Genomic DNA, 112,921 nt, shown 5'->3' on the forward strand with positions numbered 1-112,921 from the left:
GCGTGGCCCGCGGGCTGTCGAACGCGGAGATCGCCCGGGAGCTCGACATGACCGAGGCCACGGCCAAGACCCACGTCAGCCGGATGCTGGGCAAGCTCGGGCTACGCAGCCGGGTCCAGGCGGCGATCCTGTATCCCGCGACGTGAGCGACCCAAGGTGGCCCCGAGTCACGTTGCCAGGCGCACTGCGCTGCGGGCGGGCCGGTCGGCTAGTTCGCGATGTAGAGCGAGAGGCTTTCTGCGACGCAGGCGGGTTTGCCCTGGCCCTCGACCTCGACGGTGATCCGCAGGTTGGACAGCGTGCCCGCCGGGGTGTCCTTCACGTCGATGATCTCGGCCCCCGCGCGGATCTTCGCCCCCACGGGCACCGGCGCCGGGAACCGGACCTTGTTGAGCCCGTAGTTGATGCCCATCTTCAGGCCGTCCACCCGGAACAGCTGTGTCATGAACGAGGGCAGCAAGGCGAGGCTGAGGTATCCATGGGCGATCGTCGCACCGAACGGACCGTCCTTGGCCCGTTCGACATCGACGTGGATCCACTGGTGGTCGTCGGTGGCGTCGGCGAAGAGGTCGACCTGCTCCTGGGTGACCTGGCGCCACTCGGTGTGTCCCAGGTGCTCGCCCGTGGCCGCCTTCAGCTCGTTCAGGTTCGCGAAGATCCGCATATGCAGAATCTTATTCTGTCACCGGCGCTCCGGCCAGGCCGTACTTCACATCTCACTGGAGCCCTCCGGAGTACGACCAGCTCGCGTACCGGGTGACCTGGATGACGATGACCGGCCCTTCAGGGACGCGATCCGTATATTGGGCATATTTGGCGACCAGCGGCGCGAGGGCGGCGGCCCTTTCCTCCTCGCGCTCCACGACGGACGCAAGGCCGTCCGCACGGACCCACCACAGGTGCGTCCAGTCGTCGTCGTAATGGTCCACCAGGACGCACACCTTCGGGTTGGCCTGGATGTTCCGGATACGCCGCAGCCTGGTGGTCGTCTTCGGCTTGTGATCGATGGCGGTCACGATGAGATCGCCGTCGAGGGCGAAGGTCACCGGCACGAGGTGCGGCATCCCGTTCTCGGCGGCGGTGGCCAGCCTGGCGACACGCGCGTCTCTCATCCTCGCGCGGGCCTGATCGTCGGCGCCGGTCGCACCCGTTCCGGCGCGACCACCCTCCGCTGGGCCGTTCCCGACCTGATCCACCTGTGTATCCAAGCACGACGCGCACGCGCCGGCCGAGAACGACGCGATGGCCGCGCTCAGGTGTCGGGGTAGCGAGGATAAACGTGCTCACCTGGATGTCCCGGCGGCAGAACGCAACGGCGGCCGGCGTCGGCCTCGGCGCAGCGAACGGCTTCATCTCGCCTGGGGAGCGGCGATGGTTCGGATGAGTGCGTTTCCATGGGCTTGCTGCCTGTTCTCCAGGGTCGGAGGTCATGGACCCTGATACGAGATGATCCCATGTGATTGATGGCATTCCTACGCCCATAAGCTGATTTATCATTATTTGTCGGTTGTGAGGCGCGGTGCAGTGAGTATTGACTGATAGTCACATATCTGGTGGCCACCAGCGCGTTTGTTGTCCACGACACCCCGCCCTCGGACTAAAGCCCGGCCATCACGGGGAGCAAAGATAGCGAACGCACCGTCACGGCATCACGTGAGGCAGGACCACGATGGCACTCAGAGTCCAAGCGCTGCTGTTCGACCTCGACGGCACCTTGGTGGACCACGACACGGCCGCGGCGGCCGCACTCGACGAAGCGCTCCAGACGATCGCCGGCCTTCCAGACCTCGACCGCGAGCACCTCCACCGGCGATGGGCCGAACTGGAGCAGCACACCATGGACCGCTACCTCGCGGGCGAGCTCACCTTCACCGGCCAGCGCCGCCTGCGCGTCATCTCCCTCGCCGCCGAACTGGGCCTCGGGGCTTGGGACGACACGCAAGCGGACACCTGGTTCGCGGGGTATCTGCGCCATTACGAGGCGGCGTGGCGCGCTTATCAGGACGTACGGCCGGCCCTCGACGTGTTGGCACGCCACCATCCACACGTCCGGCTCGGGGTCCTGACCAACGGCGACGCGGAGCAGCAGCGCCGTAAGCTCACCGACGTCGGGCTGGCCGCAGACCTGCCCGACGTGATCGTCTCCAGCGAGGCCGCTGCCGCCAAACCCAGCCCAGCGATCTTCGAACACGCCTGTGATCGGCTCCAGCTCCACGCGGACCAGGTCGCCTACGTCGGGGACAGACTCCAGACCGACGCCATCCCCGCCGTGAAAGCCGGCATGCACGGCATCTGGCTCAACCGCAGGGGCGACCCGACGCCCACGGACCTGCTCACCATCCAGACCCTCCACGACATTCCCGCCCTGCTCACCGATCTCGACGGAACGCCACCTCCTGCCACATCGCGGCCCGGCTCCTCGTCTCGACCGGCTCCGATCGGCGACTCTTAGTCATCACCCGAGCGCAATACGTACTCTGGGGACCGGGTTCACCGGCACGACAGCGTGGGTTCCCGCAGGTTGGGCGGCGCGCGGCGTACCCTCTCGGCATGGCCCAACGCGAGAAGATCCACGTCAGCCGGGACATGCTCGACGACTGGGTGCGGACCACCCGTGCGGCCCTGGCGCCGTTCCTGAAACGGGAACAGGAAGCCGAACGAGGCGGCCGCGGTACCACCGTCCGCCCCAAGCCGGACAGGGCCCCAGACCCGACCGCCGATCAGTCGACGCCGGCGTCGTGCACGAGCAGCGCGATCTGAACCCGGTTGTTCAGAGCGAGCTTGGTCAGTAGTTGTGAGACGTGTGCCTTGACCGTGGGCACGGTCATGTGCAGCTCGGCGCCGATCTCGGCGTTCGAGTGCCCCCGGCCGAGGGCCATCGCCACCTCCCGCTGCCGGTCGGTGAGCCGGTCCAGCTGGGCCCTGGCACGATCGCGCCGGGAGGCGGCCGCGGGATCGGCGACGTGCTCGATCAGCTGCCGGGTCACCGACGGCGAGAGCATCGCCTCTCCGGCCGCCACGGTGCGTACCGCCTGCACGATGTCGCGCGGCGGGGTGTCCTTCAGCAGGAAGCCGCTGGCCCCGGCCCGCAGGGCGCGCAGCACATAGTCGTCGGCGTTGAACGTCGTCAGGACGATCACCTGCGGCGCCCTCGGACGGGACCGTAACCGCTCGGTCGCGACCAGCCCGTCCACTCTGGGCATCCGGATGTCCATGAGGACGACATCCGGCCAGTGGGCGTCGACCAGCGCGTCCGCCTCGGCGCCGTCCGCGGCCTCGGCCACCACCTCGATGTCGGGCGAGCCCGCCAGCAGCATCGCCAGGCCTACGCGGACCAGCGGGTCGTCGTCCACGATGGCCAGCCGGATGCGCCTCGGGTCGCCGCCCCCCTCCGTCAGCACCGCGGCTCCGTTTCCCGCCGTCGGGCCGGCATGATCGGCGAAGGCCGGGAGCGGGCGCGGCTCATGCCGGCCACGGCAACCACGCCTCGAGCCGGAAACCGAGGCCGTCTGGTTCGGGGCCGTGGTCGAGCCGGCCGCCCGCGAGCGTGACACGCTCGCTGAGACCGATGAGCCCCATGCCCGCGCCGGGCAGCTCGGTCCGCGGGGACATCAGCGGGAGCGGGTTGGTGACGCGCACGCGCAGACCCTCGCCGGGGGCGCCGTCGACGAGCACCTCGACGGCCGCGCCGGGCGCGTGCTTGCGGGCGTTGGTGAGCCCTTCCTGGACGAGCCGGTACACCGTGCGGCCGATGGCGGGCGGCAGCCCGGCGGCCGCGCCGGCCGGGCACGCGTACCGGACCTGCGTACCGGCCGCGCGGGCGATCTCGACGAGCTCCGGGACATCGGGCAGGCCGGGTTGCGGGCGCTCGGGACGCTCAGGCGCGCGGGAGGCACCCTCGCGCAGGACCCCGATGACCGCGCGCAGCTCCTGCAGGGCCTCGTGCGCGTTGGCCCGGATGACCCCGGCCGCGGTCGCCACCTCCTCCTGCCGCGCGTCGGTGCGCACCTCCAGCGCCCCCGCGTGCAGGCTGACGAGGGACAGGCGGTGGGCGAGGACATCGTGCATCTCCCGCGCGATGCGTGTGCGTTCCGTCAGGCGTGCCTGGTCGACGCGCAGATGCTGCTCGGCCTCCAGACGGGCGGCACGCTCGCGCAGAGAGGCGACCAGCTCGCGTTGCGCTCGCGCGAACATTCCCCATCCCACCGCGGCCGTGAGGATCCCGCCACGAATCACCAGGTCGACCCAGATCGGGAACTTGGGATCGTGCTGCATGAGGTAGAAGATCGAGACCGTGGCGACGTTCGCCACGGCCATGATCACGGCGATCAGGGCGCGGCGGTGGACGGCGACGGTGAACACCGCGACGGTCATGGCCGCCGTCGTCATGGCCGAGACCGCGCCGACGGGCGTGAGGACCAGGGCCAGCCCGAGGGGCCATCGGCGGCGCCACAACAGGCTGAGGCAGGACAGTGTGCCCAAGGCGGCGTCGACGGGCCACGGCACGGCCGAGGTGCCCTCGGACGCGTCCCCGAACCGCAGCAGCAGTCCCCCGAAAGCCAGGGACAGCACGATGCAGGTCGCGTCGCTCAGCCACTCACGCGCCGTGCGCGGGCGATGCCCGGCGTCATCCCGGTCGAGCGATCCGGCGCCGTATCCGGAAGGGGACACGGCCGGCTCAGGGTGGGGCACCGCGAGCGGCTCGGTCCGGGCGTCCGGTAGGGCGGAACTGGCCTGACGGGACATGATCTCAGCGTACGTGCCGCGCCTGACGAAGGGCAGCGCCCGAAGTCCCGCCGGGGACCGACCAAAGTCTAGGGTGGCCGGGCGCCGGGCCGCGCCTTTCGGCCCCGGGGCGGCGACCCGGGACCGATGACCGGCGACCGGCCCTAGGCGCAGCCTGGTAGGCATGATCGAAGTCAACCACCTGTCCAAACGGTACGGCGGCCAGGTCGCCGTGGACACCGTGTCGTTCCGGTGCGAGCCGGGTACGATCACCGGGTTCCTCGGGCCCAACGGCGCCGGCAAGTCCACCACGCTGCGGATGATCTGCGGATTGACCCCGCCCACGTCCGGCGAGGCCCTCGTCTGCGGCGTGCCCTACCGGTCCATGGGCAATCCCGGCCGTCAGGTCGGGGTCCTGCTCGACGCCTCCGCCCAGCACACCGGGCGCACCGGCCGCGAGGTGCTCGCGCTCTCCGCCCAGGTGCTGGGCATCGGCGCCGCCCGGGTGGAGGAACTGCTCGACCTCGTGGGGCTGGCCGGCCCGGCCGCCCGTAAGCGGGTCCGCGGGTACTCCCTTGGGATGCGCCAGCGTCTCGGCATCGCGCACGCGCTGCTCGGCGAGCCGGAGGTGCTGCTCCTCGACGAGCCTGCCAACGGCCTCGACCCGGAGGGCATCCGGTGGATGCGCCGCCTGCTGCGCGAGCACGCCGCCCGAGGCGGGACCGTCCTGCTGTCCTCGCACCTGCTGTCCGAGGTCGAGCGGACCGCGGACCGGCTCGTCGTGATAGCCCGCGGCCGCGTCGTGGGGCAGGGCGGCCGGGACGAGCTCGTGGCCGCCGGCGACGATCTGGAAGAGGAGTTCCTGCGCCTGACAGGGCAGCGGTACACCCTCGAGGAGGTCGACCAGTGAGCGCCACCATCTCCGTCAGCCCGCCTCGTGGCAGGGCCGACATCCGGCCGTCGATGGGGCGGCTGACCCTGGTCGAGCTGCGCAAGGCGGCCGACACGCGGGCCGGGTTCTGGCTGATCCTGACGATCGCCGTGCTCACGCTCGCCGTGGTGGGGGCGCAGCTCGCGTTCGGCGATGCCGATACCCGCACGCTCGGCTCGCTCATCGGCAACGCGCAGCTGCCGGTCTCGGTGCTCTTGCCCGTGCTCGGCCTGCTGTCGGTCACGAGTGAGTGGTCGCAGCGAACGGCGCTGAGCACGTTCAGCCTCGTTCCCGCCCGGAGCCGGGTCGTCGCGGCGAAGGTCGTCGCCGCCGGCCTGCTGGCCGTCGGCGCGACGGCGGCCGGCCTGGCGGCGGGGATCGTGGGGTTCGCGTCCGGCGGGGCACTGGACCGGACGATCGGTGGATGGGAATGGGACGCGCCGGGCATCGTGATCGCCCAGCTGTGCCTGGTCAACTGGGTGACCATGATGTGCGGCACCGCATTCGGCCTGCTGCTCCTGAACTCGGCGCCGGCGATCGCGACGTACTACGCCCTCCCCCTGGCGTGGACCATGGCCGGCAGGCTTCTGCCCGGTTTGGACCCGGTCTCCGAGTGGCTCGACATCGGACGCGCACGCGCCCCTCTGGTGGACCCGGGGGTCACCGGCCAGGAGTGGGCGCGGTTCCTCACCTCGTGTCTGCTCTGGGTCGCCCTGCCCGCGGCCCTGGGGATGCTACGTATCCACCGCACGGAAATCAGCTGACCCGGCCTTGCCCCCCGTACTCCGGGGTCGGCGTGGATGACCCCGGTCTCGCCGGCATGCGGGCGCATGAAATTTCCATAAATCGGCGCGTGTGATGAAGAGATGAATATGCGTTATCCGGCCTGATCAAGGGCACCACGGATAACTGCCGTCTTACATTCTGGGATGCGCGGGCCGGCGTGATCTTCCGGGACAAGGGTTCACATTAGACAGCCCCCTGCGGCCGACAATAACCTCCCGGTGTGGACCGCTCCCGGTTCGGCGGTTATGGCGATGCCCGACGCGCGGCATTTCGTCGCCGTCACGTCAAGGAGGTTGCGAATTGCTCTCAAGTACTCGGCGGTTTCGCGCGACGAGGTCTCTGGTCATCGCTCTCCTGATGGCCATCGCGGCTCTTCTGCCGCTCACGCCGGCACACGCGGCCTACGGTTCCCCCATCCCCGTGTCGATGGCCGTGTACGGCGGTTCGACGGGTACCCAGCTCCTGGCCAGGGTGGACGGGACTATGCAGTTCGACGACGCGAACATGAAATACCAGTACAACCTGGAGCTGTGCCGCGTATCCAGCTTCGTCGCGCCACACGTCAAGGTCTCCGTCAATGGCGTGTACAAGTACTCGCTGTTCTGGAACGGCGGCTCGTCGACGGCTTTGTGCCCGAGCTTCTACACCGCGACCGCACTGGCCGCCGAGGTCGACAACGGCAGCACGGTCGTGAATGTGACCCTCACCTTGGTGGGCTCCGATTTCAACAACAACGTCTACCGGGAGCGCACCAGAACCGCGACTTACGACAACCCCTTCAACTGACCGAAAATCGTCTTCCTGAACCGTTCTGATCGACGAACCGCACCACGTGAAGACCTCGCCGGATTCCTTCCTGCGAGGTCTTCCTGACTCACGGGGCGACGGTCACGGCGTGAACGGGCCTGCGGGGTGCGTAGATCGTTGGGGCCTGGCTACGCTGACCGAATGACCGACGTCGAGGACAAGATCACACGGATCAGGCCGCAGCGGTTTCATGAGATCGGCGGCCTGGAGGACTGGCGTGTGCTGGGTGAGGGGGCGTGCGCCTACTTCCGGACCGGATCGTTCGCGGCCGGGGCGAAGTTCGTGCAGGCGATCAGCGAGCTGCCCGGCGTAGGGAGCGGTCATCCTGACGTCGACCTGCGTGACGGAGGCGTGACCGTACGACTGATCACGATCGCGGACTTCTACGGGCTGAGCGAGCGAGATGCCGAGCTGGCCCAGCGGATCTCGGCACTGGCCCGCCGGCTGCACATCCCCGCTGATCCGTCGGCCGTGCAGACCGTCCAGGTCACCATTGACGCCCTCGCCGGTTCCGACGTGGTGCCGTTCTGGCGTGCCTTGCTCGGCTATGAGGACCGCGCGAACAGCCCCGAGGACCTGATCGACCCCCAACGCCGCGGGGCGCCGTTCTACTTCCAGCAGATGGACGCTCCGCGCCCGCAGCGCAACCGGGTCCACATCGACGTCTGGGTGCCGTACGACCAGGCCGAGGCGCGCATAGCGGCGGCGATCGCCGCCGGTGGCCGCCTGGTCTCCGACGCCTACGCACCGTCGCACTGGGTGCTGGCCGACCCTGAGGGCAACGAGGCTTGTGTGGGCGCGGCCGGCTGGATCGAGAAGACCACCCTCAGCGGTCAGTGAGGATTGTTCACACCCGCTACAGAGACCAGAAAGGCCCTCGCCCGGAATTCGGGTGAGGGCCTCTGAGGTGCGGAGGCTCGGGGATTTGAACCCCGGATGGGCTGTAGACCCAAACCGCATTCGGACGCCAACGGCTAGAGACGGGCTTGTCTCGGAGTAGTCGGTCTGCTGGGCTCGCCTGGGTCGCGGCAGACGAGATGATCAGTGCCCACCTCAGCCATCTACTGCCCTGCGCTTGCGCACCGCGATCATCCCGGAGCCGAGCGCCCCCCGCCGGAGGCGTTTAGTGCCACGACTTCCTGCTTGCAGAGACGCATGCCGATCTTGCCCTACCTGCGAAAATACAGCTCAGTAGCCCGATCGCTTTCCTTGTGACTCTCCGCTGCTCCCCTTGTTTCCCGTCTCATCGGACACGTAACGGGCACGGCACCGACAACCCTTATCCGGCATCCCGCCCTTGATCTAGCATGCTCTACCCAGTACCTTGCATTGCATGGAACTCGGCAACACCGAGAAAGCGATGAGCCAACTGCGGCGCGGTGTCCTGGAGTACTGCGTGCTGGCTTTACTTCGAGGCGGCAGTCGCTACGGCGTCGAGCTGCTCCGCGAGCTTGGAGAGGTGGACACCATGGTCACCAGCGAGGGGACCATCTATCCACTGCTATCCAGGTTGCGCCGAGAAGGTCTCGTCGAGACCACGTGGCAGGAGTCGACCAGCGGCCCGCCGCGCAAGTACTACGAACTCACGCCGTCCGGTGCGCGGGCGCTCGAGGAGTTCACAGCGGAATGGTCCAGGTTCCACGCCGCTGTCCTGCATTTCCTCTCCAAGAACGAGTCCGGGAACGAGGCACCCTGAGCCATGACTGAAGATCTGCGGCTTGACGCGATGGCCGAGGAATACCTATCCGAGATCGAAAGGGCTGCCGCCGCCCTCCCCGTGAACCGCCGAGCCGAGTTGCTCGCCGACGTCCGTTCACACATCGTGGTCGCTCAGGCCGAGGCCGCCTCCAGCTCGCCTGCCGGTATCGAGGATCCCGCCGTCATGAGCCAGATCCTCAGCAAGCTAGGTGACCCTGAGGCCATCGTCGCGGCGGCTCTCGCCGACCTTCCCTCGGAGATCCCGCCCAACTCCACCGCTCGAACCGCTTCCAGGGTGCTAGTGAAGACCGCCGTCATCCTGCTACTCATCGGCGGCCTCCTACTCATCGGATGGTTCGTCCTATATGTCCTGTTCCGGTCCGGTCATGCAGGGTGAGGAACGAGGCCTGGATCTTCGATCGCCCCTGACCACGACGTACCTTGGCCAGCCGTGGCGATCGTCGCGTTCTCTGCACTCTGCGAAGCGCTCTTGGCCGATGGCAGGCCGGTGGCTGTGGCCCTTCGTGCGAGGGCTACGCCAACCAGCACGATGACCATGCCTGCGATGACGGGCGCGGTGAAAGGTTCTGAGAGAACGGTTGCGCCTAGGGCGACGGCTACCACCGGTAGGAGATAGGTGACTACTGAGGCGGTCGTGCCCTCGTCGACGATCAGGCGGTGGTTGAGCACGTAGGCGGCTCCGGTGCCCAGTACGCCGAGGATCGCTGCGGCCAGGAATCCGTCCCATCGCGGATGCATGTGGTCGAAGCCAGCCAACCGCTCGTACTCTCGACCAGCGAACTCATCGCCGCCACTGCGATGCTCGCGATCGTGGCACCCTTCATAGGAACGCTTCTTGTCGAGCAGGGCGTGAACATCCGTGTCGTACAGGAAATCCTCGGCCATGCACGGGTGACCACAACTGAGCGGTACACGCACGTTGCGAGTGATCTGATGCGGGACGCGAGCAAGCGCATGGGGTCCGCGCTCTGGGGCGATGGGTGAGCCGCAGCGAGCAACTGCAACTAGAACTGCAACTATGACCCTCTACAGAGACCAGAAAGGCCCTCACCCGGAATTCGGGTGAGGGCCTCTGAGGTGCGGAGGCTCGGGGATTTGAACCCCGGATGGGCTGTAGACCCAAACCGCATTAGCAGCTCGGATCTCACGCGTCCCGATCAGTCCCACATGGACCAACGACTCGCGCCGGTCGACCCTGAACGGCGCTGTACGGGCTCGGACTGCAACTAGAAACTGCAACTAGGGGAGACATCCCGGCGTCCTGGGCTCGCCTGGGTGGAGGCAGACGGGATGATCAGACCCACCTCAGCCACCTACGGCCGTATGGTTACGCACCGCTCCTCATCCCGGAGCTGAGCGCCCCCGCCGGAGGCATTCTCTAGGTTCCTGAGCTGGAATCCCCGACCAACGGATTAAAGCTCGGACGATCATGGTTCCAAACAGTTCAACGCAGGTCAGTGGGCCTGTGCGGTCCATTTTGAACTGCCCTGGACCACCCTGAACTGCAACTACGCCGATCGGCTGGAAGTGGCGATGTGAGCAATGTGCTGGATTCCCGACTTTTGAAGCAGCATCCTGGCTGCCCGCGCGTCTCTGTGATGTGGAAGTCGAAATGCTCTCCACAGGGGAGCCCTTCATCGGAGAACAAGTGAACATCGCGGCGATCTTCGCCGTGCATCACCTGGGTCTCGTCCGACTAGCACTGATTACAGTGGGTGACCGGGCGACGGCCGAAGACGTGGTGCAGGAGGCGTTCACCCGTACTCACGCGAGCCGCAAACGGATCCGTGATCCTGATAAGGCGTTGGCGTACGTGCGTTCAGCGGTACTCAACGAGTGCCGTTCAGTGCTTCGGCGCCGGGCGACCTTCTTCCGGCGTCGCGTGGCCTACGAGCCACCGGTCTGGTCGGCCGAGAACGCGGCGCTGGCGGGCGAGGAGCGCCGTGAGGTGCTCATTGCGTTGCACAACCTGCCACCAAGGCAACGTGAGGCGCTCACGCTGCGTTACTACTTCGACCTCAATGACGTACAGATCGCGCAGACCATGGGGATCGGCACGAGCAGCGCACGGTCCACTATCGCGCGCGGGTTGGCCGCGCTCGGCCGAGTACTCAAGGAGGAGACATGAACGAGCGGTTGGAAGAACGGCTGCGGGATGCCCTCACCAGGACGGGTGCCGTAGTTGAGCCGGGTACCCTGCGGCCACTGGCCGTGACGGAGCGGCGGCGCTTGTCTTGGCGTCCATGGCTCGCGATCACAGGTGTAGCAGTGGTCCTGGCCGGGCTGGCCACGGCCACCAGGCCGCATGACCAGCCGGCGGACCCCGCGATGATGATGACCATGTCACTGGCGTTCACCGGTTCACAGGGCTATCGGCAAGGTGAGCCGGAGATCAATGTCTTCCTGTGCACGGCGGACTCCCCGTACCCTGCGTGCGGCGGGCGGTGGGACACTCCCGCAGCAGGTGGCGGCAGAGCCGCCACGCCGGAACAGATTCAGGCCGTCCAACGTGCTCTTGCCTCGATGCCGCAGGTCGAATCGGTGACCTTCCGCGACAAGGCCGCGGCCTACGCCGAATTCCGCGAGGACTACGCCGACAACCAGGTGTTCCTCAACGCCGTCACAGTAGACGACATGCCGCAGACGCTCCGACTGAAGATGAAGCCGAACACCGACTGGCGAGCGGTCATGCGAACCGCACAGGCCATGCCGGGTGTCTCCAAAACCATCGATCTGAAGTGCATGCAGGAACGCCGGAAGGCCGACGAATCGTGCGACACAGGCGACCGGCCCCCTTCATGAGCTCAGAGACGACATCGCCGGCCTGCCGCTCAGGAATCACGGGCGCTTCGCCGAGTGGCGCAACGCCTGGCGACTGGCAGCTCTCGCGGGAGGTTGCCGGCACCATATCGAGCCGCTGACCCGTGAGGAGGCGCGGAGGATTCTGGAGGTCGCGAAGACGCGGCGTAACGGGGCGCGGTGGTCGGTCGCTCTCTCGCTAGGCATCCGCCAGGGTGAGGCGCTCGGGCTGCGGTGGTCCTTCGTCGATCTCGACTCCGGCGTGATCAAGGCCTGTTACCAGGTTCAGCGCCGTCCCTGGGAGCACGGCTGTGATGATGCCCACGCCTGCGGCAAGGAGTGGCACCGTTGGCCGTGCAAGAAGCGGTGCGGCGAGCACAAGCACCGGCGGGACTGCTCAGCGGGGTGCAAGGATCGTGGTGCCATCTGCCCGACAAGGACGTGCCCTAAGGACTGCACCGGCCACGCGGACCATTGCCCCAAACGGCGTGGGGGTGGCCTGGTATTTCGGCAGCGGAAGGGAAAGAGCCGCCTGACCCTCCAATGTCCTCCCGAACCTGCCTGTCCTGCGGGCTCATCGTGAGAATCAGGCGGCCGAACGCGAGAAGGCCGGTGATCTCTGGGAAGACCATGACATCGTCTTCGCGACTCAGCGGGGCAGGCCGATGGAGCGGAGCGAGGACTACAAGGTGTGGAAGTCGATCCTCAAGCGGGCCGACGTCCGGGATGCTCGGCTTCACGACGCCAGACACACCGCCGGAACGCTTCTTGTCGAGCAGGGGGTGAACGTCCGTGTTGTACAGGAAATCCTCGGCCACGCGCGGGTCACCACAACTGAGCGGTACACGCACGTTGCGAGTGACCTGATGCGGGACGCGAGCAAGCGCATGGGGTCCGCGCTCTGCGGCGATGGTGAGCCGCAGCGAGCAACTGCAATTATGACCCTCTACAGAGACCAGAAAGGCCCTCACCCGGAATTCGGGTGAGGGCCTCTGAGGTGCGGAGGCTCGGGGATTTGAACCCCGGATGGGCTGTAGACCCAAACCGCATTAGCAGTGCGGCGCCATAGACCTGACTAGGCGAAGCCTCCTGGCAGCCGGATCGGCTCACTGAAAGCCCGACTGGCTCAGCACAGAGTACCGGCCTTGATGCTGAGCGGCAAAGTGGAATCGTCGTGGCGGCCGAACATCCCGTGGAAGGCTACTTCTCCGCCGGCCGTGGGTCAGGCCAGGGAGTTTCCACACTCTGTATCCACAGGCTGTGGATACAGAGTGTGGGCACTGTGAATCAGGCGCGCCGCGTGGCTTCGCCCTCGATCTCGATCTTGATCTTCTTGCCGACCAGGACGCCGCCGGTCTCCAGGGCGACGTTCCACGTCAGGCCGAACTCCTCGCGCTCGATCTCGGTCTCGATGTCGAAGCCGAAGAGCTCCTGGCCCCAGGGGTTGGTGCCGGCGCCGCCGTACTCGACCTTGAGCGTGACCTCCTTGGTGACGTCACGGATGGTGAGGTCACCGGCGACGATGAGCTCGTCGCCCGAGTGGCTGACGACGCGGGTGCTGCGGAAGGTGAGCTCGGGGAACTTCTCCACCGCGAGGAAGTCCTCGCTGCGCAGGTGGGTGTCGCGGTCGCCGCTGCCGGTGTCGATGCTGGCGGCCTTGATGGTGAGCTCGGCCGACGACTCGAGCGGGTTCTCGGCGATCGTGACGCTGCCGGAGAAGTCTCCGAAGCGGCCGCGGACCTTGGAGACCATCATGTGCTTCGCGACGAAGCCGATGCGCGTGTGCGCGACATCCAGGTCGAAGGTGCCGGGCTCGGGGATCGTGATGCCATCCCAGGCGCGAGTGCTCATGTGTTCCATCTCCGTGAAGGTTCTTGTTGCGGTGCGGATGTCTGCTGCAACAAATGTCTACACGAGGAATATTCCCCTCGTCAACTAACGTCGTCTAGACTAGGAGCGTGAACCCAACTGACGACCCCCGGCTCACCGCGATGGGCCTGCTTGCCGAGGTCCACTCCGGATTGACGGCCAAGATGAACCAGGTCTTCGCTGAGGCGGGCCTATCCGAGGTCGATGTCGAAACGCTCATCCGCCTGTCACGCTCCCCCGAGCGCAGGCTGCGCATGAGCGACCTGGCCGCCCAGACCTCGCTCTCCACCAGCGGGGTGACACGGGTGGTCGACAGGCTGGAACGCGATGGCCTGGTCGAGCGCGTGGCCTGTCCGAGCGACCGGCGCGCCTCCTACGCGACGCTGACGGAAGGCGGGCTCACGCGGCTCGACTCCGTCATCCCCAAGCACCTGGAGGACATCGAAACGTGGTTCACCGGCCTGCTGAGTCCCGGGCAGCTCAAGGAGTTCCTGAACACCTTGCGCCTCATCCGCGACGTCGTACGGCCATGCGCCACCGCGGGCGCGAGCGAACCCGGGACGGTCGCAGCGGACGTGACCGCAACGGGCAGGGTCAGGCCCGTACGATCGTGAGCTCGCCTCGGGCGTGCATCTCCCGCAGGGTCCGTTTCGCGAACTTGCCGACGCTCGTCTTCGGCACGGCCTCGATGAACGCCCAGCGGTCCGGCAACTGCCAGCGCGCCACCTTGCCTGACAGGAACTCCCGGAGCTCCGCCACTCCGGCCGTTCCGTCGAGCACCACACACGCCAGCGGACGCTCGCCCCAGCGTTCGTCCGGCACCCCGATGACCGCCGCCTCGACCACGGCGGGATGGCCCATCAGGGCGTTCTCCAGCTCCACCGAGGAGATCCACTCCCCGCCGGACTTGATGACGTCCTTGGCCCGGTCCGTCAGCGTCACGTAGCCGCCGGCGTCGAGCTTTCCCACGTCCCCCGTGCGCAGCCAGCCGTCGTGGAACCGTGAGGCGTCCTCGTCGAGGTGGTACGACGCGGTGACCCAGGGCCCGCGCACCTCCAGCTCGCCGACCCCCACCCCGTCAGGGTCCAGCACCGTGTCGCCGCCGCCCACGAGCCTGCCCTCGACACCGGCCAGGATCCTTCCCTGGGTGACGCGCAGATCCCACGAGTCGCCGTGCGCGACGGTCGCCAGCGGCGAGGTCTCGGTCATCCCCCACGCCTGGACGACGCGGACGCCGAACTCCTCGTCCAGCGCTCGGATCAGCGACTCGGGCACGGCGGAGCCGCCGCACGGCACCAGCCGCAGCGAGGACAGGTCGGAGCCGTGCTGCCGGGCATGGCGCAGCAGGTCGCCCCAGATGGTGGGGACCGCGCCGGACACCGTCGGCCGCTCCTCGGCGATGATCCGGGCGAGGTGCTCGGCCTGGAGGAACCTGTCCGGCATGACCAGCGAGGCGCCCGCCATCAGCGCGGCGTACGGCAGCCCCCAGGCGTTGGCGTGGAACATCGGCACGATGGGCAGCACCCGGTCCGCCCATGACAGGCCCATGGCGTTGGCGGTGCAGACGCTCATCGAGTGGAGGTAGGCCGAGCGGTGGCTGTACACGACGCCCTTGGGGTTGCCGGTCGTGCCGCTGGTGTAACACATGGCCGCGGCGGCGCGCTCGTCCACCTCCGGCCAGTCGAAGGTGTCGGACGCCTGGTCGAGCAGCGTGCGGTAGTCGTGCAGGTCCTTGCCCGCCGAGGCTAGCGCCGCGGTGTCCGCCTCACCGACGACGATCACGTGCCGCACGGTCTTCATCTCGGGCAGGATCGGCGCGAGCAGGGGGACCAGCGAGGCGTCGACGATGACCACGTCGTCCTCGGCGTGGTTGGCGATGTAGACGACCTGCTCGGGGAAGAGCCGGATGTTCAGCGTGTGCAGCACTGCGCCCATGCTCGGGACGGCCAGGTACGCGGTGAGATGTTCGGCGTTGTTCCAGCCGAAGGTGGCCACTCGCTGGTCGCCGTCCACGCCGAGGCCGCGCAGTGCGCCGGCCAGGCGTGCCGCCTCCCGTGCGAGGTCCTTGTACGGCAGCCGGTGGTAGCCGTCGCCGGTATAGGTGACCACCTCGTGGTCGCCGAACAGGCTGGTTCCGTGCCGCATGATCGAGGTGATGGTGAGCGGGTAATCGGGCATGGTGCTGCGCATCGGTCCACCTCCGCTTCCCGAGTCTGGCCCGGAGCCCGCGCTGAGACAAGCGCTCGCTCAAATCCGTCGGCGGCGTCGCGTACGGCGCCCGGCCGGAGTCACGCCTGAGGCTAGACCTCCGGCTGCCGCGGCTCGACGACCACGAGGTCACCCCGGAGCTTCGCCATGGCCCGCGACACCGTGCTCTTCACCGTGCCGATGCTGATCCCGAGAGCCTTGGCGATCTCCGGCTCGCTCATGTCCTCGTAGTAGCGCAGCACGATCGCCGTACGCTGCCTGACCGGCAACCGGTTGATGGCCTCCTCCAGTAGCTCGTGGATCTCTCCAGGGCTGGGGCCGTCCCTGATGGGTGACTCCGGAAGCTCCTCGGAGGGGTACTCCTCCAGCTTCCTGCGCCGCCACCACGAGATGTTGATGTTGACCATGGCCCGGCGCACGTAACCGTCGAGCGAGGCCCGGTCGTTGATGCGGTCCCAGGCGAGATAGGTCTTCGCCAGGGCCGCCTGAAGCAGGTCCTCGGCGTCCGCGGGCTGGCCGGTCAGCTGGTATGCCACTCGCAACAGGGCTGGACCACGAGCGACCACGTACTCGCGGAACTCCTCGTCTTTACCGCTCATGCGATCACCGGTGCCGTGACGAAGGGCCATGATTTGTTCGGATCTCGTGGTCAGAATCGCAGCCGGACGCCATGATCCCGCTGAACCTTGATCCAGGTTTCGCCCCGCCAACGGCAAAGATCGTTACAGACGAGTGACACGCAAGGGCGGCGAGTAGTTCATCCTGGAGTGGGTAATTTGCTACGCACACTGACACAGGGGGAAATATTCGCCCCGCTGCGGAGGTCCCCCGCGGCAAACCATGTGACGCTAGCGGATGACAGAAACTCACTACGGCGACCGGGGAGGGGCCGATGGGAGTTGAGCGCCGCTATGCGCTGGCGTCGGCCGCTCTGGGCCGGAACGCCGTTCCCCCACAGGCGGACGCGGAGGAGCGTCCGGCGCTTCGCGCGGTCGCCGGTGAGGTTCGCGACATCAGCCCGCACCTGATCACTGTGGAGAACCCCGAGGGCGTGGAGGAGCGTCTGGTGATCGCCCCCTGGGCCACCGCCTGGCACGGACGTCCGGTCGTGCCTTCCGACCTGCCCATCGGTACCCGCGTCGTCATCCGTGCCCTCGAGTCGGGTCGCGTGGCCGACCGCATCTGGGGTGACATCACCCGCATCACCGGCGTGATCCTCTCCAACGGCAAGGAGGGGAGGAACCGGACGATCGAGTTGCACTGCGGACCACACCGGGGCAGGCGCACGGTGGTGATCCCCTACGCTGCTTCGGGCCGCATCAGTGTGCGTCACCCCAAGCTCGAACCGGGGTACCTCTTCGACGCCATCGGCACGCGGGTGGAGGGCGTGACCGTCGCCCACCTCCCCGCCACCTCCCAGCCCGCCTACCGGGCGACGGCCGTTCCGCCGCCGCCACACGGGTACGGCGGCGTGCAGTCGAGGATCTCGGGAGCCGCCTCCTGGTCGGACGCGTTCGACGAGGGAGAGTCCGGGGCCGCCTACCCGATGTTGGAACGTGCCGACTCCGAGTGCGAGGACGCCGGGATCTCCTGCACCGGTCTTCCCTACCTCGCGCTCGGCTCGATGCTCTACGTCGGCAACGTGTGCGAGGGCCGGGCCTCGGTGCTGCCGATCGTCGCCTGCGGGTGCATGGCCGGTCGATTCTGCGACCGGTGCCTGCAGTGCGGCACCTCGCCGCGGGGACGCATCGTCGAACTGTCACCGGCCTCCTTCGTCACGCTGGGCGGAGACCTCGTCAAGGGCTGCTTCAACGCCCGCGTCGGATTGGGGTGACCGTGGAGGTCGCAACTCTCGCCACCGCCGCACTCGTGCTTCTTGTCGCGCTCCTGCTTCTCGGCGGTACGGCCAAGCTCGCGACCGCGGGGACCGACACCGCGCCCGGCGGGCTCTCGCGTCTCGGCCCGGGAGTCCTGGTGCCCGAACGCTGGCGCAAACACGTGCTGATCTTCTGCTCGGTGGGAGAGGCGGTGCTCGCGGCCGGACTGGTGTTCACCCGCCACCCGCTGCCCCGCTGGGGGACCATCGCGTTCTTCTCCGTGGCGACCTACGTGCTGTGGGAACTGCGCCGGCGACGGCCCGATGTGGGCTGTGGCTGCTTCGGCGAGGCGAGCAGCTCGCCGGTGGGGCTCCGGTCGATCGGCCGGGCGCTCGTGCTGACCGGGTTCGCGGTGGTCGTGGCACTCGTCCCGGTGTCGGGCGTCGATGTGATGGCCGGGCTCACGTGGAACCTGGCGGCCGTGCTCGGCGCCGGAGTGGTGCTCCTGACGCTCCTGTCGCCCGAGGTGGAGGAGGGGATCGCGCGTGTGAGGTATCGCACGCCGTGCGAGCAGCGGCCCATGTCGGCCAACAGAGCGCTGTCCCTTCTGCGGGGAAGCGCCGAGTGGCGGTCCCACAAGGCTCTGCTGGCCTCCGCCGAGCCCGCGGACACGTGGCGCGAGCTGTGCTGGCGGTTCTTCGTCTACCCCGGGTACACCGCCTTGGGAGCTCAGGCCGAGGTGGTCTTCGCGGTGTACCTGAGCGGGCGGCGCCCGCCGGTGCGCGTGGCCGTCGTGGACGGGACCAGCACGACTCTGCGGGAATCTATGGATGTATCGGCCACACGCTAGACAGCCGTAGATTCCGCAATCAAGACACGCCAAGTACGAACGGCGGCCTGCCGACAGCAGACCGCGAGACCCCGACCGTCGGCAGGCGGGGCGGCCGCATCGGCGACACCCGACACCCGGCACCGAACCGGCCGGCGGGACGGACGGCACCGGTGCCAAGGATCACCAGAGGCGGCCTCCGCTGGGACGGCCACCCCTGGAACAGCGGAATTCAACTCTCTACGGCTCTCTAGCTTCCCCTCTAGAAAGCCGTAGAGAGATCAATGGAGCGCGGCGTCGCCACGCTCAGCTCTTGGGGCTCCGGCACATGCCTACAGCGGCTGCGCTCGGAGGAACTTGCCGAAGTGCGGCACCGTGAACGCGATCAGACCGCGCTCGGCGCTGAAGATGAGTCCTTTCTTGATGAGGCTGTCGCGAGCGGGAGAGAGGCTGGAGGGCTTGCGCCCGAGGAGGTCGGCGACGTCGGCGGTCGGCACGGGCTCGTCGCCGACGGAGGCCATCGCGTGCATGTAGTCGCGCTCGGCGGGGGTGGCACGCTCGTAACGGCTTCCGAAGAACCCCACCGCGAGCTCTTCCTCGGCCTCGGGAGAGGCGACCCTGATGTCCTCGGCCGTGATGGGACTCCCGGGCGCGAGATCCCAGGCGACCTTGCCATAGGCCTGGACGAAATAGGGATAACCGTCGGCCGCTTCGTAGAGCGCGTCGAGCGCCTCGGGAGTGAACTCGACCTGCTCGCGCTCGGCGGGGGCGATGAGGGCGAGGTCGGCGGCCTCACGGTCGAGCCGGTCGATGCGCGCGTAACGGAACAGTCGCTCGGAATAGCTCTTGCTCGCGCTCAGCACGCTGGGGAGATGAGGCAGGCCGGCACCCACCACGATCAGCGGCCCGCCGCTCTGGGACAGCTCGTGACAGGCGGCGCACAGCGCGGAGATGTCGGGCGCCTGCACGTCTTGCATCTCGTCGATGAACAGGGCCACGCCGACGCCCAGGTCGGTCGCGACCGAGGCGGCGTCGACGAAGAGCTCGGTCAGGTCGATCTCGAGGTCACCCGAGTCGGCCCGCCCTCTGCCCGCGGGGACGTCGATGGCGGGCGACCAATGGGAGGTGCCCTTCGCCGCGGAGGGGTCGCGCATGGCGAAGGCCTTGAGCACGCCGAGGAACTCCTCGATGCGCTCGGGCGCGCGGTGGCGAGGGGCGAGCTCGCGGATCGCCATGTGCAGCGCGGCGGCGACCGGACGGCGGATCGACTGCTCTGGACGAGCCTCGATCTTGCCGGTGCCCCACAGCCGCTGCATGGCCATGGACTTGAAGGTGTTGAGCAGCACGGTCTTGCCGACACCGCGCAGCCCGGTGAGGACCATGCTGCGCTCGGGACGCCCACGGGCGACCCGCTCCAGCACGACCTCGAACTGCTGCAACTCACGGTCACGCCCGGCCAGCTCCGGAGGGCGCTGCCCCGCACCGGGGGCATAGGGATTGCGCACGGGGTCCACGCTCTCGGACTTTATGACCGGATATAGCGGCCGTCCTAGATTTCCGTAGAAAGGGCTACGGCGTGTCGCCGGTCGAGAGGGGGCACACGCCCGGCCGGACGCCTGCGGAGCGGGTGGCGAGAGCAACGCCATGGCACACCACCCCTCACCTGGGCCGGTCGGTCCGAACCCGTGTTCGATCCGATGCCCAAGACTGTAGCGCGCCCTCGAACATGTGCGCGAGGTCTTTCGAGTAAAAGCTCTGATACAGATCTCGTATCGCCCGGTCCCGCCGCCACAGAGGTATTGACATCACAATTGCGTCACGAGCGCGGCCGCGATGGCCTTACCCTGGCGTATGTCCGAGATACGAAAGCTTCGCCACCTGGGCGTTCTCGCCCTGGCCTGCGCGTCGGCCGCCGTCACCGCATGCGGCGGCGCAGGCTCCGGCGTCGTGGCGGAACCCGCGCCGACCTCGGGTCCGCCCTCGGTGTCGCCGCCATCCGGCGAAGGCTCCTCCTCACCATCCGGCGAGGCTTCCTCGTCGCCGTCGCGGCAGACGCCGAGCGCCGCTCCGTCGAGGCCGCCCGCCTTCTCCGCCAAGATCTCCGAGGTCACGGCCGGGCAGCTCAAGCATTCATGGCGGCCCGGCTGCCCGGTCTCCCCGGAGAGCCTGCGCAAGGTCACGATGACGTACTGGGGCTTCGACAAGAAGCCGCACACCGGGGAGCTGATCGTCAACCGCGCGGTCACCGGCGACGTGACCGCGGTGTTCCGGCAGTTGTACGACTGGCGGTTCCCGATCGCCCGCATGGAGCCGATCGACGTCTACAAGGGCAGCGACTTCGATTCGATCGAGGCCGACAACACCTCGGCGTTCAACTGCCGCAGGACCACCGGCGGCAGTAGCTGGTCCAAGCACTCGTACGGCAGGGCCATCGACATCGATCCCCGGGAGAACCCGTGGGTCGAGCCCGATGGTTCGGTCGCGCATGAGAACGCGAAGCGGTTCGCCGAACGGCCGCTGCGCAAGCCCGGCGTCATCAACCCGGACGACCGCGTGGTCCGGCTGTTCGAGAAGTACGGCTGGGAATGGGGCGGCTACTTCAACGGCGCCAAGGACTACCAGCACTTCGCCAAGGGCGGAGGGTGACACCGGCCCGCTTCTGACGGACTTCGATGGCTCGTCCGTCAAGGGCGTATGCCCAGCCGGTGGCGGCCATGCTTCACGCTCGCACCATGATCCCTTGGCACGAAAACGCCTTGGTCGTTCAGAACAGCGATTAGACCGCTTTCGAGGGCTCCTGCCCGATATGATCCCTGGCCGTGACCACTCCGGACCCACCCCCCGGACGGACGGAGTCACTTCGGGGACCGATACGGCCGTGGATTCTCCTCACGGCCATTCTCTTCGCGCTGGCCACGGTTCTGGCGCTCGCGTGGCCGGCCGGTGGCCTGCGAGAGTTCACGCCGGAGACCCCGCACCGCCGGCTGGGCGAGCCGATCACGGGCCACCGGCTGGCGATGAAGCCGTACAAGGTGTCTTTCCTGGCCAAGGACCCCGCGCCCTCGCTCGGTGACGCCAAGCCCGGCCGCTTCCTGGCGATCGAGCTCGAGGTGACGAACGTCAGCCACCAGACCGCCACCGTCTCGGACCTGGCACTGAACCTGCGCCTAACGGTCTCACCGAGCGGCGCGACGATCGACAGGTTCCGGGACAAGGTCGCCGGTTTCGTCATCCGCGACGGCCGGTTCGACCGTGACCAGCTCCAGCCGGGCCTGACGGAACGGGTGATGATCGTCTATACCGTGCCCGTCCCCCTTCCCGATCCGACCCATCTCACGATGACCGTCATAGACAAGGAGTACGTCGGCGGATTCCAGTCGGACCTGTCCGAGTGGTACGACGTGGACGATCCGCTGGCGATCTACGACCTGGACGTGGGCCGGTGAAACGCGCCATCGTCAGCGTGCTCACCGGCGTGGTGCTGCTGGCGGGGATCCTCGGGGTGCGGCGTGCCGATCCCGACGGCGACCGGAAGTACGAGCCGATCGCGACCTCCGGCGTGATGGGCCAGCAGGTCAACACGACCACCTTCCAGCTCCGCGTGGACCGCGTCGAGCTCGCGGGGTCGGTGCGGATCCTCGACAGTTACGGGCTGCTCGGCACGACGAAGACCACGGCGGGGATCTGGGTGGTCGTCTGGGCCACCGTCGCGGCGACCACCGAGGAGTTCCAGATGCAGGGCGCGAGGTTGCGCACCACCGACGGCGTGGAGTACCTCACAAGCACCGTGCAAGGCACCTTGGACAAGACCGCCCTCCAACCCGGCATCCCGGCGTACGGCCCGATCTTGTTCGAGATCCCCCGTGACAAGCTCGCGGGCGCCGTCCTCAGGGTCACGAGGCACGGGACCAAGGGGGGTCTCGACCATCTTGGCCCCGCGGTGGACGTCGACCTCGGCCTTTCCGGTTCGTACGCGAAGAGCCTCGTGCAGAGGACGCCGGCACTGCTGACCGTCGATCAGGTGCGTGAGCTGTGAACTGGCGCAGGAACCTTGGATACGGCCTCGGGCTGCTGGCCCTGATCCCCGCCGTGGTCGCCGCCGAGGTGCTGCCGTGGCGGGAGAAGTACGAGTTCCTCACCGGCAAAGGCGGGCAGGAGGCCGTCGCGGCCCACGGGCAGGGCGCCCGGGTCAACGGCATGGAGTGGCGCCTGAAAAGCATCACCGAAGGCGAACTCCAGGAGGAGTTCTCCCGCCCGCTTCCCCCTCGTACGAAGATCGCTGTTGTCGTGATCTCTGTGAAGCCGCTGACCGACCAGGGCGGCAAGTGGTTCGTCACCGACGGCACCTGCAAGATCGCCGCGACGGACAAGGCGGGACGGATCTGGCAGCCGTCGTTCAGGAACGACCTGGCCCCCAAGAGCCCACATTCCCCCACGTGCCGGGCGTTCGACGCCAACTACAACATGGTGCCTTTGCCTGTCGGCAAGGAGCTGACGATCCAGACCGAGTACGTGGTCCCCGCGGACGCCTTCCCGACCCTGGGGGTCCAGATCCGCCTCACCCCGAACCCGGCGACGGTACGGCTCAACCCGTAGACCGGGCCCCGCACGCTCAGGTCTGCGCCACCGGCGCCGCCGCGGTCCTGGCGGCAGTCCGCGCGGAGGCGCGCCGCAGGGCCAGGTCGAAGGTGACGGCCAGCAGGCAGACGCGGAGCACCTCGTGCAGGAGGCTCAGGGGGTAGACCACGGCGCCCTCCCACATCTGCCACCACAGGACCTCGTGCGGCCCGATCAGCCTGGTGAGGGCGATGAACCCGACGGACGACAGCGCCTCCAGCGTGACGTACACCAGGCAGAAGGTCAGATAGAGCAGAGGGCCACCGCTCAGGACTAGGCGGAAGCCGTTGGCCAGCGGGACGTACTTGTCGCGGAATCCCCGGGAGAAGAACTCCGCCGCGGCCTGGACGGGACCGGGCAGCCGCCGCCAGACGCCCGAGACCCGCTTCTCGACCCGGGTGCCCTCGATGATCTTCTTTTCCTCGGTCATGGAGGAGCTGTAGACGACGGCCGCTATGGCGAGCCACACCAGCGGCTGCAGGAGGCCGTCCTTCAGATCGGGGAGGTAGGGGGCAAGGACCTCCAGGCCGTGCTTCAGATCCTGCGCCAGGGGCATCCGGTCGAAGAGGCCCATGGTCTCCTCCCACACCACGCGGCTGGTGAGCCAATCGACGCCCACGCCGATCCAGTTGCCCAGCGAGATGATGCCGAAGAACATCCACATGCATTCGAAGAGGCTGTTGGCCACGCCCATGATCCGGTTGCCCCGGGCCCTGTACAGCCGCTCGCACACCACTTTGATCCCGAAGAGCACCGCAGTGATGATCACGACGAGGACGTTGACGTCGAACAGGTCGGTCAGCAGGTTGATCCATTCGAGCGAGATCTCGGGGTGCAGCTCGTTCGACAGCCGCTGGAACGCTTTCAGATCAGCGACGAACAGCCCCCACGCGCTGTAGAAGACCAGGAAGGGCAGCAAGGTGTGGGCGATGGCGTCGACCATCTTGCGCTCGCGCTCATCGATCGTGTGGGCCTCGGCCACCTGGGTGCCAAGTGACCTGCCCGCCATGTTGAGCATCGCGATGTACGCGGTGAGCGTGACCAGCACGCCGAGGCTGAGCACGCCGAACCCCAGGTAGGCGTGCCAGCCCTTGGGCTCGGCGAGGCGCACGGCGAGCAGGATGACCCCTCTGTGTACCAGCACGCCGAGGGAGTAGTAGAACGCAAGAGGCAGGAACAGGCGCCCTGCGAGACGGAACGTGTCGAAGGGCAACCGGACCGGAGAGAGGGAACCGTCCATCGCGGATGGATCGTAGCGAACCCGGAGACTGCGGTTGCGGTCATTAGGGCAGGATGGATTCATGGCGGCGAGGGACGGTGACGGCTGGGCGCTGTGCGGGCGGGGCCACACCCACTGGGGTGTGCACGGCGCGTCCGGGCTCCTGGCCGTCCACTACGACCCCGGCGGTACGCCGCACATCCTCATGCAGAAGCGGGCCTTGTGGAGCCATCACGGGGGCACGTGGGGCCTTCCCGGCGGCGCCCTCGACAGCCACGAGGACGCCGTGACCGGCGCGATGCGGGAGGCACTGGAAGAGGCCGCCCTGCGGGGTGAGGGCCTGCGCGTCCTCGGCGTCTACACCGACGATCACGGCGGATGGTCGTTCCAGACCGTCATCGCGGAGGCGGACGCCCTCTTCCCCGCAGCCCCGGCGAACGGCGAGAGCACCGACATGCGATGGCTGCCGGTCGACCAGATCTCCGGTGAGATGTGGCGGGCCGCCGACGAGGTCGCCGAGGAGGCCCTGCATCCGGGCTTCGCCGAGACCTGGCCGGACATCAAGTCGGCGCTTCCCCCCTCCGTGGTCGTCATCGACGCGGCCAACGTCGTCGGCGCGCGTGCCGAGCACGGCTGGTGGCGCGACCGGGCCGGGGCGACACGACGTCTGCTCGAAGACGTCGAGGACGCGGTCCAGCACGGCCTTCGCCCTCCGGAAGGGTTTCCCGCTCCGGATATGTGGTTCCCCCGGGTGCTCATGATCGTCGAGGGGGCCGCGAAGGGGGTCCGCTCGGACGGCCGCGTGACCGTGATCGAGGCACCCGGAAGCGGCGACGACGCGATCGTAGAGACGGTCCGTGAGATCCGGGAGACCAGGCCGTGGGAGCGGGTGCTGGTGGTCACCGCCGATCGCGAGCTCCGCCGGCGGGTGAGGGAACTCGGCGCGGAGGTAACCGGTCCAGGTTGGCTACTTGGGCAACTCCGACCAAGGGGACGGGTGTAGCGTCAAGACGTCGAACGGCCCTGCGCCCACCCTTCCACGCAGATCCGTCAATATCGTGAAATACCCCAAGATGTCGAACATCCTCAACACCCACGCTTCAGCGCAGACCCGTCAATACCGTGAGATACCCCCTTAAATCACCTATGAGCGACCGAATCACACTCGACTGGACCGCTGAGCCTGACAGTCCCGTTCCACCGCCGACGTGGGGACGGCGAGCTCCCGAGGCACAGGTCCTCCCCTGGGTGTTCGCAGCCCTGGTGGGTTTCCTGGCGCTCGGCAACTTCGTGCTCTCACCGCATCTCACCGCACCGGCGCTGCGTACGTGGTCCACGATCTTCGTGGCGATCTGCGTGCAGGCCATTCCGTTCCTCGTGTTCGGCGTGGCGCTGTCCGCGGCGATCAGGACGTTCGTACCGCCGTCGTTCTGGAACCGCGTGCTGCCGCGGCAGCCGTACGCCGCCGTGCCCGTCGCGGGCGTGGCCGGTCTCGTGCTGCCCGGATGCGAGTGCGCGTCGGTGCCGGTGGCGTCGGGCCTGATGTCCCGAGGGGTGACTCCGGCCGCGGCGCTGGCCTTCCTGCTCGCGTCTCCCGCCATCAACCCCGTCGTGCTCGTGGCGACCGCCGTGGCCTTCCCCGGCCAGCCGCTCATGGTCGTCGCCCGCTTCGCCGCCTCCCTCGCCGTCGCCGTGCTGGCCGGGTGGATATGGCAGTTGCTGGGCCGCCCCGGATGGCTGCGCATCCCTTCGAGCGCCGCCTACGACGGCCCGTCTCGGTGGGCGTCGTTCCTGGCGGCGATGCGGCACGACTTCCTGCACGCCGGCGGGTTCCTGGTCATCGGCGGGCTCACCGCGGCGACGCTGAACGTGGTGGTCCCCCGGGCTTGGCTCTCATCCGTCGCCGACATTCCCTGGCTGTCGATTCTGGTCCTCGCGGTGCTGGCGGTCATCCTGTCGATCTGCTCCGAGGCCGACGCCTTCGTGGCCGCGTCGCTCACGGCCTTCTCTCCGACGGCCAAGCTGGCCTTCCTGGTCGTGGGGCCCATGGTCGACCTGAAACTGATCGCGTTGCAGGCGGGAACGTTCGGCCGGGGTTTCGCGGCGCGGTTCGTCCCGCTGACGTTCGCGCTCGCCATCGCGGTCAGCGTGCTGGTGGGATGGGTGATCCTGTGAACCGTATGGCCCAGGGCCTGGTGATGACCCTGCTGGGCGGGGCGATCCTCCGCGTGTCGGCGCTGTCGACCATTTACGTCAACTACGTCAAGCCGGGCTTCCGGCCGCTGCTCATCGCGGCGGGCCTGGTCATCTTCGCGCTTGGGGTGCTCGGCCTGATCCAGGAGTGGCGCAGGCCGTACGCGCCGGCGAGACAGGCCGGTGGCCCGCCGGGTCCCGAGCGGCCGCATGGGTCGTCGGCGGGCCACGACCACTCCCACGGGCCTCGGGTGGCCTGGCTGCTCTGCCTGCCGGTGATCGCCATCTTCCTGATCGCCCCGCCCGCTCTCGGGTCGTTCGCCGCCGAGCGGGACGAGTCGCCCCAGCCGCGCCCGACGGCGCTCGACGCGTACGGCGCCCTCGCGAAGGACGGGCCCACGGCCATGCCGCTCGGCGAGTTCATCGGCCGCGCGTGGGGCGACGCGAACCGCTCGCTCGAAGGCCGGCAGGTCAGGCTGACCGGCTTCGCGGTCCCGTCCAAGAAGAAGGGCCAGTGGTACCTCACCCGCATGCAACTGCGGTGCTGTGCCGCCGACGCCTTCCCCCTGAAGGTGACCGTGCTGGGGGTGCCCGCGCCTCGCGACGACACCTGGGTCGAGGTCACGGGCGCGTGGGTGCCCACTCCGTACGACAAGCTGCCCAAAGGCACGGTGGCCCCCGAAATGAGGGCCACCGGCCTCACCAAGGTCGCCCAGCCCGACAAGCCGTACGAATGACCGGCCGCGGGCAGGCCCTGGCACCACGGTCCTCGCCGACGCCGAGGAGCGGGGGGCACGCCCTGGCGGGCAAAGGCCTTTTCTCGATCTCGTGGACCGCTACTCGCGCGCGAGCGCCCGCCGGGCGGCGCTATCGTTGGTGTCGCACTGGAGGGTTCGCATAGTGGACGAGTGCAGCCGCCTTGAAAGCGGCCAGGTCGGCGACGGCCTCGTGGGTTCGAATCCCACACCCTCCGCCACCGACCTCCTTCTGGTCAGACCTGCATGCCGCCGAAACCGTCGCCCACGGAGGCCGCCAGCAGCAGGTACGACTCGCGCGTGGCGGGCTGCAGGCGGTCGAGGTCGATCTCGGCCCCCTCCTCCAGGTGAGGGTCGTAGGGCACGCGGATGACGGCGCGGCAGCGGGCGGCGAAGTGGGCTTCCAGCCGGTCGAGGTCGACGGTCGACTTCGAGCGGGGCCGCACACTGCACAACACCACCGTCGCGTCCTTGACCAGGTCGGCGTAGTGATGCGCCTCCAGCCAGTCGAGCGTGGCCGACGCCGCCCTCGCGCCGTCGACCGAAGGTGAGCTGACCAGCACCAGCTGGTCGGCCAGGCCGAGGACGCCGGACATCGCGGAGTGCAGCAGGCCGGTGCCGCAGTCGGTGAGGCAGATGGAGTAGAAGTTCTCCAGCACCTGGGCGACCGACTGGTAGTCGGCGGCGCTGAACGCCTCCGACACCGAGGGGTCACGGTCGGAGGCCAGGATCTCCAGCCGCGAGGGCGCCTGCGAGGTGAACGCCCTTATGTCCACATATCGCTTGATCTGCTGCCGCTCGTTGAGCAGGTCGCGTACGGTCGCCGACGTCTCCAGCTCCACCTTGTCCGACAGGGTTCCCCGGTCGGGGTTGGCGTCCACGGCGATCACCCGGTCTCCGCGCACGGACGCCAGCGTCGCGCCGAGGCCCACCGTCGTGGTGGTCTTGCCGACGCCGCCCTTGAGGCTGAGCACGGCCACCCGGTGGTGCCCGGTCGCGACGGGCGTGCGCGCCCGCGAAAGAAGCTCGCGGCGGCGGCGCACCTCGGGCGAGTCGCCTGGTTTGATCAACCCGGCGGACGCCTTGAAGATCAGCTTGCGCCAGCCGCCCGCGGGAGCGTTCCTGCGCCCACGGAGCAGGGACACCGGGTCGAGGCTGTCGGCGGTCGGCCTGACCCCGGCCGCCCCCTTGGCGCCCGCCTGGCGGGTGGGCGCCCCGAAGGCCGGCTGGAGGGACTGGGCGGCCGGAGGCGACTGCCTGCGGCGCGGCCGGTACGGCTCGCGCTCCTCTGGCGCCTTCTCCTGGGTCACCGGGTTGGCGGCCGGCGTGGGGGCGGCCTGGGAGGCGCGAACGCCCTGTGCGGGGGCGGCCAAGGGAGCACGAGCGGCGGGGGACGGGGAACCATCCGGAGCCTTGGACTCACCGGCGGCGGGCACGGGTGGCCGCTTCGCGGGCGGGGCCGCCTTCTCGGTCACCGGCTCGTACAGCGGGTGCTCCACGCGAGGCACGACGACGTCCTCGGTCTCGGTGCCCGTGACGAAGGCGTTGAAGCGTTCCTGCTCGGGGTCGGCCTCGCCGGGCTCCGCCGCCGGAAGCGCGGCCTCCAGCCAGCCGCGCACGGGCTGGTCCCCGGTCGCGTCGGGCTCCGGCTCGTCGTAGGACTTGGCGCCTTCGAACGACTTGGCTCCTTCGTAGGACTTGGCGCCTTCGAACGACTTGGCGCCTTCGTACGACTTCGTGGCCTCGTACGACGCGGCGGGCTCGCCCTTGCTCGTGCCGAGCGGCTCTCGGGTGCCCCAGCCGGAGGTCGCCTTGCTCGGAGGCTCCTCGGCCAGCGAGCCGAAGGTGAAGCTGTCGGTGTCCTCGCTGACGGGCTGCTTCCCGGAGGGACCTGATGGTGAGGGGCCCGTCGAGGGACCCGCTTCGCCCAAGACGCCGCCGGAGGGGGAAGAGCCTGGACGCTCCCCGAAAGCGCCCGTGCCGGAGGAGGGGCGACGCTCCCCGAAGGCTCCGAACCCGCCGCCTGACGGTGCCGGCGGCTCACCGAACGCGCCGGTGCCGGACCCCTCCGAACGCTCACCGAACGCGCCCGACCCGGAACCGGCGGGGCGCTCACCGAACGCACCCGACCCGGAACCGGCGGGGCGCTCACCGAACGCGCCCGACCCGGAAGCGGCCGGGCGCTCGCCGGACGCACCGGCGCCGGAAGCCGCTGGACGCTCGCCGAACGCACCCGGCGCGGATCCTGCCGGGCGTTCGCCGAACGCACTGCCTCCGGATGGAGAGGTGTCGGAGCGGGAGAGCGGCTCGGACGGCGCGGTGATGGGCGCGGAGAAGGCGCCCGTGTGACCACCGGCCGTCGGGACCTCGCCCTGCTTGCCCCACCGGTCGAGGGTCTCGGGCGCGAGCGGATGGGCCTCCGCCGGCTCACCCGTGGCCCGCTCGACCGTGTCATCAGGCTGCGTGGTGCTGTGCAGGGGGTCGCCCGCGGCCCGGAACAGCGGCGACGCCGCTGCCGGGGTCTCCGTCGGCACCATGGCCCATGGGTCCTTGGGATATGGCGAGACGACGGTGTCGTCCGCGGTGACGGTCACCGGGACGGGCGCCTCCTCGTTCTCCTTGATCGCGTCGAGCCAGGCCAGCTGCTCTTCAAGGGAATGAGGATCCTCACGATCGTGTCTTGCCACCGTGTTCCCCCTCGGGACTGGGCTAAAGGGGCAGCAAATAGAATGAAGATTACCGCCCGCAATCACGACCAACGTGGTCAACCGCCGACTTGGCTACCCGGATACTTTGGTCACATGCGCGCGATCGTTGTTTCCGGGCCGGGTGGACCTGAGGTGCTGGAGTGGCGTGAGGTGCCAGAACCTCGCCCCACACGGGGAGAAGTGCTGATCGAGGTGACCGCTGCAGGGGTCAACCGCGCCGATCTGATGCAACGGCAGGGTCTCTATCCTCCTCCCCCCGGCGCCTCGGAAATCCTCGGCCTCGAATGCTCAGGAGTGGTCGCCGAGGTCGGCGAGGACGTCGTGGGGTTCGCACCCGGGGACGAGGTGTGCGCGCTGCTGGCCGGCGGCGGCTACGCCGAGAGGGTCGCCGTGCCCTGGGAGCAGGTGCTGCCCGCGCCCTCCGGGACCACGCTCACCGAGGCGGGCGGGCTGCCCGAGGTCACGTGCACCGTATGGTCCAACGTCTTCATGACGGCTCGGCTGCGGCGCGGGGAGACGGTTCTCGTCCACGGTGGCGCGAGCGGGATCGGCACCTGCGCCATCCAGCTGGCCAAGGCGCTCGGCTCTCACGTGATCGTCACGGTGGGGACGGCCGAGAAGGCCGCGCGCTGCCTGGAGCTCGGAGCGGACGAGGCGATCAACTACCGCGAGGAGGACTTCGCCGAGAAGGTCAGGGCCGACGTGGTGCTCGACATCATGGGCGCGAAGTACCTGCGGCAGAACGTCTCCGTGCTCAAGACCGGCGGGCGGCTGGTGGTCATCGGGCTGCAGGGGGGCGCCAGGGGAGAGCTGGATCTGGGGCAGTTGCTGGCGAAACGGGCCTCGGTCCACGCGACCGGCCTCCGCAACCGGCCGGTCCCGGAGAAGGGCGTCATCGTGCGGGGAGTCGGCGAGAACGTGTGGCCCTTGGTGAACGCGGGAGCCGTCCGGCCGATCGTCCACGCGGTGGTCCCGATGGCCGAAGCGGCGGAGGCGCACCGGATCCTCGAATCCGGTGAGCACATCGGGAAAGTCCTGTTGGCCAGGTGAGCTAGGTTGAATGTCATGAATGCTGAGGAGAGCACCCCACATATCGTGGTCGTGGGCCCCGATGGCCTGACCGTCGAGGGGGACAACGGCGAGCCCGAGGAGCGCTCGGTCGCCGAGTTGGTCGAGCAACCTGCGAAGGTGATGCGGATCGGCAGCATGATCCGCCAGCTTCTGGAGGAGGTGCGCGCTGCGCCTCTGGACGAGGCGAGCCGCAAGCGCCTGAAGGACATCCACCAGAGCTCCATAAAGGAGCTTGAGGACGGCCTCGCGCCCGAGCTGGTCGATGAGCTGGAACGGCTGTCCCTGCCTTTCACAGGTGGTGACGACAGCGCCCCACCGAGCGACGCCGAGCTCCGCGTGGCGCACGCGCAGTTGGTGGGATGGCTGGAAGGCCTCTTCCACGGCATCCAGACCACGCTGTTCGCCCAGCAGATGGCCGCCCGTGCCCAGTTGGAGCAGATGCGGCGCGCCCTGCCGGGTGGCCTGTCGCAGGAGGAGCACCCGCCGCAACGCGCTTCCGGGCCCTACCTGTAGCGACTGGTCAGCCGTACAGCTTCTCCAGGACGATCGCGACCCCGTCTTCGTCGTTGGGCCAACACGTCTGGATGGGCGTTGGCCACGGCGTACGACGTGCCGGCCCAGCCGAGCATGGGCAGGTCGTTGGGCATGTCCCCGAATGCCACCACCTCATGCGCGCTGATCAGATGACGCCGGGCGAGCGTGGCCAGCGCCGACGCCTTCGTCACGCCTTGGGCGCTCATCTCGATCAGAGCCCTGCCACTGGAGTGGGTGGTGGTCAGCAGGTCTCCGACCACCTCCTCGACGAGCAGGTGGAGCAGATCGGGATCCATGCTGTGGTGAAAGGCCAGCAGCTTGGCGCAGGGCTGCGAGGTGAGCGTCGAGGAGCCCACCCGAAGCCCTGAGACCTCCCTGCTGTCCCAGCCGCCGAGCCTGAACCCGCTCTCGTGGGCGAACCCGCCTTCGTACTCCACGGAGAAGCTCAACTCGGGGAGCCGGTCGCGCAGGCGGCTCACCGCCTCGGACAGCACCTCAGGGCCGATGAGATGCGACTCGACGATCTGCTTGTTGTGCAGGTCGTACACGAGCGCCCCGTTGGCGCAGATGGCGAGCCCGCGGTGCCGCACGGCTCCGGCCACGTTGCCCATCCATCGGGGCGGCCTGCCGGTGACGAACACCAGGACCGCGCCCGCCTGCTCGACGAGCGCGAACGCGGCCGCCATACGTGGCGAAACGGTGCCGTCCGACCGCAGGGCGGTGCCGTCCAGGTCTGTGGCGACGAGTCTGGGGCTGACCATAACAAGCTCTAGTTTGCCCTGTGTTGGGACCGGGACCCGCGTCAGCCCAGAGAGTAAAAGAATCTCGCCGGGAGAGGGTAACAAAGGCGCCCCGATGGTGTTAGATGTGGTGGCGTTGTATTAGCTGAACCCGATGTGCAGAACCAGCTTGACTGTCTGAGCGGCCCCGGGAAGCTGTGCGACACAACCCGGGGTTCGCGAGGTGTGAGCCCCAAGATCAATTGCAGGGAGAGCTTTAATGGCTCAGGGAACCGTCAAGTGGTTCAACGCCGAGAAGGGCTACGGATTCATCGCGCCGGACGGTGACGCTCCGGATGTCTTCGTGCACTTCTCCGAGATCGTCGGCAACGGCTACCGCAGCCTCGAAGACGGCCAGCGCGTCGAGTTCGAGGTCACGCAGGGACAGAAGGGCCCGCAGGCCTCACAGGTCCGCGCCGTCTGACCACTGACACACAGAAGGCGGGGCTCACATCAGGGTGAGCCCCGCCTTCATGTCTTGTACCTGCCGGCCGTCCTGACAAAGTCGGACATACGTAACGGATAGGGTCGGAGTAAGACGCTTATCCCCATTGAGGGATAAGCAGCTATCTAAGCCGATAAACGCCTACTTGACAGGCTCTAGGACGTCCAGTCCGACAAAGGGGCGCAGCGCCTTGGGCACGACCACCGAACCGTCGGCCTGCTGGTGGTTCTCCAGGATGGCCACGATCCAGCGTGTGGTGGCCAAGGTGCCGTTGAGCGTGGCGACGTGGCGGGGCTTCTCGTCGGTGTCCCTGTAGCGCACGGCGAGCCGCCTGGCCTGGAACTCCGTGCAGTTGGACGTCGACGTCAGCTCCAGATAACGGTTCTGCGTCGGAAGCCACGCCTCGCAGTCGAACTTCCTGGCGGCGCTCGACCCGAGGTCGCCCGCCGCCGTGTCGATCACGCGGTACGGGAGCTCCACCTTGGCCAGCATCTCCTTCTCCCACTCGAGAAGGCGGGCGTGCTCCTCACGCGCGTCCTCGGGGCGGCAGTAGGAGAACATCTCGACCTTGTCGAACTGGTGCACCCGGATGATGCCGCGCGTGTCCTTGCCGTACGACCCCGCCTCGCGCCGGAAGCACGACGACCACCCGGCATAGCGGATCGGAAGCGACTTGCCGTCGAGGATCTCGTCGGCGTGGTAGGCGGCCATGGGCGCCTCGGAGGTGCCGACGAGGTAGAGGTCGTCGGCCTCCAGCCGGTAGACCTCTGAAGCGTGGGCTCCCAGGAAGCCGGTGCCGGCCATCGCCTCGGGCTTGAGCAGCACCGGGGTGATCATCGGGGAGAAGCCGGCCTCGATCGCCTGCTGCATGGCCATGTTGAGCAGGCCGAGCTGCAGCCGGGCCCCCGCACCGGTCAGGAAGAAGAACCGGGCTCCCGAGACCTTGGCCCCGCGCTCGGTGTCGATCGCCCCGAGCATCTCGCCGAGCTCCAGATGGTCTCGGGGAGTGAAGTCGAACCGAGGCTTCTCGCCGACCTCCTCAAGGACGACGTAATCGTCCTCCCCGCCGACCGGGGCGCCCTCGTCGATGACGTTGGGGACGCCCATCAGCAGCCCGTCGAGCTCCTTGGCCAGCTTCTCGGCCTCGGCCTCGGCGCCCTTCACGCCGGCGGCGAGCTCCTTGGCCCGCGCGAGGTGCGCGGCCCGCTCGTCGCCGGACGACGTGGACACCGACTTGCCGATGCTCTTCTGCTCGGCGCGCAGCGACTCGTAGCCGGTCAGCGCGCTTCTGCGCCGCTCATCCAGGTCGAGCAGCGTGTCGACGACGGAGTCGTCCTCACCGCGGGCGCGCTGCGACGCCCGCAGCCGGTCGGGGTCCTCACGAAGGGTACGCAGGTCAATCACGTAACAAGGCTACCGATGTCCGACCGGCACTCGCGCGCCTATTGGCCCCCTATGTGATCCGTTACACCTGACCGGTGCGAATCCTGGTCAGCCAGGAGGCGGCCTCGGCGAAGTCGGGGTCGGCGGTGCCCCTCTTGAGCTGCGGCGACAACCGGTCGGCTCGGGGGTAGCTGCCGAGGAAGCGCACATCGTCGGACAGCCTGCGCAGGCCCGAAAGAGCCTCGCCGACACGGGCCTCACCGACATGGCCCTCGGCGTCGAAGTGGAAGAAATAGCGCCCGATGCCCTCACCGGTCGGACGCGACTCGATGCGGGTCAGGTTGACGCCGCGCCCCGCGAACTCGCTCAGCATCTCCAGCAGCGCGCCCGGGTGGTCGTCGCGGAGGAAGGCCACCAAGGAGGTGCGGTCGGCCCCGGTGGGCTCGGGCAGCGGCCCGGGACGGGAGACCCGTACGAACCTCGTTACGGTGTCGTCGCGGTCGCCCATACGCGACGCCAGCTCGACGAGGCCGTAGTGCTCTCCCGCTATGGCCGGCCCGATGGCCGCGTCGTACGGCGAGCCGGGGACGGACACCTCCTGCGCGGCGGCGGCCGTCGACGGCGCGGCGACCACCACGGCGTCGGGAAGCTCACGGGCGAGGAAGTTGCGGCACTGGGTGATCGCGGCGGGGTGGGTGAACACCCGCTTGATGTGCGGCATCTCGGTGCCGGGCCGTACGAGCAGGGAGAACTCGACGGGGAGCAGCAGCTCGGCGGTGATCAGCAGGGGGTCGCCCCAGGCGAGCTCGTCGAGGGTCACGGTGATCGCGCCCTCCACCGAGTTCTCCAGGGGGACGACGGCGGCGTCGGCCTCGCCACTTCGCGCGGCGTCCAGCGCGGCCGTGACATTGGCACAGGGCAGGCGCTCGGAATCCGGTGCGAGGATCCGCAGGGCCGCTTCGCAGAAGGTGCCCTCGGGTCCGAGGTAGGCGAGTTTCGGCATACCAGCAGGCTACCGGCCCTCGGCCCCCAGCTACCCGGCATATTTACGGCTTGCGCTGAAATATCGGCAAACCCCTAAAGCAATCCGCCTCATCCCCCTACCCATTCTGCTCACCCGCCTCGTCGTTGCGTGGGGACGTCGGCTAGTGCCAGTGGGCTTGCGGGACGACGTCGGGGCCGATGCCGAGCCGGGCGGCGCGGACCGCCTGCTCCTCCTCGGGAGACAGAGGCTGGATTCCCCGGCCGCCGCGCACCGGCCGGACGTACGTGCGCGTTTCGGTGCGGCCGTTGATCGAGGTCAGGACGATGCCGTCACCGAGCCCGTTGATGAGCGCCACCGAGAACGACAGCCTGCCGGTCATCTCCGCCAAGGCGTCGTAGCGGAACACCGCCACGTCGCGGATGGCCTTCACGTCCACCATTCCGCCTCCCGCACACCGCCGGCCGAGCATGTCGAGGCAGTCCTCGACCGCGCTCCGGGCGCTGCGCAGGGCCAGCAGGCCGATCGCCACGCCGGTCATACCGGCGATCCCGCCGACCAACGCGATCACAGTCCCCACCACACGACCGAGGGTAATCAATCGATCACAATGGCGCGGGGTAATGCCTGTGCTCCACCTGTTCTTCGTCAATCCCCCGCGATCAGACCACCAGGACGGCCGGTGGTGGTCGCCGGCCCTGGGGTGGGCCGGGGATCGGGGGTCGTTGTACGGCCGGCGGCGGATGGGGCCGCCGGGGTGGCGGGCGTACGACCCGTCGCGGCGCGCGAGTCGCTCGTACGGCGGGCGAGCAGCCATACGAGACCGATGGCGCCCAGCCCGAAGGCGTCCTGGACGATCCTTCCCGCGACAGGGCTGAGCACGGGGATCTCCGCGGCGCGTAGCGAGACTCCCCACCAGGGGATCGGCAGCACGTAGTAGAGCCAGACACCCGCGGGAACCCAGAGCCACGCCGACTCACGCAATCGCTGCCGTACCGATGCCGAATCAGCCGATCCGCCAGATCTGGCTGATCTGTCTGATCCGCCTGATCCAGTGACTTCAGCGGCTTCACCGGCTTTGGCGTTGAGGCGGGAGCCGGTGAGGGCGGCGAGGACGACGACGATCCAGGCGAGATGGTGGATCCATGCGACCGGGGAGATCAACACGGCCATGAGACCGGTCAGCGCCACCGCCGTCATGCGATCGCCCCGGAGCAGAGCCCGGCGGGCGTGGCGGAAGCCGTACCAGCCGACGACGGCGATCAGCACGAGCCAGAGCGCCGAGGTGAGCAGGTCGGGCAGATAGAGGCGGAGCAGCATTCCACGGATCGACTGATTGGTCGTGGAGGTGTTGGAGCCTACGCGCTCGGAGTCCAGCAGGGCGGAGAACCAGAAGCCGGCCGCGTCGCGCGGGATCACCACAAAGGGAAGCAGCGTTAGAAGCGTTGTGGTGAAGGCCGCCATGGCGAAGGTCTTCCGCTGTTCTGGAAGCCCATCCTTTCCGAACCCGGTGATCAGCAGATATATCAGGAAGACACCGGGGGTGAGCTTGACCGCCGTGGCCAGCCCGATCAGCATGCCGCGCGGCCACCAGGGCCTTCGGGCGACGCAGTCGACCAGGCAGAGCATCACCAGGAGGATGTCCACCTGGCCGAACCGGACCTGGTCCCTGATCGGCATGAGATACATGCACGCGGTCGTGAGCACGCCGAACAACACGGGCACCACCCACGCGTTCGGCCGTGGCCGGGTGCCGCGGCGGAAATCGACGGACGTGGCCTGTCCGGCACGCGCGAGAAGCTCCCGGAAGCCGTACCAGACGGTCATGGCGAGGCAGATCAGGACGCCCACCGTCCACACCCACTGAGCCACCGGCCAGGACATCGCCGCCAGGGGCGTGGCCAGGAGCGCGGCGATCGGCGGATAGGTGAACGGGAGCAGTTGCGGCGCCGGCGTGATCGCGTCGTAGACCGGGAACCCTCGTAGGATGCTCTCGCCACCGGTGCGGTAGACGTCCAGGTCGACCAGGCGCTGATCCGCGGGGTTGGTCAGCCAGTGGCTCACCAACGGGACGGCCGCCACGCCGATGATCACCAAGGCGAGCGGCCAGGTCCACCACCGCCGCCCGGTCACGGGCTCCTCACCAGTCCTCACGACCTGGCAGGCTACCGCCTACCCTCCCCGACCTCCTCTCCACCCGATCCCCCCGCCACCGCCGCGGACAGCGAGGGCCGGGAGTTCCGGCCATGGCCCTCAGAGCAAACCCGCCACCACCAGCGTGAAAGCCAAGGCCCCCACAATCGTCGCTGCGGACGCCGCGTCGGCTGCCATGACTCTCAGTCGGCTGCCATGACTCTCAAGGCGTGCGCCGCCACCAGGCGGAAGCGAGACCCCGTTCGCTCTTGTGTGCACTATCCACAGCCCGTCGGCGTGGGGAGCCGGGGGTCTGGGTTCTGGCTATGGTTTCCAGGGCGAAGTCGTCGGCAGAGGGTGGAAGTGAGGTTCCCGGTGCACGAGCGGGGGTTCCAGCGGCGGGCCGGGGCGTGGTTCCGGTCCTGGGTGGCGCCCGCGTGTGCCCTCGGAGCGGCTCTTCTCTGCTTGCACGAGCGGGGGTTCCAGCGGCGGGCCCGGGCGTGGTTCCGGTCCTGGGCGGCGCCGGCGTGTGCCCTCGGAGCGGCTCTTCTCTGCTTGCACGAGCGGGGGTTCCAGCGGCGGGCCGGCGCATGGTTCCGGTCCTGGGTGGCGCCCGCGTGTGCCCTCGGAGCGGCTCTTCTCTGCATCGGGGCGGTTGGAGGTTCCGCTGCGGTGGCCGGCGTCGGGGTGGGGATGGCCGGGGGTGTGCATAGTGCTCCGGCCAAGATGGTGGTGCTGGTCGGGGTTCCGGGGTTGCAGTGGGGAGACCTCAGCGCGACCGGTACGCCCAACCTGTGGGCGCTCGTCGGGAAAAGCGGCTCCGCCTCGATGTCGACCCGTGCCTATCCCCGCCCGAACCGCCCGAGCACCTGTCCGGTCGCGGGCTGGCTGACGGTCTCGGCGGGGCAGCGAGCGGGATCGGCCCAGAGCGAGTGCGCGCTCCCCCCTGCTCCCCGGGCGGCCGCCGACGGCTCGGCCGGCGTGCCCGGCTGGGCCGAACTGGCGTCCTACAACGCCACGACCTCCTACCGTGCCACCATCGGCCGGCTCGGCCAGGCCGTACGGGATGCGGGCGGCACCGTGGCCGCGATCGGCCCGGGTGCCGCCCTCGGCGCAGCCGACAAATCCGGAAAAGTTCAGAAGTACGCAGATAACACCGCCGCCCTTGGGGACCTGAGCCGGTACACCTTCGTGGTCGCCGAACTCGACGACCTGGCCCGTGCATGGATCACCCAGCCGGGGGCCGCCGCGCCGCCCCCCGACCTGTCGAAGCAGGCCCGGGCACAGGCCGTGGCCCGCGCCGACCTGCGGGCGGGCGAGATCACGCGGTCGGTGCCCGCGGGAGCCACCCTCCTGGTCGCCGGCCTGTCCGACGCGTCCACGACCGCCCACCTCCACGTGGCGATGGCCCAGGGGCCGTCCCCCACCGGGGAGCCGTACCACCGTGGCCATCTCACCTCCGCCTCCACCCGTCAGGGCGCCCTGGTCGCCATCACCGACGTGACGGCCACGGTGCTGGGCGTGCTCGGCGCCCCCGTTCCCGAAGGCACCGTGGGGCGCCCATGGAGCTCCGGAGGCCCGGCGCCCGCGTCGATCGCCGAGACGGTCACGGAACTGGCCGACGCCGACCTGGCCAGCCGGGTCCTCGTCGAGGTGCGCGCGCCCTTCTACGCGGTCTTCGTCTCCGTCCAACTGCTGTTCTACGGGCTGGCCGCCCTCGCCGTCCGCCGCCGCTGGGGTGGGCCGCGTGTCCTGGCCGCCACCGGGGTCCTGGCCGTGGCCGGCGGAGCCGTCGCGGTCTCCACCTTCCTGGCCCAGCTCGTCCCCTGGTGGAATCTCGGCCACCCGATGGCCACGCTGATCGTGACCATCATGGGCTTCGCCGCTCTGTCGGCCGCGCTCGCCTTCGCCGGTCCGTGGCGCTCGCACGTGCTCGGCCCGCTCACCGTCGTGGCGGCCATCACCTCGCTGGCGCTGATGATCGACGTGATGACGGGGTCGCGGTTGCAGGTCAACGCCGTCACCGGGTACGAGCCGGTCACCGGCGGCCGGTTCTACGGCTTCAGCAACATCGCCTTCGCCGTGTACGCGACCGGCACCATCCTGGCCCTGACCGGAGTGGCGCAAATGCTGATGGAGCGCGGTCGGCGCACGACCGCCCTGGCCGTCTGCCTCGCGTACGGCCTGCTGGCGATCTTCGCCGACGGGTGGCCGGGGTGGGGTGCCGACTTCGGCGGAGTTCCGGCCTTCGTGCTCGGGTTCGCCGTGTTCCTCATGATGCTCTCCGGACGGCGGGTCACCGCCGGGCGGCTGGCGATCGTCGCCGCCGCCGGTGCCGCGCTGATCAGCGTCATCGCACTGGCCGACTGGCTGCGGCCGAGCGACCAGCGCACCCATCTGGGCGCGTTCGTACAGCAGGCGATCTCAGGCGACGCGCTACCGGTGATCGGCCGCAAGCTCGGCGCGATGCTGGGCACGCTGGGGAACTGGCAGCTCACCGCGCTGTCGCTCGCCGCACTCGCGTTCCTCTACCTCGTGCTCGCCCGCCCGTCCCGGTGGGGCGCCTCGGCGCTGAGCCTCGCCTACGTCCGCGCCCCGGCGTTGCGTGCCGGGTTGTTCGGGGTGCTCACCACCGCGCTGGCCGGCTTCCTGATCAACGATTCCGGCATCGCCATCCCGGCCATGGCGCTCACGGTCGCGGTGCCGCTGACCCTGGCCGCGTCGATCCGCGCGCTGCAACGCGGAGGGCCCACACCACCAGGGCGACCGTCAGCGCCAGCAGGATCCACGGCACCACCTGACCCCGCCACACCGTGACCAGCCAGCCGAGGTCGGGCGGCTGGTCCTTCTGGCGGGCCGGCAGGTAGGCCAGCGACAGCACGGCGAGCCGCGCGACCACGAAGCCGTCCAGCGCCGTGGCCGGCACCATCGCCAGCAAGGCGAAGGCCAGGCCGTCGTACCACGGGAGGGCGTACGGGGTGGCGAACAACCAGGCGACGACCACCACCACGGCCACCCCCGCCCCCTCCCCCGAACGACCACCCACGCCCCCAACCACGCCCGTACCCGGCCACAGACCGCCGGTCAGACCCTCCGTCCAAGCACCCACCCGCCCGGCCAAGCGCCCGCCGGTCGAACCTTCCGAGGTGGCATCCATCTGGACGCCCGGCCGCGCGATGTGACCGTCCGGCCGGGCGTCCCGGCCGCTCGGCCGCACGCCGGTCGGCGGGAGGACGGGGGGGCTGTACGGGTCGCGTAGGGCGCGGAGGAGGGACGTGGCGAGGAGCATCAGCAGCAGGAGGGACGCGATCTGGATCCACGAGCGGTAGGCGCCCGAGCCGAAGGCCGCCTGGAGCCCGCGCTGGACGAGGCGCCAGGGACTGGCCCAGGAGATCGACTTGCTGGCGTGCAGCACCTGGTCCAGTGAGTGCGGCCCGGCCAGCAGGTAGGCGGCCACGACCGTGAGCGTCGCCGTGCCGGCCACGACCGCCAGCTTCTTGGGCTGTCTCCGTAGTTCCCATGCCGGGCCGAGCGAGACCAGCCCCGCGTTGATCTTGACCGCGATGCCCAGGCCGAGCAGCGGCCCGGCCGCCCACCAGCGCTCCCGCCCGCCCACGATCAGCGCGGCCAGGACGAAGACGATGGCGAGGGTGTCGACGTGCATCCCGGCGACCAACTGGTAGATCACCAACGGGTTGGCCGCCCACAGCAGCGCGGCGCGTGCCTGCCGTGCCCGGTCGTCGCGCGTGAACCGGTGGAGCAGCAGTCCGGTGACGACGAAGGCGGCCGCGTTGACCACGGCGAGCAGGAAGACGATCAGGCGTACGGAGTCGCCCCCGGCCAGACCTGCCAGGGCCTGCACGGCCGTCGCGACGGGCCCGTAGACGCTCGGCTCCTCCTGCCAGGGGATCTCCACCGCGTCCGCGACGGGGTCCCCGCGTAGAGCGACGGCCCCGGTGGCGTACGGATCGTGCCCGAGGGCGGCCATCCGGCCGTAGGCGGCGTAGTTGAGATGGTCGGCCGACCCGGAGGGCGGCAGGAAGGCCAGCAGCGCGGCGGCGACGCATCCGGCGATCAGCAGCCGGCGGGGATCCGGAACCCAGCCGCGCCGCAGCGCGAGCAGCCCGGCGCCGAGACCCAGCGCGCCCAGCGCGATGGCCACGGCTTCCATGGCGATCACCAGGTGGCCGCCGGGATCGAGGCCCAGCGAGTACGGAGGCTGCCAGGCGGGGCCGGGCAGCCCTGGCACCACGGCGGAGGGCCCCAGAACTCCGATGGCGATCGTGACCATGACGCTGAGCACCATGCCCACGGCCGCGACACCCGCCGGCCGGACATGACGCGGCCACACGTCCCGATTCACCGGATGATTCCAGCACATCCCAAAGACCGCCCGCGCCACCCCGACCCGCCCCACCACCTCCAGCCCGAGCTACCCACCCGCCAGAACGACCCACCATCCAGCGTTCCCGCAGTGTGCGGACCGTTCGTGTGAGCCGGCGTGTTGTTCGCGTGGGCTTGTCGTGTGGCGGACTGTGGTGGTCAGCGGGAGCCGCGTACGACGCCCTTGATGTCGGTGAGGACCTGTTCGCGTGCCGCGATGGCCAGTGCGACGTCACGGAACTGCCGGGCACGGTGGACCTGGGCGTGCCAGTCGGTGCCGGTGGCACGATGCGCCATGTCGACCTCGACCTCGACGACCCGGAAGCCCTTGCGCACCAGGTCGATCGTCAGGCCGGTCTCGACGCCGAAGCCGTGTGCCAGCGGTCGGGCGGCCTCGAACGCCGCCCTGGTCAGGCAGCGCTGGCCGTTGAGCGGCTGGCTGGCTTCCCAGCCGGAGGCGCGCTTGATGCCCTCGCGCGCCAACCGTACGACGAAACCGTGACCGCCGAGCTTGACGCGCGCGGAGAACGTGGCGATCGTCATGTCGGCCGAACCGGCACGGACGGGCTCGATCAGCGGTGCGGCCCGGCCGGCCGTCTCGGCGAGATCGGCGTCCAGGAAGAGCAGGTGGCGTGGCTCTTCGGCGTCGAACTCGTCGTCGAAGAGACGGACGGCCTCCGCACCGCTCTCCATCGCCGCCGCCTTACCGCGATTGCGGCTGTGGCGGACGACGCGCGCGCCCGCGGCCTTGGCCACCTTGCCCGTGGCGTCGAACGAGCCGTCGTCGACCACCACGACCAGGTCGACCCCGGGAATGGCCAGGGCCGCGGTCACGGTGGCGCCGATGCGATCGGCCTCATCCTTGGCAGGAATGATCACCGCAGTGTCCGGCTTACCGGATTCATCCCCGGCCGAGGCGGTCACCACGGTGTCCGGCTCACCGGGCTCATCCCCGGCCGAGGCGGTCACCACGGTGTCCGGCTCACCGGGCTCATCCCCGGCCGAGACGGTCACCACGGTGTCCGGCTCACCGGGCTCATCCCCGGCCGAGACGGTCACCACGGTCTCCGGCTCACCGGGCTCATCTCTGGCAGAGGCGATCACCGGGGTGTCGGGCTCATCCTTGGTGGGGATGATCACCGGGGTGTCGGGCTCAACGGATGGGTCGCCCATCGCTCCTCGTCCGATCAGCTATCTGTGACGGCCGACCGACGCTAGCCCGGATGCTCCGCCGTGGGCAACTCCGCTGGAATGGTGTCGTGCACGGTGAACACCGAGTCGAGACCCGTGACCTGGAGGATCTTGCGGACGGCGGGACGTGGTGAGGCCACCTCCAGCACGCCGCCGCGTTCTCGCATCCGCTTGAGAGCGGACAGCAGGACGTTCATGCCGGTGGAGTCACAGAACTCCACGCCGGACATGTCTATGACGACCCGGTCGGGCCCGGTCTCCAGCAGGCGGGTGAACTCCGCCTGAAGACGAGGCGCGGTATATAGGTCGATTTCGCCGACGACCGACAGGATGGCGTGGCCGGCATGTGATCGAGTCGAGACCTTGAGCTCCACAGCGGGCACACTAGCGCCGTACTGCCGCCGGGTCACGTTCTCCGCGATAACCGAAGAGTCGTCCGCCCTTTGTTCCCCGATTAGCTCTCATGGAAACGCTGAGTGCGCGAAGCTTAACGCTATGCGACACCGGCTCGGCCGGAAGGGGGGGAGGCCCGGAACCTCCGCGTCCGGTCGTCACTTCGAGGAGGAGGGGCGGGCGTGGAATGCGACGGGCCCGACAGCGCTAATGAACAGTGAGATACCTGAGGATCCCCAGCGACAATGCATGCGTGAGCGGTTGGAGGAGATCCTCGCTCGGACGGAGAGGGCACGCGCCTGGGGGGGCGCCGCCCTTCCACTCCAGTCCCTGATCAATCGAGATGGATACGTCCCGATCAAGACACGCCTCACCGTCGACGATCTGGACATGCTCATGGGAGCGCGCAAGGAGTTGCTCTGCTTCTCCGAGCTCGGCCTCCGCCTGCTCGACCTGCACCAGCCTCGCGACGCGGGTGGCATCACGAGCGACGCCGCCCACCCGATCCTGCGCTGCCGGAGCTGCATGTGGCGCTGGCCCTGCCCGACGTTCCGGGCGATGCTGGAGGCGCTCGACGCCCTCCCGGTCTACGAGCCCGCCTCCGGGTACAACGGCGAGTCAACCGGGATGAACGGCGCCATGGACACCGACGTCCCGTTCCACACCAACGGAACGGACGGGGCCGGGTCCATCGACCTGTCGGGCTACCGGCTCGCCGACGGCCCGGCCTCCGAGCGGGGGTCAGTCCGCCGGGCCGGAGATCGGCAGCCTGATCTCGAAGCGGCAACCCGCGCCTTCATTGACGACGGCGATGGCACCTTCGTGAGCTTCGACGATGCCGCGTGCGATGGCGAGACCGAGACCCGCGCCCCGATCGGGGCCCGGGGTCCGCGCGGCCTCGCCTCGAAAGGCCACATCGAAGACCCGTGGTAGGTCGTCCTCGGGGATCCCGCCACAGCAGTCGGCCACCGACAGGCGCACCGTGCCGTCGTCCGCGACGGCCCGCACCACCACGGTGCCGTCCTCGGGGGTGTGCCGGATGGCGTTGACGACGAGGTTGCGCAGGGCCCGTCCGAGCTCGGCGGCGTCCGCGTAGACCGGCAGCACGGGCGCGGCCTCGCCGGTCAGGCGCACTCCTTTGGCCTTGGCCAGGGCCTCCACCCCGGCCAGGGCGTCGGCCACCAGGTCGCCCAGGCCGATGCGCCGCGGGACGAGCCGCAGGGCGCCCGCATGGATCCGCGAGAGCTCGAAAAGGTCGTCGACCATGTGGGAGAGCCGGTCGACCTCCAGCCTGATCTGGTTGTGGTAGCGGCGGACGGTCTTCTCGTCGGCCACGACCCCGTCCTCCAGGGCCTCCACCATGGCCCGCATGCCCGCCAGCGGCGTGCGGAGGTCGTGGCTGACCCAGGCGACCAGCTCGCGCCGCGCGCCCTCCAGCGCCCTCTCACGCTCCCGGCCCTCGCGCAGCCGCTCGTACGCCTGCTCCAGGGCCCTGGAGATGGTCTCCAGCTCCGCGGGGAGCCTGCCGGACGCCGGGACGAAGTCGCTCGACGGGGACACCGCCTCCACGGCGGCGACCAGCCTTCTGCTGGCCGCGACCACCTGCCTGGCCACCACCATCGCGACCCCGAGCCCCACCAGGCCTGCGACGCCCACGACCGTGAGCACGACGTTCTTGGGATGGCCGTCGATGATCATCTCGATGGTGATCGCCACCACTCCCGCCAGCGTTGCCGCGACGGTCACCACCGCGACCACGGCCAGCATGATGCCGATGGAGCGGCCCCGCAGGAGCCACAGGAGGGCGAGGCCGAGCCCGGCGATCACCAGCCCGAGGCCGGCGGTGACGGCGACGATCTGGAGGATCATCGGCATTCCGCCGCGACGCCGAGGTTCACGGCCGCTCCTTGCCGGAGTCGTCCTCTACGGGCTGGTAGCGGTATCCCACGCCCCACACCGTGACGATGCGGCGCGGCGCGGTGGGATCCGGCTCGATCTTCTCCCGCAGCCTGCGAACGTGGACGGTGACCGTGGAGGTGTCGCCGAACGACCACCCCCACACCTGGTCGAGCAGCGCCGCCCGGCTGAACGCCTGCCGGGGGTTGCGCATGAGGTAGGCGAGCAGGTCGAACTCGCGGGCCGTGAGGGTGATCTCGAGATCGCGCAGCCGCACCTCGTGGGCGCCCACGTCGACCAGCAGGTCGCCGTCGCGCAGCACGCCCGTGCCGGAGGTGACCAGGGCGCCGCGTGCCCGCCGCAGGACGGACTGCACGCGCAGGGCAAGCTCGCGGGGGCTGAACGGCTTGGTGACGTAGTCGTCGGCGCCGGTCTCCAGGCCCACCACCCGGTCGATCTCCTCCCCCAGAGCGGTCAGCATGATCACCGGTACCGGCCAGCGCTCCCTGAGCTTCTTGCAGACCTGCAGGCCGTCCATGCCGGGGAGCATCAGGTCGAGGACGAGCAGATCGGGCGGGTTGGCCAGGGCCCTGCGCAGCGCCTCGGCTCCGTCGCCCACGCTCTCGACCACGTGCCCGTCGCGCTCCAGGTACTTGACGACCACCTCGGCCACGGTCGGGTCGTCGTCCACCACGAGGATCCGAGGTCGGGGAGTCGCGTTCATCGCCCTACGGTAGGCCGGTTTTGGACAGTTCCACGAATCACGTCACCACTTTGTAAGACGGGGTGCAGATCGGAAAGTCACGATCTCGCCAATGATCGGACAACCCTCGCGGCGGAGCCCGCTCCGACGTACCTTCTGGATATGGCCCGCATCGTTCTTTCCATTCTCGGCGTCCTGCTCGCACTCTACGTAGTGTTCGGACTTGTGATTCCCGCCATTTTCGGCGTGCTCAAGTTCGTCCTCATCATCGCGGTCATCGGCTTCGTGGCCGTCGCCGCGGTAACGGTGGTCGGAAGGCTCTCGAAGTAAGGTGACCGCCTTCCACACCACCGTCGCGCTGCTCGCGCAGCTCCTCTCCGGGCATGCCGGCCCGGCGACGCTGACGACGGTCGGGCTCGTGGGAGTCACCCTTCTTCTGTTCGCCTGGGCTCTCGGGCGGCTGGCGTCGGTGCCCGCGGTCACGGTGACCATGGGTCATCGTCCGCGCGCCGCGCAGGCCGTGTTCGTACGGCAGCTCCACCCGGCCGCCGCCGGCCGCCCGCGACCCAGAGCTCCATCGGCAGGCCCCGCGCCCGTCTGAGCGTCCCGGCACGTCGTGCCGCGCCGCTTCACGGGCGCTTTCGTCATGTCCGTCCACATAGACGAAGGGGCTCACTTCACCATGTTCGACACCGTCATCGAGTCGGCCTACCGGCTCATCAGCGTCCTCGGATCCTTCACGGGCGCGGCTTTCGCGATCATCCTGGTCACCCTCGCCGTACGCCTTCTCCTGCTGCCGCTCGGCATCCGGCAGGCGAACGCGCACAAGGCGCGCCTGCGCGTGGCGCCCAAGGTGGAGGCGCTGAAGAAGCGTTTCGCCCGAGACCCCGAGCGGCTCTACCGGGAGACCTCCAGGCTGTACGCCGCCGAGGGGACCTCGATGTTCGCGGGCATCATGCCCGGCCTCGCCCAGACGCCGTTCGTCATGATCACCTACCAGGTCTTCGTGTCGGCGACCATCGCCGGGCATCCCAACCTCCTGCTGGTTCAGAGTGCCCTGGGCGTGCCGCTCGGTGACCACTTCGCGGCCGTGCTCGCGGGAAGCGGCCTGTTCAGCCTGCCCGCCCTGGTCTTCCTGGGACTGTTCGCGCTGCTCGCGGTCACGGCGTGGATGACCTGGCGGCGTATGGGCGACATCCGGCCTCGTGTCCTGCGGCTGTTGCCGTTCGGCACCATCCTCGTCGCGGGATTCCTCCCGCTGGCGGCGGGGCTGTACCTGCTGGTGAGCACGGCATGGACGGCGGCCGAGCGAGCCATCTTGTACCCCAAGCCGGCGTGATCTGGCGTCCTGGTGCCTCTGGGGTAGTTGCACGCCATTACCGTTGAATGTCGGAAGTGTTCTGCGAAGTGCTCCAACGGAGGGTCGAACCATGAACGGTGCCGACAGCGAGGTCGGGCGGCTGGAGACGGTGATGCTCCACCGCCCCGGTGCCGAACTCAAGCGGCTGACCCCTCGTAACAGCGACAAACTGCTCTTCGACGGCATCCCGTGGGTCGGCAGGGCCCAGGAGGAGCACGACGCCTTCGCCCAGGCGCTGCGCGACCACGGGGTCGAGGTCCTGTACCTCACCGAGCTGCTGCAGGACACGCTGGAGTACGACGCGGCACGGCAGGAGGTCATCTCCGCCATGCTGGAGGAGCGTCAGCTCGGCGACCTGCTCGCGCAGCTGACCCGGGGCCACCTGGAGGACCTCGACCCCGAGGACCTCACCCAGACGTTGATCGCCGGGCTCGCCCGCGAGGAGCTGAAGTCCGGCCGCGGGCTGGTGTACGGGCTGATGGACCGGCACGACTTCGTCATCGACCCGCTCCCGAACCTGCTGTTCACCAGGGATTCCAGCGTGTGGATCGGCGACCGGGTGGCCGTGACCAGCCTCGCCATGCCGGCCCGTACACGCGAGAGCATGCTGACCCGCCTGATCTACACCCACCACCCGCGGTTCGCCGGTGTCGAGCACCTGTACGAGCCATGGCTGGAGCACGTGGAAGGCGGGGACGTGCTGCTCATGGCCCCCGGAGTGATCGCGGTGGGCACCGGCGAGCGCACGACCCCGGCGGGCGTGGAGCGGCTGTGCAGGCGGGTCTTCGCGGCCGGGCTGGCGCACACCGTGCTGGCGGTGCCGATCGCCCAGCAGCGGGCCACCATGCACCTCGACACGATCTGCACGATGGTCGACGTGGACACCGTGGTCATGTATCCGCCGGTCGCCTACTCGCTCCAGGCCTACGCCGTGACCTCGCTGGGGAACGGAGAGCTCCGCGTCTTCGAGCCCCGCCCGTTCCTGGAGGCGGCGGCCCAGGCCATGGGCATCGAGCGGGTCAAGGTCATCGACACCGGGCTCGACCCGGTCACGGCCGAACGCGAGCAGTGGGACGACGGCAACAACACACTCGCCCTCGCTCCCCGCGTGACGGTCGCCTATGAGCGCAACGTGGAGACGAATGCCCGCCTGGAGGCGTCGGGCGTGAAGGTCATCCGAATTGCGGGCAGCGAGCTCGGCAGCGGCCGGGGCGGCCCACGGTGCATGTCCTGCCCAATCAGCAGGGAACGGCTAGCCACATTCGCGTAGGGCCCCTATTTCGGGCGTTCTCACTTGCGAATTAAGGACAGCGACCGGGGCGTGGAGAACCGCCCACACCGTGGTCACATCACCGTCATGGCGTACGCCCCAGCGCACAGCGAGGAACTCGACGATGCCGAGCCCCCGTCCGCCGAGCGAGGAGAGGGTCGGCCGTCCCGCGCGGGGCTCCGTGGCCGCTCCTCCATCACTCACCGTGACCTCGAGTTGTTCGTCTGCCCAGTCCCATGTGGCCCTTATCTGGCCTGATGGCAGTGGGTGTGCGTGACGCAACGCATTGCTCAGCAGCTCGCTCACCACAAGGACGGCGTCCTCGACCGCGGCGGCGAACACCCCCCAAGCCTCGAGATCGGCGCTGAGACGCTGGCGTGCGACGGCGACGCTGGTCGGCGCATACGGCAACAGCACGACGCCCTCACTTCCCCGTTCTCCTGCATTTCCCCCTGAGGAAAACACATCCCAGTACGACCGAAATGCCCCGTTCGATGGTTCTGGAAACCGCGTGGCGATCATTGCTTGTGCAGATTCGACAATAGGTGAGTCCATCCGTGACCAGCTCGTTACCGCTTCGGTGTGTCGGATCCGATATAGGCCTGAGTGGCACCCAAGATGAATCTCATTCGGGTGCCTCCACCGAGGCGGGGATGCGCCGTCACGTCCCCTCCCTGCGCGCGGGCGAGGCTGCGCGCGATGTAGAGCCCGAGCCCCACTCCGCCGAACCGGCGGCGGTCGCCACTGTCGGCCTGGACGAACCTTTCGAAGACGCGTTCACGGTCGTCCGGGGCGATGCCGACCCCTTCGTCGTCCACCGCGAGGACCACGTGATCACGCTCCTGCCACGCGAGCACGCGGATCAGCCCGCCGTCCGGCGAGTACTTGAAGGCGTTCTCCAGAAGCTGGCCGAGCAGGATGTCGGTCGCCAGCGCGTCGCCGTCCACCGAGGGCAGGTCGCCGGGGATGTCGACCTCCACGTGGTGCCGGTCGGACAGGACCGGCATCCCGAGCGTCGCGGCGCGGACCCGCTCCGCGAGGTCGAAGCTCTCGATCTGGACCTTCAGCTCCTCGGCCCCCGCCCGCGAGCCGAGCAGCAGGTGGTCCATGAGCTGGCCCAGCGCCCGTGCCCGTTCGGCGATGATGCGGACGGCGGAGCGCCGTTCGACGTCCGACAGCTTGTCCCAGCGCGCGTCGAGCGTGCTGGCGAACCCCTGCACCACCGTGATCGGGGTCCGCAGCTCGTGGCTGGTGGTGGCGAGGAACAGGTCCTTGGCCTCCTCCAGTTCCTTGGCCCGTGTGACGTCGCGGAAGTCGACGACGATCTCGGCGGTCTCGTCGATCTCCGCGCTCACCACGTCCAGCCAGCGACCGCCGGCGATCTGGGTGGTCAGCTTCTCGCCCTCGGCGGGCAGCGGGAACGGCGGCCGGTGGCCGATCACTTCGGTGGCCGGCACTCCGGTCAGTTCCTCGGCCGCGGGGTTCCACTGGCGGACGAGCCCGTTGCCGTCGAGCACCGCGATGCCGTCCGCGCTGGCGTCGACGACGGCCCGCTCGTGGGCCCGCTGCCGCACGGCGTCCTGGTACGCCATCGCGTTGCCCAGGGCGATACCGGCATGCCCCGCCAGCAGTTCCAGCAGCTCCAGCTCGATGTGGCCGGCCTTGCGCTTGGCGAACAGCGCGTACAGAGCCCCGTACGGCCGGCCGCCCACCGCCGCGACGCCGAGCGCGATGGTGTGCAGGCCGGGCAGCTCCGACCAGATCAGCTCGTCGAGCGCGGCCTGGTCGCCGGTCTCCAGCAGGACGGTCTTGCCGGTGCGCAGGAGCTTGCCGACGAGGCTCGACCGCAGGTCGCCGGTCGCGCCCCGGAGCCGTTCCGGCAACCCGTGGGTGCTGACCAGCCGCAGCCGCTCGCCCTCGATCAGCGCGAACCCGCCGGCGTCGGCCCCGGTCAGCTCGGTGAGGCTCGCGGCGATGCGGTCGAGGACCGGTGACAGTTCCAGCTCCGCGTTGATGTCGCCCACCACGTCGGTGAGCCGCCGGACCAGCCTCGCCCTGCGGGCGCCCTTCTCCTGGGCCGCGGCCTCGTTCTCCACAGGGTGGTAGACGCTGACGTACCCGAGCAGGGCGCCGGCCTCGGAGCGCAGCGCACTGATGTCCACGCCCACGTCGAGCAGCGAGCCGTCGCGGCGCCTGCGCTTGGTGCGCAGGGAGACCGGACCGCCGGTGCGCACCCGTTCCAGCACCGCGTTGTGCTCGGCCAGGAGCTCATCCGGGACCAGCGGCGTCCGGCGCCCGGTCATCTCTGCCGCCGTCCAGCCGAAGACGCGCTCGGCGGCGGGATTCCACACCAGGACGGAAAGATCACGATCGAGGGCTACGACGGCATTGGGAGCACTCGCGATGACAGCGTGGGCAAAGCCGTCATCGGCGTTCTCTACCCTGTCGTCACTCATGACCCCCATCGTGCCTGTTTTTGCACGGCATCTTGGCACTTTCGAGGTGCGAATCGTGGTGTTCGCCGGTCCCGTTCCTTTCGCGGTCATCTCTTGGGAGACATCGGCGCCGCGCCATCTGTCACGGCCGGTGGAGGGCTCCGCTCCGATACGCTGCCTGGTAGCGGGACCGGGAGGGGTGCGGCCATGACGACAGGGGATCTCGAGGCCCTGGTGCGGGTGACCGCTCCTGGCTATGTCGGTGAGACCCCGCCAGAGGTCGCGTTCGGTATGACCGACACCCCGGTCGGCCAGATGGCGCTCGCCGTGACCGCGCGGGGCGTGGTCACGTGCAGCTATGAGAACGAGCACGTCGTGTTCGCGCGCATCACCCGGGAGATCGGCTCGTTCATCGGCCCCGACCCCCGGCGCCTCGACCCGATCCGCCGCGAGCTGGACGCCTACTTCTCGGGCAGGCTCCGGGCCTTCACGCTTTCGGTGGACCTCCGCCTGGCCACGCCGTTCGCCCGTACGGTGCTCCAGATGACGATGGCGGTGCCCTACGGCAGTGTCACGACTTTTCAGGACATCGCCGAGCGGATCGGCCGGCCGCAGGCGCTGCGCGCGATCGGCAACGCGCTGACGGCCAACCCGATCTGCGTCATCGTTCCCTGCCACCGGGCGATCGAGGCTCCCGGCCGGCCGGGGGGCTACGCCGGCGGCGTCACCGCGAAGGAACACCTTCTTCGTCTCGAAGGGGCCGTCCGCTGAGCGGCCGCACCCGGCCCACGATCAGCGTCACCAGCGCGGAGACCATGAAGGCGGCCAGCGCGGCGTTCATCCACACCGGTCGCTCGAACCCGATCGCGTCGCGAGCCGCCGCCCAGATCGAGTCCCACCACGCCACCGTGCTCGTCGCCGTGACCAGCCAGTACGTCACGAAGCCGAGCACCCAGGGCAGGACCATGCCCCAGCGTGAGGGGGCCGTCGCCGAGGTGTCCCATCTGGCGGCCCCGCCGAGCAGGAAGTAGTCGACCACCAGCACCGCGAACATCGGGACGAACACCGCGCCGATGAGGCCCAGGAAGGCCCCGTAGGAGTTCACGTCCGCGAACAGCGCGATGACGGTCGTCAGCACCCCCACGCCGATCGAGAAGACACGCCGGTCCACCCTCGGCAGGAGGTTCTGCAGGGACATGGCGGTGGAGTACACGTTGGCGAACGACTGGTCGGCCTCGCGGAGCACGAGGATGCCGAAGAACAGCCCTCCGAGCGGCACCGCGACGAACGCGCCCCACACCTGGTTCGCGTCGTTCCCGACCAGGGCCAGCGCGACGATGCCGATGACCAGGCACGCGACCTGGGCGATCGAGTAGCCGGTGACCACGCCGGTGAAGGCCGCCCGGCTGGACCGGGAGTGCCGGGCGTAGTCGGCCGCCACCGGCACCCAGGAGACCGAGAGCGCGATCACGTAGTCGACGGCCGGCGCGAAGGCGTTCCAGTTCCCGCCGCCCAGGGTGGGGCCCTCGCGCAGCAGCGCGACCGCCAGCCAGATCATCGCGACGACCACCCCGGCCGTCACGAAGCGGCGGATCAGGCGGATGGCGCCCAGCGGCCTGATCGTCAGGGCGATGGTCAGCAGACCGGCCACCACCACCCACACCTGGTACGGCACGGAGTCACCGAAGATGGCACGCGCCCCGGTGGCGATCACCCACAGCTCGAAAGCCCCCCAGCCGAGCATCTGGATGATGTTCAGGACCGTCGGGACGTACGACAACCGCGCTCCGAACAGGCCGCGCAGCAGCACCATCGCCGGCGCTCCCGTACGAGCGCCCGGCACGGCGGCGAGACCGACCATCACGGTGCCGATGAGGCTGCCGACCACGGCCGCGACCACGGCCGCGACCAGGCTGAGCGGGGCGGTGCCCAGCGGGTTGAGCAGGTAGATGGCGCCGGAGAAGCCCAGAAGGCTCACTCCGAGGTTGGCCCAGAACGCGCCCTGGTCGAGCACTCCCAAGGTCTTCGGGGGGGCCTCGTCGAGTGTCAGGGGCACTTCGTCGACGGCGGACGTCATCGCACGCTCCCTACGCCGGCATTACCCGGACAGGTTCATGCGGTCGGCGGCGCGCCCGGCTCTCCCCGGTAACCGCCCTCTCAGCCCGGTCTCGCCCGAGCTCCCGCGGTATGGATTTTGACCGAATTATTACACTCCGCCCTCAGGCGACGAAGGGCTGCCCCCCGTTTTCCGCCACCATGGGGCGCCCGGCGGCCGCCCATGACCGCATGCCGCCCCCGACGTTGATCGCCTCGCGGCCGACATGGTTGAGCCACGCGGCGGCGTTCGCGGACCTGCCGCCGACCCGGCAGACGACGTAGACGGGCACGCCGGCCGGGACCTCGTCGACCCGTTGCTGGAGCGAGCCAAGGGGAATGTGAACGGCCGTGGGAGCGTGCCCCGCCTGCCACTCGTCGGGCTCCCGCACGTCGAGCAGGAAAACGTCGTCGGGCACGGCCTTGGCCTCGATCTCTGGGACGGTCATGCCGTCCATTGTCCCCGCTCTGCAAGCGTTCCGCCCGCTAACGGATGGTTGTCATCGCTAACGGACCGTATTTTTTCGCGAGGAACCCTCGCGGACCGCCGACGGGGCACGCCGAGCCTTACTTGAGGAGGCGGGAAAGCCTACGGTCGGCGAGGGGCTTCCCTCCGGTCTGGCAGGTCGGGCAGTACTGCAGGGAGGAGTCGGCGAACGACACCTCCCTGATCGTGTCTCCGCACACCTCGCACTGCAGGCCGGTCCGGCCGTGCACCCGCAGCCCGGACCTCTTCTCGCTCTTGAGGTCCTTCGCGGCCATGCCGCGCGACCGCTCGAGAGCCGCCCGCAGCGTGCCGACCATCGCCTCGTGCAGGTCCGCGACGGCCTCGTCCGTCAGCGAAGCCGCGATCTTGAAGGGGGACATCTTGGCGGCGTGCAGCACCTCGTCGGAGTAGGCGTTGCCGATCCCGGCGATCACCTTCTGGTCGCGCAACAGGCCTTTGATCTGCGTGCGGTTACCGCTCAGGATGCCCTTCAGCACCTCGGCGGTGAACTCGGGCGCCAGCGGGTCGGGGCCCAGCCCGGCGATGCCGGGCACCTCGGCCGGATCGCGGACGACGTAGACCGCGAGCCGCTTCTGGGTGCCGGCCTCGGTCAGCTCGAACCCGGGCTCCCTGCCGTCGTCGTCCGGCGCCAGCCGTACCCGCACCGCGAGCGGGCCCTTGCCGGGGCGGACGGGCTTCGCGCCCGACAGGTCGTCGCGCCAGCGGAGCCAGCCGCCACGGGCAAGGTGGGTGATGAAGTGGATCCCGTCGCAGTCGAGATCGAGGAACTTGCCATGCCGGGCCACGCCGGTGACGGTCAGTCCGGCCAGCGAGGTGACAGGCGGATCGACGGTCTTCAACGCCTGGAAGGCCACCACGTCGACCGCCGCGACCGAACGGCCGACGGCCTGGTCACGCAGGAACTCGGCGAGCGACTCCACCTCGGGAAGCTCGGGCATGGCAACACACTAACCGCTCGACGGGCTCTCGAACCTCCTGCCTCCAGCGCGGCGCCGCCTACTTGGCGAGGACGTCCTTCGGCACCGGCTTGTCCTCCGCGAGCGCCTTGAAGAGCCGCAGAGCACGCTGGGTGTCCCACTTCACGACGGAGGCGCCGTTGATGGTGGGGAGCGAGCCGATGGGCACGGCCGTGGCGATCGGGTCATCGCTCATCGCGAGCCCGAGCGACAGCAGGTCGAAGGCCCCCGTACCCGGGTCGACCGCGACCGAGTCGGTCGCGCTCATCGCCAGCGGGACGGACCTGAACGGGTTGGCCAGGACGCCGGGGCCGGCCGCCTTCTTCACCACGGCCGCGAAGAACTGCCGCTGGCGCTGGGTGCGCTCGAAGTCGGGGATCGCGCCGGTCGCGCGGGTGCGCACGTACCCGAGCGCGGTCCCGCCGTCCATGTCCTGGCAGCCCTTCTTCAGGTCGATGCCCGCCTTGGGGTCCTTGATGTTCTGCTTGACGCAGATGTTGACGCCGCCGATCGCGTCCACGATGCCGACGAAGCCGCCGAAGCCGATCTCCATGTAGTGGTCGATACGGATGTCGGTGACCTTCTCGATCGTCTTGGCCAGCAGCTTGGGACCGCCGAAGGCGTACGCGGCGTTCAGCTTGTCGCTTCCGTGCCCGTCGATGGGCACGTAGGAGTCGCGGGGCAGGCTGACGAGGGTCGGCTTGCCGCTGCCGCTCGGGATGTGCAGGAGCATCATCGTGTCGGTGCGCTTGCCGACCGCACGGCCGGTCGCGAGCTTCCTGCGCTGGGCCGCCGACAGCCCGGCCCGGCTGTCGGAGCCGACCAGGAGCCAGTCCTCGCCCGGCGTGGCCGCGGGACGGCCGTCGTAGTCGGTGAGGGAGTCGACGGTGACGATGCGGGAGTTGATCCAGAAGAACCCGCCGAGGCCCAGCAGGATCAGCACCACGAGCAGGATCACCAGGATGCGCACCACCATGCGGCCGGTCCGCCGGGGCCGCCTGGCCTTCGGCTCACCGCCGTCGCCCCCGCGCCGCCCCGCCCCGGGCGACTGCGTCTCGGCTCCGCGCACGCTGGACAGCGGCCGGACCGGCGCCTCGCCGGACCTCGGCTTGCCGTACACGCGCGATCTGCCGCGCGCGGACCCGGCCGCGGGATCGGCCCCCGCCGCCTCGCTGCGCTGCGGGTAGGCCTCCAGCACGGTCGCGTCGTCGTCCCCGCCACGGTCGTGGCCGCGATCGCCACCCTGACCGCGGGAGCTTTGAGGAAGGCGGTGGGCGGGCTGGCCCGCTGAGTAGGGATCTCCCGCGGCGCCTCCCGCCGGCGGCGGGTACGCTCCTTGCCCGCCGGCCCCCGCCGGACGTCGCAGAGCCCGGGTCGGCCCCTCCTGAGACCCGCTCTCATCGGACCCCCTTGACCGGTCTCCAGGCCATTCGCCCACGTTGTCGTCCCCGTCCTGTGGCTGAAGCGCTTTGCTTCGAAGTTACGCCGTCGCTCCGGCGAGAGCGGCTCCGTTACCAAACGTTTTCTCAGGTAAAAGTACGCAGAGTCACAGTAAGTCACCAATGTGGTGTCGCGGGAAACATTGGCCAGGCCTTGACCGTTACGGTTAACGACGACCTCTAGCGAAAGGACAGTCGTGTCCGCTCCCGACCCGTGGAGTACTTGCCCGTGCCATGGCACGGGCCCTATTCAATCGGGGACGGCAGACCTGTGACCATGGTTCTCGGTCTGCCGGCCGTACTTCTTCTCACCCTCGCGACCGGCTACTTCGTCGCGCAGGAGTTCGCGTTCATCGCGGCCGACCGGTCGACGCTCCGGGAGCAGGCCGCCGCCGGCGACGCCGCCGCGGAGCGGGCCCTCAAGGTCACCGGCCGCCTCTCGTTCATGTTGTCGGGCGCGCAGCTCGGCATCACCGTCACCACGCTGCTGGTGGGCTTCATCACCGAACCCGCCCTCACCCCGCTGATCAGCCCCGGCCTCTCGGCCCTGGGCGTGCCGGAGACGGTGATCCCCGGCATCGCGGTGACGCTCGGCCTGGTGCTCGCCACGATCGTCCAGATGGTGCTGGGCGAGCTGGTGCCCAAGAACCTCGGCATCGCCCGGCCCGAGCCGGTCGCCAAGTGGTTGTCCAGATCCACGCTGATCTACATGGCCGTCGCCGGACCCGTCATCCGGCTGTTCGACACCGCGGCCACCCGGTTGCTCCGCCTTTTCGGCGTCGAGCCGGTGGAGGAGGTCGAGCACGGAGCGACCCCCGAGGAGCTGGCGCGCATCATCGCCGAGTCCGGGGCCGCGGGCGAGCTTCCCGAGCGCCTGTCGGACCTGCTGGAGCGCGCGCTGGAGTTCGGAGACCGCATCGCCGAGGACGTCATGGTCCCCCGGCCCCGAGTCGTCTCGCTCCGCGCCGGACGGCCCGCCTCCGACCTGCTGGAGGCCGTCAAGTCCTCCGGCCACTCCCGGTTCCCCGTGCTGGGCGCCGACGGTGGCGACGTCGTCGGCGTGACCGGCCTGCGCGAGCTGCTCCGTGCGGAGTCACGTGAGGTCGCCCTCGAACGCATCTCCGGCGCGCCCCTGCTCGTGCCCACCACTCTGCCGCTCCCCGCCCTGCTGGAGCGCATGCGCACGGCGGGCAGCGAGCTGGCGTGCGTCATCGACGAGTACGGCGGGCTCGCCGGCGTCGTCACGATGGAAGACCTGGCCGAGGAACTCGTCGGCGAGCTGATGGACGAGAACGACCCGGAGGCCGCCGAGGCCGTGGCCCAGGATGACGGCACCTGGGACGTGCCCGGCACCCTCCGGCTCGACGAGGTGGAGCGGGCCACCGGCCTGCGGCTCCCCGAAAGCGAGGACTACGACACCGTGGCCGGCCTGATCATGGCCTGCCTCGGCCGCCTGGCCGAGCCAGGTGACGAGGTGACCGTGGCACTCGTGCCCGACCTGCACCTGTTCGACGCGAACGGGCCCGGCGAGGAGAACGTCCTGCTCACCGTGCTCGACGTGCAGCGAAGGGTCCCGGGCCGCGTACGGCTCGCGCCCCGGATCGCCGACGCGGCGATCGCCGGGAGTGAGGCCCGATGAGCACGCTGACCGCACTGCTGCTCGGCCTCGTCCTGCTGATCGGCAACGGCCTGTTCGTCGCGGCCGAGTTCGCCGTGGTGTCCGGCAAGCGGCACCGCCTGGAAGAAGCGGCCGGTGGCGGTGGCCGCCTCACCAGGGCGGCCGGCCGGGCCGCGCTCCGCAACGCCCGCGAGCTGTCGCTCATGCTGGCCGGGGCCCAGCTCGGTATCACCCTGTGCTCCCTGGGCCTGGCCATGGTGACCGAGCCGGCAATCGAGCACCTGTTTGAGCCGGTCTTCGGCTTCATCGGCCTTCCCGAGTCGGTGCGGGTGGGCGTCGCGTACGTCATCGCGCTGGCGATCATCACGTTCCTGCACATGGTGGTGGGGGAGATGGCGCCCAAGTCGTGGGCCCTGACCCACCCGGAGCGTGCGGCGATGGGTCTCGGGCTGCCGTTCCGCGGTTTCACGTGGATCGCGCGGCCGGTGCTCTCGATCCTCAACGGCCTGTCCAACGGGCTGCTGCGCGCCTTCGGCGTCCGCCCACGTGACGAGCTCGCCACCACCCGCACCCCGCCGCAGCTGGCGATGCTGGTGGGCGAGTCGGGCCGGATGGGTCTGCTGGACCGGGACGAGCACGACCTGCTGACCCGGGCGCTCAAGGTGCAGTCGCAGCCCGTCGAGCGGCTGATGGTACCGATCGAGAAGGCCGCGGCCGTGCCCGCCGGAGCGGCGGACGATCTGGTCCGCGAGGTGGCGGCCGTGAGCGGCCACCTGCGCCTGCTGGTCAACGGCGGCACACCCGAGGACGTGCTCGGCGTGCTGCACGTACGTGACACGCTGATCCATCCCGGGAGCGCCCCTGAAAGGCTCATGAACCGCGTTCCGCGCATTGAGGCCGCCACGACGATCCCCGAGGCCGTGGCGCTTCTCCAGGACGCCCACGCCCATCTGGGGCTCATCACCGACAGGCAGGGACGGGTCGTCGGCCTGGTCAGCCTCACCGACCTCGTCGGCGAGCTGTTCAACACGCGGACGCCCACGGCGACCGGCCGCGACCGCCAGCGCGCCACGGCCGGCGCCAGGTCAGGTGGCGTCTGAGGGTGTCGCGAACGCGGCCACGAGGGCCAGCGCCCCTGCCAGCCCGAAGGCGGCGCCGAACCCCGTGTGGGTGATGAGCGCGCCGAGCACGGCCGGAGTGGTCGCCGCGGCGATGTTCTGCACTGTGTTCTGGCCGCCCAGGGCCCGGCCCGCCCAGGCCGGGCCCGCCATCTCCGACACGGCGGTGAAGGCCAGGCCGTTGCCGCTCATCGAGATCACGAGCGCGACGATCAGCAACGGGGTGCCCACCGCCGAGCCCATGTGGACGGCCACGGCCAGCAGGACCATCACGCTCGCGTTGAGCACCGCGAGCCGGCGCATGGGACGTAAGCGGCTGCGCGCCCAGTCGGACCATCTCCCGCACAGCAGCCGCCCGCCCGCTCCGGCGAACTGCGCGACGGCGACGAGCTGGCCGGCGGTCGCGGGGTTCCATTGGCGCTCGGCGACGAGGTAGGTGAGCGCGAAGGTGGCGGTCGCGAACTGTGGGACGACCAGCAGCATGCTCGCCACGTGGATGCGCCACAGCCCCGTGGAGCCCTTGTACGGCGAATCCGTCCGTTCTCCAGGCTTGGCGGGACCGCGCGGCGGGTCGACCATCATCGACACGACCGCGATGCCGGTGACCAGGCAGATTCCGGCCATGAGGAGCAGGGCCTCACGCAGGCCGCCCATGGACGGCAGGACGGCGCCCGCGACGGCCACCCCGATGGGCTGGGCGGTCTGCCGCCACCCCATCGCCACTCCCCGCCGCTCAGCGGGGAACCACCCGAGGACCACCCTGCCGCTGGCCGCGTTCGCCGAGGCCCCGGATGCGCCGGCGAGCGCCAGCAGCACGGCCAGTGGACCCGGCGTGGTGGTGAAGGCCGCGCACACCAGGAAGACCGTCGCCAGGCCGAGGCCGAGGGCCATCGCCAGGCGCTCGCCGTACCGGTCGGCCAGCCAGCCCCAGGCGATCAGCGTGAGGAGCATCCCCGCGCTGGGGGCTCCCACGATGACGCCCGCCTGTGCGAGCGTGAGGTCCAGCCTGTCGCGGAGTAGTGGGATGAGGAACGGCAGGCCGAACATGAACACGCAGCCGGCGCCCTGCGCGGCCACGCCGAGGCTCAGCATGGCCCAGCGATTCGGTGCCCTCATGCGGGCACGATAGGTCCTGTCTCGTGCGACAAGACAATCCATCTCGCTGAGTGAGATAACGAGATATTTTCTGAGATGAGGTCCCGCGTCTGTGGACACGGGACGTCGGCCTCCGCAGCGCGTGCAAGTGCCTCGAAAGTGATCTGAAAGCCGTGCGCACTACATATCCGGAGTAGGCGAACCACACTGGAGAGTAAAGGAAAGGACTCAGACCTCCGGCTGGGGTTTCTCTCCCCGAGTGCCACCGACTACCTTGATCGGAGCCCCTTCACCAGAGGGGTGTCCTGTGCGTCACAAGGGCCGGCGCCCACCGGAAGACACAGGGCGTCAGGCCTTCGGGGTTTCAGGATCGGCTCCTGGGAAGCACCACACCCCGAAGGAGAACAACGTGACAACGAACACCAAGGCACGACCGCTCCGCGGGGAGGATCTTCCGCGACCCGCTGGGCGTCCGGAGGGCTCGTACCGCTGGGCTCATACGAAGACCCCGGGGACGAAGCATCCGCTTCGGCATGCCGGGGCTCTTGGGGGGTCGTCCCCCTGGGAGAGAACAAAGGCCCCGGGGAAGAAGCGTCCGCTTCGGCCTGCCGGGGTCCTCGGGGGTTCCAGGGGGTCGTCCCCCTGGGAGAAAACAAAGGCCCCGGGGAAGAAGCATCCGCTTCGACCAGCCGGGGTTTGTGTGGGCGAGGAGGGATTTGAACCCTCACGTCCTTTCGGACACACGGACCTGAACCGTGCGCGTCTGCCGTTCCGCCACTCGCCCTCTTTGAGTGCGTGGAAAGGCTAGCACGGATCCGTGCATGCCACCGAACCCGGATACGATCCTCCTAGACGATGGAGGAAGGGAGGTACCCGGTGGGAGTCCTTCAGCGCTTCGAGCGAAGGCTCGAAGGCTTGGTTGAGGGGGCCTTTGCGCGGGCGTTCAAATCTGACCTTCAGCCGGTCGAGGTCGCCAGCGCGGTGCAGCGGGAGATGGACGAACGAGCCGCGATCGTGGCGCAGGGTCGCACTCTTGTGCCCAACGACTTCGTGGTGGAGCTGTCCACGACCGACAGCGAGCGGCTGGAGGTGTACGCCGACAGCATCAGTCATGAGCTCGCCAACCTCGCCAGGGAGTACGCCAAGGAACAGGGGTACTCGTTCGTGGGACCTGTCCGGGTTCGCTTCGAGACGGCCGACGATCTGGCGGTCGGCCTGTTCCGCATCCGCTCCGGAGTCATCCGGGGCGCGACGGTGGAGCAGGACGAGATCCGGCAGCCGGTCAGCGATCTTCCCGCGAGCAAGCCGAGTGCGTTCGGCGGCCGCCCCCGCCTGCTGGTGTCCACTCAGGACGACCCGCAGGGCCAGCGGTCATACGAGCTCACGACCCCCGTGACGCTTCTCGGACGGGGCACCGACTGCGATCTGCGGTTGGTGGACCCAGGCGTCTCCAGGCACCATGCCGAGCTCAGAGTCGAGGGATCCAATGTGGCCCTCGTCGATCTCGGTTCAACCAACGGCACTTTCGTCAACGGCCAGCCGGTTCGCCGGGTCGAGCTCCAGGACGGCACCCGAGTGACCCTGGGGCGCACGACCCTGGTGTTCCGGCGCGATTAAGGGTAGACAAACGGTCCATGTCCGAGCTCACTCTGCTGCTGATCCGGCTCGCGTTCCTCGCGGTGCTGTGGTTCTTTGTGATTGCCGCGGTGGGTGTGATCCGGACAGACTTGTTCGGATCACGTACGGCGGCTCCGGTGGCCGTGCGCAAGCCAGCCAAACCCGCACGTCAGCCAGCCAAGCCGAAGAAGGGGGAGCCGAAACAACTGGTCGTTACCGGTGGTCCCCTGCAAGGAACCATCATCAACCTCACGGAGACGCCAATCACTATCGGTCGGGCGAATGACGCCACGCTGGTACTCAGCGACGATTACGCTTCCAGCCGGCACGCCCGGCTGTTCCCCCAGGACGGTCAGTGGATCGTGGAAGACCTCGGCTCGACCAACGGCACGTATCTCGACCGTTCGAAAGTGACCCGCCCGACTCCGGTGCACCTCGGCCAGCCGATCCGCATCGGTAAAACCGTCATCGAATTGCGCAAATGACAATCGCACTCCGCTACGCCGCCCGCTCGGACGTCGGCCTCCTCCGCGAAGGAAACGAGGACTCGGCGTACGCGAGCCCGCGCCTGCTCGCCGTCGCAGACGGTATGGGTGGGCACGCTCACGGTGAGGTGGCCAGTTCGGTCGCCATCACCGCCATGTCGTCCCTTGATCGGGACACATCCGGGGGGGACCTGCTCAGCGCCATCGAGGCCGCGGTGCGCGATGCCAATCGCAAGCTGCACGAGATGGTCGGTCGTGACCCGAGCCTCAAAGGCATGGGCACCACGCTCACGGCCATGCTGTGGTCAGGCACCCGTGTCGCTCTTGTCCACGTCGGCGACTCCCGCGCCTACCTTCTCCGCAACGGTGAGCTGTACCAGATCACTCACGATCACACCTTGGTGCAGTCGCTTGTGGACGACGGAAGGATCACGCAGGAGGAAGCCGCCAGCCATCCACAGCGTTCGATCCTGCTCCGGGCTCTCGACGGGAGCGGCGAGGTCGATCCCGACCTCTCGCTACGCGAGGCCCAGATCAACGACCGCTATCTCCTGTGTTCCGACGGTCTCTCCAGCGTGGTGAGCGCCGAGACCCTGCACCACACGCTGACCACGGTCGAGGAGCCCGACGCGGTGGTCCGCCAGCTGATCGACCTCGCCAACCGCGGCGGTGGTCCCGACAACATCACCTGCATCGTGGCCGATGTCGTCGAGATCGAGGAAGGCCAGGTGGTCGCGGGTGACGCCGCGGTGGTGGGCGCCGCCGGGTCGAACCGGCTCCGATCACAACCTCCTGACACCCCGGCCGGGCGGGCGTCCACGATGACCGCTCCCCAGCCTGTGATCGTGGACGACGACCTTGACGACGAGCCTGCGGGCGGCCCGGCGGCGAACGCCGTGGCCGCCCCGCGGCGTGTCAGGCGCCGCCGCCTGTGGCCGACCGCGGTCTTCGCGCTGGTCGTGCTCGTGGTCGTGCTCGGGGTCGGCGGTTATTTCGGCTACAGGTGGACCCAGGAGCAGTACTACGTGGGCGCCCAGGGTGACCAGCTAGTGTTGTTTCGCGGTGTCGACACCACCATCGGACCGATCCAGCTGAACTCGGTGGCCGAGAGCACCGGGCTGTCGGTGTCCTCGATCCCCGAGCCTGAGCGCGATCAGGTGCGACGTGGCATCCCGGTGGCAGACTTCAAGGCAGGACAGACGAAGATCAACGATTTGAAGACCAAGTCCGGCGGCAACCAGAAGACCACGCAGCCGACCCCCACCCCGACCCCCAGCGCCACGGAGTCCTCCTAAGTGAGTGCTGTCGACGTAGCGGCCGTCCCCATGACCGCCAAGCGGCGGGGGGCGCAGCTTGTCATGCTCGCCTTCGCCGTCGCGATCGTCATGGTCGCCTATGCCAATGTCGGGCTGGGCAGGAACGGCCAGATCCCCGCGGGCATGCTGACCTACGGCCTCGGCCTGGGCGGCCTGATGCTCGCCGCCTACTTCGTGCTGGCCAGGTTCGCCCCCTGGGCCGACCCCCTGGTGCTTCCGCTGGTGACATTGGTCAACGGCCTCGGCCTGGTGATGATCTATCGGATCGAGCAGTCGACGCCCAAGCTCGCCTCGGCCAGCAACCAGCTCTTCTGGACCGCGATGGGCGTCGTCATGTTCTCCGTCACGCTCATCGTGCTGCGCGACCACCGCGCGCTCCAGCGCATGACCTACACTGCCGCCTTCGTCGGCCTCGGGCTGCTGATCCTCCCTCTGTTGCCCCTCCTGGGTAAGGAGATCAACGGCGCCCGCATCTGGGTCGGCGTCGGCGCGTTCTCCATCCAGCCGGGCGAGTTCGCCAAGCTGGCGCTGGTCGTCTTCTTCGCCGGCTACCTGGTGGCCAAGCGCGACGTGCTCGCGCTCGCGGGCCGCCGCCTGCTCTTCATCGACCTGCCCCGCGCCCGCGACCTCGGCCCCGTGCTCATCACCTGGGTGGTCAGCGTCGGCGTGCTGGTGCTGGAGAAGGACCTCGGCACTTCCCTGCTGCTGTTCGGCGCGTTCGTCGCGATGCTCTACATCGCCACGCAGCGCACCTCGTGGGTGCTCATCGGCGTGACGCTCTTCCTGGGTGGCGCCTTCGTCGCCGGGCAGCTCTTCAGCCACGTCGGCGCCCGGTTCGACGTGTGGCTCAACCCCAGCAGCCCCGGGCTCTACGATCGGGAGTTCGGCGGCAGCTACCAGCTCATGCAGGGCCTGTTCGGCATGGGCTCGGGCGGCATCCTCGGCAAGGGGCTCGGGCAGGGACATCCCGACCTGATCCCGCTGTCGTTCTCCGACTTCATCTTCGCCGCGACCGGCGAGGAGCTCGGTCTCACCGGCCTGATGGCCCTGCTGATGGTCTACGCCCTGCTCGTGGAGCGCGGCCTGCGCACCGCCGTCGCGGCGCGCGACCCCTTCAGCAAGCTCCTCGCGGGCGGCCTCGCGTTCATCCTGGCCTGGCAGGTCTTCATCATCGTCGGGGGCGTGACGAACCTGATCCCCCTGACCGGCCTCGTCACGCCGTTCATGTCGCAGGGCGGATCCGCCCTGCTGGCTAACTGGATCCTTATCGCGTTGCTGGTACGCATGTCAGACGCCGCCCGCCGGCCACCGCCGCAAGCCATCCAGGACGAGGGACTGACGCAGGTGTTTCAGCGATGAACGGCACGCTCAAGCGCACTTCCATAGCCTGCCTTCTCATGTTCGGCCTGCTCATGATCAACATCAACTATCTGCAGGCGGTCAAGGCCGACGATTTCCGTACGGACAGCCGTAACGACCGGAGCTTCTTCGCCCGCTACCAGAGCGAGCGCGGCATGATCACCGCAGGCGGCCAGACCCTGGCCAAGTCGGTCGACGTCGGGGGCACGTTCCGGTTCCAGCGGAAGTACACCGACGGTCCGGTGTACGCCCCGGTCATCGGCTTCTTCGCCCCCGAGAGCGCGCAGGGCATCGAGGGCACCGAGAACAAGTACCTCGACGGCACCCACCCCGACCTGTTCGTCCGCCGCACGGTCGACCTGATCACGAGCAAGCCGGCACGCGGCGCGGCCGTCGACCTGACCCTGGTGCCGAAGGCCCAGAAGATCGCCTATCAGGACATGCAGAGGAGCGGCAAGCGTGGTGCCGTCGTTGCGCTCGACCCGAAGACCGGGGCGATCCTCACCATGGTCTCGCTGCCGACGTTCGACCCCAACACGATGGCGGCGCCCGACAAGTCCAAGGCCGCCAGGGTGTACAACAAGCTCGACAAGGACGACAACAAGCCCCTGTTGAATCGCGCCATCGCCACGACCTTCGCCCCCGGTTCGACGTTCAAGGTGATCACCTCCGCGGCCTACCTCAGCGACGACAGCTCGCGTGACATCAACACCACCGTGGACGCGCCCGACGCCCTGCCGCTGCCGGGCACCAACATCAGCCTGCCGAACTACCACGGCGAGTCGTGCGGCGGCCGGGCGACGCTCGTCGACGCCCTGACCATCTCCTGTAACACCGCGTTCGCCCGGATGGCGCTGGACATGGGGTACGACAAGCTGAACGAGCAGGCGTCGAAGTTCGGGATCGGGAACCCCATGGCGATCCCGCTCAGCGTGGTCAAGAGCAAGATCGGGCCCGACAAGGGCAAGGCCGCCCTGGCCCTGACCTCGATCGGCCAGCTCGACAACCAGATCACGCCGCTGCAGATGGCCATGGTGGCCGCCGGTGTCGCCAACGAGGGCAAGGTCATGAAGCCCTACCTGGTGAACAAGATCGTCAGTCCTGATGGTGACGAGATCCAGAAAGCCCGCCAGGAGCAGCTCAGCGAGGCGGTCACCCCCGAAGTCGCCGGTGAGCTCCGCGACATGATGATCAGCGTGGTGCAGAACGGCACCGGTAAGGCCGCCCAGCTTCCCGGCATCACGGTGGCGGGCAAGACGGGGACGGCCGAGACCGCCAAGGGCCAGGCGTCGCACGCCTGGTTCATCTCCTTCGCCCCCGCCGACGACCCGAAGGTCGCCGTCGCGGTGTTCGTCGAGTCCGGCAGCGCCGGCAACGACGCGACCGGCGGCCAGGTGGCCGCGCCCATCGCGCACGACGTGATGCAGGCGGTGCTCGAGCAGTGACCTTCGCCAACCGGGTGCTGAGCAACCGCTACCGGCTGACTGGTCGCATCGCGACCGGCGGCATGGGCGAGGTCTGGCGAGCCTCCGACGAGCTGCTCGGCCGGGAGGTCGCGGTCAAGCTCCTGCGGCAGCACGTGGCCGCCCACCCGGAGTTCCGGGAGCGTTTCCGCAACGAGGCGCGGATCACCGCCGGGCTGGCCGACGCGGGCATCGCGCAGGTCTTCGACTACGGCGAGCAGGACGACATCGCCTACCTGGTGATGGAGCTGGTTCCGGGCGAGCCGCTGTCGGCGGTCCTCGCCCGTAACGGCACGCTCAGCCCCGAGGTGACCCTCGACGTGATCGGGCAGACGGCGCGGGCGCTGTACACCGCCCACCGGACGGGGGTCATCCACCGCGACATCAAGCCCGGCAACCTGCTCGTCACCGAGACCGGCATCATCAAGGTCACCGACTTCGGCATCGCCCGGGCCCTGGAGGCCTCGCGGATGACCATGACGGGCACCGTCCTCGGCACCGCGCAGTACGTCAGCCCGGAGCAGGCGTCCGGCAGCCCTCTGACCCCGTCCACCGACATCTACTCCCTCGGCGTCGTGGCGTACGAGTGCCTCACCGGACAGCCGCCCTTCACCGCGGGCAACCAGGTGGCGATCGCCCTTCTGCACCTTAACGAGCAGACTCCCCCGCTTCCGGAGAGCGTGCCGAAGCCCGTACGCGACCTGGTCGTGGCCATGCTCTCCAAGAGCCCCGACCACCGGCCCGCCACCACGCGCGAGCTGGCCGACCGGGCGATGGTGCTGCGCGACTCGCTCACCACCCCGAGCGTCCCGCACCTGAGCGAGCTGACCGACCCGTCGGGTTTCGCTATACGCGAAGCGCTCGAGCAGTCCGGTGCGCTCGAGCGGCCGGGCGACCCGTTCGCCGGCCTGTACGACACCCCAGGTGAGGCCGTCCCGCCCACCTCGGCGACGCGCCTCGGCCATCCTCCGGCGCCTCCCCCCAGTACCCGTCCGGCGAGCCGCCGCAGACGCCGCCGTTCCGCCATCGGCCTCTTCGCGGCCGCGGGCTGCGCGGCGGCGGTCGGTTTCGGTGCCCTGGCGGCGGGCGGCCTGCCTGAGCTGGGCCTTGACAGCGGCCCCAGTCAGCCGATCAACCCGGTGACCGGCGATCGCACACAATCCCCGACCCGCTCGAAGACGCCGACGACATCACTTGCACCGAAACCGGTGAAGCCTGTCAAGCCGACGGTGTCACGGTCGGCTACGGTAAGCACATCGGCTTCACCCAGCCGGCGACGGACTCCCAAGCCAACTCCGTCTCCTACTCCAACCCCTACTCCGACGCCCACACCGACCCCCACGCCCAGTGAGACGCCAAGCCCCACCTCATCCGGAAGCACCACAATCCCCCCGAACGGGGAGACGTAATGCGGCGCGGGGTCGATGATGGACACCGGCAGCCGCACCGCGGGCCGGTACCCAAGATGAACGGCAAGGGACAGTGCAGGAAATGACTCAGCCTCGGCTACTCGGCGGTCGCTATGAGCTCGACGGGGTCGTCGGGCGCGGCGGCATGGCCGAGGTGTATCGCGCCCGGGACATCCGGCTGGACCGTGTTGTCGCGATCAAAACACTGCGCGCCGATCTGGCCAGAGACCACACCTTCCAGGCCCGTTTTCGCCGCGAGGCCCAGTCCGCGGCGTCCCTGAACCACCCTTCGATCGTGGCGGTGTACGACACCGGCGAGGACATGACGGAAGGCACTCCCGTGCCCTACATCGTCATGGAGTTCGTCGACGGACGCACGCTCCGCGACCTGCTGCGGGCCGACCGGCGCCTGCTGCCCGAGCGGGCGACCGAGCTTGTCGACGGCATCTTGAGGGCTCTCGACTACAGCCACCGCGGCGGCATCGTCCACCGGGACATCAAACCGGCCAACGTGATGATCACGCTCGCCGGCGACGTCAAGGTCATGGACTTCGGCATCGCTCGCGCGATGGCCGACTCGGCCGCCACCATGACCCAGACCGCGCAGGTCATCGGAACCGCGCAGTACCTCTCGCCGGAGCAGGCCAGAGGCGAGCGCGTGGACGCCCGCAGCGACATCTACTCCACCGGTTGCGTGCTGTACGAGCTGCTGACCGGCCAGCCGCCGTTCACCGGCGACTCTCCTGTGGCGATCGCCTACCAGCACGTGCGTGAGGACCCGATCCCGCCGTCGCAGATCGACCGCGAGATCCCGAGCTGGGCCGACGCCATCGTGCTCAAGGCCATGGCCAAGGATCCCGCGCACCGCTACCAGAGCGCCACCGAGATGCGGGCCGACATCCAGCGCGCCATGTCCGGCATGCCGGTCGACGCCCAGACGATGGCGCTGAGCCACAACTACACCGGCCAGCAGACCCGCACACTGAACGCGCCCGGCGGCCCCGCCACCCAGCGCACCAACTCGGTCCCCGCCTACGAGTACGCGCCCACGGAGGCCGGCGGCCGCTACGAGCGCCGCCGCGCCGCCTCCGGGGGCAACACCGCGCTCAAGACGGCCGCGTGGATCATCATCCCGTTGCTGGTCATCGGTGCCTTCATCGGCGTCGGGTACGCCTTCCTCAGCGATCCAGGCGGCAACGATACGGCGAGCCAGGTCTCGATCCCCATCTTGAAGGGGCAGACCGCGGACGCCGCGAAGGCCAAGCTGGAGGCTCAGGGCCTGAAGGTCAACGAGGTCGAGGAGTACAGCTCCGACGTCGACAGGGGCACCGTGATCGACACCGATCCGGCGGCCGGCCAGCAGGTCGCGAAGGGCTCCACCGTCGAGCTCAAGGTCTCCAAGGGCGTCAAGCAGGTGGTCGTGCCCGATGTGATCGGGAGCACCGCCGACGAGGCCAAGCAGACCATGGAGTCGAACAACCTCAGGGCCTCGGTCGTGTACGTCCTCTCCGGCAAGGAACAGGACAAGGTCTTCCAGTCCAAGCCTGCGGCCGGCTCGAAGGTCGACGAGGGCAGCATCGTCAAGATCTACGTGCCCAAGCAGCAGACCGACGTCCCCGACGTCACCGGTCAGACCCTCAAGGACGCCACGGCCACGCTGAAGGGCGCGGACTTCAAGGTCCGGGTCACACAGCAGCCGAGCCAGGACGTTCCCGAGGGCAGTGTCATCAGCCAGAGCCCCAGAGGCGGCTCCAAGCTGACCCCCGGGACGACGATCACTCTGGTGGTGTCCTCTGGGCCGCCCGAGGAGACCTTCCCCACGGACCAGCCGACCGACCAGCCCACCGAGCCGACCGACCAGCCCTCGACCGAGCCCACCGACGACCCGTTCAGCGAGCCGCCGCCGGACGACTTCGGCAACTGACGCATCACCACTCGGCGACCGGTCCTGACAACAGGGGCGGTCGCCGAGTGCGTTGTGGCGCCAGAGCATGTCCGCCGGCATGAGCAGCCGGAGCCACGGCCGCCGACATGAGAAGAGGGTCTCCGCCGCTCGGGGGCGACGGCGGAGACCCTCATCCGATAGTCGTCCTGAGGACGCTCGGCGTTACACGATCTGGGCGAGCCAATTCGCGAAAAGTTTGGCCCCCTGCTGTGAAAGCACCGATTCGGGGTGGAACTGCACGCCTTCGACGCGAACGTCCCTGTGCCTGAGCGCCATGATGACCCCCGAGTCCGTGACGGCGCTCACCTCCAGGACCGCCGGCATGGTGTCCGGCACGACGGCCAGCGAGTGGTACCGGGTCATGGTGATCGGCGAGGGAAGCCCGTCGAAGACACCCCGCCCATCGTGGGTGATCTCGCTGGTACGGCCGTGCATCAACTCGGGCGCGCGGGCCACGACGCCTCCGTACGCGACGGCGATGGCCTGGTGACCGAGGCAGACGCCCAGCAGCGGAAGGTCGTGCTCGGCGCAGAAGCCCACCAGTGGGATGCTGACCCCGGCCGCCTCGGGTGTGCCCGGGCCCGGGCTGATGACCACGCCATCGAAACCCTCGGCGTCCTGCACGCGCACATGGTCGCGCGGCCGGACGTCGCACTCGGCGCCCAGCCGGCGGAGATACTGCACGATCGTGTGGACGAAGCTGTCATGGTTGTCCACCACGAGTACGCGAGTCATCGGCCTACGGTCACCTGGTCGAGGGGCACGTGCGGCTCCAGCATGGGGAACACGACATACCACAGTACGACCCCCGCCAGACTGCTCAGCAGCAGCACCGTGACGAGCTTGACCCAGATCCCACCAGGGATGACACGCCAGATCCATCCGTACATCGGGTCCCTCGCTTCCGGGAACATGGGTGAGGCCTGCTTGCGGAACGGCACTCAGTCCGTTCGGCGCTCCCGCTTGCCGGACAGGACGCCGAAGACCACGAGCCGCTGCCGTGCGGAGTACTCGGGGTGACAGGTGGTGAGCGTGATCAGGGCTTGGCTGGGCCGTTCGCCGGGATGGCTGGGCACGGGCGCGACGACGTCCACGTCCGTCGGATAGACGACCTGCTTGCCGGAGACCCGGTAGGTGTAACGGGCTTCGGGGGCCTCGATGACGATGTCGTCGCCCCGGCGCAGCTCGTCGATCCGGTTGAAGGGCGCGGCGTAGGTCGTCCGGTGCCCGGACAGCACGAAGTTCCCCACCTTGCCGGGTAGCGCGGTGCCCGGATAGTGTCCCGGCCCTCTGCGCAGGTGCTCGGAGCCGACGCCTTCGAGGATCGCGTACTCGTAGTCCCGGCCGAACCGGGGGATGCGGATCAGCCCCACGGCGTCGCCGATATCGAGCTTCGCGAGCTTCGGGGTCTCCTGGAGCTGTCGCTTGAGGATGCGCTGGTACCACTCGGTGTAGGAACTGGTCCCCCACAGCAGGTAGGCGCAGAACAGGAGCATCACCAGACCGGCGGTGACGCTCAGCTCGCCGCAGGCCCGCAGCAGCGCCCTCATGGCGGCTCAGCGCCCACAGGCCGTCCGGCCGCCACTCGCCCGGGGCAGGCCTTCTTGGGCCCGCCGAGCGGCGGAGGAGCGTCCACAGCAGGCGGCATGGTCACGACAAGATCCGGGTCCGAGGTCGGCGGCGCGCGTACCACGCCCTGGGCTCGCAGAGTAGTGGCGGCGACCGCGCACCGCCCGCGCGACGGCCCCTCTTTGACGCACACTTTGCCCGCGAGCGAGAGCTTGTTCGGCCCGGAATCGCCGTTCGCGGCCCGTGCCGACTAGGCTTACTCCGGTCGTCGTACACCAGCGACTACGCTGGCTGCCAGAGCCCGCGACACCCTGCGGGCCCCACCAGGAGAGCTGCCGTGCCCAAGTCCCACACTCGCAAGAAGGCGGTCTACACCCCGCCGCAGAAGTCGCAGCAGGTCAAGGTGAGCCCCCGTTGGCTGGCACCGGTCATGGTGACCTCATGGATCATCGGCATCCTGTGGATCGCGGTGTTCTACATCATGCCGACCGCGCCGGGCATCGTCACGCTCGGCAACTGGAACCTTCTGGTCGGGTTCGTCTTCATCATCTTCGGCGTGGTCCTGTCCACTCGCTGGCGTTAGCCGCTCGCCGAGAGCCCCTCCGGCAGGTGGCGGGCGATTTTCCACAGGGTTTATCCACAACCTGGGGAAGCAGCTCCACTAGCCGCCGAGCGGGGTCATGAACACCACGATCGCCACGCACACGGCGAGCACCGCAAGGGCCGTGGCCAGCTGGAACGCCTTGCGGTTCTTGCCGGGTGCGTAGGCGAACAGCGCCGTCACCAGGGTTCCCGTCACCAGGCCGCCGAGGTGGCCCTGCCAGCTGATGCCCGGGATCACGAAGGTCAGCACCACGTTGATCCCGATCAGCCAGAGCACGCCGCGCACGTCGTATCCCAGGCGGCGGGCGACCACGAACATCGCGCCGAACAGGCCGTAGATCGCACCCGAGGCTCCCACGGACGCCCAGCCGAAGAGGTAGACGGCGACCGAACCGCCGAGGGCCGACAGCAGGTACACGCCGGCGAACCTGAGCGAGCCGAGCATCCTCTCGAGCTGCGGGCCTATGACGAACAGGGCCCACATGTTGAACAGGATGTGCCAGTACGACGGCGGCGGGGCGTGCAGGAACGCCCCGGTGAACAGCCGCCACCACTCGCCGGCGGCGACGTAGTCCGCCGACATCTGGAAGCGGTTGAGGACCAATGGGGCGTTGACCACCTCGCCGAGGTAGGCGAGGACGTTGATCGCCATCAGCGTCCACGTGACCACGGGTGTGGTGACGGGCCTGCCGCCGAACGGAGCCTCGGCGGCGCGGATGGTCTTGCTTCCCTCGCGCACGCACTCGACGCACTGGTGGCCGACCGAGGCCACCCGCATGCAGTCGGGGCAGATCGACCGGTCACAGCGCTGGCAGCGCACGTAGGTCTCACGGTCGGGGTGCCGGTAACAGGTGGGCACGGCATCCGCGCCGTACGGACCCGGCTGCGCCGGGCCCTGGGGCCGGTCCGAGGAATTCGGGTGATCTGGCTGAGTGGTCATCGCAGGTTCGAGGCCCCTTCGCCTGTGCGCTTATACACAAGACTGCCACCCTATTCACGCCTCCGGGCACCAAGCGCCATCTACGCCGCCAGATCGCCGGCTCCGGCCGGCTCCAGGCGGCCCCGGGCCGGCCGGAGCCGCCTTCAGAGAGCCTTACCTCGGGGCCATCTCGTGGTACCAGGCCCCGCGCGTCCCTCCGGAGCCGACGCTCAGGAGGACACGCGCTCGATGACGACTTCCTGGATGACCACGTCGGTGACCGGGCGCTCCTGCCGGGTCGGGGTCTTGGAGATCGCGTCCACGATGTCCGCTCCCTCGATCACCTCGCCGAAGATGGTGTGCTTGCCGTTGAGGTGCGGCGTGGGGACGACCGTGATGAAGAACTGCGATCCGTTCGTCCCCCTGCCGAAGCGCTTGCCGGCGTTGGCCATGGCGAGCAGGTAGGGCCGGTTGAACTGCAGGTCCGGATGGATTTCGTCGTCGAAGTCGTAACCCGGACCGCCGATGCCCTGACCCAGCGGGTCGCCACCCTGGATCATGAAGTTCTGGATGACTCGGTGGAAGATCGTGCCGTCGTAAAGCTTGTCGCTGGACTTCACCCCGGTCTCGGGGTGGGTCCACTCGCGGTCGCCCTCCGCGAGCTCGACGAAGTTGCGCACGGTCTTGGGCGCGTGGTCAGGGAAAAGGCGGAGTTTGATGTCTCCGAGAGAGGTGCGCAGTTTTGCGATGAGAGTCTCAGCCACGAGGAGACTACCCCCTTCTATATGCCCGTTTTCTGGGTCAGATTTGTGATGTTTTGCTGACTATGGCGCATTGACCTACCTCGCATCCTCCCATGCGCGTCAGGATTGAGCCGCTATCGAGCGGGAAGGTGAGCCTGCGGGGCCCCAAGGACAGGGGAGGTCATCGTGTCCCTGACACTCAGGAAACGCCGCGTCACTCTGGTAATGCCCACGACGCGGATGGGTCGAATGAAGGCCCAAGCCATGAAGACGGCCGAGCAGGTCCGCCCGATGGCGAACACCGCCCGAGAGGTCGCCGCACACCGGATCGAGGACGCTCGCGTCTGGGCCGCACCCAAGTTCGATCGTGCGGCTCACTCGGTGGAGGAGCAGATCGCTCCCAAGGTAAGCGCGTTCCTCGTCCAGGCGGCGGAGAAGATCGATCCCGCACCATCTGTCAGACGACGCGGCCGCTGGTCGACCATCGCGCTGCTGGCCGGGTTCGCGGCCTGCGCCGTGGGGGTCGTGCTCTATCGCAACAACACCCGCCAATGGGCCGACTCGATGAAGGACACCACTGCTGATGCCAGCAGGTGGTCCGGTGACAGAGTGGAGGGCATAAGCAGCACCGAGGAGTCCATCAGACCGGGCGACGAAACCTCGCGAAAGATGTATTGATCGGATACGCGGCACGCGCCCCCCGAGATCGCTCTCGGGGGGCGCGTCTCGTTGTTGACGGGTGCCGGGCGCTTGGTAGAACGTGTTCCACATCACCGACCCGTGGAGCACCGATGACGCTGTCGCCGCTCGATGACTTTCCGATCCACCAGACCTCGCAGGTGATGCGCCATGTCGCCACCTCGGACCGCAACTTCTATGACCGGTACTACTTCAACTGTCATGCCGGCTCCGACGAGCTCATGCTGATCATCGGTATGGGGCAGTATCCCAACCTGGGTGTGACGGACGCCTTCGCCTGCGTGCGGTGGCGGGACCTCCACCGGGTCGTCCGGGCGTCCAGGGAGATCGGAGACGACCGGATGGACACGCGCGTGGGTCCCTTCCGCGTAGAGGTCGTCGAAGGCCTCAAACGCCTTCGAGTCGTCCTGGAGGACAACGAGCACGGCCTGTCGTTCGACCTGAACTGGGAAGGCACGATCCCGGCGACGATGGAGCCCCGGCATTTCATCCGCTGGCAGGAGCGCGTCATCTTCGACTCGACACGGATGGCGCAGACGGGCCGGTGGACCGGGCACATCATGATCGGCGACGAGCGTGTCGAGGTCACCCCCGACCGCTGGCAGGGCACCCGGGACCGCTCCTGGGGCATCCGGCCCGTGGGCGAGCCGGAGCCTCCCGGCATCCAGTCGAAGAACGCCGGCACGTTCTACTGGCTCTACGCGCCCATGCAGTTCGACGACCACGCGATCCTGTGCATCGTCCAGGAGGACGAGAAGGGCCGCCGCCTGCTGGAGGAGGCCGTACGCGTCTGGCCCTCGGGCGAGGAGGAGTATCTGGGGCGACCGGAATACCACCCCGAGTACGCTCCCGGCACCCGGGACGTGACCTCGGCCACCATCACGTTCTCCCCGCCGGGCGGCAAGCCGTTCGACCTGCGGTGCACGCCCATCCTGCCCGTGCACCTGATGGTGGGAACGGGATACGGCCTGGAGCCCGGCTGGAAGCACGGCATGTACCAGGGGCCGGAACCGGTCGTGCAGGGCGTGACCCACACCTTCCCGGAGGACGCGGCGAGGATGTGGGGCATGGTCGACGCCGTCGGCCGTTTCGAGTACGACGGCAACGTGGGCTACGGCCTCTACGAATACTGGGCGCTCGGCCCGCATCCGTCCTTCCCCGAATGACCATTCCTCGTTCTCACCCCCTGCTCAGGTGTACGTTCCGGAGTGAAGTTCCTCACCCCCCAGCAGTGGAGGTTGGCATGCCGGCCGACGATACAGGGACGACCCGCCGTAAAGTGATCTTCCGGAGCGTCGCGGGCGGTTTCGCCGCCGTACTGGGCCTGGTCGGCATGCGACCGGCGCAGGCGTCGGTGGACGCGGCGTCGGACACGAGCGACGAGGCCGCCGCGAAGCCGATTCTCGCCAGGACCAAGAACATCCCGATCGGCGGCGGGAAGATCATCAAAGGCAAGTACGTGGTCACCCAGCCCAAGAAGGGCGTGTTCCGGGCGTTCAGCGCCAAGTGCACCCATCAGGGGTGCGCGGTGGCCACCGTCCGGGGCGGCACCATCAACTGTCCCTGCCACGGCAGCAAGTTCAAGATCTCGACGGGCGCCGTGGCGCAGGGCCCGGCCGACCGGCCTCTGCCGCGTAAGAGGATCACGGTCTCCAAGGGCGTCATCCGCCTGAAGTAGGGATCCTGTCCGGCGTTCCCGCTCAGCGGGTGGGGACGCCGGACCATCGTTTATCGGGATTTATCAGGGCTGCAACGGGACTAGGCGACCTCCTGGCGGGCAGCGGGGACGCGTGTCCGAGACCGGTAGTTCCGAGCGCGCGGAGATCTCCAGCGTGTTCCCCCCTTTTCCCGGCGGCGGCGACAACGCCGCCGACCCGCCTGGAGATGAGACTCGCGTGCCGGGCTCCACAGGCCCGGGAGCCGAACTCTCCCCCAACGTCCGCCCCGCCGAGCCGCGGCCGGCGGAGCGCGATGGACCTGCCGCCGACCCCGAGGACAAGGACGCGGGCGACGGATCCCCTTCCGGGACGCGCAAGGTCGACCAGAAGGAGTACGAGCAGCCGTTCGGACGGCCGGGCCGTCCGCTGCGTAGCAATCCGTTCCTGTTCGGCCTGACCGCCGCGCTGGGCGTGCTGACCGCCTGGCTGATGGTGCAGGCGATCGCCAGCGCCGGATCGGCGCTGGTCCTGATCATCGTCTCGCTGTTCCTGGCGGTCGGGCTCAACCCCGCCGTCGAGGCGCTGCAACGGCGTAACCTGTCCCGCCGCCTGGCGATCACCATTGTGTTCGGGGCGGTCATCGCGTTCTTCGTGGGCTTCGGGCTGGCGATCGTGCCCCCGCTGACCGACCAGACCTCGGGATTCATCCAGCACCTTCCCGAGTACGTGCAGCAGCTCCAGAACCACCCGCTCATCCGTTCGGTGGACCAGCGCTACCAGGTGCTGGACAAGCTGCAGCAGTACGTCAGCAGCGGCAGCCTCGCGACCCAGATGTTCGGTGGGCTGCTCGGGGTGGCCACCGTCGTGATCAGCGCGGTGTTCAGCGGACTCACCATTTTGGTGCTGACCCTCTACTTCCTCGGCTCGCTGAACTCGATCAAGGAGACCGCCTACCGGCTCGTGCCGCGCTCCCGGCGCACCCGGGTGCAGCTCCTCGGCGACGAGATCATCAGGCAGATCGGCGGCTACGTCGCCGGGAACCTGATCATCTCGTTGATCGCCGGTGTCGTGACCTTCTTCTTCCTGTCGATCCTCGGTGTGCCGTACGCGCTGGCGCTGGCCATCTTCGTGGCCATCACCGACCTCATCCCCATGGTGGGCGCGGTCGCGGGGGCCGTGGTCGTGTCGGGGGTGGGCTTCCTGACCTCGGTGCAGGTCGGCATCGCCTGCGTGATCTTCTTCATCGTGTACCAGCAGATCGAGAACTACGTGATCTCGCCTCCGGTGTTCAAGTCCTCGGTGGCCGTCCCGCCGATCGCCACGATCGTCGGAGCGCTCCTGGGCGGGGCCCTGCTCGGCATCGTGGGCGCCCTGCTGGGCATCCCGCTGGCCGCCGCGGTGCTGCTCCTGGTGAGAGAGGTCGTGTTCCCCCGCCAGGAACGGCTCTGAACCGGCGGGGTTCACCCGCTCACTCCAGGTGGGTGGAGCACCCGTGCCCTCCGCGGTGATCTCGTACACCGTGCGCTCGGGCCGCCGGCCCTCGCGTGTCGTCTCGACCGGGCTGACACGCTCGCCCAGACAGCACAAGACCCCCGGACGGCGGGCCCAGGGGCATCCGGGGGTGAACGTGCGAGCGGGGGCCCTACTTGCGGTTACGAGCCGAAGGGCCCTGCCACGCGTCGGGGTTGCGGGACTTGCGGCCGGGCTCACGCAGCACGTCGGTCCGCTTGCCCGCCTGCTCGCCGCGCCGCTTCCGCATCACCAGCCATCCGATGCCGAGAATGACGAGTCCGAAAGGTGTGCGGGCGAGCCAACGGGTCGCCACGAGTTGCAGAATCCTCTTCATGCCTGGTCCTCCCTCTGGTGGTTCCGGCTCCCCTCTACCCTCCCGACCGGTGAACATGCTGATGCGGGGGCAGGGCCCGCTCGGCGGCGCACGCGAGCCGGCACGGACGGGCACGTCACGGGGAAGGCGTCAGAGCTTCCACCGCTGGTTGCTCCAGCGGTTGCAGTCCCACAGATGCACCCGGGCGCCGTTGCTGCCGACCCCCTTCAGGTCGGCGTCGAGGCAACGACCGTTGGCGAGGTTGTAGATCGTGCGGCTGTTCCGGTCGTACACCCACTGCTGGTTGGCCCGGCCGTTGCAGTCCCACAACTGGACGCGGGTGCCGTTCCTGTTGAGGTTCCCCCGGTCGGCGTCGAGGCAGCGGCCGTTGGACAGGCTGCGGATCGTGTGGGTGGCCGGATCGTAGCTCCACGACTGGTTCGCCCAGCCGTTGCAGTCCCACAGCTGGATGCGCGTGCCGTTGGTCCCGATGCGGCCCAGATCGGCGTCCAGGCACCGGCCGTCGGCCCGGCTGTGGATGGGACCGGTCCCCCTGACGGTGGCCGGCGCGCCCGCCGCTCCGGTGTGGGTGGACGAGGTCCCGGCGATGGCGGCCGGTACGCCCGTCGGAGCCGCGACCACCGCCGCGCAGCTCAGCGCGACCGTTTTGAGCACCTGAGCCGTTCTGGTGATGTTCCGTCGCATCGTGCCTGATCTCCTTCGCGACGCCGGACACCTACTCTGCGTAGTCGAACCTACACGCGGCGGACCGGAGCCGGCGGGCTCGACACGACGCCGTCAGACGGTCCACTTCTGGTTGGCCCAGCCGTTGCACTCCCACAACTGGACCTTGGTGCCGTTGGTGCCGATGCCGCCGAGATCGGCGTCCAGGCACCTGCCGTTGTACAGGCTGTAGATGGTATGGCTGATCGCGTCATAGATCCACTTCTGGTTGCTCCAGCCGGTGCAGCCCCACATGTGCACCTTGGTGCCGTTGCCGCCGATCGTGTTCAGGTCGGCGTCCAGGCAGCGGCCGTTGTACTGGCTGCGGATCGTGTGAGTTTTCACGTCATACGTCCACTTCTGGTTGTTCCAGCCGTTGCAGTTCCACAGCTGGACCTTGGTGCCGTTGCCTCCGATGGTGTTCAGGTCGGCGTCCAGGCAGCGCCAGTTGCTGTGGCTGCGGATCGGGCCGGGGCCGCCGACGGCGGCCGACACGCCCGTCGAGCCGGCGACGACCATCGTGCAGCCGAGCGCGACCGTGAGCACTTGAGCCGCCCTGGTGAAGTTCCGTCGCATCGTGCCTGATCTCCTCTTCGTGCGCGAGCCATGCGGCGGCGAAGGGAAGCAGCGAGGAACGACATGTCGCTGAGGGATCCGGCCTTCGCCTGGCGCGCCCGGTGCGAGAGCACGCCGTCAACTACTGTGCGTAGCCGAACTTATACGCCAAGCGAGAAGGTGAAGCGAGCGGACACGGCGAGGAGGGTCTCAAACCGTGGCTTCGGCAAGGCTGTGGAACTCCGCCGGGAGCTGGGACAGGACGTGGGTGAACACCTCGTCGCCGACCACCTCCCGAAGGGTGGTCATCACCGCGCGGATCCCCTGCCGGGCCTCGCGGTCGTTCAGTCCCGTCTGCGAGCTCACCCGGTCGACGAAATCCTTCGCTCCGAACCGGTGCACCTTGTCGTGCGGGACCACCGATTCCTTGAGGGATTCCGGGAGGTACAGGGCAAGGTGACGGGCCTCACCGTGGCTGAGCCGATCGGCCAGGGTCGACAGTGTCGCGCGGGTGAGGTCGGCGGCTTCCTCGCGTGACAGGTTCGCACGCTCGGCCACCGTCCGGGCGAACTCCCTTTGATCCATACAGGTGCCTTGCCCGTTGCCCGTACGGCGAACCGTCAGGCCGGATCTTCTACCCGACCTGACGGGTTGACGCGCACGGAGCTCAGAGGTTGATCATGTGACCCGAGAGACCGTGGATGGCCTCCTTCACGGCCTCGCCGAGCGTCGGATGCGCGTGCACGTTACGCGCCACCTCGTTGACCGTCAGATCCCACTGCTGGGCGAGTGTCAGCTCGGGAAGCAGCTCCGTGACCTCGGGCCCGATGAGATGGGCGCCGAGCAGTTCGCCGTACTTGGCGTCGCTGAGGATCTTGACGAACCCGGTGGGGTCCCCCAGGCCCTGCGCCTTGCCGTTCGCGGTGAACGGGAACTTCGCCACCTTCACGTCGAAACCCTTGTCACGCGCCTGGGCCTCCGTGTAGCCGAAGCTCGCGATCTGCGGCTGGCAGAAGGTCGCGCGCGGGATCATCACGTAGTCGAGCTCCATCGTCTCCTCGTCGGCGATGGTCTCGGCGGCGATGATCCCCATGGACTCGGCCGCGTGCGCGAGCATGAGCTTGGCCGTGACGTCGCCGATGGCGAAGATGTGCGGCACGCTGGTGCGGCACAGCCCGTCGATGTCGATGGCGCCCCGGGCGGTGAGGCGCACCCCGGTGTTCTCCAGCCCGTACCCCTCGACGCGCGGCTGGAAGCCGATGGCCTGCAGTACCTTGTCCGCTTCGAGCGTCCGCCGCTCCCCGTCCCGCGACACCGTCACGCGCACCTTGTCGCCGGACTCGTCGATGGACTCGACCTTGGTCGAGGTCAGGATCTCGATGCCGAGCCGCTTGTAGCGTCGCGCCAGCTCGGTGGACACCTCCTCGTCCTCCAGGGGGACGACGCGGTCCAGGAACTCGACGATCGTCACCTTCACCCCGTAGTTGTGCAGCACGTAGGCGAACTCCACGCCGATGGCGCCGGCTCCCGCGATGACGATGCTCTCCGGTAGCCGATCGCTGAGGATCTGCTCCTCGTACGTCACCACCCGGTCGCTGATCGAGGTGCCGGGAAGCAGCTTCGTGGTCGCCCCCGTGGCGATGACGCAGTGGTCGAACGTCACCGTCTCCGAGCCACCGTCGCCGCCGGCCACCTGGATGGTGTTCGCGTCGGTGAAGGTGCCGCGGCCGTTGTACTCGGTGATGCCGTTCTTCTTCATGAGGAAGTGAACGCCCTTGACCCGGCCGTCGGCGACCTTGCGGCTCCGCTTGTAGGCCTCGGAGTAGTCGAAGGTGACCTGACCCTCCACGTGGATGCCGTACGTCTTGGCCTCACGGGTGAACAGGTGTGCCAACTCCGCGTTGCGCAGCAGCGCCTTGGAGGGGATACATCCCACGTTGAGGCAGACGCCTCCCCAGTAGCGTTCCTCGACGACCGCCGTGCTGAGCCCGAGCTGGGCGGCCCGAACGGCCGCAACATACCCACCGGGGCCGGCTCCGAGAACCACGACGTCATAATGAGCACTCATGCACCGGACGATATGGGGTGTGGGCGCACAGCGCCCCACCGGGGTCCGAGAGGGTCTCCGCGTCACGAGCCAGACCGCGAACTACCCTAGTGACGCATTTGTCACGCGAAAGCCGTCCGCAACCGCATACAACGGACACACTTCTGAAAACCGGTCGAATCAGATTAACGCCTAGTCGCGCGAAACGAGCCTCGACTTAGGCTTTTGCCGTCAAAAGAAGTGAAAACCGGGTGAGTCCTGCTTGGGCGCTCGCGAATCGCACGGATCTGTCCGACTTATGGGGGTCCTCGGCCGAGAGTACCTGGCCCGCCTGAGCAGCCGTTATAGCAAGATCAAGACGAGCATGTCAGCGGAAGTCGGGAAATATCGAACCGAAGACCACAACAAGAGATTAAGCACATAGCAAAAGTAGAAGTTATTCGTTTGTCACGCGTCCAGCCCGGAAAAAAGACAACTGGGCAGACTCACTGAGTCACCACCACATTCACCCACAATCAGGGTGAGTGTCTCAAGCAACCCGAAGTCGTCCAAGGGGGATACGCAATGCCCAAGGTCCAGAAATTTGTGGGCACGCTAGTCATCGGCGCCGCACTCACCGGGGGCATGGTTGGCCTGGGGGCCGCGACCACGGCGACCAGCGCCAGCGCGACCAGCACCATCAACACCATCAGCACGTCGAACTCGGGCGACTACCGGGACTGGACCCGCCAACGGAACCGGAACCGGAACTGGAACCGGAACTGGAACCGGAACCGCTCGCTGGCCCGCAACTGGAACCACTCGCGCGCCCGTAGCTGGGCGCGCAACTTCGCCCGTCACCTGAACCGCAGCCTCAGCCGTAGCACCAACCGCCAGGCACAGGCCATCAATATCCGACTCGTCTTCCCTGGTTCGATTGGCGCGCCGGTGACGGCGTCCTCCACCACGACCGCACCGAGCGCATCATCCTCGTTGAGACACTGACGCCTGGAGTGCCCGTGTTCCCCGAGGCCGTGGTGTCCCCTGACACGGCCGCCGGGGGAACACGGGCACCCGGCAATGCCGATGTGTTCTCTCCGTGATCCAGGCAAACGTAATACCGCAGCAGGCCTAACCTCCGACAACTTACCAAGTCTTGACAAGTTATTCTGTCGGTGCGATGGTGGTGAGATGCTGGATGTGGCGGTGATCGAGGACCCGGCCGCGGCCGAGGTCTCGCTGGACCCGATACGGGCCCGGTTGCTGGCCGAGCTCGCCGTGCCCGGTTCCGCGACGACGCTGGCCGCCAAGGTCGGCCTGCCACGGCAGAAGGTCAACTACCATCTCAAGGCGCTGGAGCGTCACGGCCTGGTCGAGCTGATCGAGGAGCGCCGCAAGGGCAACGTCACCGAGCGCGTCATGCGCGCCACCGCGGCGTCGTATGTGATCTCACCGGCCGCGCTGGCCGAGGTGCAGCCCGACCCCTCACGCGCCCCCGACCAGTTGTCGGCCCGCTGGCTGCTGGCGCTCGCCGCCCGGCTGGTGCGCGACGTGGGAACCCTGGTCACCGGCGCGGCCAAGGCGCGCCAGAAGGTGGCCACCTTCGCGATCGACGGCGAGATCCGGTTCGCCTCGGCCGCCGATCGTGCCGCCTTCGCCGAGGAACTGGCCGGCGCGGTAACCACCCTGGTCGGCAAGTACCACGACCAGACCGCCAAGGGCGGCCGCGACCACCGCATCGTCGTCGCCGTCCACCCGAGCATCACCGGGGAACAGGGCGCGCGGCCCGCCGGCTGACGGCCACGGCCGCGGTACCCCCGCCTGCGATCTGTACCGGACGCGCGAGAGCCCGGTCGCGAGGCGCGACCGGGCTCCCGGCTGGATCAGCGGACGTTCAGGGGACGGTAGGCGAGGAAACCGGCCCCCGGGGACAGGCCGTGGGTCAGGCGCCGGTGGTCGGTGCCGTAGCCGCGGCGCTGCTGGTAGGCCCAGTACGAGCGGTGCCGGGTGTCGGCCCACTTGTCGAATATGATCACTTGCCGCGCGGCGGCAGGACCGGTGGCCCTGATGACCAGGTCCCCGGGCCGCAACTCGGAGATCGGGATCGGCCTGCTGTGGACGGCCGAGACCAGCCCTGTGGAAACGGGGCCCGGGGCGCCGAGCCGCAGCGCCATCGAGGCGTAGCCGGATCCGTCGGTGCGGTAGCCGCCGTACGTCTTGGTCTGGCTGTAGGGCACGCGCTGCGCGGTGCCCGGCTTCCAGGTCTTGGCGCGGGCGATGACCTGGGCCCGCGTCAGGCCTGAGGCGGGCCACAGGGCTGAGACGATCTTCCCCGCGTCTCCCGCCTGCGGTTGGTACCGCTCCGGGAACTTCGACACCTGCACGCGCTGGCAGACGTCGCCCACCGGCGCCGTACGCCAGGAACCGTCCGGGTACTTGCGGAGCATCTTGTCGAGGAAAGCGCCGGTCGCCCATGCCACGTCGAGCCGCTGGGCCGCGCTGCCCCAGGCGAGCCGCTGCTGGAACACGCCCAGGCTGTCGTGGTCCACCTCACGGTTGATGTTCCGCACGCCCGATTCGATGATGGCGGTGGTGATCGCGATGACCGCCGCCTCCCGGGGCAGCCCCCGGGAGCGGACCGTCCCGACCACCGTCCGGGCGCAGGAGACGCGGTAGCCGTCAATGTAACCGTGCATCTTCATCGTCAGCAGGGGGTCGAGCCGCGCGGCCAGTTCCTCGTCGGCCGCCGTCACCCCTCCCGACCCGCAGGGGGAGGTCGGCAGCGGGGCGGCGGAGGTCGCCGCCCCGGCGGAGGTGCCGGGGACGGTCACCATCGTGGCCACCGCGAGGAGGAGGAACGCCCTCGCGATCCCGGCCGCCCGTGGCGGACCGGCGGTCGGACCTGACCGGCGCACTAGCGGATCCTCAGCGGGCGGTAGGCGCGGAACTGGGTGCCGGTGGTCAGCCCGTGCTTCACGACGCGGTAGTCGGTGCCGTAACCGGCGCGCTGCTGGTAGGCCCAGTACGAGGTGTGCTTGGCGTCGGCCCACTTGTCGAAGATGACCACCGAACGCGCCGTGGCGCCACCCACCGGGTCGATGACCAGGTCGCCCTGCAGCAGTTCGGTCATCTTGATGGGACGGCTGTTGGCGCTCGAGGCCAGAGCCGCCGTCACCGGTCCCGGCTTGGCGAGGCCCAGCGTCATGGAGACGTAGCCGGATCCGTCGGTGCGGTAGCCGCCCAACGTCTTGGTCTGGCTGTAGGGCACGCGCTGCGCGGTGGCCGGCTTCCAGGTCTTGGCCCGGGCGATCACCTGGGCGCGGGTGACCGTGGGAGCGGGCACCGGGGCGTCCTCACGGATGTTGAGCGCCCGGTACGGCTTGTACTCGGTCTTGGCCGCCAGGCCGTAGGTCCGTGTCCGGTAGTCGGTCCCGTACCCGCCGCGCTGCTCGTAGGCCCAGTACGAGGTGTGCTTGGCGTTGGCCCACTTCTCGAAGATGACGACGTGCCTGGTCGTGTTCGTGCCGATGGCGTCGATGATCAGGTCACCCTTGCGCAGTTCGGAGATCTTGATGCGCTTGGAGTAGGTGCTCTTGGCCAGCCCGACGGTGATCGGCCCCGGCTTGGCGAGCCCGAGCGCCATGGACACGTAGCCCGAGCAGTCGGTGCGGTAGCCGCCGCGCGTCTTGGTCTGGCTGTACGGCACCCGCTGCGCGGTGTGCGGGTGCCAGGTCTTGGCCCGGGCGATCATCTGCGAGCGGGTGATCGGCGCCGCGGCCGCCAGCAGTTGCGGCGTGCCTTCCGGCGCCGCGGTCGGAGTGGGGGTGGGGGTGGGGACGGGGGTCGCGGTGGGAGTCGGGGTCGGGGTGGGCGCCGTGAGGGAAAGGGTCATCGCTTGCGCGGACGCCGCGGGCGCCAGGACACTCCCGCATGCGACCGCTGCGATGAGCGCCAGACTTCTTGCCGTGATCCAGGAGGTTCGGTCCGAGGGCATGTGCTCTCCTATTGTTCCTGCCGTTGATCGTTCGGTTTGGCCGGCCGGGCACACACGCTGACAGGAAATTCCTGAAACACATCGTGAAATTGGTGAAGTTGGGACAATAGCTCCCAAGGTGTCGACATGACCTGCGATGACTCAGGCCCCTGAGACAAGGTTGGGACGAACCACCGTGGTGAATGGAATCGGGAACACGAGCCGGAGCCGACGGCAGCGACCGCTGTCCGATGACCTGCCCGAGCCGACCCGCGTTCTCCTGCAGGAGCTGAGAGCCCTGAAGGAACGAGCCGGGTTCGACCTACGCGCGCTGGAGCAGGCGACACACGCCAGCCGATCGTCCTGGGGGCGATGGCTCGCGGGAGAGACATGGATTCCCCTGGACGCGGTGGAAGGGCTCGCCCGGCTGTGCCGGGCGGACCAGAACCGCTTCCGTGAGCTGTGGGAGGCGGCCGAACAAGCCCGGCGCGCGGCGGGGGTCGCGGAGACGGGTGAGCGGATCCGGGAGGAATCAACGGAGGTCGCGGAGACGGGTGAGCGGATCCGGCAGGAGGCGGCAGGGGGCCGGGCGGGTGAGCGGATCCAGGAGGAAACCATGGAAGAGCTTCCCGGTCACACCGCGCCACGCGGGCCGACGGGCCGCCTGCGACGGCGCGTCCTCATCGGAGCGGCGCTGGGCCTGTCCGTCGGCGTCGGCATGGTCGCCGGCGCCGTGCTCGGAGGATCGGCGCTCGGAAGCCGGGCGGGTGGCGACACCCGGACCGCCGGCCCCACGCTGCAAAGCGGGGCCGGTGGTGCCACCAGACCGGTGAGGCCGGTGGCGACCATCGACCGGGCCACGGTGATCGCCCGGGCCAGGAGCTGGCGCCCCACCACCGCACAACGCGTGCCGTACAGCCAGTTCAAGTCGCACGCCGGTTATCGGACCGATGGGTCCGGCTACGCCTCCATGGCGCTCGGGCTCGCGAAACCGGGCCCCAACACGATCAGCCTGGCCTCACCGGACTACAGCCGCCGCGTCAAGATGACCGAACTGCTCCAGGGCGACCTGGTCATCGACCCACTGGGCGGCAACACCGCCCGAGCGGTGGTCATCTTCGACAAGTGGGCCGACGCCGGGCGCACTTCGTACTGGGCCTACCAGCAGCGCGCCGGCTACGGCACCGACCACCGCGTCGTGAAGCACGGGCTCAAGCCGGGTGACCAGTTCCGGGCCTACCGGCCGATCAACATCCGCGGCCCGGCCCAGATCACTCCCGCCCCGAGGTGACCCGCGCCACGTCGCGGGCGCCCTCATCGCGGTGTCGCCTCGTGCGGTGGCAGGGCGGTCAGAAGAGGGTCAGCGGCTCGGTCGGCATGGGCTCGGGGAGCGGATCGATCTCGGGCACCAGGGCCCGCACCTCCTCGTGGAAACGACGGGCGAGCATCAGCGCATCGGCGTTGTCGGGGGTGTGGATGAACACCGTCGGCGAGCGGCCTTCGCGCAGCCATTCGGTGACCGTGCCGATCCATGGCCGCCAGCCCTCGATGGTGCGGGCCGTGTCGTCCCTGCCGAGGTAGCGGACGATCGGATGGCCGGTGAGAGCGGACGACCGGCGCGGCAGGCGCGGCTTCCTCGTCCACGCGTCTCGTTCGTCGTCGCTGGTCGGAGGGCTCTGGAAGAAGGCGGTGGTGTCGAAGGGGATCCATTCGGCGTCGACGCCGGCGAGCGCCGTCTCGAGAAGCCGTTCGGCTCGCGCGTCGTCGAAGAACGCGCGGTGGCGGACCTCGACGGCGTACCTGTACGAGCGGGGGAGCCGGCGAAGGAATCCCGCCAGGGCGCCGACGTCGCCTGGAGCGAATGATCCAGGCAGTTGGACCCAGAGGGCGTGGGCTCGCGGTCCGAGTGGCTCGATCGCCTCCAGGAACGATCGGAGCTCCTCGTCGACTCCGGTGAGGCGGCGCTCGTGCGTGATCGTCTTGGGCAGCTTGGCCACGAAGCGGAAGTCGGGGGTGGTCTGCCGCGCCCACGACTCCACCGTGCCTCTCGGCGGGGTCGCGTAGAAGGTCGTGTTGCCCTCCACCGCGTTGCACCAGGTCGCGTAGGACCGCAGGCGCTCCTCGGGAGGGAGGGGGTGAGGCAGGAAACGCCGCTGCCATGGTGTGTGAGCCCACATCGCGCATCCCACGTGAAGCCGCATGGCCTCGACGCTATCCAACGACCGGCAGGCTCAAAAGCCGAACGCAGCCGGGAAGTGCTGCTGCTAATAGATAATCCAGAATGGGATAGTTGTTATCCTAGGGATATGACCGCCATGGCGCCCGCCCGCACAGAACCGGACCTGTCGTTCCTGCTGGACCACACCAGCCACGTGCTGAGAACCCAGATGGCGGCGGCGCTCGCCGAGATCGGGCTGACGGCACGCATGCACTGCGTGCTGGTTCACGCTTTGGAGGAGGAGCGCACACAGATCCAGCTCGCCGAGATCGGCGACATGGACAAGACCACGATGGTGGTCACCGTCGACGCCCTGGAGAAGGCGGGCCTCGCCGAGCGTCGTCCGTCCACCACGGACCGGCGGGCCCGGATCATCGCGGTCACCGAGAAGGGCGCGGAGATCGCGAGGCAGAGCCAGGAGATCGTCGACGGCGTGCACAAGGCGGCCCTCGGTTCACTGCCCGCAGCTGAGGCCGAAGTGCTGCTGCGGGCCATGAACCGCCTGGTGAAAGGACACCTGGCCACCCCGGCCGAGGCGCCGCAAGCGGTCCGCCGGGCACGGCAGCACTGAAATAGATCTGAAGAGGATCGTCTGTTACAGAACTATCTGCTACGGTCATTCCTGTTCCCTTCGAACAGGAGACGACCGTGTCGCACACCGCACCTCCCCCCACCGGCACGTCCCGGTCACGCTGGACGGCGCTCGCCGTGCTGTCCGCCGCGATGCTCATGACGATCCTGGACGGCAGCATCGTGACCGTGGCGATGCCGGCCATCCAACAGGACCTGGGCTTCTCGCCGGCCGGGCTCAGCTGGACCGTCAACGCGTACCTCATCGCCTTCGGCGGATTACTCCTCCTGGCCGGCCGGCTGGGCGACCTCATCGGCCGTAAAGCCATGTTCCTGGCCGGGAACGCGGTCTTCACCGCCGCGTCGCTGCTGGCCGGAGCCGCCACCGGGCCCGGCATGCTGATCGCGGCCCGGTTCCTGCAGGGCATCGGCAGCGCCATGGCCTCCGCGGTCGTGCTGGGCATCCTGGTGACGTTGTTCACCGAACCCAGGGACCGCGCGAAGGCGATCGGCGTCTTCAGCTTCACCGGCGCCGCCGGTGCCTCGATCGGCCAGGTGCTGGGCGGAGTCCTCACCGATGCGCTCAACTGGCACTGGATCTTCTTCATCAACCTGCCCATCGGGCTGGCGACGATCGCGCTGGCGATCAGGGTGCTGCCGGGCGAACGCGGGGCCGGGCTCGCCGCCGGGGCCGACGTCATCGGCGCCGTGCTGGTCACCGGCGGGCTGATGCTGGGCATCTACACCGTTGTCAAGATCGAGCAGTACGGCTGGCTCGGCCCACACACACTCGGCCTCGGCGCGGTCTCGCTTGTCCTGCTGGCCGCGTTCGTCGCCCGTCAGGCGACCGCCAGGACCCCGTTGATGCCACTGCGGATCTTCCGCTCGCGCAACGTCTCCGGCGCCAACCTGGTCCAGATGCTGACGCTGTCGGCCATGTTCGCCTTCCAGATCATCGTCGCGCTCTACATGCAGAAGGTCCTCGGTTACGGCGCGCTCGACACCGGCCTCGCGATGCTTCCCGCGGCGGTGGCCATCGGCGGCGTGTCCCTGTTCGTCTCCGCCCGGCTCAACACCCGCTTCGGCGCGCGTGCCGTCCTGCTGGCGGGCCTGGTGCTCCTGCTCGGGGCGATGGGCCGGCTCACCCGCGTCCCGGTGGACGCCGACTACGTCACCGACCTGCTCCCGGTGATGCTGCTGATCGCGGGCGGCGGGTTGGTGCTCCCGGCGCTGACCACGCTCGGCATGTCCGGGGCCAAGGCCGACGACGCGGGCCTGGCGTCCGGGCTCTTCAACACCACCCAGCAGATCGGCATGGCCGTCGGCGTCGCGGTGCTGTCCACACTGGCCGCCTCGCGTACCGAGGAGTTGCTGTCCGCCGGGGAGAGCCAGGCGGCCGCGCTGACCGGCGGCTACCACCTGGCCTTCGGTGTCGCCGCCGCCCTGCTCCTGGCCGCCTTCGCCGTCGCGCTCATCGTGCTGCGGCAGCCCGGAACGGATACCCCGGTGCAGGACGCGGCCCCCGCCGAGCCGGCCGTCCAGCGGCCGGCCGGGCGTTTACCGCGCCCATCACATCCGGACATCAGTCACGACCGGGATCGCCTCTCTGCCACGTCTCGAACTGGATGGCCGGCTCGCTGAACCGCTTCGCCTTGGCGACGCAGTCGGGGCAGATGGGTTCCCTGACCGATCTGGCGGTGGCTTCCGCCGTCGGCTCACGGAAGCTGCCCAACACCGTCATACCTGGAGGAAGACCGGTCTCGGGATCGATCATGACCGTCGTGGCAGTCGCCGGGATGAAGCCGAAGGTGCGCTTGCATGCGTAACATCTGCCGATTGTGGTGATGTGCTCGTCTGCCATGCGTCTGTCCTCCTCTACCGCACCGTACAACTTGCGGTCGAGGCGGTCACATCATGTGCCGGCGGCTCCTGCCGGGGGGCGACGCCACGTCGGCCGTGGCTTCTTGACCCTGACAGCTGGTGCATGCGGCCGTCGAGGTGGAGCCCGGCACCAGCGACGACGGGACGTCCACACCTTGGCAGAGGAAACGACAAGGTCGTGTCGCCGGGCCTATCGGAGTGTCGGCGGCATTCTGGAATAAGACAGGGGCGGACGCGGGTGGGACGATGAGGCCCGGGGTACCTCGCCGGGCCAGCCTGAGCCTGAGCCGGGCCGCGGCAGTGGTCGCCGACATCCGCAGAACGCCGACGACAGGATGTGACGCCGTGAGCATCACCCTATGGTTCGACCCCATCTGCCCCTTCACCTGGCGCACCTCGCGATGGGTCCGGGACGTCGCCACCCGCCGTGGCGAGCCGGTGACCTGGCGGTTCATGAGCCTGGCCATCCTCAACGAGGGCAAGGAGATCCCCGAAAGGCTGCACAAGGCGCACCAGAAGTCGCGTGCGGCGCTGCGTGTGCTCGCCGCCGCCGAGGAGGGGTTCGGCCAGCCGGCCGTCGACCGGCTGTACACCGCGATCGGGCACCGCGTGCACGACCTCGACGACGATCTCACGCCGGACACGCTCGCCGCCGCGCTGGCCGACTCGGGGCTTCCGTCCGACCTGCTGCGGGCCATGGACGACACCGCGCTCGACACGCTGGTCAGCGAGAGCCACCACCTCGGGCAGTCCCGGGTCGGCACCGAGAGCGGCAGCCCGGTGACCGCGATCGACGACGGGCCCGGTTTCTTCGGCCCGGTGGTCGCGAGCGTTCCCGCGGCCGACGAGGCCGACCGGCTCATCGACGCCATACGGCTGCTGTCCACGGTGCCGGTGTTCAGCGAGCTGAAGCGCGAACGCGCCCCCCTGAGCTGAACTCCGGCGCAGGAACCGAACTCCGGTGCCTGAGCCGAACTCCGGCGCAGGAACCGAACTCCGGTGCCTGAGCCGAACTATGGCGCCTGCGATGAACATCAGCGCTGGAGCCGAACATCGCGCCGGAGTAATGAGATACGCCGCAGGGGCGGAAGGTTTCCCTTCCGCCCCTGCGGCGTATCTCTCTCCCGGCTGCCCGTCCTCCTTCCCTGGTCTCCGGGATCTCCTGGTCCTGGTTCTCCGGGTTGCCCTCCTTCCTCGGGTCCTTGCCTTGCTGAGCGCCGTCGCGAGTGGCTCAGACCGCCTGCGGTGCGTTCTCCGCCGCCTCCGCGGCCCGCTCGGACTCCTCGAACCGGGTGATGGCGCTCGGCAGGGACCTGGCGAAGGCGAGCCAGCCGACGGCCAGCGCGATGATGCAGAAGAACATGGCGGGGCGCAGGCCGAGCGAGTCGCCCGCCAGACCGCCGACGATGCCGCCGACGCCGATCGCGCCGAAGGCGAGGAACCGGTACGTCGCCGAGACCCGGGCAAGCATGCCGTGGGGGGTGGCGCGCTGGCGCAGCGAGATGCCGTAGATGTTGAACACCGTCATGCCGATGCCGTAGATGATGAAGGACAGCGTGGTGAGCGCGATCAGCACGGCCTGCGACCCGGCGGCGAAGGGGATGATGACCGGGGCGATGGACGCCACGCCCATCCCGAGGATCAGCACGCGGGTCGTGCCGAGCTTGTCACCGATGAGCCGGGCCACGGCCGACCCCGCCAGCACGCCGATCGCGCCGAGGGACATCGTGAGGCCGACGAGCTGGGGCGAGAACCCGAGCACCCGGATGCCGTACAGCAGGTAGAGGGTGAGCACCGCCTGCTCGAAGAGGTTGAACCAGGCGCCCTGGAGGGTCAGCACGCGCAGCAGGGGCATCTTGGCGGTGAACTTCATACCCTCGGCGATCCGCTTCAGCGTTCCCTCGCCACGCTCCGGCACCCGTACGTGCTTCTCGCGGGTCCGGATGGCCAGCACGCCGATCGCGGCGAGCACGTAGGCGATGACGGCCGACACCATGGCGGTGGACCCGCCGAACGCGCCGATCAGCAACCCGCCGAGCCCGGGGGCGCCCACCATGGCCAGCGAGAACGCGACCTCCAGCCGGCTGTTCGCCTGGACGAGCTGGTCACTGCGCACGAGGTTCGGGATGTAGGCCTGGTAGGCGACGTCCGAGAAGGCGATCAGGGACCCCATGCCGAACGCCACGAAGAACAGTACGTAGACGTGCACGATGCCGAGCGAGGTGGCCAGCGGCAACGTGGCGGCGAGTATCCCGTTGCCGACGTAGGCGGCGATCAGGGCGGGCCTGCGCGGGCGCCTGTCCAGCCACGCGCCGGCGAAGAGGGTGACGACGAACACGGGGAAGAACTGCGCGGCGTTCAGCAGGCCGACCTGCGTCGGGGTGGCGGCGAAGGTGATCACCGCCATGAGCGGCAGAATTACCGCGAGGCTTTTCGACGCGAATTGGGCGACGATCTGGGAAAGCAGGAATTTAGTGAAGTCCTGGTTGATGATGAGCCGGGAGACCCGGCTTTCTCGTGGCCGTACCGAGGAATTGGCATGGCTTTCCTGTGCATGCAGCGTGGACACGGTCATGAATGATTTCCTTTAGAATCGTGACGGCCGCCCTTATGGGTTCTCATCGGCCCGGAGTTCGTTCTGTTAAGAACAACTCTGCGCTTTCCACGATCCTTGGAACAGACAATTCGAATGCAGCAAGCTGTCCTGCCCTGGCAGCTTCCTGTCAACCGCAGGCAGACCGAACCCCGCTGCGGCGTGCGCGTGAGCCCGCCGGCATGTCCCTGGACGCGAAGAAGTCCCATGGCCACCGGCCATGGGACTTCTTCACTTCACGCGGTTCCCCGCGTCGTCAGCGCCGCGCGCGGCGCACAGCGGGTGTCAGCAGAACGGATCCCACAGGTCGCGCACCAGCGCCTTGGCGACCGCCGGGGACGACTCGCCCCAGCCGGCCACGACGCCCGCGTTGTACGCGCGCACGTCGTCGCCGCGGTCGTCGAGCACGCTGTCGCGCGACAGGTCCAGCATCCACAGCGGGCGCAACTCCGCGCCGCGCAGCACCTTGGCCTCCGCGGCCTCGATGCCGGCGTGCAGCCACCGTATGCCGTTCTCGCAGGCGATGATCAAAGGGATGTAGTACACGAGGTTGAAGTACTCCGCGGCCCCCGCGAGCCGGTCGTAGTCGAACCCCGCCGCGCGCAGGTACAGGGTGTCGCCCCACATGTAGTAGAGGCAGTACCCGACGGGCTCCTCCCCCGGGCGGCGCAGCAGCAGCACGCGGGCGCCCGCGCCGAGCGCCTCGGACTGGATGCGGATGGACTCCGCGAGGTCCTCGACGTCGGCGTCGTGGCCGTACCGGCGCTCGGTGCACGCCAGCAGGCGGGCGGCCTGCAGGTAGCACTCACCGAGCGTGGTGTGGACGACCTCGTAGCCCGCCTCCAGGAAGTTCTTGCGGTCCCTGCGGACGATGCCGGCCCGCCGCTTGGAGGGCAGCGCGCTCATCCACTCGTCCCAGCCACCGTTCTCGGGCAGCGGGATCCAGGCGTCCGGCTGGAGCGCCACCGGCATGGCCTGCACTCCGGCGGCGCGCAGCGCGACGACGTCCGCCGTGGAGAGGAACATCGCGACGGTGGGGACGGCGCCCCGGCCCTCGAAGGCGCCGGCCGGGCCGAGGCCCTCGACGCCCACGGCGGCCAGCTCGCCGGCGAGGTTCTCCAGGCCGCCGAGGAGCTCCTTGGCGGCCTGCTCGCGCGAGAGGCCGGGCGTGGCGAGGATGTTCGTCTGGTATCCCCGGTGCGCGCCGACCAGCAGCCCGCTTGAGCCTGGCGACGGCAGCCCGGCCTCGCCGAGGATGCGATCCCACTGGTAGAAGGGGTTGCCGATCGAGCGCACGGCCGTCACCGGCACGCCGACCGTTCCGGCGCCCGGCACCTCCAGGTGCAGGCCACTGGTGGTGATGCCTCTGTCCCCCGCGCAGAAGCGCAGCCAGTCGACCGACGAGTAGAAGTGGTCCCTGGCGAGCGCGTCCCAGCGGGCGGGGTCCATGCCGCCCGTCACGTCGGCGAAGGCCGGGACCGGGATGTCGCTCACGAACGGCTCCCGGCGTCCGCGAGCACCCGGTCCGCCTGGCCCTCGTCCCCGTCGGCGGGGGTCTCGTCCGCCACCCTGATCGTCACCGTGGCGGTGTACTTCTCGGCGAGGGCCTCCGCCGGCGCGTCCAGGGGGGCGTCGAAGATGACGGAGACCGCGCGCGCCTCGGAGTCGGTCTGCGGGCCGAGCACGGTGCCCGGATGCTGGGTGACCAGGACGGCGTGGTCGCGCGGGGGCGCGTCGGCGGCGACCGGCTCGAAGATCGGCCAGTTGTTGTCGACCGACACCCAGGACGGCGGGGCGCCGGTGCTCGTCACATCGAGCAGGCTGCCATAGGGGTGCTCCAGGTAGACCTGGTACGCCCGGCGGCGGGGGGCCGGGTAGGAGGTGGGCACACCCAGGGCGAGGTCGATCATGACGGGCTCCAGCGGCTGCCCGGTGGCGAGGTGCCAGAGGAAGGTGATGCCGTCGCCCGGCAGGCGCGTGGCCACCTCCATCAGCACCGCGCGTCCCTCCGAGAGACGGAACTCGGCGTGGGTGATGCCATCGCCGAAGCCGATGCGGCGCAGCACCTCGGCGTTGGCGTCGAGCAGGGCCTTGACGTCCTCCTCCGGCAGCCGTGCGGGCGAGGTGTGGCCCATCTCGGTGAAGAAGATGCCGGTGGACTCGTTGGTCGCCTTGCCGGTGACGCCCGCCCAGATGACCTCGCCGTTCTGGGTGAGGGCCTCGACGGAGAACTCCGGCCCGACCACACGGCTCTCGACGAGCACGGTCTCGTCCTCGGGGTAGGTCGCGAGGATCGCGGGAAGCTCCTCGGGGTCCTTCACCTGGCGCACGCCGAGGCTGGAGAAGCGTCCGACCGGCTTGACGACCACGGGGAACGAGATGCCGTCGGAGGAGAAGCCCGCGCGCTCCTCGGGGGTGACCACGCGGAAGTCCGGCGACAGGTGCGGCACGGTCGTACGCTGCAGCAGCTTGTTGCGGCTGGTGCGGCTGGCGCCCGCCCCCGCGCCCGGCAGGTTGAGGCAGGCGCCGACCATGCCCACGGGCTCCACGAAGAAGTCCCCGATGCACAGCACACCACGCACGTCATAGCGCCGCAGGAGCGGCTGGATGGCGGGCACCACCAGGTCGACCTTCGGCTCGGCGACGTTGACGACGTCCGCCAGCAGCGACAGGGGGTGCGCGCCGTCGGCGCGGCAGGCCGCCAGCTCGTCAGGATCGGTGTCGGGCGTGACGACCAGCAGCGGGGCGTACCCCCGGCGGTGCGCCTCGGTGATGAGCCGGAGCTGCCTGGCGACGATCACCATGTCGCCCATGAAAAGGATGGCGGGCGGGCGGGACGAGTTCTTATCAATGGTCATGATGTCCGATTCCCTGAACAGGTGTCAGCCGGTGGTGGATAGTGCTCAGGGCGAGGGAATGTGCCGGGGAGTCCCACGTCGGCCCCGCCGGGTCCCGGGTCCCGGGCGACGGCCGGCGGAATCCTGACCGGTGCTCCGACCGGAGAATCCCATCGAGACGGAACTGAGATCAGAACCGGAAACGGGAAGGCGGGCGCGCACGCCGCAATGGCCGAGGGCCGTGGTTCGCCGGCCTCCCGCCGCACGCATGACGAACGCGCGTGGCCGGCCTCGACGAATGGCGCGACCGACCGGGCCTCGCGTAATTCGATGCCATCGGCCACGCTTGCGAGCATCAAACCATCTCCTCTGCCCTATGCCCAGTCAATACGGTCCCGTCCCAGGTGTCTTCTTCGAGTGTGCTTTGGTCACCATGCCGGGCGCCGGGAACGATCACCGCGCCAATGCGGGCCGGGGTTAGGCTCTCTTGTGAACCGGGGCCGCCGCGCGGTGTTTTCCCGGCTGTGGCCCCGCACGATCCTCGGGAGACGATGATGAGCAGCGGAATCCTGAATGAGGCCTACGAGCGGCTGCAGGGCACCGGCCCTGAATGGGGGGAGAGCAGGCTCACCAACCACGGGCCGATGGCCGTCGAGGTGCTGGTCCGGCGGGGCCACGAGGACGACGTGCACCGCTGGGTCGACGCCTATGTCAGCCGCCTCGACGACCTGCCGTCCGCCAGGCGACCGATCGGCGACGCGAACTGGCGGGAGGCGCTGGGCGACGGCGACCGCGTGGGCGACTGGGCCGAGTACTTCACCCGCCAGGTCGCCGAGCGGCCGTGGCGCGAGGTGCTGGCGGCCTGGTGGCCTCGGCTGCTCCCCGGCATCCTGGCGGGCACCACCCACGCGGTCATCAGGGTCGGCCACGCCGTGCGCACCCTGCTGGTCGACGAGCGGAACGCGGTCGCGGCGGCCGAGCTGGCCCAGGGACTGGCCTTCTGGGGGGCGCGCTCGCTGAGCATGCCGCTGACTGCCGAGCCCGGGGGCGACCTGGACCCCGGCGAGGCCATGGAGAACGTCCCGCGGGTCCCCTCCCAGGACGGGCCGGTCAGGGCCCGCCTCGGCCAGCTTCCCGGCCTGTCCGGCTGGACGGGGGCGGTCGCCGCGCTGCGGCCCGCGCTCACCCCGGACGACGTCCCGGTGCGGCTGGAAGCCCTGGTGGACGCCGCCACGCTGCGCTATCTCACCCACGGGCACGCGAGCCCGGTGATCCTCGTGCACACCGCGACCGCGCCGAACGCCGTGCTGCACACGCTGCCCGCGCTGCCCCGCGAGCTGTGGGTGCCGAGCCTGTCGGCGATCTGGGCCGCCTGCGCCGGGGTGCAGGCGGCGTTCGAGCCGGTGCAGGCCGCGCCGCGCGACGGCCTGCCGGTCGCGCCCGCGGGTCCCGACGCCCTGCACGACGTGATGGAGGCGGCCGTCGCCCACGGGGACGAGCACGTGATCAAGTTCACCGACACCGCGGCCGAGGTCTTCACCCGCACCGGGCACCCGGACGCGCTGGCCGCGGCGATCCGCGTCCGGCTGCTCCTCAGCCGCTGACGGTCCGCGCTCCCCGCACGCCTCCTGGGCGCGCCCGCCGTTGAGGCCCGGCTTCCGCCGCCCGGCATTCAGGTGGGCCTTTCCGCGCCCGCGTCATTCCGCCCTCGCCGTGCTTCTTAAAGCGCGGCGGGGGCTTTCACGGTGCTCGGCGCCCCTTTCATCCTTTTCTCCGTGCCGGCTGACAGGAAGCTGTCGGCGTCCGGCAACTTGCTGACTTTCACATCCCTGTTTCGCGGGCCCCGCGGCCCGCAGTGTTGTGAGCGGAACGAATCCGCGACCTCGGATATCCGGGGCCGTGCACCGCCATCAACCATTTCCTTCTTACAGACCGGGATGCATACATGAGAAGCAAGCAGAACGATCCCTTCGTCGTCGTCATCGTGGGTGCGGGGCCCCGGGGCACGGGAGTGCTGGAGCGCCTCCTCTCCAACGCCGCCGAGCTGCCGCCGTCCCGTCCGCTGAGCATCGAGCTCGTCGACCCCTATCCACCGGGGGGCGGCCGGGTGTGGCGCGAGCAACAGTCGCCGCTGATGTGGATGAACGCCACGGCCGAGAACATCACCATGTTTCCCGACGAGACCGTCACCTGTGAGGGGCCGCTCCGTCAGGGGCCGTCTCTGAGCGAGTGGGCCGCCACCGAAGGCGGCTGCACCGAGGTCACGTGCACGACGTTCGCCACTCGCCAGGTGCAGAGCCGCTACCTGCGCTGGGTCTTCGACAAGATCGTCGCCGAGCGTCCGGCGAACGTCTCCGTGCGTGTGCATGCGACCCGGGCCACGCAGATCGAGGGGCACACGAGCACCCGCCAGCGCGTGTGGCTGGAGGACCGGGACGAGCCGTTGAAGGCGGACGTGGTGATCCTCGCCATGGGGCACCTGGACGCCGTCCCCGGTAAGGACCACCAGTTCCTCGCCGACTTCGCCGACCGCCACGACCTGCGGTACCTGCCGTGCGCCTACTCCGCCGACATCGACCTGTCGAGGTTCAGGCCGGGAGAGGACGTGCTGATGCGCGGCATGGGGGCCGCGTTCATCGACCTGATGGTGCTGCTGACCGAGGGGCGCGGCGGCGAGTACCACGAGCGGGAGGACGGCCGGCTGCGCTACGTCCCCTCAGGCAAGGAGCCACGGCTGCACGTCGGGTCACGCCGCGGGGTGCCGTACCGCTCGAAGATGTCCTACCGGCTGGTGGGCGACCCTCCGCCGCTGCCACGCTTCTTCTCCGCGCCAGAGGTCGACGCGCGGTTCGCCGGCCGTGACCGTATCGACTTCTGGACCGACCTGTGGCCGCTCATGGCCAAGGAGATCGCCTACGGCTACTACCACGAGCTGTTCACGGCCCACCCGGACCGCGTCACGATTCCATGGGAGGAGTTCGCCGCCGCCTACACCGACCTCGACTGGGACGGCGAGCCGATGCGCGCCCTGATCGAGGCCGCCGTCCCCGCCGAGGCGGACCGCTGGGACATCGCCGCGCTCGACAAGCCGCTGCGCGGGCTGGGCTTCCCCGGTTCCGACGAGTTACAGGAACACGTGCGCGACCACATCAGGGCGGACATCGACCGGCGCTCGGACATCCGGTACAGCGCCGACCTCGGGGCGTTCCTCGCCATGCTCTCGGTGTACGGGCAGATGCCGCTGCTGAGCAGCGTCGCCAAGCTGCCCGCCCGCTCGCGCGTCGCGGACGTCAACGGCTGGTGGCAGGGCTTCTACGAGTACTTCGGCAGCGGCTCGCCCGGCGAGAGGACCCGCCAGCTCCTGGCGCTGGCGGAGGCCGGCATCGTGCGGTTCGTCGGCTCGGACATGTGGGTGGAGGCCGACGAGGAGAAGGGCGTGTACCGGGCGGGCGGCGCCAGCACGCCGGACACCGTCGAGGCGTCCGCCCTGATCGAGGCGCGGCTGCCCGACGCCGACCTGCGCACGTGCACCGAGCCGCTGCTGCGGTCGCTGTACCGCAGCGGCGACGCGACCGAGCACGTGCTGGCCGACGATGACGGGTACGAGCACCGTACCGGGAGGCTGCACGTCTCCCCCGATAACTTCCGCCTCCTGTCCAGGAACGGCTCCCCGCATCCTCGCCTCTTCGCGCTCGGCCCCTTCACCAACGTCCGGCAGTTCGCCACGTTCACCCGGCCCCGCACCAACGCGCTGCCGTTCCGGCAGAACGACCGGATCGCACGGGACGTCCTCGACTTTCTCGCCGCGCAGGATCGCGCGCCGCGCCTGGCGCAGGGCTACGAGCACGGGTACTCGAGCGGTGCGCCAGGCAGGGTGCCTAATGCTCCAGGACGTGGCCGTCGGCGGGACGGTGGTCGCGTGACCTGCGCAGGTTGACGGCGACGAACGTGCGCTGGAGCCAGCGGTCGTGGCCGTCGTAGCGCGGCTGGAAGGCGGTGCGCCCATGCACGGTGACGCGGTTGTCGACGATGGCGAGGTCTCCGGTGACCAGCCGGACGTTCTGCGCGGTCTTGTCGAACACCTCACCCAGCTCGGCCAGCGCGGCCTTGGCCCTCGGCGTCAACGGCGTGGTGGCGGACAGATCGACCCGCATATCGGGGTCCTCGGGGGCACCGGAGAGCACACCGTGCGGGAAGGTGGCGTCGCGGTTGGCGCCGAACGAGGGAGGGGCCTCGGTGACGAACTCGGGCAGGAACAGGGTCCGCCGCGTCTCGTCCGTCAGCAGGGGAAGGACCTCACGCGAGCACGCCGTGCGCAGGCCCGCGACGCGGTCGTGGTCGGGCCGCAGGCACAGGAGCATGACGTAGTCGGGCCGGTGCTCGTGGAAGGCGTTCTCGTTGTGGAACGACAGCATGACCGAGCCGGCGTTGCCCTGGAACTCCTCCTTGCCGGGCACGGGGACGACGTCCTGCACCAGCGCGCCGGACTTCTCCGCGCGGAAGGCGATCGGGTCGCCGAGCGCGCACGCGACGAGCATGAGCACCGTGGCGGGGCCGCTCAGCGAGAGCTGCACGGAGCCGTCGACCGTGGGGGTCGCGGGCAGCAGGTTCTCCTCGACGGGCATGCCGCGCACGAGCAGCGATCCCGTCGGGCCCGAGTGCCTGCGGAACTCGCGCAGCGTGCGCCGCAGCGCCAGGGGCAGCGTGTCGGAGGCGTCGCGGACCGCGGCCACCGTCGCGGGGTCGTTCACCATGCGGTCGCCGGAGGAGCGCACCGCGAGCACCGCCCTGCGTACCTGGGCGGCGTCCGCGCCGTCCATCACGACGTCGGACGCGGGGGTCTGTGTGATCATCGATAGCACTGTGTCCACCATTCACTGAGGTTCGAGCGTGGTTCAGCGCGCGTCCGCCGCGTCGCCGAGGGTTCCCAGCAGGGGGAGGGCGAAGGGTGCGATCCGCGCGGGACGGAAGTCGCCGGCGTCCAGGCGGCACGAGAACCCGCCCGCCTCGCCCGTGGCCCGCGCCAGGTCGATCAGGATCGGCGACGCGCAGGTCACAAGGACGCGCACGTCGAGGAAGAGGTCGCCGAGCCTGACAAGGTCGCCGCCCACGTCCTCGTGGACGAGCCGCGCCTCGCGGGCCATCCGGTCGAGCTGGCCGACGATCAGGTTGGCCGCCCGCGTGAGGCTGTAGCCGGACAGTTCGTAGCAGGCGCGGAACCGGGCGAGCACGGCCTCGGCGCGCCGCCGTCCCTCGTCGGACACCGGCAGGGACATGCCCTCCGCGCCCGCGTCGGCGACGATCTTGCCGAGCAGCCCGGCCAGCCGGTTCCACGGCCGGACCAGGCGGTCGCCGGACACCTTGGCCAGCGCTTCGCGGCTGAAGTTGGTCTGCTGGTGCTCGGGGCAGCTGATCGCCAGGTAGAAGCGCACCAGGTCCCTCGGGACCTCATTCAGCAGATCCTTGGTGTAGAGCACATGGCCGAGGCTGGTGGAGAACTTGGCGTTCTCCAGTTCGTAGAACTCGTTGGAGATGAAGGTGTCGGGCAGCGCGTACCTGCCCTCGTGCGCCATCAGCGCGGCGATGTGGGTGAAGCCCCAGAAGTAGACGTTGTCGAACCCGATGAAGTAGACGACCTCCGGGTCGTGCTCGGCGCGCCACAGCTCGTCGTCGTCCGCGTGCCGCTCGCCGAGCCGCTCGGCGGCGTACGCGGTGGTGTACATGACCGCGGGCATGCCCTCGGCCCAGGCGTTGATCCGCTGGCCGGGGGTCTCGGGGAACGGCGCGGGGATGCCCCAGCCGATGGGATAGGTGATCGGGAAGTCGGGCAGCGGCCGGGCCAGCACCTCGCGCACCAGTTGCATCGTGTGCGGACGCAGCCGCGGCTCACGCTCGCGGTAGAAGGCGGTGAGCCGCTCGCGGTACTCCTCCATCGGCAGCACCAGGATGCGGGCCTCGCGGTGCGTCACCACGTCGTCGGGGTCGACGGTGGAGCGCGGCTCGATCAGCTCGTCGAAGTTGTTCTGGTGGCCGCAGGTCTCGCACAGCCCGCCCCGGCTCTCCACCAGGCAGATGGGGCAGTAGCCGCAGACCAGGCCCTCGACGAGGTACTCGCCCGTGCGCTCGGAGTACGGCAGCATGACCGTCTTCTCGCGGAACCTGCCCGCCAGGTGCAGCGTGGTGAGGAACTTCAGCACCGATGCCCGGTAGCGGTCGTCGTACGGCGCGAACCCGTCGAGCGAGACGCCCATGCCGGCGAGCGTGCTCCGGATCTCGTGCCAGGAGCGGCCGCTGAGCTCCTCCGGCGTGAGCCCCTTGCGCCGGGCGCTGGCCAGCACGTAGGTCTGGCTGTCGTCGGTGCCGCTGGAGAACACCACCGGACGCCCGTTCGAGCGGAGGAAGCGTGCGTACACGTCGGCCGCCATGAACGGGCCCGCCAGGTGGCCGACGTGCAGGTCGCCGTTGGAGGTCGGCGGGGTGTCGATGATGATGGCCCGGCGGGCGGCGTCGCGCTCGTTCACGGGTCAGCCCTCGTTCCGCATGGCGAAGCTCTTGTCGCGGTCGCGCGCGATGGAGTTCTCGCTCTGCTGGCGTACGGTGAAACGGTCGCTCATCGGGACGTCCCACCACACGGCGTACATCTCGAAGTCCTTATCGCCCTCGTTGATGACCTGATGGTCGACATGCGGGGGGAAGTGGACCAGGTCGCCGGCCCTGAAGGGGCTGCGCTCGCCCATGGACGAGAGGACGGCCTCGCCGGAGACCGCGATGAAGATCTCGTACTCGTGGTGGGCGTGCGCGGTGGTCGCCGTGCCCGGCTTGACCACGCACCACGCGCCCTCGAAGGGGGCGTTGAGCGCGTCCCACGGCATGAGCCGCTGGGAGTGGTTGTTGGCGGGACCCAGCCGGTCTCGATCCAGTCTGCGAACTTCCACGATCGCTCCTTCGCACTCAGTTGGCGGAAACGGGTACGGGGGCGGCCGGCACCGGCGCGCCCTCCGCCGGCTCGCCGGTGGCGAGCGCCTCGCCGAGCCCCTCGGGCCTGCCGTCCGCACGGCCGGCCAGGATGTCGTTGGTGATCTCCCAGGCACGCACGGCCTGCATGCTCAGCAGCGAGTCGGCGATCCCGTGCGTCGCCTCGTTGACGCCTTGCAGGTAGCAGCGCGCGGTGGCGGCGCCGGGAACGTCGAGCTGGTAGGTGCGGTTCACCGTCACGTCCTCAAGGCCGAGCGCGTTCGCGAGGCCGCGCACCAGGGACGGCATCGCGCGCACGAACCCGGAGCCGAGCAGCACCAGGTCGCAGCGCAGCTCCTCGACCTCGCCCGTCCTGCGGTCGGTCAGCTCCAGGACGACCTCGTCGCTGTCCTCGCGCGCCGAGGTCACGTCATGCATCGTGACGACGCGCAGCCGTCCCTTGCCGGTCAGCCGGTCGAGGTACAGCGCGCTGTACAGCTTCTCCAGCGTCGCCGGGTTGAGCCCGGAGTAGTTGGTGATGTGCATCTCCTGGAGGATCTGCTCGCGCGCCTCGGGCCGGGCCCCGAAGAAGCCGTCCACCGCGGTCGGGAAGTACAGCTCGTTGGTGAACTTGCTGTTCTCGTACGTCTTGAGGCCGATCGACCGCATCACCATGGTCGGCTGGCAGCCCGGCAGGTCGCTCTGGACGGCGTCGAACATCTCGGCCGCGCTCTGCGCGCCACCGATCACCACCACTCGGTACGGCACCGCCTTGGGCAGCTCGGCGATCCGCTGGATGTACCTCGTGCTGTGGACGACGCGCCGGGCCGGCAGGCTCGCGAACTCCTCCGGGATGTGGGCGTCCCTGCCGATCCCCATGACGAGGTAGCGGCTGCGGATGGTCGAGCCGTCGGCCAGGCGGGTCAGCCAGCCGGTGAGCGTGCCATCGGCGTCCCGCAGCGGCTCGACCGCCGTGCAGCGGCGTGCGTACTCGAGCCGCACCCGGGTCAGGGAGTCCGCGACCCACTTGAAGTAGTCGGAGATCTCGATCCGGTACGGCCAGAGGCTGCCCATGTTGATGAACTGGCTGAGCCGGCCCACCGAGTGCAGGTAGTTCACGAACGAGAACCGGCTGCACGGGTTGCGCAGGGTGACGAGGTCCTTCAGGAAGGAGACCTGGCTCTGCGCCTCCGGCAGCAGCATCCCGGGCTGCCACGCTACGGTGTCGGCCTGTTCGATCACCAGCGAGTCGTCCGCCAGCCCGTCGGGCGCGAGCTCTTCGAGGGCCACGGCGAGGGCCAGGTTGGCAGGCCCGGCACCAATCGCGAGCAGTTCCACATCCCTGTGTTTCATCGGCTTCCTCGGATTTCTTTCGGCTTGTCCGTGGCACAGTGGGGCGACCGGCGTGCCGCGTGGTCACGTGGCACGGCGTCGCGTCGGGCCTGCCGCTTGTTGGCGTTCGGCCACGTGGTCAGGGGATCGAAGGCTGGGGCGACGACCGGCGGCGCCGTTCCCGGGCCACCGCGCCCGCCGAGGAACGTGTGAGCAGACGGCATTTCGGGTCCGGATCTGCGGGCCGGACCTTGGAGACTTCTCGCTACGGCCGTGTGGTCCGGAAGGTGAACTGGTCAGGTTCCGGCCACCTCACAGGCTGCCAGCGGGCGCTATCGAAGGTCTTTCGCCCGCTTATTCACTGTGGTCACATCAGGCGAGGGCCGATGGTCGCCGCTTATTCCGGCGTTCTGCATGCACCCAAGATCCACGAGCCATACGCGAGACCACCGGGGGACCACACACTCCATGCGCGGAGCCGGGCAACCCACGTGATCGAACACGGATCGACCGAGAGGGCTGCGACGACGGCGGAGGCATGAACGGTTTCGTATCTCTCTTTCCAGAAGTCCGCCAATGATGTCGCCGATTCTGGCCTTGCGTTTTCCGTCCTTGTGGCACCGCATTGAACTCGCTGGGGTAGTGCCGCCCATGCTTCCATCGGCGCTCAATGCTCCCCCAACGGTCAACTGGGGTGCGATGCCGCACTTCTTGGGTGAATGCGGGGTTATCGAATTCATGCGGCAATGCGCCAAAAATAACTTTTGCCGCTGGCTGGGAGATCTCGTCTGACGACGCGGTTAGTGTGGGTGATGTTCAGCGCCGCATCGGCGTATCCCGAGACCTGGAACCGACGCTCGTCATCCCCGTCGACCGGGGTTCGGTCCTCACCTCAGGGAGTGATCTCTGATGCTCAAACGTCTGCTCTTCGCCGTCACGCTGGCGGCGTCCACGCTTCTCGTCACCGGCACCGCACAGGCCTCCGGCCCGACCGTCTGCGCGTCGGCTCAGCACGTCACCCCGCACTCCACCATGGCCAGCCAATGCACGTGGAGAGAGGACTGCTACTACTGCTACAGCTACAGGACCGGAAGCTGGGAGCAGCAGTACTGCAACGGCGGCTCCGATGGCTAGCCGCATCGGCCACTAGCCTCGACGACCAACGGCAGCCCTGCGAAGCACCGCCTCGCAGGGCTGCTTCGCGTATGGAGAAGCAAGGGCGGGCTCACGACCCCGTAACGAATCACACCGCTCTGACATCCGGCCGCACTGGGCGAGTCATCATCAACACCAGGACCGGTACGGCGCCCAAGCGCCTTGTTGATCAGGAGCCACCTTGAGCCAGCAGCCGTACGGGCCCGGCCAACCACCAGACCCCCAGCAGCAGGAAGCGCCGCACGACCGACAGCCGCGCCCACGGCCGCCGTACCAGCGCTCACAGCGGCATCAGGGACCCCAGCCGGATCCCGGCTCCCAACCGCGGCAGATGCGGTCTCTCCCGCCACCCCTGTCGCCGACACGGAGCAACCGCGTCGGCGTCGCGGCCTTGGTCCTCGGTATCGGCGGATGCCTGTGCTCGCTGACCTTCACGACAGGGATCATGGGCGTCGGGCTGGTGCTCGGCGCGGCGGCAGCCATCTGCGGCTGGACGGCCAAGACCAGGGTGGAGCGTCAAATGGCCAACAATCCGGGCGTCGCCACGACCGGCCGCATCCTCGGCATCCTCGCCATGCTGATCCCCTTCGCCTACGTCTTCTTGCGCTGGACTTAGCGACGGCAGGGGCTGGACCAGCGGATCAGGCTGTGCGACACCGTCGATGAGGCCGTGACAGAGATCGGCTCACTCGGCTAGGCGGTGGCGTGCCGCGTGCTCCAGAAAGGTGGACCACTTCATGAACCACCCACACAACGAAGGGTTGAGCCGGCGCCACGTCCTGGGCGGAGCCGCTGGACTGGCCGCTGGAGCCGTGGTGGGGCTGCCGTCCGGGGGCGCGTCCGCCGCTTCCACGCAGACCGGGCCCGATCTCGCCCGCTGGCACAGGCAAGCGGCGAACGTGACGATCACCCGCGACGACTGGGGCATCCCGCATGTGTGGGGCAGGACCGACGCCGATGCGGTGTTCGGCATGATCTACGCCCAGGCCGAGGACGACTTCAACCGGATAGAGAACAACTATCTGGTCAGCCTCGGCCGCCTGGCCGAGGCCGAGGGCGAGAGTGCGATCTGGCAGGACCTGCGCCAGCGGCTGTTCCTCGATCCCGAGGCGCTGAAGAGGGATTATGCGAAGAGCCCGGCCTGGTTGCGCAAGCTGACGCAGTCCTGGGCGGACGGGCTGAACTACTATCTGGCGACACACCCCGAGGTGCGTCCCCGCGTGATCACGCGGTTCGAGCCGTGGATGCCGCTGAGCTTCTCCGAGGGCAGCATCGGCGGCGACATCGAACGGGTGCCGCTCACCCAGCTCGAGGCCTTCTACGGCAACCGCTCGGTGCCGATGACCGATGAGGAGCGCGGGCTGCTGCTCCGCGAGCCCAGGGGCTCGAACGGCATGGCGATCGCGCCCAGCCACACCCGGGACGGCCACGCGCTGCTGCTGATCAACCCGCACACCAGCTTCTTCTTCCGCTCCGAGCAGCACGTGAGGAGCGGTGAAGGGCTCAACTTCTACGGCGCGGCCACCTGGGGACAGTTCTTCATCTACCAAGGCTTCAACGCGAACGCGGGCTGGATGCACACATCGAGCGGCGTCGACAATGTCGATGAGTTCGCCGAGACGATCGTCACCGGGGCGGACGGCAGCCGCTCCTACCGCCACGGCGACACGCTGCGGCCGGTGACGTCGAAGACGATCACGTTGTCCTATCGCATCGCGGATGGCGGGCGGGCGCAGCGCGGCTTCGTCACCTTCGCCACGCACCACGGCCCGATCGTGCGCGAGGCGGACGGCAAGTGGATCGCGTTCGCGCTGATGAACAAGCCGGTCGAGGCGCTGCAGCAGAGCTTCCTGCGCACCAAGGCGCGCGATTACCGGGATTTCATCGAGGTGGCGAACTTCAAGGCCAACAGCTCGAACAACACGCTGTTCGCGGACTCGAAGGGCGAGATCGCCTTCCTGATGCCGCAGTTCATGCCGGTCCGCGACGACCGCTTCGACTATCGCAAGCCTGTCGACGGCAGCGATCCGGCGACCGACTGGCGGGGGCTGCACAGCCTCAAGAGCCTGCCGCAGGCGGTGAATCCGAAGAACGGCTGGGTGTTCAACACGAATAACTGGCCGTGGACCGCGGCCGGCGCGGACAGCCCCAAGGCCGCCGATTACCCGCGCTATTTCGACCAGGCCGGCGAGAACCCGCGCGGGCCGCAGGCGATCCGGGTGCTGAGCTCACGGAGGGATTTCACCCCGCAGTCGCTGCGCGCAGCCGCCTTCGATACCTACCTCACCGCCTTCGCCCGGCTCGTACCTGGGCTGATCGCGGCGTGGGACAAGCTACCCGAGGGCGACCGGCAAAAGGCGGAGCTCGCCGGTCCGATCGGCCTGTTGCGCGGCTGGAACGATCGCTGGGGCGCGGATTCGACCGCGACTTCGCTGGCCGTGTTCTGGGGCGAAGCGCTCTGGGCACCCTTGGCCCAGGCGGCGAGGGATGCGGGCATGTCGATGTGGGATTACCTGGCCGAACGAGCCACCGATGCGCAGCGGCTGACGGCGCTCGATGCGGCGGCGGAGCGGCTGACGCAGGATTTCGGCAGCTGGCAAGTTCCGTGGGGCGAGATCAACCGCTTCCAGCGTAACGACGGCGCGATCGTCCAGAAGTTCGACGATGCCAAGCCGAGCATCCCGGTGCCTTTCACCTCCGGGCAATGGGGCTCCCTCGCCTCGTTCGGGGCGAGGCGCTACCCGGGCACGAAGCGCTATTACGGCACCAGCGGCAACAGCTTCGTGGCCATCGTGGAGTTCGGGCCGCGGCTGCGCGCCTGGGCGGTGACGGCCGGGGGCGCGAGCGGCCATCCTGGCTCGCCCCACTTCAACGACCAGGCCCAACGCTACGCGAGCGGCAACCTCCGGCCCGTCTATTTCTATCCCGATGACCTCGAGGGCCATATCGAGCGAAGCTACAAGCCGGGCCATTGACCGGTCGCCGAAGGGAACCCATCGACGAGGCGCTCCTCGAGATCGACGATGGGGACGGTCGCCGGAAGTCAGAGCGCCACCTGCGCGTCACCGTCGATACTTCCTTCAGCGAGGGCGCTGGATCTGTCATCCGGTACCCGCTGGAAGGCCAGGACGAAACCGGACGATGTGTGCAATGTGGCCCAGTCGTCGCTGCGTGCCCACCGTCGATCCCGCCGGTTGAGGGTGCCGCTGAGGATCGCCTGGTAGAAAGCGGCGAGTTCCGCCGGATCGGGGCAGTCCAGCAGGTCAGCGATCACCAGCAGATCCTGGACCCCACTTACGAGCGGACCGTTCGGCAGCGACGCAATAGACCGTTTCCGGCATAGCACCGTGCCCGGCAGTCTGGACGCCGTTCGTTCTCACCGGTATGTCCATGCCTGTCGCCGTAACCACCGGAGATGACCAAACGCCAGAAATCACCAGCGTTACCCGAAATGCTGACTAGAATCGATAATTGATCTGTATTTATTTGCCATTTAACCACCAGTATCCACTATTGCTCATGTCTCCGGGTAGCGTGCGGCTTCATGGGAGGACTCTCACGCTCCACGAATCACTAGTCGCTCCATGCGGTATTTCCGATGGGTCGGTGACTCGCGCGGTTGGACGTCTTCGCCTGCTACGGACGTGACACACGGGTGTATCCGATGTCCTTCTTCGGGAGAATGATCCGCTAAATGAGAGTTAACTTCACGCGCACCCTGCCCAGGTTGGCCGAATCTTTCCGGCTGGTGGTGGGTTTGGTGCTTATCCCGGTCGTAGGCGTGCTCGTTGTCGTGCAATCCAGCCGGAGCGCCGCGCAGGAAGCTCCGGTGAATCTCGGAACTGCCGGCAGTTTCGCCGTTCTGGCTGGGACCACGGTCACCAACACCGGTCCCAGCGTCGTCACTGGGGACCTGGGTGTGAGCCCGGGTAGCGCGGTGACCGGGTTTCCTCCCGGCATAGTGATCGGGGCGCAGCACAGGGCCGATGCGGAAGCGCTTCAGGCGCAATCCGACCTGACCATCGCTTACAACGACGCCGCCGGCCGAACCCCGGCCACCAGCGTTTCGGGCGACCTCGTCGGCCGGACGCTCACCCCAGGCCTTTACGCGTCCACATCTGAACTCCGGCTGACCGGCACGCTCACCCTTGACGCTCAGGGCGATCCCAGCGCCGTCTTCATCTTCCAGATCGCCTCAACACTCATCACTGGATCAGCCAGCAATGTGAACCTCATCGGCGGTGCTCAAGCGTGCAACGTCTTCTGGCAGGTGGGCAGCTCGGCGACGCTCGGGACGAACTCTCACTTCGTGGGCAACATCCTTGCCCTGACCTCGATTTCGGTGACGACAGGCGCCACCGTCTTCGGCCGAGTACTCGCCCGCAATGGTCAGGTCAGCCTCGACACTAACAACATCACGGTCTCAGAATGCGTAACCCCGACCGTGACGCCCACGGTTACCCCCACGGTCACCCCGACCGTAACGCCCACGGTGACACCCACCGTTACCCCCACGGTCACCCCGACCGTAACGCCCACAGTGACCCCCACCGTCACACCCACCGTGACACCGACAGTGACACCTACGGTCACACCGACCGTGACCCCGACGGTGACGCCCACGGTCACACCGACCGTGACCCCGACGGTGACGCCCACGGTCACACCGACCGTGACCCCGACGGTGACGCCCACGGTCACACCGACCGTGACCCCGACGGTGACACCTACGGTCACACCGACCGTGACCCCGACGGTGACGCCCACGGTCACCCCCACCGTGACGCCCACCGTGACCCCGACCGTCACACCCACGGTCACCCCCACCGTGACCCCGACAGTGACACCCACGGCCACCCCCACCAGGACCCCCACGGTGACCCCGACCGTGAGGCCTGCGGCGCCTCGTGCTGAGGGTGCCCAGGCTGCGCCCGAGGGGCAGGTCGGGACCAGGCCGGCACCTACCAGGCCCAGGTCGGGACGGGAACAACTCCATGAGGACGGTCACCATGGACGACCTGTGATCCCCTGGCTCCATGGGTACGGCGACCACGGACGTCCTGTGTTCCCCTGGCACAACTGGGGCGGCGACCACGGACGACCTGTGTTCTCCCGGCACCATGGGCACGGCGACCACGGACGTCCTGTGTTCCCCTGGCACAACTGGGGCGGCGACCACGGACGACCTGTACTTCCCTGGCACCGTGGGAACGACGACCACCAGATCCCGCTGGCGCCCATTCCGAAACCGGTGAGACGAAACATGCCCGTGACCGGCTGACGATTTCGCTCGCGTTCACAGCCGGGCTGCTGGTTCCGGTGCGCCAATGGCACGGACGCCGCTTTCCCTGATCGGAAAAGCGGCGTCCGGCTGAGGGAGCCCAGAACGTCCTGCTCACGAGAGGTGTACCGCTCTCGCCTGAGTAGGGAGGATGCATGCTCGGTTACCCTGAAAGCGCACCACGGTTCACGTCTTGCCTGATTTCGCCGAAACCGGCGACATCGTGGTGAGCGCCGCTCCACCCGGCTCACACGCCGTCGGCAGCTGCGATTGGTGGTCAGACATCGAAAGGCCGTCATCGCAGACAGGGGCCACATGACAGGTTCCCAAACCGTCCTGCTGCTAGGGGCCGGCGCAGCCGCAGCGATCGTAGGATCGGCCGGCGGTACCGCCTCACTCATCTCCTACCCGGCACTGCTGGCAGTCGGGATCCCGCCACTGCCGGCGACTGTGACCAACTCCATTGCCTTCGTGGCGGCTTGGCCGGGCTCCGCCCTCGGGTCCCGGCCCGAACTGTCCGGACAGGCACCATGGTTGCGGCGCTGGGCGCCGCTCACCGCGGCGGGCAGTGCCGTCGGCGCCACGTTGCTGATCTTCACGCCCGCCACGATCTTCGACCGGATCGTGCCATTCCTGCTCGCCTTCGCCGCGATCGCCCTACTGCTCCAGCCGAGGATCTCCGCGTGGCTCGCAGGCCGTCCCTCCGGCGGGAGCCGACTCCTCCTACCCGGCGGACTGGCCATAGCATCGGCCTACAACGGTTACTGGGGCGCAGGCTCGGGCATCGCGATCCTCACCGTGCTGATGATCACTACCGGGCAGCACATCACGCGATCCAACGCGCTCAAGAACATGCTCCTCGGAGTCGCCGACGTGACCTGTGGCGTCGTGTACATCATGTTCTGGCCGGTCGACTGGGCAGCCACAGCGCCGATGGCCGTCGGAATGCTGGCCGGAAGCATGATCGGCCCGTCTCTCGCCAGGCACATACCCGCACACGGACTTCGCATCATCGTGGCAATCGCCGGACTCGGGCTCGCGATCCGCCTATGGGCCACAAGCTAGCAACAGCGATCGGCCATGCGTCGACGCGGCATCGGAGAACACCCGTCGGCATCACGTTCAGACACACGGAGGGCTCGCACGCAGAGTAATTGATCAAGGACTGTGCGTCATGGCATGGTAGTCGAGTCCTGATCAACTCTCTTGGGGGCCAATCATGCTTGCTCGCCGTCTGCTAGCCGTCGCTGTCATCTCCGCCGCGGTGGGTGCGGTAACCACCGTGCCCGCCACCGCCTCTACTCATCAGCCCGCCGGTCGCACCCTGGCCTGGCCTCCAATGTGCGTCGACGTCAGCAACAACCGTGGCAACGGCACCCTGATGTACCAATGGCAGTGCGACAGCAACAACACCAACCAGAGGTTCGTCATCGAGGATGGCCTCATCAAGGTGGAGGACACCATCGGCAAGAGCCAGGTGATGTGCCTGGACTCCTCCAACGGCCGTACCAACGGCACCCGGGTCTACCAGTGGCAGTGCCTGGGTAACGCCAACCAGCGCTGGGTCATCCAGCGAGGCTCGATCATCCTCAAGTCCACCCTCAACTCAGGCAACCGCCTATGCCTGGACGCCACCAACGGCCGCGGGAACGGCATCCAGGTGTACCTGTGGCAGTGCGGCGGCAACAACACCAACCAGAAGTTCGTGATCATCAACGGCCAGATCGCGATCAAGGACACCCTGTCCTGATCCCTGGTCGCATCCGCCACGGGCTCCGCGTACGGCGGACGAAACGCGAAACCCAGGTCGGGAAACCATGCCTGGGAAGAGACCAGCAGGTCGACGGCGGTCGCCTGAACCCCGCCCTGACGTTCCGGTCATCCCGAAAGAGATTTTCAGCTGTCGGACGGGATACTTGTGGTGTGTTGAGCAGTCACCGCCTGCGGGTGCTCAGGGAGGTCTTCAGGACGGGGAGCATCGCGGGGGCCGCACGGACGTTGCGGCTCTCGCCGTCCGCCGTCTCCCACCAGCTGTCCCGGCTGGAGGAGGAGGCCGGGGTGGGGCTGGTCGAGCGGGGGGCGCAGAGCCTGCGGCTCACCGCGGCCGGCCGGCGGCTCGCCACCAGGGCGCAGGAGGTGCTCGACCTCATCGAAGCCGCGGAGAAGGACCTGCTGGCCCAGGCCAGGGCCGACGCCGGTCAGCTCAGGATCGGCTTCTTCGCTTCGTCGGGCTACCGGCTGCTGCCGCTGGCGCTGTCGACGTTCGCGGCCCGCTACCCCGCCGTCGACCTCGACCTGGTGGAGGGGCAGCCGCACGAGCTGATGCCCGACCTGGAACGCGGCGCCCTCGACGTCCTCGTGGTGTTCGAGCACGCCCTGGATCCGTGGCGGCCTCCAGAGGGCGTGGAGATCACCTCCCTGCTGGAGGAGCCACAGCTCCTGGTGCTGCCCCTAGGGCACCCCGCCGGCCGGACCGCCAGGGTACGGCTCGCAGACCTGGCCGATGAGCCGTGGATCACCACCTATGGCACCGACACGCCCGTCTCGGTGCTGGAACGGGCCAGCGTGCTGGAGGGGTTCAGCCCGCGGATCCGTTGCCGCAGCGACCACTACGAGGTGACCCTCGGCCTCGTCAGGGCGGGGCTCGGCGTCGCCCTGGTGCCGAGCCTCGGCGCCCACGGGGCCACCGGCGTGCAGGTGTGCCGGGTGGAGGGGCCCCGCCTGTACCGCCGGATCGGCGCCGCCGTACGGCCGACCAACCCGAACCCGGCCCTGCGGTCGTTCCTCGACTACCTCCTCGACGCCGCCGGCCGCCTGCGCAGCGCCACCGGCTGAGGCCGCGCCCTGCGTGCTCCCGCCATGGGCGGTACCACCAGGGAGCCCGCTACTCGCCGGAGGCCTGTCCGCGGGGCCCGGCCGGGGCGGCTCCGACGAGGCGGCCGATGCCGAGGCCGGCCTCGCGGACGCGGGTGACCAGCTCGTGGTCGCTTCCGGGCGGGCCGGACGCGAGGACGGCGTAGCCGATGCGCCGGTCGCCGACCATCACGCCCACGTCGGCGCGCACGCCGTCGTCGGTGCCCGTCTTGTTGGCCACCCATACCGTGCCGGGCGGAGCCGTCGCCGCGATCCGGCGGTCCTCGGGGTCGTGCGGCAGGAGGGCAGGGACCAGGGTGCGGTCGGTGTTGTGCGCCAGCCAGTCGAGCATCAGCCGGGTCCACTCCGCCCGCCCGTCGAGCGCGGCGGCGAACCTGGCCAGTTCGCCGGCCGTACCGACGGCGAAGGCGGGCGGGTCCGACGGCAGGCGTGGCTCGCGGATACGGTCCAGGACGCGGGTACGGTGCAGACCCAGCGCCCGCGACTCCTCGGCGACCCGGTCGAGGCCGACGCGGCGCAGGAGTGCGTTGGTGGCGATGTTGTCGCTCACCGCGGCGGTCAGCACGGCCAG

At 68.9% G+C, this 112,921-nt stretch carries 111 protein-coding genes, 3 tRNA genes and 1 pseudogene (2 of these 115 running past the window's edge); 60 read left to right on the plus strand and 55 right to left on the minus strand.

Features of this window, described 5'->3' with window-relative positions:
• Window positions 1–146 carry the final stretch of a response regulator gene (locus ABD810_RS01110; protein WP_344933070.1) on the plus strand. The gene continues 472 nt to the left of window position 1, outside the view, so 146 of the gene's 618 nt are visible here — the last part of the coding sequence; its start codon lies beyond the left edge, outside the window; the stop codon is at window positions 144–146.
• Window positions 147–208: 62 nt separating this feature from the next.
• On the opposite strand, the gene ABD810_RS01115 is transcribed toward ABD810_RS01110, so the two are convergent.
• A complete protein-coding gene (locus ABD810_RS01115; RefSeq protein ID WP_344933072.1) occupies window positions 209–664 on the minus strand; it encodes a MaoC family dehydratase in 456 nt (151 codons plus the stop codon).
• Between the two features lie 52 nt (window positions 665–716).
• Entirely contained in the window at window positions 717–1,196 is a 480-nt protein-coding gene (locus ABD810_RS01120; RefSeq protein ID WP_344933074.1) for a TIGR03668 family PPOX class F420-dependent oxidoreductase, read from the minus strand.
• 473 nt (window positions 1,197–1,669) lie between these two features.
• Here ABD810_RS01120 and ABD810_RS01125 point away from each other — a divergent pair, with 473 nt between their 5' ends.
• Window positions 1,670–2,452, plus strand: a complete 783-nt coding sequence (locus tag ABD810_RS01125; RefSeq protein WP_344933076.1) for an HAD family hydrolase — start codon at window positions 1,670–1,672, stop codon at window positions 2,450–2,452.
• A gap of 268 nt (window positions 2,453–2,720) precedes the next feature.
• Here ABD810_RS01125 and ABD810_RS01130 read toward each other — a convergent pair whose 3' ends face one another.
• Both ABD810_RS01130 and ABD810_RS01135 read right to left on the minus strand, forming a co-directional pair.
• On the minus strand, window positions 2,721–3,401 hold the full coding sequence (locus tag ABD810_RS01130) for a response regulator transcription factor (RefSeq protein WP_344933078.1): 681 nt from the start codon (window positions 3,399–3,401) through the stop codon (window positions 2,721–2,723).
• A gap of 61 nt (window positions 3,402–3,462) precedes the next feature.
• On the minus strand, window positions 3,463–4,746 hold the full coding sequence (locus tag ABD810_RS01135) for a sensor histidine kinase (RefSeq protein ID WP_344933080.1): 1,284 nt from the start codon (window positions 4,744–4,746) through the stop codon (window positions 3,463–3,465).
• A 163-nt stretch (window positions 4,747–4,909) separates the two neighbouring features.
• On the opposite strand from ABD810_RS01135, the gene ABD810_RS01140 reads away from it, so the two are divergent.
• The 6 genes from ABD810_RS01140 to ABD810_RS01165 all read left to right on the plus strand — a co-directional run bounded on the left by ABD810_RS01140 (window position 4,910) and on the right by ABD810_RS01165 (window position 9,344).
• Window positions 4,910–5,635: an ABC transporter ATP-binding protein gene (locus tag ABD810_RS01140; protein WP_344933082.1), complete on the plus strand. Its 726-nt coding sequence runs from the start codon at window positions 4,910–4,912 to the stop codon at window positions 5,633–5,635.
• Entirely contained in the window at window positions 5,632–6,420 is a 789-nt protein-coding gene (locus ABD810_RS01145) for an ABC transporter permease (RefSeq protein ID WP_344933084.1), read from the plus strand. The genes ABD810_RS01140 and ABD810_RS01145 overlap by 4 nt, the downstream gene beginning before the upstream one ends.
• Window positions 6,421–6,799: 379 nt before the next feature.
• Window positions 6,800–7,228 carry a hypothetical protein gene (locus ABD810_RS01150; RefSeq protein WP_344933086.1) on the plus strand — a complete coding sequence of 143 codons (429 nt, stop codon included), beginning with the start codon at window positions 6,800–6,802 and terminating at the stop codon, window positions 7,226–7,228.
• A 162-nt stretch (window positions 7,229–7,390) separates the two neighbouring features.
• Window positions 7,391–8,089 carry a VOC family protein gene (locus tag ABD810_RS01155; RefSeq protein ID WP_344933089.1) on the plus strand — a complete coding sequence of 233 codons (699 nt, stop codon included), beginning with the start codon at window positions 7,391–7,393 and terminating at the stop codon, window positions 8,087–8,089.
• A 520-nt stretch (window positions 8,090–8,609) separates the two neighbouring features.
• Window positions 8,610–8,945, plus strand: a complete 336-nt coding sequence (locus ABD810_RS01160; RefSeq protein ID WP_344933091.1) for a PadR family transcriptional regulator — start codon at window positions 8,610–8,612, stop codon at window positions 8,943–8,945.
• 30 nt (window positions 8,946–8,975) lie between these two features.
• The gene (locus ABD810_RS01165) at window positions 8,976–9,344 is read left to right on the plus strand and encodes an HAAS signaling domain-containing protein (RefSeq protein WP_344933094.1); all 369 of its coding nucleotides are present in this window, start codon (window positions 8,976–8,978) and stop codon (window positions 9,342–9,344) included.
• Here the strand turns inward: ABD810_RS01165 and ABD810_RS01170 are convergent.
• Window positions 9,332–9,853, minus strand: coding sequence for a DMT family transporter (locus ABD810_RS01170; RefSeq protein ID WP_344933096.1), 522 nt, complete (start codon window positions 9,851–9,853; stop codon window positions 9,332–9,334). The two genes, ABD810_RS01165 and ABD810_RS01170, sit on opposite strands and share 13 nt — an antisense overlap.
• Here ABD810_RS01170 and ABD810_RS40900 point away from each other — a divergent pair.
• From ABD810_RS40900 to ABD810_RS01185, 4 genes are all read left to right on the plus strand, one after another.
• Window positions 9,767–9,952: a tyrosine-type recombinase/integrase gene (locus ABD810_RS40900; protein ID WP_425566830.1), complete on the plus strand. Its 186-nt coding sequence runs from the start codon at window positions 9,767–9,769 to the stop codon at window positions 9,950–9,952. The two genes, ABD810_RS01170 and ABD810_RS40900, sit on opposite strands and share 87 nt — an antisense overlap.
• 664 nt (window positions 9,953–10,616) lie before the next feature.
• Window positions 10,617–11,096: a SigE family RNA polymerase sigma factor gene (locus ABD810_RS01175; RefSeq protein ID WP_344933098.1), complete on the plus strand. Its 480-nt coding sequence runs from the start codon at window positions 10,617–10,619 to the stop codon at window positions 11,094–11,096.
• Window positions 11,093–11,770 carry a permease-like cell division protein FtsX gene (locus tag ABD810_RS01180; RefSeq protein ID WP_344933100.1) on the plus strand — a complete coding sequence of 226 codons (678 nt, stop codon included), beginning with the start codon at window positions 11,093–11,095 and terminating at the stop codon, window positions 11,768–11,770. Before ABD810_RS01175 ends, ABD810_RS01180 begins: the two co-directional genes overlap by 4 nt.
• Before the next feature lie 632 nt (window positions 11,771–12,402).
• Window positions 12,403–12,753: a tyrosine-type recombinase/integrase gene (locus ABD810_RS01185; RefSeq protein ID WP_344935345.1), complete on the plus strand. Its 351-nt coding sequence runs from the start codon at window positions 12,403–12,405 to the stop codon at window positions 12,751–12,753.
• Between the two features lie 14 nt (window positions 12,754–12,767).
• On the opposite strand, the gene ABD810_RS01190 is transcribed toward ABD810_RS01185, so the two are convergent.
• Together ABD810_RS01190 and ABD810_RS01195 are read right to left on the minus strand one after the other, a co-directional pair.
• Window positions 12,768–12,857: transfer RNA gene (locus ABD810_RS01190), tRNA-Ser, on the minus strand.
• A gap of 197 nt (window positions 12,858–13,054) precedes the next feature.
• Window positions 13,055–13,618, minus strand: a complete 564-nt coding sequence (locus ABD810_RS01195) for a YceI family protein (protein ID WP_344933102.1) — start codon at window positions 13,616–13,618, stop codon at window positions 13,055–13,057.
• 107 nt (window positions 13,619–13,725) lie between these two features.
• On the opposite strand from ABD810_RS01195, the gene ABD810_RS01200 reads away from it, so the two are divergent.
• Window positions 13,726–14,250, plus strand: a complete 525-nt coding sequence (locus tag ABD810_RS01200; protein ID WP_344933105.1) for a MarR family winged helix-turn-helix transcriptional regulator — start codon at window positions 13,726–13,728, stop codon at window positions 14,248–14,250.
• On the opposite strand, the gene ABD810_RS01205 is transcribed toward ABD810_RS01200, so the two are convergent.
• Both ABD810_RS01205 and ABD810_RS01210 read right to left on the minus strand, forming a co-directional pair.
• The gene (locus tag ABD810_RS01205; protein ID WP_344933107.1) at window positions 14,231–15,826 is read right to left on the minus strand and encodes a long-chain fatty acid--CoA ligase; all 1,596 of its coding nucleotides are present in this window, start codon (window positions 15,824–15,826) and stop codon (window positions 14,231–14,233) included. The genes ABD810_RS01200 and ABD810_RS01205 overlap by 20 nt on opposite strands.
• A 110-nt stretch (window positions 15,827–15,936) precedes the next feature.
• A complete protein-coding gene (locus ABD810_RS01210; protein WP_344933110.1) occupies window positions 15,937–16,443 on the minus strand; it encodes a SigE family RNA polymerase sigma factor in 507 nt (168 codons plus the stop codon).
• Between the two features lie 293 nt (window positions 16,444–16,736).
• On the opposite strand from ABD810_RS01210, the gene ABD810_RS01215 reads away from it, so the two are divergent.
• Together ABD810_RS01215 and ABD810_RS01220 are read left to right on the plus strand one after the other, a co-directional pair.
• Window positions 16,737–17,678 (plus strand): hypothetical protein, encoded by a 942-nt coding sequence (locus tag ABD810_RS01215; RefSeq protein ID WP_344933112.1) that lies wholly within the window; start codon window positions 16,737–16,739, stop codon window positions 17,676–17,678.
• A 2-nt stretch (window positions 17,679–17,680) separates the two neighbouring features.
• The gene (locus tag ABD810_RS01220) at window positions 17,681–18,511 is read left to right on the plus strand and encodes a MauE/DoxX family redox-associated membrane protein (RefSeq protein WP_344933114.1); all 831 of its coding nucleotides are present in this window, start codon (window positions 17,681–17,683) and stop codon (window positions 18,509–18,511) included.
• A gap of 311 nt (window positions 18,512–18,822) precedes the next feature.
• Here the strand turns inward: ABD810_RS01220 and ABD810_RS01225 are convergent, their stop codons facing one another.
• The gene (locus ABD810_RS01225) at window positions 18,823–20,004 is read right to left on the minus strand and encodes an AAA family ATPase (RefSeq protein WP_344933116.1); all 1,182 of its coding nucleotides are present in this window, start codon (window positions 20,002–20,004) and stop codon (window positions 18,823–18,825) included.
• A 291-nt stretch (window positions 20,005–20,295) separates the two neighbouring features.
• A complete protein-coding gene (locus ABD810_RS01230) occupies window positions 20,296–20,601 on the minus strand; it encodes a hypothetical protein (RefSeq protein ID WP_344933119.1) in 306 nt (101 codons plus the stop codon).
• Between the two features lie 70 nt (window positions 20,602–20,671).
• Here ABD810_RS01230 and ABD810_RS01235 point away from each other — a divergent pair, with 70 nt between their 5' ends.
• The 4 genes from ABD810_RS01235 (at window position 20,672) to ABD810_RS01250 (ending at window position 23,086) form a co-directional block, all read left to right on the plus strand.
• On the plus strand, window positions 20,672–21,136 hold the full coding sequence (locus ABD810_RS01235) for a M15 family metallopeptidase (RefSeq protein WP_344933121.1): 465 nt from the start codon (window positions 20,672–20,674) through the stop codon (window positions 21,134–21,136).
• Window positions 21,137–21,309: 173 nt separating this feature from the next.
• The gene (locus tag ABD810_RS01240) at window positions 21,310–21,936 is read left to right on the plus strand and encodes a hypothetical protein (RefSeq protein WP_344933123.1); all 627 of its coding nucleotides are present in this window, start codon (window positions 21,310–21,312) and stop codon (window positions 21,934–21,936) included.
• Window positions 21,933–22,526: a hypothetical protein gene (locus ABD810_RS01245; protein WP_344933125.1), complete on the plus strand. Its 594-nt coding sequence runs from the start codon at window positions 21,933–21,935 to the stop codon at window positions 22,524–22,526. Before ABD810_RS01240 ends, ABD810_RS01245 begins: the two co-directional genes overlap by 4 nt.
• The gene (locus ABD810_RS01250) at window positions 22,523–23,086 is read left to right on the plus strand and encodes a hypothetical protein (protein ID WP_344933127.1); all 564 of its coding nucleotides are present in this window, start codon (window positions 22,523–22,525) and stop codon (window positions 23,084–23,086) included. Before ABD810_RS01245 ends, ABD810_RS01250 begins: the two co-directional genes overlap by 4 nt.
• A 16-nt stretch (window positions 23,087–23,102) precedes the next feature.
• Here the strand turns inward: ABD810_RS01250 and ABD810_RS01255 are convergent, their stop codons facing one another.
• On the minus strand, window positions 23,103–24,347 hold the full coding sequence (locus ABD810_RS01255) for a hypothetical protein (protein WP_344933129.1): 1,245 nt from the start codon (window positions 24,345–24,347) through the stop codon (window positions 23,103–23,105).
• 61 nt (window positions 24,348–24,408) lie between these two features.
• On the opposite strand from ABD810_RS01255, the gene ABD810_RS01260 reads away from it, so the two are divergent.
• The 4 genes from ABD810_RS01260 to ABD810_RS01275 all read left to right on the plus strand — a co-directional run bounded on the left by ABD810_RS01260 (window position 24,409) and on the right by ABD810_RS01275 (window position 27,495).
• Window positions 24,409–25,329 (plus strand): NUDIX hydrolase, encoded by a 921-nt coding sequence (locus ABD810_RS01260; protein ID WP_344933131.1) that lies wholly within the window; start codon window positions 24,409–24,411, stop codon window positions 25,327–25,329.
• Between the two features lie 143 nt (window positions 25,330–25,472).
• The gene (locus ABD810_RS01265; RefSeq protein ID WP_425566831.1) at window positions 25,473–26,501 is read left to right on the plus strand and encodes a permease; all 1,029 of its coding nucleotides are present in this window, start codon (window positions 25,473–25,475) and stop codon (window positions 26,499–26,501) included.
• A 5-nt stretch (window positions 26,502–26,506) separates the two neighbouring features.
• Complete coding sequence (locus tag ABD810_RS01270; protein WP_344935347.1) at window positions 26,507–27,256, plus strand: TIGR03943 family putative permease subunit; 750 nt, start codon at window positions 26,507–26,509, stop codon at window positions 27,254–27,256.
• A gap of 149 nt (window positions 27,257–27,405) precedes the next feature.
• A tRNA-Ser gene (locus tag ABD810_RS01275) sits at window positions 27,406–27,495 on the plus strand.
• Window positions 27,496–27,510: 15 nt separating this feature from the next.
• On the opposite strand, the gene ABD810_RS01280 is transcribed toward ABD810_RS01275, so the two are convergent.
• Entirely contained in the window at window positions 27,511–29,961 is a 2,451-nt protein-coding gene (locus ABD810_RS01280; RefSeq protein WP_344933135.1) for a nucleotide-binding protein, read from the minus strand.
• 114 nt (window positions 29,962–30,075) lie between these two features.
• Between ABD810_RS01280 and ABD810_RS01285 the strand changes: the two genes are divergently transcribed.
• Together ABD810_RS01285 and ABD810_RS01290 are read left to right on the plus strand one after the other, a co-directional pair.
• Window positions 30,076–31,032: an NAD(P)H-quinone oxidoreductase gene (locus tag ABD810_RS01285; protein WP_344933137.1), complete on the plus strand. Its 957-nt coding sequence runs from the start codon at window positions 30,076–30,078 to the stop codon at window positions 31,030–31,032.
• A gap of 15 nt (window positions 31,033–31,047) precedes the next feature.
• On the plus strand, window positions 31,048–31,566 hold the full coding sequence (locus ABD810_RS01290; RefSeq protein ID WP_344933139.1) for a bacterial proteasome activator family protein: 519 nt from the start codon (window positions 31,048–31,050) through the stop codon (window positions 31,564–31,566).
• Here the strand turns inward: ABD810_RS01290 and ABD810_RS01295 are convergent.
• On the minus strand, window positions 31,557–32,348 hold the full coding sequence (locus ABD810_RS01295) for an HAD family hydrolase (protein WP_344933141.1): 792 nt from the start codon (window positions 32,346–32,348) through the stop codon (window positions 31,557–31,559). The genes ABD810_RS01290 and ABD810_RS01295 overlap by 10 nt on opposite strands.
• A 238-nt stretch (window positions 32,349–32,586) precedes the next feature.
• Here ABD810_RS01295 and ABD810_RS01300 point away from each other — a divergent pair, with 238 nt between their 5' ends.
• Window positions 32,587–32,790 (plus strand): cold-shock protein, encoded by a 204-nt coding sequence (locus ABD810_RS01300; RefSeq protein WP_189164413.1) that lies wholly within the window; start codon window positions 32,587–32,589, stop codon window positions 32,788–32,790.
• Window positions 32,791–32,952: 162 nt separating this feature from the next.
• On the opposite strand, the gene serS is transcribed toward ABD810_RS01300, so the two are convergent.
• The 9 genes from serS to ABD810_RS01345 form a co-directional block, all read right to left on the minus strand.
• Window positions 32,953–34,215, minus strand: a complete 1,263-nt coding sequence (gene serS / locus ABD810_RS01305; RefSeq protein WP_344933150.1) for a serine--tRNA ligase — start codon at window positions 34,213–34,215, stop codon at window positions 32,953–32,955.
• Window positions 34,216–34,276: 61 nt separating this feature from the next.
• Window positions 34,277–35,197: a prephenate dehydratase gene (gene pheA / locus ABD810_RS01310; protein ID WP_344933153.1), complete on the minus strand. Its 921-nt coding sequence runs from the start codon at window positions 35,195–35,197 to the stop codon at window positions 34,277–34,279.
• Between the two features lie 142 nt (window positions 35,198–35,339).
• Complete coding sequence (locus ABD810_RS01315) at window positions 35,340–35,747, minus strand: DUF4446 family protein (RefSeq protein WP_344933157.1); 408 nt, start codon at window positions 35,745–35,747, stop codon at window positions 35,340–35,342.
• Between the two features lie 77 nt (window positions 35,748–35,824).
• On the minus strand, window positions 35,825–37,309 hold the full coding sequence (locus tag ABD810_RS01320; RefSeq protein WP_344933159.1) for a glycosyltransferase 87 family protein: 1,485 nt from the start codon (window positions 37,307–37,309) through the stop codon (window positions 35,825–35,827).
• Window positions 37,310–39,998: 2,689 nt separating this feature from the next.
• The gene (mptB, locus tag ABD810_RS01325) at window positions 39,999–41,672 is read right to left on the minus strand and encodes a polyprenol phosphomannose-dependent alpha 1,6 mannosyltransferase MptB (protein WP_344933162.1); all 1,674 of its coding nucleotides are present in this window, start codon (window positions 41,670–41,672) and stop codon (window positions 39,999–40,001) included.
• A gap of 179 nt (window positions 41,673–41,851) precedes the next feature.
• Entirely contained in the window at window positions 41,852–42,571 is a 720-nt protein-coding gene (locus ABD810_RS01330; protein ID WP_344935349.1) for a glycosyltransferase family 2 protein, read from the minus strand.
• A 335-nt stretch (window positions 42,572–42,906) separates the two neighbouring features.
• Window positions 42,907–43,257, minus strand: a complete 351-nt coding sequence (locus tag ABD810_RS01335; RefSeq protein ID WP_344935352.1) for an STAS domain-containing protein — start codon at window positions 43,255–43,257, stop codon at window positions 42,907–42,909.
• 760 nt (window positions 43,258–44,017) lie between these two features.
• Window positions 44,018–45,145, minus strand: coding sequence for a sensor histidine kinase (locus ABD810_RS01340; protein WP_344933164.1), 1,128 nt, complete (start codon window positions 45,143–45,145; stop codon window positions 44,018–44,020).
• 25 nt (window positions 45,146–45,170) lie between these two features.
• A complete protein-coding gene (locus ABD810_RS01345; RefSeq protein ID WP_344933166.1) occupies window positions 45,171–45,863 on the minus strand; it encodes a response regulator transcription factor in 693 nt (230 codons plus the stop codon).
• Between the two features lie 174 nt (window positions 45,864–46,037).
• Between ABD810_RS01345 and ABD810_RS01350 the strand changes: the two genes are divergently transcribed.
• From ABD810_RS01350 to ABD810_RS01365, 4 genes are all read left to right on the plus strand, one after another.
• Window positions 46,038–46,205: a hypothetical protein gene (locus ABD810_RS01350; protein ID WP_344933168.1), complete on the plus strand. Its 168-nt coding sequence runs from the start codon at window positions 46,038–46,040 to the stop codon at window positions 46,203–46,205.
• A 1-nt stretch (window position 46,206) separates the two neighbouring features.
• Window positions 46,207–46,476 carry a DUF6412 domain-containing protein gene (locus ABD810_RS01355; RefSeq protein WP_344933171.1) on the plus strand — a complete coding sequence of 90 codons (270 nt, stop codon included), beginning with the start codon at window positions 46,207–46,209 and terminating at the stop codon, window positions 46,474–46,476.
• 81 nt (window positions 46,477–46,557) lie between these two features.
• On the plus strand, window positions 46,558–47,214 hold the full coding sequence (locus tag ABD810_RS01360) for a YidC/Oxa1 family membrane protein insertase (RefSeq protein ID WP_344933174.1): 657 nt from the start codon (window positions 46,558–46,560) through the stop codon (window positions 47,212–47,214).
• A 91-nt stretch (window positions 47,215–47,305) separates the two neighbouring features.
• Window positions 47,306–48,505, plus strand: a complete 1,200-nt coding sequence (locus ABD810_RS01365) for an arginine deiminase (RefSeq protein WP_344933175.1) — start codon at window positions 47,306–47,308, stop codon at window positions 48,503–48,505.
• Here ABD810_RS01365 and ABD810_RS01370 read toward each other — a convergent pair.
• On the minus strand, window positions 48,488–49,060 hold the full coding sequence (locus ABD810_RS01370) for an ATP-binding protein (RefSeq protein WP_344933176.1): 573 nt from the start codon (window positions 49,058–49,060) through the stop codon (window positions 48,488–48,490). The genes ABD810_RS01365 and ABD810_RS01370 overlap by 18 nt on opposite strands.
• A 14-nt stretch (window positions 49,061–49,074) precedes the next feature.
• Window positions 49,075–50,961 carry a PAS domain-containing sensor histidine kinase gene (locus ABD810_RS01375; protein WP_344933178.1) on the minus strand — a complete coding sequence of 629 codons (1,887 nt, stop codon included), beginning with the start codon at window positions 50,959–50,961 and terminating at the stop codon, window positions 49,075–49,077.
• 186 nt (window positions 50,962–51,147) lie between these two features.
• Here ABD810_RS01375 and ABD810_RS01380 point away from each other — a divergent pair, with 186 nt between their 5' ends.
• Window positions 51,148–51,711, plus strand: coding sequence for a methylated-DNA--[protein]-cysteine S-methyltransferase (locus tag ABD810_RS01380; protein WP_344933180.1), 564 nt, complete (start codon window positions 51,148–51,150; stop codon window positions 51,709–51,711).
• Here the strand turns inward: ABD810_RS01380 and ABD810_RS01385 are convergent.
• From ABD810_RS01385 to ABD810_RS01400, 4 genes are all read right to left on the minus strand, one after another.
• The gene (locus tag ABD810_RS01385) at window positions 51,665–53,017 is read right to left on the minus strand and encodes a purine-cytosine permease family protein (RefSeq protein WP_344933181.1); all 1,353 of its coding nucleotides are present in this window, start codon (window positions 53,015–53,017) and stop codon (window positions 51,665–51,667) included. The two genes, ABD810_RS01380 and ABD810_RS01385, sit on opposite strands and share 47 nt — an antisense overlap.
• 142 nt (window positions 53,018–53,159) lie before the next feature.
• Complete coding sequence (locus ABD810_RS01390; protein ID WP_344933182.1) at window positions 53,160–53,492, minus strand: rhodanese-like domain-containing protein; 333 nt, start codon at window positions 53,490–53,492, stop codon at window positions 53,160–53,162.
• A gap of 109 nt (window positions 53,493–53,601) precedes the next feature.
• Complete coding sequence (locus ABD810_RS01395) at window positions 53,602–54,480, minus strand: Fpg/Nei family DNA glycosylase (protein WP_344933184.1); 879 nt, start codon at window positions 54,478–54,480, stop codon at window positions 53,602–53,604.
• A 58-nt stretch (window positions 54,481–54,538) separates the two neighbouring features.
• Entirely contained in the window at window positions 54,539–55,696 is a 1,158-nt protein-coding gene (locus tag ABD810_RS01400) for an LCP family protein (protein ID WP_344933185.1), read from the minus strand.
• Window positions 55,697–56,214: 518 nt separating this feature from the next.
• Here ABD810_RS01400 and ABD810_RS01405 point away from each other — a divergent pair.
• Window positions 56,215–57,576: a hemolysin family protein gene (locus ABD810_RS01405; RefSeq protein ID WP_344935354.1), complete on the plus strand. Its 1,362-nt coding sequence runs from the start codon at window positions 56,215–56,217 to the stop codon at window positions 57,574–57,576.
• Complete coding sequence (locus tag ABD810_RS01410; RefSeq protein ID WP_344933187.1) at window positions 57,573–58,655, plus strand: hemolysin family protein; 1,083 nt, start codon at window positions 57,573–57,575, stop codon at window positions 58,653–58,655. The genes ABD810_RS01405 and ABD810_RS01410 overlap by 4 nt, the downstream gene beginning before the upstream one ends.
• On the opposite strand, the gene ABD810_RS01415 is transcribed toward ABD810_RS01410, so the two are convergent.
• Both ABD810_RS01415 and ABD810_RS01420 read right to left on the minus strand, forming a co-directional pair.
• Window positions 58,641–59,789: an MFS transporter gene (locus ABD810_RS01415; protein ID WP_344933190.1), complete on the minus strand. Its 1,149-nt coding sequence runs from the start codon at window positions 59,787–59,789 to the stop codon at window positions 58,641–58,643. The two genes, ABD810_RS01410 and ABD810_RS01415, sit on opposite strands and share 15 nt — an antisense overlap.
• A gap of 680 nt (window positions 59,790–60,469) precedes the next feature.
• Window positions 60,470–60,552: transfer RNA gene (locus ABD810_RS01420), tRNA-Leu, on the minus strand.
• 92 nt (window positions 60,553–60,644) lie between these two features.
• On the opposite strand from ABD810_RS01420, the gene ABD810_RS01425 reads away from it, so the two are divergent.
• The 7 genes from ABD810_RS01425 to pknB all read left to right on the plus strand — a co-directional run bounded on the left by ABD810_RS01425 (window position 60,645) and on the right by pknB (window position 69,341).
• Window positions 60,645–61,385 (plus strand): FHA domain-containing protein, encoded by a 741-nt coding sequence (locus ABD810_RS01425; RefSeq protein WP_344933192.1) that lies wholly within the window; start codon window positions 60,645–60,647, stop codon window positions 61,383–61,385.
• Window positions 61,386–61,402: 17 nt separating this feature from the next.
• On the plus strand, window positions 61,403–61,870 hold the full coding sequence (locus ABD810_RS01430) for an FHA domain-containing protein FhaB/FipA (protein ID WP_344933196.1): 468 nt from the start codon (window positions 61,403–61,405) through the stop codon (window positions 61,868–61,870).
• On the plus strand, window positions 61,867–63,165 hold the full coding sequence (locus tag ABD810_RS01435) for a Stp1/IreP family PP2C-type Ser/Thr phosphatase (protein WP_344933198.1): 1,299 nt from the start codon (window positions 61,867–61,869) through the stop codon (window positions 63,163–63,165). The genes ABD810_RS01430 and ABD810_RS01435 overlap by 4 nt, the downstream gene beginning before the upstream one ends.
• 30 nt (window positions 63,166–63,195) lie before the next feature.
• Window positions 63,196–64,545 (plus strand): FtsW/RodA/SpoVE family cell cycle protein, encoded by a 1,350-nt coding sequence (locus ABD810_RS01440; protein WP_344935356.1) that lies wholly within the window; start codon window positions 63,196–63,198, stop codon window positions 64,543–64,545.
• Window positions 64,542–65,990, plus strand: a complete 1,449-nt coding sequence (locus ABD810_RS01445) for a peptidoglycan D,D-transpeptidase FtsI family protein (RefSeq protein WP_344933200.1) — start codon at window positions 64,542–64,544, stop codon at window positions 65,988–65,990. The genes ABD810_RS01440 and ABD810_RS01445 overlap by 4 nt, the downstream gene beginning before the upstream one ends.
• Window positions 65,987–67,417 carry a serine/threonine-protein kinase gene (locus ABD810_RS01450; RefSeq protein WP_344933202.1) on the plus strand — a complete coding sequence of 477 codons (1,431 nt, stop codon included), beginning with the start codon at window positions 65,987–65,989 and terminating at the stop codon, window positions 67,415–67,417. The genes ABD810_RS01445 and ABD810_RS01450 overlap by 4 nt, the downstream gene beginning before the upstream one ends.
• Window positions 67,418–67,499: 82 nt before the next feature.
• On the plus strand, window positions 67,500–69,341 hold the full coding sequence (pknB, locus tag ABD810_RS01455; RefSeq protein ID WP_344933205.1) for a Stk1 family PASTA domain-containing Ser/Thr kinase: 1,842 nt from the start codon (window positions 67,500–67,502) through the stop codon (window positions 69,339–69,341).
• 183 nt (window positions 69,342–69,524) lie between these two features.
• Here the strand turns inward: pknB and ABD810_RS01460 are convergent, their stop codons facing one another.
• The 3 genes from ABD810_RS01460 to ABD810_RS01470 are packed head-to-tail and all read right to left on the minus strand — an operon-like array spanning window position 69,525 to window position 70,912.
• Entirely contained in the window at window positions 69,525–70,097 is a 573-nt protein-coding gene (locus ABD810_RS01460; RefSeq protein ID WP_344933207.1) for an anthranilate synthase component II, read from the minus strand.
• Window positions 70,094–70,276, minus strand: coding sequence for a hypothetical protein (locus ABD810_RS01465; RefSeq protein ID WP_344933209.1), 183 nt, complete (start codon window positions 70,274–70,276; stop codon window positions 70,094–70,096). The genes ABD810_RS01460 and ABD810_RS01465 overlap by 4 nt, the downstream gene beginning before the upstream one ends.
• Before the next feature lie 27 nt (window positions 70,277–70,303).
• Window positions 70,304–70,912, minus strand: a complete 609-nt coding sequence (locus ABD810_RS01470) for a class E sortase (protein WP_344933210.1) — start codon at window positions 70,910–70,912, stop codon at window positions 70,304–70,306.
• Window positions 70,913–71,268: 356 nt separating this feature from the next.
• On the opposite strand from ABD810_RS01470, the gene ABD810_RS01475 reads away from it, so the two are divergent.
• Complete coding sequence (locus ABD810_RS01475) at window positions 71,269–71,514, plus strand: cell division protein CrgA (RefSeq protein ID WP_344933212.1); 246 nt, start codon at window positions 71,269–71,271, stop codon at window positions 71,512–71,514.
• A 78-nt stretch (window positions 71,515–71,592) separates the two neighbouring features.
• Here the strand turns inward: ABD810_RS01475 and ABD810_RS01480 are convergent, their stop codons facing one another.
• Together ABD810_RS01480 and ABD810_RS01485 are read right to left on the minus strand one after the other, a co-directional pair.
• Window positions 71,593–72,474: a rhomboid family intramembrane serine protease gene (locus tag ABD810_RS01480; protein ID WP_344933214.1), complete on the minus strand. Its 882-nt coding sequence runs from the start codon at window positions 72,472–72,474 to the stop codon at window positions 71,593–71,595.
• A gap of 209 nt (window positions 72,475–72,683) precedes the next feature.
• On the minus strand, window positions 72,684–73,217 hold the full coding sequence (locus ABD810_RS01485) for a peptidylprolyl isomerase (RefSeq protein WP_344933216.1): 534 nt from the start codon (window positions 73,215–73,217) through the stop codon (window positions 72,684–72,686).
• A gap of 165 nt (window positions 73,218–73,382) precedes the next feature.
• Between ABD810_RS01485 and ABD810_RS01490 the strand changes: the two genes are divergently transcribed.
• The 4 genes from ABD810_RS01490 (at window position 73,383) to ABD810_RS01505 (ending at window position 77,002) form a co-directional block, all read left to right on the plus strand.
• A complete protein-coding gene (locus ABD810_RS01490) occupies window positions 73,383–73,874 on the plus strand; it encodes a DUF5324 family protein (RefSeq protein WP_344933218.1) in 492 nt (163 codons plus the stop codon).
• Window positions 73,875–73,987: 113 nt separating this feature from the next.
• On the plus strand, window positions 73,988–75,061 hold the full coding sequence (locus ABD810_RS01495; RefSeq protein WP_344933220.1) for an Rv3169 family protein: 1,074 nt from the start codon (window positions 73,988–73,990) through the stop codon (window positions 75,059–75,061).
• A gap of 77 nt (window positions 75,062–75,138) precedes the next feature.
• Window positions 75,139–75,573, plus strand: coding sequence for a Rieske (2Fe-2S) protein (locus ABD810_RS01500; RefSeq protein WP_344933222.1), 435 nt, complete (start codon window positions 75,139–75,141; stop codon window positions 75,571–75,573).
• A 112-nt stretch (window positions 75,574–75,685) separates the two neighbouring features.
• On the plus strand, window positions 75,686–77,002 hold the full coding sequence (locus ABD810_RS01505; RefSeq protein ID WP_344933224.1) for an AI-2E family transporter: 1,317 nt from the start codon (window positions 75,686–75,688) through the stop codon (window positions 77,000–77,002).
• Between the two features lie 193 nt (window positions 77,003–77,195).
• Here the strand turns inward: ABD810_RS01505 and ABD810_RS01510 are convergent, their stop codons facing one another.
• The 5 genes from ABD810_RS01510 to lpdA all read right to left on the minus strand — a co-directional run bounded on the left by ABD810_RS01510 (window position 77,196) and on the right by lpdA (window position 80,724).
• Entirely contained in the window at window positions 77,196–77,399 is a 204-nt protein-coding gene (locus ABD810_RS01510; RefSeq protein WP_344933226.1) for a DUF6203 family protein, read from the minus strand.
• A gap of 129 nt (window positions 77,400–77,528) precedes the next feature.
• Window positions 77,529–78,083, minus strand: coding sequence for an RICIN domain-containing protein (locus ABD810_RS01515; protein ID WP_344933228.1), 555 nt, complete (start codon window positions 78,081–78,083; stop codon window positions 77,529–77,531).
• 93 nt (window positions 78,084–78,176) lie between these two features.
• On the minus strand, window positions 78,177–78,677 hold the full coding sequence (locus ABD810_RS01520) for an RICIN domain-containing protein (RefSeq protein ID WP_344933230.1): 501 nt from the start codon (window positions 78,675–78,677) through the stop codon (window positions 78,177–78,179).
• Window positions 78,678–78,866: 189 nt separating this feature from the next.
• A complete protein-coding gene (locus ABD810_RS01525; protein ID WP_344933232.1) occupies window positions 78,867–79,241 on the minus strand; it encodes a DUF2267 domain-containing protein in 375 nt (124 codons plus the stop codon).
• Between the two features lie 82 nt (window positions 79,242–79,323).
• Window positions 79,324–80,724, minus strand: coding sequence for a dihydrolipoyl dehydrogenase (gene lpdA / locus ABD810_RS01530; RefSeq protein WP_344933234.1), 1,401 nt, complete (start codon window positions 80,722–80,724; stop codon window positions 79,324–79,326).
• Between the two features lie 543 nt (window positions 80,725–81,267).
• Between lpdA and ABD810_RS01535 the strand changes: the two genes are divergently transcribed.
• Both ABD810_RS01535 and ABD810_RS01540 read left to right on the plus strand, forming a co-directional pair.
• Window positions 81,268–81,687, plus strand: a complete 420-nt coding sequence (locus ABD810_RS01535; RefSeq protein WP_344933236.1) for a hypothetical protein — start codon at window positions 81,268–81,270, stop codon at window positions 81,685–81,687.
• A gap of 186 nt (window positions 81,688–81,873) precedes the next feature.
• Entirely contained in the window at window positions 81,874–82,479 is a 606-nt protein-coding gene (locus tag ABD810_RS01540; protein ID WP_344933238.1) for an ArsR/SmtB family transcription factor, read from the plus strand.
• 86 nt (window positions 82,480–82,565) lie between these two features.
• Here the strand turns inward: ABD810_RS01540 and ABD810_RS01545 are convergent, their stop codons facing one another.
• Window positions 82,566–83,597, minus strand: coding sequence for a hypothetical protein (locus tag ABD810_RS01545; RefSeq protein WP_344933240.1), 1,032 nt, complete (start codon window positions 83,595–83,597; stop codon window positions 82,566–82,568).
• On the minus strand, window positions 83,597–84,676 hold the full coding sequence (locus tag ABD810_RS01550) for an NlpC/P60 family protein (protein WP_344933242.1): 1,080 nt from the start codon (window positions 84,674–84,676) through the stop codon (window positions 83,597–83,599). The genes ABD810_RS01545 and ABD810_RS01550 overlap by 1 nt, the downstream gene beginning before the upstream one ends.
• A gap of 175 nt (window positions 84,677–84,851) precedes the next feature.
• Here ABD810_RS01550 and ABD810_RS01555 point away from each other — a divergent pair, with 175 nt between their 5' ends.
• Window positions 84,852–85,946, plus strand: a complete 1,095-nt coding sequence (locus ABD810_RS01555; protein ID WP_344933244.1) for a helix-turn-helix domain-containing protein — start codon at window positions 84,852–84,854, stop codon at window positions 85,944–85,946.
• A 58-nt stretch (window positions 85,947–86,004) separates the two neighbouring features.
• Here the strand turns inward: ABD810_RS01555 and ABD810_RS01560 are convergent, their stop codons facing one another.
• A complete protein-coding gene (locus tag ABD810_RS01560; RefSeq protein WP_344933246.1) occupies window positions 86,005–86,832 on the minus strand; it encodes a DUF72 domain-containing protein in 828 nt (275 codons plus the stop codon).
• 129 nt (window positions 86,833–86,961) lie between these two features.
• On the opposite strand from ABD810_RS01560, the gene ABD810_RS01565 reads away from it, so the two are divergent.
• The gene (locus ABD810_RS01565) at window positions 86,962–87,444 is read left to right on the plus strand and encodes a MarR family winged helix-turn-helix transcriptional regulator (protein WP_344933248.1); all 483 of its coding nucleotides are present in this window, start codon (window positions 86,962–86,964) and stop codon (window positions 87,442–87,444) included.
• A gap of 77 nt (window positions 87,445–87,521) precedes the next feature.
• Window positions 87,522–89,084: a DHA2 family efflux MFS transporter permease subunit gene (locus ABD810_RS01570; protein ID WP_344933250.1), complete on the plus strand. Its 1,563-nt coding sequence runs from the start codon at window positions 87,522–87,524 to the stop codon at window positions 89,082–89,084.
• Here ABD810_RS01570 and ABD810_RS01575 read toward each other — a convergent pair.
• Window positions 89,026–89,304 (minus strand): hypothetical protein, encoded by a 279-nt coding sequence (locus ABD810_RS01575; RefSeq protein WP_344933252.1) that lies wholly within the window; start codon window positions 89,302–89,304, stop codon window positions 89,026–89,028. The genes ABD810_RS01570 and ABD810_RS01575 overlap by 59 nt on opposite strands.
• Window positions 89,305–89,669: 365 nt before the next feature.
• Between ABD810_RS01575 and ABD810_RS01580 the strand changes: the two genes are divergently transcribed.
• Complete coding sequence (locus ABD810_RS01580; protein WP_344933254.1) at window positions 89,670–90,260, plus strand: mycothiol-dependent nitroreductase Rv2466c family protein; 591 nt, start codon at window positions 89,670–89,672, stop codon at window positions 90,258–90,260.
• A 295-nt stretch (window positions 90,261–90,555) separates the two neighbouring features.
• On the opposite strand, the gene ABD810_RS01585 is transcribed toward ABD810_RS01580, so the two are convergent.
• From ABD810_RS01585 to ABD810_RS01595, 3 genes are all read right to left on the minus strand, one after another.
• The gene (locus ABD810_RS01585) at window positions 90,556–91,899 is read right to left on the minus strand and encodes an MFS transporter (protein WP_344933257.1); all 1,344 of its coding nucleotides are present in this window, start codon (window positions 91,897–91,899) and stop codon (window positions 90,556–90,558) included.
• A gap of 303 nt (window positions 91,900–92,202) precedes the next feature.
• Complete coding sequence (locus ABD810_RS01590; protein ID WP_344933260.1) at window positions 92,203–93,411, minus strand: GNAT family N-acetyltransferase; 1,209 nt, start codon at window positions 93,409–93,411, stop codon at window positions 92,203–92,205.
• Window positions 93,408–94,775 (minus strand): ATP-grasp domain-containing protein, encoded by a 1,368-nt coding sequence (locus ABD810_RS01595; protein ID WP_344933263.1) that lies wholly within the window; start codon window positions 94,773–94,775, stop codon window positions 93,408–93,410. Before ABD810_RS01595 ends, ABD810_RS01590 begins: the two co-directional genes overlap by 4 nt.
• 533 nt (window positions 94,776–95,308) lie before the next feature.
• Between ABD810_RS01595 and ABD810_RS01600 the strand changes: the two genes are divergently transcribed.
• A complete protein-coding gene (locus ABD810_RS01600; protein WP_344933265.1) occupies window positions 95,309–96,358 on the plus strand; it encodes a questin oxidase family protein in 1,050 nt (349 codons plus the stop codon).
• A gap of 341 nt (window positions 96,359–96,699) precedes the next feature.
• Window positions 96,700–98,691, plus strand: coding sequence for an FAD/NAD(P)-binding protein (locus ABD810_RS01605; protein WP_344933267.1), 1,992 nt, complete (start codon window positions 96,700–96,702; stop codon window positions 98,689–98,691).
• Here the strand turns inward: ABD810_RS01605 and ABD810_RS01610 are convergent.
• From ABD810_RS01610 to ABD810_RS01625, 4 genes are read right to left on the minus strand one after another with little or no spacing between them, the layout of a single operon-like run.
• Window positions 98,633–99,607 (minus strand): TauD/TfdA family dioxygenase, encoded by a 975-nt coding sequence (locus tag ABD810_RS01610; protein ID WP_344933269.1) that lies wholly within the window; start codon window positions 99,605–99,607, stop codon window positions 98,633–98,635. The two genes, ABD810_RS01605 and ABD810_RS01610, sit on opposite strands and share 59 nt — an antisense overlap.
• 42 nt (window positions 99,608–99,649) lie before the next feature.
• Window positions 99,650–101,275: a class I tRNA ligase family protein gene (locus ABD810_RS01615; RefSeq protein ID WP_344933271.1), complete on the minus strand. Its 1,626-nt coding sequence runs from the start codon at window positions 101,273–101,275 to the stop codon at window positions 99,650–99,652.
• A 3-nt stretch (window positions 101,276–101,278) separates the two neighbouring features.
• Window positions 101,279–101,689 carry a cupin domain-containing protein gene (locus tag ABD810_RS01620; protein ID WP_344933274.1) on the minus strand — a complete coding sequence of 137 codons (411 nt, stop codon included), beginning with the start codon at window positions 101,687–101,689 and terminating at the stop codon, window positions 101,279–101,281.
• A gap of 16 nt (window positions 101,690–101,705) precedes the next feature.
• The gene (locus ABD810_RS01625) at window positions 101,706–103,061 is read right to left on the minus strand and encodes a lysine N(6)-hydroxylase/L-ornithine N(5)-oxygenase family protein (RefSeq protein WP_344933277.1); all 1,356 of its coding nucleotides are present in this window, start codon (window positions 103,059–103,061) and stop codon (window positions 101,706–101,708) included.
• A gap of 888 nt (window positions 103,062–103,949) precedes the next feature.
• On the opposite strand from ABD810_RS01625, the gene ABD810_RS01630 reads away from it, so the two are divergent.
• From ABD810_RS01630 to ABD810_RS01640, 3 genes are all read left to right on the plus strand, one after another.
• The gene (locus ABD810_RS01630) at window positions 103,950–104,174 is read left to right on the plus strand and encodes a hypothetical protein (protein WP_344933279.1); all 225 of its coding nucleotides are present in this window, start codon (window positions 103,950–103,952) and stop codon (window positions 104,172–104,174) included.
• Window positions 104,175–104,586: 412 nt separating this feature from the next.
• Complete coding sequence (locus tag ABD810_RS01635) at window positions 104,587–104,811, plus strand: hypothetical protein (protein ID WP_344933281.1); 225 nt, start codon at window positions 104,587–104,589, stop codon at window positions 104,809–104,811.
• Window positions 104,812–104,932: 121 nt separating this feature from the next.
• Window positions 104,933–107,170 (plus strand): penicillin acylase family protein, encoded by a 2,238-nt coding sequence (locus tag ABD810_RS01640; RefSeq protein ID WP_344933283.1) that lies wholly within the window; start codon window positions 104,933–104,935, stop codon window positions 107,168–107,170.
• Window positions 107,171–107,238: 68 nt separating this feature from the next.
• Here ABD810_RS01640 and ABD810_RS01645 read toward each other — a convergent pair whose 3' ends face one another.
• Entirely contained in the window at window positions 107,239–107,469 is a 231-nt protein-coding gene (locus ABD810_RS01645) for a VOC family protein (protein ID WP_344933285.1), read from the minus strand.
• Window positions 107,470–107,889: 420 nt separating this feature from the next.
• Between ABD810_RS01645 and ABD810_RS40905 the strand changes: the two are divergent.
• Window positions 107,890–108,555 (plus strand): annotated as a pseudogene (locus ABD810_RS40905) (ice-binding family protein); the annotation flags it as partial.
• Between the two features lie 29 nt (window positions 108,556–108,584).
• Here ABD810_RS40905 and ABD810_RS01650 read toward each other — a convergent pair.
• Window positions 108,585–109,046, minus strand: coding sequence for a hypothetical protein (locus ABD810_RS01650; RefSeq protein WP_344933286.1), 462 nt, complete (start codon window positions 109,044–109,046; stop codon window positions 108,585–108,587).
• Window positions 109,047–109,791: 745 nt separating this feature from the next.
• Here ABD810_RS01650 and ABD810_RS01655 point away from each other — a divergent pair.
• The 3 genes from ABD810_RS01655 to ABD810_RS01665 all read left to right on the plus strand — a co-directional run bounded on the left by ABD810_RS01655 (window position 109,792) and on the right by ABD810_RS01665 (window position 112,311).
• Window positions 109,792–110,541, plus strand: a complete 750-nt coding sequence (locus ABD810_RS01655; protein WP_344933287.1) for a sulfite exporter TauE/SafE family protein — start codon at window positions 109,792–109,794, stop codon at window positions 110,539–110,541.
• Window positions 110,542–110,695: 154 nt separating this feature from the next.
• Entirely contained in the window at window positions 110,696–111,226 is a 531-nt protein-coding gene (locus ABD810_RS01660; protein ID WP_344933289.1) for an RICIN domain-containing protein, read from the plus strand.
• A 173-nt stretch (window positions 111,227–111,399) separates the two neighbouring features.
• Window positions 111,400–112,311: a LysR family transcriptional regulator gene (locus tag ABD810_RS01665; RefSeq protein WP_344933291.1), complete on the plus strand. Its 912-nt coding sequence runs from the start codon at window positions 111,400–111,402 to the stop codon at window positions 112,309–112,311.
• Between the two features lie 49 nt (window positions 112,312–112,360).
• Here the strand turns inward: ABD810_RS01665 and ABD810_RS01670 are convergent, their stop codons facing one another.
• On the minus strand, window positions 112,361–112,921 hold the 3' portion of the coding sequence (locus ABD810_RS01670) for a serine hydrolase (protein WP_344933294.1). Its footprint extends 222 nt past the window's final position; only the last 561 of its 783 coding nucleotides appear in the window; its start codon lies off the right edge, out of view — the gene reads right to left on this strand; its stop codon occupies window positions 112,361–112,363.

The organism is Sphaerisporangium flaviroseum (assembly GCF_039537005.1).
Classification (GTDB): domain Bacteria; phylum Actinomycetota; class Actinomycetes; order Streptosporangiales; family Streptosporangiaceae; genus Sphaerisporangium; species Sphaerisporangium flaviroseum.

Bases quoted from the DNA above. Each gene is read 5' to 3' on its own strand.
- ABD810_RS01115 (WP_344933072.1), bottom strand. From the start codon at position 664: ATGCGGATCTTCGCGAACCTGAACGAGCTGAAGGCGGCCACGGGCGAG.
- ABD810_RS01125 (WP_344933076.1), top strand. From the start codon at position 1,670: ATGGCACTCAGAGTCCAAGCGCTGCTGTTCGACCTCGACGGCACCTTG.
- ABD810_RS01135 (WP_344933080.1), bottom strand. From the start codon at position 4,746: ATGTCCCGTCAGGCCAGTTCCGCCCTACCGGACGCCCGGACCGAGCCG.
- ABD810_RS01140 (WP_344933082.1), top strand. From the start codon at position 4,910: ATGATCGAAGTCAACCACCTGTCCAAACGGTACGGCGGCCAGGTCGCC.
- ABD810_RS01150 (WP_344933086.1), top strand. From the start codon at position 6,800: ATGGCCATCGCGGCTCTTCTGCCGCTCACGCCGGCACACGCGGCCTAC.
- ABD810_RS01155 (WP_344933089.1), top strand. From the start codon at position 7,391: ATGACCGACGTCGAGGACAAGATCACACGGATCAGGCCGCAGCGGTTT.
- ABD810_RS01160 (WP_344933091.1), top strand. From the start codon at position 8,610: ATGAGCCAACTGCGGCGCGGTGTCCTGGAGTACTGCGTGCTGGCTTTA.
- ABD810_RS01165 (WP_344933094.1), top strand. From the start codon at position 8,976: ATGGCCGAGGAATACCTATCCGAGATCGAAAGGGCTGCCGCCGCCCTC.
- ABD810_RS40900 (WP_425566830.1), top strand. From the start codon at position 9,767: ATGCTCGCGATCGTGGCACCCTTCATAGGAACGCTTCTTGTCGAGCAG.
- ABD810_RS01170 (WP_344933096.1), bottom strand. From the start codon at position 9,853: ATGGCCGAGGATTTCCTGTACGACACGGATGTTCACGCCCTGCTCGAC.
- ABD810_RS01180 (WP_344933100.1), top strand. From the start codon at position 11,093: ATGAACGAGCGGTTGGAAGAACGGCTGCGGGATGCCCTCACCAGGACG.
- ABD810_RS01195 (WP_344933102.1), bottom strand. From the start codon at position 13,618: ATGAGCACTCGCGCCTGGGATGGCATCACGATCCCCGAGCCCGGCACC.
- ABD810_RS01205 (WP_344933107.1), bottom strand. From the start codon at position 15,826: ATGCGCAGCACCATGCCCGATTACCCGCTCACCATCACCTCGATCATG.
- ABD810_RS01210 (WP_344933110.1), bottom strand. From the start codon at position 16,443: ATGAGCGGTAAAGACGAGGAGTTCCGCGAGTACGTGGTCGCTCGTGGT.
- ABD810_RS01215 (WP_344933112.1), top strand. From the start codon at position 16,737: ATGGGAGTTGAGCGCCGCTATGCGCTGGCGTCGGCCGCTCTGGGCCGG.
- ABD810_RS01235 (WP_344933121.1), top strand. From the start codon at position 20,672: ATGACGTACTGGGGCTTCGACAAGAAGCCGCACACCGGGGAGCTGATC.
- ABD810_RS01255 (WP_344933129.1), bottom strand. From the start codon at position 24,347: ATGGACGGTTCCCTCTCTCCGGTCCGGTTGCCCTTCGACACGTTCCGT.
- ABD810_RS01260 (WP_344933131.1), top strand. From the start codon at position 24,409: ATGGCGGCGAGGGACGGTGACGGCTGGGCGCTGTGCGGGCGGGGCCAC.
- ABD810_RS01265 (WP_425566831.1), top strand. From the start codon at position 25,473: ATGAGCGACCGAATCACACTCGACTGGACCGCTGAGCCTGACAGTCCC.
- ABD810_RS01270 (WP_344935347.1), top strand. From the start codon at position 26,507: ATGGCCCAGGGCCTGGTGATGACCCTGCTGGGCGGGGCGATCCTCCGC.
- ABD810_RS01285 (WP_344933137.1), top strand. From the start codon at position 30,076: ATGCGCGCGATCGTTGTTTCCGGGCCGGGTGGACCTGAGGTGCTGGAG.
- ABD810_RS01290 (WP_344933139.1), top strand. From the start codon at position 31,048: ATGAATGCTGAGGAGAGCACCCCACATATCGTGGTCGTGGGCCCCGAT.
- ABD810_RS01295 (WP_344933141.1), bottom strand. From the start codon at position 32,348: ATGGTCAGCCCCAGACTCGTCGCCACAGACCTGGACGGCACCGCCCTG.
- ABD810_RS01300 (WP_189164413.1), top strand. From the start codon at position 32,587: ATGGCTCAGGGAACCGTCAAGTGGTTCAACGCCGAGAAGGGCTACGGA.
- pheA (WP_344933153.1), bottom strand. From the start codon at position 35,197: ATGCCGAAACTCGCCTACCTCGGACCCGAGGGCACCTTCTGCGAAGCG.
- ABD810_RS01340 (WP_344933164.1), bottom strand. From the start codon at position 45,145: ATGATCCTCCAGATCGTCGCCGTCACCGCCGGCCTCGGGCTGGTGATC.
- ABD810_RS01350 (WP_344933168.1), top strand. From the start codon at position 46,038: ATGGCCCGCATCGTTCTTTCCATTCTCGGCGTCCTGCTCGCACTCTAC.
- ABD810_RS01360 (WP_344933174.1), top strand. From the start codon at position 46,558: ATGTTCGACACCGTCATCGAGTCGGCCTACCGGCTCATCAGCGTCCTC.
- ABD810_RS01365 (WP_344933175.1), top strand. From the start codon at position 47,306: ATGAACGGTGCCGACAGCGAGGTCGGGCGGCTGGAGACGGTGATGCTC.
- ABD810_RS01370 (WP_344933176.1), bottom strand. From the start codon at position 49,060: ATGGACTCACCTATTGTCGAATCTGCACAAGCAATGATCGCCACGCGG.
- ABD810_RS01375 (WP_344933178.1), bottom strand. From the start codon at position 50,961: ATGAGTGACGACAGGGTAGAGAACGCCGATGACGGCTTTGCCCACGCT.
- ABD810_RS01380 (WP_344933180.1), top strand. From the start codon at position 51,148: ATGACGACAGGGGATCTCGAGGCCCTGGTGCGGGTGACCGCTCCTGGC.
- ABD810_RS01385 (WP_344933181.1), bottom strand. From the start codon at position 53,017: ATGACGTCCGCCGTCGACGAAGTGCCCCTGACACTCGACGAGGCCCCC.
- ABD810_RS01390 (WP_344933182.1), bottom strand. From the start codon at position 53,492: ATGGACGGCATGACCGTCCCAGAGATCGAGGCCAAGGCCGTGCCCGAC.
- ABD810_RS01395 (WP_344933184.1), bottom strand. From the start codon at position 54,480: ATGCCCGAGCTTCCCGAGGTGGAGTCGCTCGCCGAGTTCCTGCGTGAC.
- ABD810_RS01405 (WP_344935354.1), top strand. From the start codon at position 56,215: ATGGTTCTCGGTCTGCCGGCCGTACTTCTTCTCACCCTCGCGACCGGC.
- ABD810_RS01410 (WP_344933187.1), top strand. From the start codon at position 57,573: ATGAGCACGCTGACCGCACTGCTGCTCGGCCTCGTCCTGCTGATCGGC.
- ABD810_RS01415 (WP_344933190.1), bottom strand. From the start codon at position 59,789: ATGAGGGCACCGAATCGCTGGGCCATGCTGAGCCTCGGCGTGGCCGCG.
- ABD810_RS01430 (WP_344933196.1), top strand. From the start codon at position 61,403: ATGTCCGAGCTCACTCTGCTGCTGATCCGGCTCGCGTTCCTCGCGGTG.
- ABD810_RS01435 (WP_344933198.1), top strand. From the start codon at position 61,867: ATGACAATCGCACTCCGCTACGCCGCCCGCTCGGACGTCGGCCTCCTC.
- ABD810_RS01440 (WP_344935356.1), top strand. From the start codon at position 63,196: ATGACCGCCAAGCGGCGGGGGGCGCAGCTTGTCATGCTCGCCTTCGCC.
- ABD810_RS01445 (WP_344933200.1), top strand. From the start codon at position 64,542: ATGAACGGCACGCTCAAGCGCACTTCCATAGCCTGCCTTCTCATGTTC.
- pknB (WP_344933205.1), top strand. From the start codon at position 67,500: ATGACTCAGCCTCGGCTACTCGGCGGTCGCTATGAGCTCGACGGGGTC.
- ABD810_RS01460 (WP_344933207.1), bottom strand. From the start codon at position 70,097: ATGACTCGCGTACTCGTGGTGGACAACCATGACAGCTTCGTCCACACG.
- ABD810_RS01465 (WP_344933209.1), bottom strand. From the start codon at position 70,276: ATGTTCCCGGAAGCGAGGGACCCGATGTACGGATGGATCTGGCGTGTC.
- ABD810_RS01470 (WP_344933210.1), bottom strand. From the start codon at position 70,912: ATGAGGGCGCTGCTGCGGGCCTGCGGCGAGCTGAGCGTCACCGCCGGT.
- ABD810_RS01480 (WP_344933214.1), bottom strand. From the start codon at position 72,474: ATGACCACTCAGCCAGATCACCCGAATTCCTCGGACCGGCCCCAGGGC.
- ABD810_RS01495 (WP_344933220.1), top strand. From the start codon at position 73,988: ATGACGCTGTCGCCGCTCGATGACTTTCCGATCCACCAGACCTCGCAG.
- ABD810_RS01500 (WP_344933222.1), top strand. From the start codon at position 75,139: ATGCCGGCCGACGATACAGGGACGACCCGCCGTAAAGTGATCTTCCGG.
- ABD810_RS01510 (WP_344933226.1), bottom strand. From the start codon at position 77,399: ATGAAGAGGATTCTGCAACTCGTGGCGACCCGTTGGCTCGCCCGCACA.
- ABD810_RS01515 (WP_344933228.1), bottom strand. From the start codon at position 78,083: ATGCGACGGAACATCACCAGAACGGCTCAGGTGCTCAAAACGGTCGCG.
- ABD810_RS01520 (WP_344933230.1), bottom strand. From the start codon at position 78,677: ATGCGACGGAACTTCACCAGGGCGGCTCAAGTGCTCACGGTCGCGCTC.
- ABD810_RS01525 (WP_344933232.1), bottom strand. From the start codon at position 79,241: ATGGATCAAAGGGAGTTCGCCCGGACGGTGGCCGAGCGTGCGAACCTG.
- lpdA (WP_344933234.1), bottom strand. From the start codon at position 80,724: ATGAGTGCTCATTATGACGTCGTGGTTCTCGGAGCCGGCCCCGGTGGG.
- ABD810_RS01535 (WP_344933236.1), top strand. From the start codon at position 81,268: ATGCCCAAGGTCCAGAAATTTGTGGGCACGCTAGTCATCGGCGCCGCA.
- ABD810_RS01540 (WP_344933238.1), top strand. From the start codon at position 81,874: ATGCTGGATGTGGCGGTGATCGAGGACCCGGCCGCGGCCGAGGTCTCG.
- ABD810_RS01550 (WP_344933242.1), bottom strand. From the start codon at position 84,676: ATGCCCTCGGACCGAACCTCCTGGATCACGGCAAGAAGTCTGGCGCTC.
- ABD810_RS01560 (WP_344933246.1), bottom strand. From the start codon at position 86,832: ATGTGGGCTCACACACCATGGCAGCGGCGTTTCCTGCCTCACCCCCTC.
- ABD810_RS01565 (WP_344933248.1), top strand. From the start codon at position 86,962: ATGACCGCCATGGCGCCCGCCCGCACAGAACCGGACCTGTCGTTCCTG.
- ABD810_RS01575 (WP_344933252.1), bottom strand. From the start codon at position 89,304: ATGGCAGACGAGCACATCACCACAATCGGCAGATGTTACGCATGCAAG.
- ABD810_RS01585 (WP_344933257.1), bottom strand. From the start codon at position 91,899: ATGACCGTGTCCACGCTGCATGCACAGGAAAGCCATGCCAATTCCTCG.
- ABD810_RS01595 (WP_344933263.1), bottom strand. From the start codon at position 94,775: ATGACCATTGATAAGAACTCGTCCCGCCCGCCCGCCATCCTTTTCATG.
- ABD810_RS01600 (WP_344933265.1), top strand. From the start codon at position 95,309: ATGAGCAGCGGAATCCTGAATGAGGCCTACGAGCGGCTGCAGGGCACC.
- ABD810_RS01605 (WP_344933267.1), top strand. From the start codon at position 96,700: ATGAGAAGCAAGCAGAACGATCCCTTCGTCGTCGTCATCGTGGGTGCG.
- ABD810_RS01610 (WP_344933269.1), bottom strand. From the start codon at position 99,607: ATGATCACACAGACCCCCGCGTCCGACGTCGTGATGGACGGCGCGGAC.
- ABD810_RS01625 (WP_344933277.1), bottom strand. From the start codon at position 103,061: ATGAAACACAGGGATGTGGAACTGCTCGCGATTGGTGCCGGGCCTGCC.
- ABD810_RS01630 (WP_344933279.1), top strand. From the start codon at position 103,950: ATGCTCAAACGTCTGCTCTTCGCCGTCACGCTGGCGGCGTCCACGCTT.
- ABD810_RS01640 (WP_344933283.1), top strand. From the start codon at position 104,933: ATGAACCACCCACACAACGAAGGGTTGAGCCGGCGCCACGTCCTGGGC.
- ABD810_RS01655 (WP_344933287.1), top strand. From the start codon at position 109,792: ATGACAGGTTCCCAAACCGTCCTGCTGCTAGGGGCCGGCGCAGCCGCA.
- ABD810_RS01660 (WP_344933289.1), top strand. From the start codon at position 110,696: ATGCTTGCTCGCCGTCTGCTAGCCGTCGCTGTCATCTCCGCCGCGGTG.